This window comes from Reichenbachiella sp. (assembly GCF_965223055.1).
In the GTDB taxonomy this organism is placed as follows: Bacteria; Bacteroidota; Bacteroidia; order Cytophagales; family Cyclobacteriaceae; genus Reichenbachiella.
The window spans coordinates 1-115,343 of record NZ_CBDCVM010000007.1 but is presented as its reverse complement, the minus strand read 5'-3'; the positions used below and the strand labels follow the sequence as shown (position 1 = coordinate 115,343).

The window sequence follows — 115,343 nt, the reverse complement described above, 5'->3', positions numbered from 1 at the left end:
ATTTATCGACAGAATCGTGACTGATCTCTATACCAGTCAAGAGCAGCTTGTTTTTCTAGAATCACTTGCAAAATATGAAGAGATGGATTTTGATTCGATCAAGCTAAATGAAAAAGAGGCCATCCTATTGAAGGAAGAATCAAATGTGGAAGAAAATCCTGTATATATCTACTCGAATGAAGAAACTGGTGAGTCTTTTGAAAGTAGGCCAGGTTATGTGATGATCAAACAATTAGCTATTTGGGCCTATTTATCATCAGAAATTGTAGCTAAAAACAACTTCAATTTCCTGCCCATTCCAGGAAAATATACTGGATGTGTGGAAGTAACATCCGAGACCAAACCAATGTATATGAAGCCATGGTCATGGGCTGCACTTAGAAAAGTGTAAAAATTACGGAATAGTGAAGCGAAGTGGATTAGACTTATAGTTTAGTCTACCTTTTTATTCTACTCTACTGAAAATTTTAACATCCGCGTAAAACGTCCCAAAAGGTACTAAAGAAGCAATCAATGCTATCGCAGAGGTCTTCATCCCCCATTTGTGGATATAGATATTCTGAAGGCAGAAGATTCCATATAGAATAAAAAGCCAGCCATGCGCCATACCCACATAAAAATTAGGTTCTCGGATATCCAGCATATATTTCAGCGGCATGGTAATAGCGAAAAGTAAATAACTGATACCTTCTAGCACAGCCAATAATCTCAATCTCCCAATAGGTGTATTTAACTCCATGTTGCTACTTTTCCTTTTTGTCCTTCAAATTCGACGATATCCCCTACTTTCATTTTCTTCCTTTTTCGGGTTTCAATCTCACCATTTACTGTTACTTCTCCGTTATCAATTCTAATCTTGGCCTCGCCACCAGTGGCTACCCAACCAAAGGCCTTAATGAGATTATTAAGTTCTATAAATTCTTCGCCCGGTCGTAAATTGAATGATTCCATAATGCTATAAATGAGCCACAAAGCTATGACAAACCGATCGACTTCAAGCACTACACAAGGTGATCAATTTAGGTATTATCAATATTTCTTATCTTAGATGACATACTCACAATTTGCTATCAGAATTTGCCTAACACAAACGAAAAAAATCTACTTCAGAAATACACCATTTTAAATCTTGGAATAGGTGTTTTTGTTCCATTGGCTATTCTTTTTATCAGCCAGGTGTATCCGGCCTTTTTCCATATCCATGCAGTCATTTGGATCGCATTTGTTTTAGCCGTGTTCGTTATTATCTGGATGCTCCTAAATATGGCCAAAGCTTCCAGTAGCAAGTACATCAGGTTACCAGGCTTAGTTTTGTGGGGAGTGGCTAGTCCGGTGACAAGTATATTTCTATTTGGAGCAGTCTACTTCGGCTCGATCAATCAAGTGACCGAACTTTCTTTTACTAAGGCTTTAGAGTTTAGCTTTTCTGCTTTCATCAGAAAGACCAGCCCAGTATCAAAAATATGTGACTGTCAATTCTTTGAAATCTCTCAAAACTATTTGGGTTATCTCTTATTTGCCTATGCCATTGCTGTCATTATTCAAGGCATCAATTTCCGAAGAAATAATGATTAATCTAAACTCACCGTTTTTGTAGACACGGCAAAGTTCACCAGCTCTCCTATTGTTTTGAGGTTTAGTTTCTCTTTGATGTTTTGCTTGTGCTTCTCTACAGTAGACGTAGCTATATGCAACATATCTCCGGCTTCCTTACTGGGCTTGCCTGAAGCCAGTACAAACAATATCTCTTGTTCCCTTTTAGTCAAAGATTTCAGGAGATCTACATTTTTTTTGTTAAGCTCTACCTCAGCATGTTCTTTGCTAGAATTTAGAATAGCCAGATTAATGGTGAGTTTCAATTGATTTGAATTGAATGGCTTCAACAAATAAGCATATGGCGACGAAGTTTCTGCCTTTTTTATTGTGCTTTCATCTGCATAGGCCGACAAATAAACCACCGGAGTTTTTCTAATCTGACAAAGCTCCTTTACCAATTCAATCCCATCTATCGATGCATTTAGATTTATATCAGAAATGACCAAATCATATGTCTTCTCAACATACCTTTCCCTGGCAGCATCTACACTTAATGCAACATCTACCTCGGCGTATTCCTTTGCTTCCAGCGTAACTTTTATATCCTTTGCAATAATCGCCTCATCCTCTATCAACAATATACTTAGTTTACTCATTTTCAATTGGTATTCTAATTATGTTACGTACTCCTTCTTTACTCTCGATTTCTATTTTGCCTTTCAATTGGCTCACCATATCTTTCACCAAATCCAGACCCAGAGAGGTGTTTTTGACTTGTTTGAGGTCGTAGCCAATCCCATTGTCAGCAATAATCAATTCAAGCCAGTCTCTTTTTACCTCACAGCTAATGTTCAATAGATTCTTTTCATTCCATTCAGTGAATGCATACTTACTCGTATTTGTTAGTAATTCATTGATTATCAATCCATAAATCGTGATATTAAAATTGGCTACCTTGGCTGGCTTTAAATTATAGCTTACTGAAAAAGTTTGGGTCTCATCCGCTGATATCAGACGGATTATATTTTCGCAGATGCCTTTGGTAAACACATCAACTTGAATGTGCTCACTTTCAGAGTCCATCATATTCTCCAGATATGAAATATTTGATATTCTGTTCTTAGCCGAATTCAAACTATCTACCGCCTGACTATCTTTCATCTGAACAGCTTGTAAACTCAACAGGCTCGATATGATTTGAAGATTATTTTTAACCCGATGCTTCAATTCTTTCATCAAGAATTTGATACTATCTTTTTGCGCATTCGAAACATCTAAAGCTTCACTCAGTTCATTGGTTCTTTCTGTTACCAACTGTTCAAGCATTGCTTTGTTTTTTTTCAGACTGTAGAATTTATACAACGCAAAAAGTGTAATCAAAAGAACTACAACCAACGTCGCTCCAACCCTAAACCACCAAGTGTCATACCAAGGTGGAACGATTACAATGTTTACCACTCGTTCATTATTGCCCCAGGTGCCATTATCATTGGTCGCCTTGATTCGAAAATTGTATTCCCCAGGCGATAGATTTGTATAGGTAGTTGACTGGCTCTTTGTGGCAGGCCTCCAATCCTTATCGAAACCTTCCATATAAAAGCTATAACTAACCTTTGTTGGGTTCAAAAAATTAGTAGCGGCATATTGAAAGCTCAACACTTGTTCCTCACTCTTGAAGGTATATGCATCCGTATAGAGACCGTTAAGATCCACAGGTTGATTAAATACTTCCACAGACTCCAAGTGAACCATAGGTTGATATGGGTTTGCATTGATCTGCTGCGGATTGAAAATATTGATTCCTCCTACACCTCCAAAATACAAGTTTCCAAAAGCGTCCTGATTAGCTGCCTTCCCGTTGAATTCATCATTTTGAAGACCATCCTTTTGAGAATACGATAGAAAAACTTCTGAATCTGGATTCAACTTTGAAATTCCTTGGTTGGTGCTCAACCAAATATGATCCATTTTATCTACTAGTACTCCATAGACAAAATCATTAGGAAAACCTTCCTGTGCATAATACCTTGTTGTTTGATGTGAGTCAGGTGATATTTTAGTAAGTCCAGTACTGGTACCCAACCAGACATTACCTTCCGAATCCTCATTTATTCCAAACACTCTATTGCTTGTTATTACAGTAGAATCTGAGCTTTCAGCATCAAAATGGTGAACCAGGCCTTCCCCCATTTGTTCAATCTTAAACGCTCCTTGATCCGAGCCTAGCCACAAATTTCCCCGGCTGTCCACAAAAGATATTCTTGCTCTATTTAATTGTTCTCCATCCACAAGAAATTCATCAACCGTTTGTTTTCCTATATCATAAACAAATATTCCACTGGACCAAGTGGCAAATAATAGTTGGCTATTTGAAAGTGGTTGAATTTCAATAACAGTCTTATTGTTTTCCCCTTTATCGAAAGCTACTCGTTCAAATTGGTCAGTGCCTCTGTTATATTTCAACAAACCTGTTCCGTCAAAACCACCACACCAGATATCTTCATTGAAATCTTTCTTCAAAGTATAAATCAAAGATTCGGGGAAATCGGCGTAGTGCTTAAACTCACCGCTAATCTGATTGTATTTCAGTACGTTAAAAGATGTTCCTAACCAAAGTATGGAATCTTTATCAGGCAACAATTGAAAGGTACTAAGCTTAGTATCTCTTGAATATTCAGGAATACTAAGGTTTATCGTTTTGAATTTTTCTTGATACTCGTTGTAATGATGAAGACCCTCTCCTGCTGTTCCAAACCATAAATTTCCATTATCATCCCCATGGATCGATTCTATCTCTACAGGATAAAAAACATGACCAGCTTGGTCCTTAAACACTTGTTGTACATAGGTACTATTGACCAAATTATAGTTACTCAAGCCTTCCTTAGTTCCCAATAGCAATTCATTGCCATGATGCATATATATACAGTTGATGAGTTGATCACTAATTTTAACCAGTTGGTCTAAATCTTTAATGCCCAATGCATATAATCCTTTGTCCGTACCAACGAACAGATTCTTGTTATATACTGCCAGTGCATTGTGAGAGAAATCACCTAATTTGAACTGTTTTGTAAGTTCAAAATCCTGAAGATTAAATATCAAGAGACCGGAACTCAAAGTAGCAAGCAGGAAATTATTCTCATCAATAGACACTACATCCTTCACATAATTTTCTGATTTATCTCTTGGTAATTCAACCTTAGTTAGGCTTCTTGATTTTCTGTTAAGCACATAGAATCTATCGGATAAAGAAAATAGTAGATGTGTGTCTCCCAGAGAAAACACTTGGTAAGAAATAGCATTTGACAACTCTTGAAAAGGGGTTGAAAACTGTTCTGTTCTCAGGTCTAAAGCAAAAATTCCTTTTGAATTGGATGCGATCCAAAGCGTATCATCAACTATTAAAAGACCTCTATTGTGATCGTCAGGAATGCTTAAACTGTCAAGTGGATTGCTTGTAAAAATCTTAAGCTGTAAACCGTTGAATCGATGAAGACCGTCCTCAGTAGAGAACCATAGGTAATCCAATTCATCCTGAACTATCCTCTGAACATTTAGTTGCTTGAGGCCTTGTTCTTGACCAAGATAATTGATTTGAAGGGTGTCTAATTGCGTTGCATAGCTGAAGTGGTATAGCTGAAGCAACACAAGACTAAAAACAACACGGAATAATCTCAACCTTTTCTCTTAATGTTCAACATTGTTTAGGCTAACAGGTTGATGCTAGAAAATGTCTATGTGCTAAAATACTAAGATGATGCCCCTATTGCAAGAATGGTTTCAGAACATATTCCAACCCTGCTAATAATCATGTAATTACTTGCCGATACAAAACTTAGAGAAGATGTTCGCCAACAAATCATCAGTAGTGATTTCACCGGTGATCTCTCCTAAAAAGTGTAAGGCGTGACGGATATCCTGCGCCAGGAAGTCGTTCGTGATTTGATTGTCGATGCCTCGGAGTACGTCGTGTAGGGAGTTTTGGGTATTAACTAAGCTCTGGTAGTGGCGGGCGTTGGTAACTACTACATTGCCAGGCTGGAAGTTGTCCATTTGACTTTTAGTCCAAATTAACTCCTTGAGCTGATCTACACCAGACTTGGATTTAGCAGAAATGGAAACATAATGCTCATTGCTTTTCAATGAGACCTCTTCCTGATTTACCTTATCTAGTTTATTTCCTACCAAAATATAGGATTTATCTTTTTCAGTTAACATCCCTTCAGTCGACTGAATGGTCTCTAGTGACTCAGTAGACAAATCAAACAAATACATAATCAATGCAGCCTCTTGCATCTTCTGCTCGGCACGCTCAACACCGATGGCTTCTATTTGATCTTTGGTTTCTCGCAATCCAGCTGTATCAATAAATCTGAATTTCACTCCTCGGATATTCAATTCATCCTCGATAATATCCCTTGTGGTTCCTGCAATATCTGAAACTATGGCTTTCTCTTCCTCCAACAAGGCATTGAGCAACGTCGATTTTCCAGCATTGGGTTTGCCTACAATCACCACAGGCACGCCATTTTTAATTACGTTACCCAATTGGAAGCTATCTATCAGTTGCACCAATACAACATCAATTTTCTCAATAAGTATTTTGAGCTCTCCTCTACTAGCAAATTCTACGTCTTCCTCGGAGAAATCCAATTCCAATTCGATCATGGAAGCAAAATGCACCAACTTTTCTCTTAAGTTTTTGATCTCATTCGAAATCCCCCCTCGCATTTGATTAAGGGCTGTGGCATGAGCGGCTTCATTTTCTGAAGCGATTAAATCTGCTACCGCTTCAGCTTGTGCCAAATCAAAACGACCATTGAGATAGGCTCGTTGTGTGAATTCACCCGGCTCTGCCAGACGAGCTCCTTTTTTTACCAGTAACTGAATGATACGGTTAACAATATAAGGAGAGCCATGACAAGATAGTTCTACACTGTTTTCTTTTGTAAAGGAATGAGGAGCTACAAAAAGTGAAACCAATACTTCATCTACGATATGGTCTTCATCCATGATATTGCCAAAATGAATCGTGTGAGATTTTTGTTTGGTCAGATCTTTGCCTTGAAATACATCAGAGACCACTTCAACACAGTTTTCGCCAGATAACCTAATCACAGCAATCGCCCCCACACCCGGTGCGGTCGCTAAAGCCACTATTATGTCTGAATGACTATTCCTCATAATTCAATTATAAAAACAAATAGCGAGAGAATTACTTCACTCGCTATTCAAAGATGATCATTTGATTCCTAATTAATCTCCTATGTCTGCTGATTTCCTAAACAAGGAAATAAACTCATCTTTCGAGAAGCTACCTAAGTCTCCTTCTCCGTGACGACGCGCACTTACTTTACCCTCTTCCTGTTCCTTCTCTCCTACAATCAACATGAATGGTATCTTCTTAGTCTCAGCATCTCTGATCTTTCTACCTATTTTTTCATCTCTATGATCAATAAATCCACGGATGTCGTTTTCTTCCATCAATGAGAACACCTCTTGCGCATAGTCAGCATACTTCTCTGAAATAGGAAGTACCGCTATTTGATCTGGAGTCAACCACAATGGATAATTACCACCACAATGCTCTGTCAATACGGCTACGAATCTTTCCAAAGATCCAAACGGCGCTCTATGTAGCATCACTGGTCTATGGCGTCCATTATCAGCTCCGATGTACTCCAATTCAAATCTTTCCGGTAAATTATAATCCACCTGAATAGTACCCAATTGCCAACTTCTGCGCAAAGCATCCTTTACCATGAAGTCCAATTTCGGACCATAAAAAGCGGCTTCACCATATTCGGTAACTGTATTAAGTCCTTTCTCTTCAGCAGCTTCCACAATCGCTCGCTCTGCTTTTTCCCAATTTTCATCGCTACCGATATATTTGGCTTTGTTTTCAGGATCTCTTAGAGAAATTTGCGCAGTATAGTCGTCGAAACCAAGCGCCTTAAAAGTATAAAGTACCAAATCAATCACTTTGGTAAATTCTTCTTTCACCTGATCAGGTGTACAGAAAATGTGCGCATCATCTTGCGTAAACCCTCTTACCCTTGTCAAACCATGTAGCTCTCCACTCTGCTCGTATCGGTACACCGTACCAAATTCGGCATAACGTATAGGCAAATCCTTATAAGAGTGTGGTTTTGATTTATAGATCTCGCAGTGATGCGGACAGTTCATTGGCTTCAGAAAGAACTCCTCCCCTTCATGTGGAGTACCAATCGGCTGAAATGAATCCTCACCATATTTTTCATAATGACCTGAAGTCACATACAACTCTTTATTACCAATATGTGGAGTAATCACTGGGCTGTAGCCTGCTTTAATTTGTGCTTTACGCATGAACTGCTCTAAACGCTCTCGAAGCATGGTGCCTTTTGGCAACCATAATGGTAGTCCTTGCCCTACTTTTTCAGAGAATGTGAATAACTCTAATTCTTTCCCTAATTTTCTATGATCTCTCTTCTTAGCTTCTTCGAGCAATTCCAGATGCTCCTTTAATTCTTTTTGTTTTGGAAAAGAGACTGCATACAAACGAGTCAACTGCTTGTTATTTTCATCTCCTCGCCAGTAAGCTCCTGCTACGTTAAGTACTTTAACTGCTTTGATAAAACCCGTGTTTGGGATGTGTGGGCCTCTACACAAATCGGTGAAATTGCCCTGCTCATAGAAGGTAATACTTCCATCCTCTAAGCCTTCTAGTAAATCAAGCTTATATTCGTCGTCTTTTTCCTTGAAATAAGCGATTGCATCAGCTTTAGAAATGTCTTTTCGAACATATTCGTTTTTCTCCCGAGCCAGTTCCAACATCTTGTTTTCCAAAACATTGAGATTTTCTGAATCGAAAGTTTGTTCACCAAAATCAATATCATAATAGAATCCACCTTCTATTGCGGGGCCTATTCCTAGCTTAATTCCAGGATATAAAGCTTCTAGAGCTTCCGCCATCAAATGTGCAGATGAGTGCCAAAAAGTAGATTTTCCCCCTTCGTCTTTCCAGGTCAACAAACTCACTGAAGCATCTTCATTTATTGGGCGATTAGCATCCCAAATCTCTCCATTTACTTCAGCAGCTAGGACATTTCTTGCCAAGCCCTCACTGATGCTTAGGGCAACATCCATACCAGTTGCTCCTCGGCTCATTGATTTTACACTACCATCTGGAAGAGTAATATTAATATTAGCGTCACTCATTAATTAATTCGTTTCTTTTTTCTCAGTCGCAAAGTCAAAAGTGGGTATAGCTTCTCTTCGCTCTCTTAATTTGCGCAAATATGCGATTTTTCCGTTGACTTTCCTTACTCCTTCTATCGCTTCTTTATTCAAAGAATCTATAGCCAACATTTGATTGTAATACATTGATGCACTGGTAAAATAACCTTTGGAGTCAAACGACACCGCCTTTGCTTCCAACGCCCCTATATTCAGGCTATCTTTATTCAATATTTTTGTGGAATAATGAATTGCAGAATCATACATTTTTTGATGCATATAGTATGCTAACAATTGCTCCCCTGCACTCACTATACCTTCATTCAACAAAGAAGAAAGTTTTTTATTGGCTTCTTCTTGTTTCCCCTCCTTTCTCAACAAATCCACGGTAAGAAATTCTAATGCTTCAACTTTATATGACTGATCTATTAAATAGTTCACCAGCCTATAAGCCTCTCCATTTCTATTTTCAGAAGCATAGATATATGCCATATCAAAAGCAATGTCCAATCTACTTGAATCATGAAAAAAAGCTTGTTCTTTATACTTTAAAGCAGAAATGGAATCCTTTAATTTCAAATAAACATCTCCTTTTAAAAGATATATGTCTGGATCATTACTATTGATCTGAACAGCTTTATTCAAATAATCTATAGCTAATCCATATTCCTTGATCGCCATATAGACATTGGCCTTCTTCTTAAAAAATTCGGCACTGTTAGCTCCATTCGCTTCAGCTTCGGATGTGTACAGCAGCGCTTTTTCAATACTTCCATATGCGAGATAGAAATCAGAAACTAACTCATACAATTCAGAATTACCCTTAAAAGTTTCTAGACACAATACAATTTCATTCTCATCAATACCTTGCCATCCAGTTTCCTCATGAAGTTTTAAGTATTGTATTAATTCATCAATCTCTAATGAAGTTAAATCATGATCTAAGGTCAAAAAGGACTCATTCAAAACGCTATTTTGAATTAACGAAATAGGTATTGCATTCTTTCCTATGCGTTGATCACAACTTCCAAGCAAGGCTGAAGCCATTATGGCATAAATCGCAACCAGGCAACCTGCATGAGTAATTCTCAGTTTCATCCTATCTTGTTAAGATTCAATAATGGCCGTTTGTCGACCATGATCTCTTCGCGTGAAGATTTACATTTAAAATACTACACAAAAAAATGCATTTTTAATTGATAAACCGCATTTCAAAAAATTAAAAATAATCCCATAGGTAATACTCCTACATGTTATCACCAAAACGCTTAAAAAAACGATAATTCAAAATCAAAATTTGGTTATCTCGGTAAAACTTGGTAAAATTCAAGATTAATTATTTACCAATTCACAGGTTGGTCAGTTATGAGAAGGGAATTGAAAGTCATTTCAACATAGGCTTCAGATTAGAATGCAGTAGCATTTTAATTTTCGCTAAGTAAATAGCAATCATTTTCTTTGAATAATCCAATTTATGTTTGTAAATTATTGATTTACTGATTGTTCAGGTATCTTTACTTTTGGAAGGGTAATATTTAGAGTTCAAGTGAACTTCAACCAGACCTTCTGAAAGACAAATTGAAAGAATGGATTTATTAAAGCGGTATAAAAATATTTACGATACAAACATCATTTTGATGTACAAGGGAGAAGTTACTTTTGACTTGGTCACTTCCATTATAGAAACTCTTGATGGGAGAATCACGGAATTAGAAACTGACCGTTTAGTTAAGAAAAAGTTTTATGGTGCCGCTACTGAGTGTATTCAGAACCTCTATCATCACATGGATGAAGTTGCGGATGAAACCAATCAAATAGATACTTATGATTCTAAATCTGGTTTATTATTAGTGACAGCCAGAAAGAAGTTTTACAATATCATGACTGGAAACTTCATTCCAAACAATAAAATAAATGTGATTCAGTCTAAACTTGATAGTATCAACGCTTTAGATAAAGACGGACTAAAAAAATTATACAAAGAGATTCTCTACAATGGAGAATTCTCGGACAAAGGAACTGCAGGCCTTGGGTTTGTGGAAATTGCCAGAAAAACTGGTCAAAAATTATCTTATGAATTTCATCAGGTAAACAATGAGTATTCTTATTTTACTTTTCAAATAAGAGTACCAAGAGAAATAGAGAAAAAATTAGCTGAAGCGTCTTAAGCTTCAATTAATTATGAATAAAATAAGTAACAAACAACATTCATTACATACATCAGGTATGAGACTGGGAGTAAGTGGGGAGACAGATAGAAATATTTAAACTGAAATGAAAGAACTTTATCACGAAGAACAAAAGATACTTTCGGAGTATGTAGGAAAAGTTAAAAAGAAGGACGTCAACCTTGAAGACGCGGTAGGAATTGCTATGCATTATAAAGACCTACTCGACCAAAGTAAAGTGATCACTCGAATAAGTGATCGACTACAGAAAAAACTTGACCACGCTAACCAAAAAATTAAGAGTCAAAACGTAGAGATTCATAAAAAGAATGGAGAATTAGAGGTCACCATTGACCAACTAGATAAAATGACTATGGGGAAAAAAGCAACAAGAATACTTTTTGTTGTTTTTATTGTTTTGTTCATATCTGAGCAATTGTTTTTAGAGCCAGTCATTGATAGTTGGGCAAACGGAAGTAATTATGTTGGGATTGGTGTAATGCTGATCATTGCACTCTCTCTGAAATTTTTTGAATCCAAGTTAGAAGACTACTTCACTAAGCAGCGTAAGAAAAAGATTCTGGGATCAGGGGCTTCGGGCGGATCGCTGCAAAACAACACTGAAGGAAAAAACCAGTTCTCTTTTCTGAAGAGTAAAGGAGCTGCTTAATTAACTAAACAAAAGCGTACCTGCTATGAAAAAGGATAACCTGATACGATCGTATATATTGACTTTGATCCTAGCCATTTTAGGCTTGTTCATTGGTCAATTTATTGTACAAAATGCCATTCGGGTAAATCAGGATGATGCTATTCTGGTAAAGTTGGCACAAAAACAAGCGACATTAAGCGAGGAAATCACTAAGAGTGCGGCATTGATCAATGTGGACCGGATTAAAACGAATGAGACAAACTTTAATCTTGTAAAAAGAAGGTTAAAACCAGCAGTTGAGGAATTCGCAAAAATCCAAAGAGCATTGACAAAAGGAGATGCAAATTATGGACTAAACGGAACAGAGAATTCGGAAGCGACTACTACCATGCTTAGCGACATGGATCTTTCATTTAGAGAAATTAGAGATGCTGGAAATGAGATACTAGGAGTTAGTTATAGTGATCCTGAAGATGACAAAAACCTAATATTAAGTAGAGCTCTAACCAATATCCTTTCACAAAAAAGCTATACAGAAAAAGCATCAGAATTAGCTACTCAATATCAGTTGGAAGCAAAAACCAACAAAAGTGGTTTCTCTCAGTTTGAGTACGTAATAACTGCTGCCATCATTGCCATCTTGCTAATTCAAGCTTCGTTTATTTTCAGACCGGCAGTAAACTTGGCCTACAAGAACTTCCTTACTGCGAATGAGGCATTCGTTAAGCTTCAGAGATCAGAGGAAGAATTGAGAAGTAGTGCAGAGAAACAATTGGAAGTGAATGAAAAGCTCATCCTCTCCCAGCGTGCCTTGGAGCAACGAAACAAAAAATTAAAATTATCCGAGCAGGAAATCTTAAAAAGTTCTAGAAAGCAAATTGAGGTCAACGAAAAACTGATTCGTGTGCAAGAGGAACTAAGAAAAGCTTACGACCGAGTGAAGTACTCTGAGGAGCGAATGAGAAATATTGCTGAGGAGCAACTCGAGGCAACAGAACGATTGATGATCGCTGAGAACAAGCTGAAGTCAGCGCTTACCGTTGAGCAAGACAGTAAGGCGGAACTCACACAAACTCTTGAAAACCTGAAGAGTACACAATCTCAACTGGTACAATCAGAAAAGATGGCATCTCTGGGTCAGCTTACAGCAGGTATTGCCCATGAGATCAACAATCCGATCAACTTTGTATACAATGGAATTGACACACTGAAAGTATCATTGGATGATTTGATTTCAATTGTTGAAAAATACGATGATCTTGAAAAGAGTGATGACTATAAAGCAACACTCGCTGACATCCAGGAGATGAAAGATGAGTATGCATACGACGACCTCTTGAGTGATTTGAAGGAATTGGTATCGGATATTAAGAAAGGTGCCGTTCGAACAATTGAGATTGTAAAAGGATTGAGAGTCTTCTCTAGACTAGATGAAGAAGAGATGAAGCCAGCCAATGTAAATGATGCATTAGACGCTACACTAGTACTACTTCGTAACAAGACGAAAAATAAAATCAACATTAAGAAATTCTACGATGACTCCATTGAGGATATCAATTGTTTCCCAGGTCAGCTGAATCAGGTATTCATGAATATTCTAAACAACGGTATCCAAGCAATTCCTGATGACAGAAAAGATGGTGAAGTGCAGTTATATACTGAAAACCAGGATCAACATGTCATGATTAAGATTAAGGACAATGGGGCTGGAATGTCAGAGCAAGTAAAAAGAAGAATCTTCGAGCCCTTTTTTACTACTAAACCAGTTGGTATTGGAACTGGACTTGGAATGTCCATTACATTTGGCATCGTAGAAAAACACGGCGGAAACATCTACTGCAATAGTGAAGAAGGAAAAGGAACAGAGTTCTCCATCCTTATTCCAAAACACATGGATAAATCCTCTGAAGAGGAAAAAGTTTCCGAATCGCAAAAAGCATAATTTAAGAAGTAAACTAACAAATGGAAGAAGTTCAAACTCCAGTAGAAGATACAGCTGCCAAAAGCAAAAAAAAGTATACCATTCTTTATGTTGATGATGAAGAAAGTAATCTGCGCATATTTAGAATGGCATTTAAAAGGGAGTACAATGTACTGACTGCTCCTGGAGGGCACGAAGCAATAGAGATGTTACGTGAACATGACATCCAATGTCTGATCACTGACCAAAAAATGCCAGAAATGACTGGTACCGAATTGCTGGAAAAGGTTCTTCCTGAATTTCCAGATGTTATCAGAATGATCTTGACAGGTTTTGCAGATATCGAAGCTATTGTAAAGGCTGTAAACAAGTGCGGCATATACAAATACATCACGAAGCCTTGGGACAAAGGTGAAATGAAGCTTACAATTGACAAAGCCCTGGAAGCTTATGAATTGAAGAGTGATAAAATGAAGCTCATTCGACAATTAGAAAAAGCAAATAGTGGACTAGAAGAAAAGGTAGAGCTTCGGACGAAAGAATTAGCCGAAGTAAACAAACGGTTGATGGATAGTATCAAGTATGCGATGACTATTCAAAATGCTATGTTAATGTCTCCTGAAACGATTAAAGAAGCATTTACTGATTTCTTTATATTGTTCAAGCCACTTGATGTAGTTAGCGGTGACTTCTACTGGTTCGCCGAGTTTGAATCTGAAGAGGCCAATTATAAATTTATCGCCTCTGTGGATTGTACAGGACATGGAGTGGCGGGCGCCTTAATGAGTATGATTGGCGAGTCCCTTCTCAATCAGATTGTTTATGAGCATGAAATTACGGATGCTGGTGAAATTTTAGACAATTTAAATATTGGTATACAAGATATTCTTAATCAATCTGAGAACAACAATCATCATGGTATGGATGCTAGTATCATGATCATTGACGAAGACAATTCGGATGTATATTTCGCTGGTGCTCAACAAAACTTACTGCATTCCGAAAAAGGAAAAATAAAAACTGTAAAAGGAGATAGAATTTCCTTAGGTGGATATTTAGATCAGGAAAGAAACTACACCACACATAAGTTATCATATACTAAAGGAGAAACATCATTCTACATGTTCTCAGATGGATTCCAGGATCAATTTGGTGGCCCTGGGAATAAGAAATTTACAGTAGCCAGACTAACTGAAAGTATTGAAGCTGGACTGGATAAACCAATGGATAAGCAAAGAGATTTGCTAGATAAAGTATTAACCGAATGGAAAGGTGAAGAAAAACAAACCGATGACATTATGGTTATGGGAATTAAGATTTAATTTAACAATATTTGCAGTATAAAAGCGGCTCGGTATGAAGATTAAGGTTTTGACATTGAAGAATTGGTGCAATAAGAGCATAACGCCTTTAGCATGGCAAAGAATCATTATAAAAATTCTCCCAGAAATGAGAGACAGAGGATTCGAACTTAATGCTCTGGAAGATCCTACTCCGGATCTTACCTTTGGCGAAGAAGAGTTTCAACTATTCAGCAATTCTTTGGATACTGTTTATAAAATTACTTTCCCAAAAGAAGTACTTGAGAAAATTTCATAACCTATAAGAATAGAAGATTCTATTCAAAAAATACACTTTAAGCTTCATAACACGAAGCTTTTTTTGTTTCTAAATCTTCCCAACCTGAAAAAGCATGACACAAAACGTATTTTAACATCTCTTTGAATTGCTTTTATTATCAGGAACTTTCAAATTGAATTCTTTTGACTCTCACCTGCCTTCCCATCTAGGCTTGATATTTGGTTAAATACTTTTAGAAACAGTATCTTAGTCAGCATGTGTTTTTAGTCGCACACATCAGTTTGGACACTTAAGAATTTATTAAGCAATGAGTAAATCTATCACAGGAATTTTTGGTTCTATACCAGTCATAGGCCAACCAATGAGTAAAATGTATCTAAGAATACGCAATGCGGTGCTTTATGATAGACTCAGAGAAAAATACTCTTTGATTAATCCTGCTGATATGCCAATTTATGTACCTAATAGTGCGGGATCTCATCCATTGATTTCCAAATTAACTCTTCAAGGTGTCAATCAAACTATACCTCTATTAGAGCTATTTTCTCAAGAATTAATTGGTGCGAAAGAAAGCAAGATCTATTCTATTGATGAATTCTATGAAGAAGTGGGTAACAACCAGAATGACGAGTTATGTAGGGAGCTCGAGGACAAATTCAATGAATATGGAAGTGATAAATCTACTAAGCACAATTACCATTTGATATATGCCACACTTCTAAAGGATAAAGATAAAGTCAAGGGAATATTAGAAGTTGGTATGGGAACAAATAATACCAATGTTGCCTCTAACATGGGTGCTAATGGGAAGCCTGGAGCCTCGCTGAGAGCATTCCGTGATTTTTTACCTCATGCGACTGTATATGGTGCTGATTTTGATAGAGGCATTTTGTTTGAAGAGGAACGCATCAAAACATTTTTTGTTGATCAAACACGCTTAGAAACATTCGAATTATTAGAAAAATCAATTGAAGGCAAACTTGATCTGATTATTGATGATGGGCTCCATTCACCAAATGCGAATCTTGCCACATTAATATTTGCTATGCGCAAAATGAACGACAATAAAGGTGGTGCAATTGTAATAGAAGACATACCTCCGCGTGCAATTCCATTATGGAAAATGGTATCTAATATAATGCCGAGCAAGTCTTACCAATCCTATATAGTAAAAACAAAACATTCTTACATGTTTGTCTGTATCAGAAAATAATCTGATGCATCAAAAGAACTTCTAGCTACATTGAAAAATTCAGAACTTGTAATCTAATCGGTACATAAAGAATTACAGATTATGTTTAACTCGATTAGATGATATCCTTACTATCAATTTCAATCAACATACGATCTGAGCTATTTAATTTTGCAATTATTGCTTCTGTTTTAGGAAGCTCATACTCAAAGTAGTAACGCATAGTGTGTAGCTTGCTATTATAAAACTCGTCTCCCCTATTTTCATTTACAGCAATCTGACAAGGTATGGCTTGTAAAAGCCACTGCCACCCAATAGCAACTACACCAAATAATTCAAGATAGAGTGTAGCATCCATTAAAAACACTTCTTTTTTCTCTTTCATGGCAATGGTCGAGAGCTTCATAGTAATATTTTGAAGTCTAAATAAAGCATCGTTAAGTTTTTCACCATATTTTGAAAGCTCAATCACCTCCAATTTTACTTTTTTAATGGTTTTTGATACTTCTTCAGTAAACGCCCTAAAAGCAATACCACCACCCATGATAATCTTTCTTCCTAACAAGTCTATACCATGAATTCCAGTAGTTCCTTCATGTATTGTATGGATCCTCATTTCTCTAAAGTACTGTTCTAATGGAAAATCCTTGCAATACCCAGCTCCACCTAAAATTTGAATTGCTGCAGAGGTTGAAAGTATACCCATTTCACTTGGGTAGCTCTTAGCTACAGGAGTCAGTAGATCCAGTGTCAGTCTGTAAATCTCTTTAATCTCCTCTTTTCCAGCCTTCGCCATATCAGCATAATGGGCACATTGTAACAATAGAGATAGTGAACCTTCGACAATTGCCTTCTGAAAAAACAACATTCGCCGAACATCGCTATGCTCTATTATGTTAACTTGAGGAGAATTGGGGTCTTTTTCATCTGGCTTACGCCCTTGTGGTCTTTCTTTTGCATAATTGAGAGATGCATAATACGCAGCAGAACCAATAGAAGATGCACTTAATCCAACACCTATTCTGGCCTCATTCATCATCTGAAACATATAAGAAAGGCCTTCATTCTGTTTACCAATTAGATAACCAAAACATCTTTTCTTTTCACCAAAGCTCAAGTGTACAATGGGTGCTGCTTTATACCCCATTTTGTGATACAAACCTGTTGTGGTCACATCATTCATCACCTCTTGGTTATCTTCTGTAAACCTCTTCTGAGGAACAACAAATAAAGACAGACCTTTGGTGCCTTCTGGAGCACCTTTTACACGTGCCAGCATCAAATGAACCACATTGTCTACCGCATCATGATCCCCAGCTGAAATAAATATTTTTTGTCCTTGAATACTAAACACCGTACCATTGTCATCCAAAGGCTCTGCAGAAGTGCTTACATCTGAAAGAGAACTCCCTGCATCAGGCTCTGTCATTGCCATAGTACCTTGCCATGCCCCGCTATACAACTTGGGAACATAAGTATCTTTAAGTTGGTCTGAACCATGTTCTTCAATTAAACGGGCAGCACCTGCAGTCAAAAAGGGATAAACACTTGCCGAGTAATTAGCAGCACCGAAAATGAATTGAGCACAAGAAGATACAAGTATTGGTAACTGCTGACCTCCTACCTCTTCATTAGCATTAGCCGATATCCATCCACCCTCACCAAACTTCTTTAGTAATTTTTTGATTTGTGAATGCACCTTCACTTTTCCTCCTTCCAATTGAGGGTCCTTCCTATCCATCTCTTCATTAAATGGGCGCATTTCAGTATCTGCTAATTGTCCAGCAGCATCCAAAATCATTTTCACCCCATCCAAGTCATGCTTTTTATAATAGTCAAGTTTAAGGAGAGACTCTAAGTCAAACACCTCTTTAAGTAGAAAATCTAGGTTTCTTCGAGAGTAATATTCGGACATGATATGTATTAGGTATTAGTGTATGAAACAATTGAGATTGAAGATAATTGAATGGTTGCTGATATTCAAATTAATAGTCAAACTTCGTCCTGAAAAAAGAGAAATGTCTGATATTGAACCTGTTAGTCTGAACTCATTTTATTATAGCAAACGACTAAATAAATCGTAATGAAAATATTTTAAAATATTCTGAAATAGTTGTTGCATAATAGATTTATTGCCTCTACTTTTGCATCGCATTTGAGGGAAATAAGTACCGAAAATGAGGTCAGGAGCGGTAGTTCAGCTGGTTAGAATGCCTGCCTGTCACGCAGGAGGTCGCGGGTTCGAATCCCGTCCGTTCCGCTGAAAATCAAGCACTTACATTAATTTGTAAGTGCTTTTTTTATATAACTTACATACTCTCTATCAAGATTTTCTCTCAATACATCTTCAGGTTTCAATTAGAAAGAACAGTTGGATTATATATTGGATCTTGGATTCGATAATTATTCTATTTAACATCCAAATTACTAATCGTGCAATCAAGGTATTCGCACTCCCAAAACAGATTCCTAACAACTTATTAACTATTAAACAGTAATAAGTAATGTCTTTGTCAGTTTGAATAACTAAACATACCTTTGCATTTTTAAAATTGAACAAATCTCTCGAGATACATCCCCTTACAGCGTGAAAGTAATCATCATTGGTGCCGGCCCCGCCGGATTAAGCTGTGCTTATGCACTATCTAAAAAAGGCGTAAAAGTTGAATTATTCGAAGCAAGTGAATTTGTGGGGGGAATGTCTAGGAGTTTTGATCTCTGGGGTCAACGAGTCGATTTAGGCCCACATAGATTTTTTACTAAAGAAAAACAAATCAACCAGTTTTTTACAGAAGTACTGGATGGAGAATTCACCAATGTAAATAGACTGACACGAATATATTATAAGAATAGATTCTTTCAGTATCCCCTAAAATTTACAAACGTATTATTTAACCTCAACCCATTTACAATAATTCGTATTCTATGGGATTATCTTCTTCAACGAATAAACCCCATTAAGGATCCATCTACTTTTGAGGCTTGGGTTACAAACAGATTTGGAAAAAAACTCTATGAGATATTCTTCAAAAGTTACTCAGAAAAACTATGGGGAATTCCATGTTCAAAAATTGATGCTGACTGGGCAGCTCAAAGAATTAAATCTTTGTCGCTAATCGGAGCGGTAATATCCGCTATCAAAGGAAATAGAGGTAACAAGCATAAAACATTAGTTGATGAATTCTCTTACCCAAAGTATGGTACAGGTTTGCTCTACGAAAAATGTGCCGAATTAATAGAGAAAAATGGGGGAACTATACACCTAAACGCACCAGTTAAAAAAGTCAACGTAGATGAGTCAAATGTTGCCAATGGTATTCAATTAATTGATGGAAAAGAATTTACCGCAGACCACATAGTCTCTACTATGCCATTCACGTCAATGATAAAAGGTCTAGATGCAGTTCCTCAAAACGTGATAGACGCTGCTAATCAGCTATATTTTAGAAATACAATTTTGGTATATCTAGAAATTGATGGTATTGGCCTTTTTGAAGACAATTGGATTTATGTCCATTCACCAGATGTAAAGCATGGTCGAATAACTAATTTTAGAAATTGGTGCCCTACGCTATATGGAGACAAAAACACGTCAATAATATGTCTGGAATTCTGGGCCTTTGAGAATGATGATATTTGGAAAATGGACGATGAAAAGCTCACGAAAATCGCAAAAGAGGAAATTAAAACACTGAATTTAATCCCAAATACCATGGAGGTTTTAAATTCTAAAGTGATAAGGATCCCAAGGTGTTACCCTGTATACGAAACAGGATATCAAGAACCTCTAAAAACATTAGAGAATTACATTGACGGAATTGACAAATTAGTTCCAATCGGTCGTTACGGTTCATTTAAATATAATAACCAAGATCACTCCATATTGATGGGACTCCTAGCGGCTGAAAACATTTCTAGCGGTTCAAATACTAACCTATGGGAAATAAATACAGATTCAGAATATCAAGAAGAGGGAGAAATAAAAGACATTCTCAATCAATAACTTAAAGTGCATTTAGCAATTATGTCCTTTCAAAATAAATATTCTTTAATCTTTATATTATTGATTTGCTCGACCAATATTAGTTTGGCACAAGTATTTTATCCTGGTGATTACACTGAGAATTACTATCGAACACTTTTATTGAAGAATCCTGAAGTCAATCCAAGGCCAATTATGATTAGACCTTCGATTATGGAACCATACAGTACAGACAGTACACTCGTATGGAATATGTGGAAAGATCATTTTAATATTCGTTTCAACAAAGGGAAAAAGAATAATTTTTATGTTCTAAACCCTCGGTTTTCATATGTATATAACTCAAAATACCCAAGAGGATATAACGACGGCCCGGTGTGGAGTGGAAGAGGTTCAAATGCATCTTTAACAGCCGGTGTTGGAGGAAATTTTGGTATCGTTCACTACACCTTTGCTCCAGTTTTTTGGTACGCACAGAATAATGCATATCATATCCCCAATTTAGGTCTGAACAAGAACCCCTATTCATATCCAGCTGAAGGCAATATCGATTGGGTCATGCGCTATGGCAATGAGGCTCACCACGAATTTGACTGGGGTCAGTCGGAAGTAAGACTTATTTACAAGAATGCAACACTCGGTTTATCCACTGCCAATTTTTCTTGGGGTCCATCTAGATACAACCCTATCATTATGAGTAAAAATGCTGGAGGATTTCCTCATTTGGATCTAGGTACAGCAAGGCCTGCACAAACAAAGATTGGGTCTATTGAATTCAAATGGTATTGGGGAGCACTTTCTAAATCCGATTACTTTGATGAAGTACTTGAAAACAACAGACATTACATTACTGGTTTTACGTTAGGTTATCAACCTAGTTTTATCAAGGGTTTTACTATGGGGTTAAATAGAATCATGTATACTCGTTGGGCTAGTGGTGATCTATCAGCCAAAGATTTTTTTGCTGCTTTTATAAGAAATACACATAAAGGACTCCAAAAAAACGACGAGTACGATCAAATGTACTCATTTGTTCTCGAATATGCTTTCCCTCAAGTTGGATTGAATATGTATCTTGAATTTGCAAGAAATGACTTTTATGGGAGTATCCTGGATTTAGCAGAACATCCAGACCGAACGAGGGCAAGGACAATAGGTTTAACTAAAACATTTGATCTAGATAATGGCAAATTACTCGAAATTAACTACGAAAACACAACCTTGAGCAGCAATCAACTTCAGATCATTTATCCAGCAATTAGTGCTACCTACTATGTCCATAGTGTGGTTAAAAATGGATACACTCATAATGGGCAAATTATCGGAGCCGGAATTGGACCAGGTTCAAACTCTGATATATTCTGGGTAAACTTCTATAATCCAAAAGGGAAAATGGGTTTCACATTTCAAAGAATTAGATTCAACGATGATTATTTGGTAAATGCTTATGCGGGTGTTGAAGATGAACCTACTGACTATGAGATTACCATTGGAGTAGATTACATCAGAATGTTTGATCACTTCAGTATAAATCCAGAGTTTTTATTGATTTACAGAAACAACCTTCTTTTTGTAGACAATGAACAAAATAACTTTGTTGTGAACCTTTCACTTTCTTATTTTCTCAATCGGTAATTCAATAGCCGCTTCGAATATATAATTCTGGGTACTCCGTTGATTGTCTATAATTCCTCGAAATGATTTCATGAGACATATCCTCTATAAATGTATCTGAAATGATTTTAGGTTTGAATTCCTGTATACGCTTGTATACATCGTATGAATATGGTTTGAGACTTTGGTAAGTCTTCAAACCACTTTTACCAGGTTCTGTACTGTACCAGAAAAAATCTACATCCCTTCTGAAAAGGTTAAAATAAATATCACCATCATACACATAGTCAGATGGATTAGTATTAGCTACCACCCAATTTATTTTATCCAATTGAGGTTTATTTGGGTAAACCAATAAGGTCATACTGAAATAGACAAAAGGCACTACCGTTGCAAGAAACACAACCCATTTCATTTGTTTTAGCTTAAGGAACTCAAACATTCCTATAGCCGCCATCATACAAAGGACCGGCACGAATGGCATGAAATATTGTCTGTAAGGAAATTTAACTAAGAAAACTGTAGCTAAAAGCAACACGCCAAATATCACTATACTTCGCCTTTTCTTTTTGAAGCAAACGCCAAATCCCAGAATACCAAATATCCATATAAGGTGATTGTAATAAAATGAGTCAATAATTGTGTTGAATGGGGAAAAGCCGCCTTCAAAATGCATATTTAAAATCCAATTGAAAAAGAGATAAATCTCTAACTGGTCATATACAATTAAACTTATAAAATATGGGCTAATCACACATCCAAATAAAAGCCAATATTGAATTAATCTAGACCAGCTGAATTCATTGTTGAATACCCAATACAATTGAACTAACCCAACGACTGCAACGGTGAAAATTGTCTTTTGTAGAAAGAGAAAAGAAATCCCTAAACAAATGGCACTAAGAAATACTCTCTTCTTCTTGCCACGCTCTATAACTGATTGAAATAAAAAAAGTATACTAAGCATACCTAGTAATACCTGAGGTACATCCGGTCGTATTTCAATGGCTTTATTACTAAACATAGCTGTACTTGCCAAAAGCAAAACACTAAGCCAAGATATTCTCTCATCTTCAAAAAGGAGCTTCGACAGTTTAAACAAGCACCAAAACATTACAAAATACATGGTCAACATCATAAAACGGATGACCAAGACAGTTTCTACACTTTCACCAAACAACCAAATAACTGGTGCTAGTAAGAAATAAAAAAAAGGGTGGTGATGTTGAAAAAAATCAATGTAAATTCTTTCCCCATTAAGTATTTTCCAAGAAGAGTGCACTGCTTCAAACTCATCGTGATCAAACTTTCTGAATATAGTCAAACAGACAATTACGAGTAAAAACAGTCCGAAATGTGCTTTGAAGTATTGTACTAGACTAACCTTTTGCAATACTTTCAACATGACTCAAATTATTTAACCCACTTATTTTTAAAATACCGCAATGCAATTGAGTTATTTCTATCCTCATCACGTTCTTTGCCATGATTGTTGATAGAGGCTAAACTATTAGATTTGAAGAATCCTTCTGTCCAGAATGGTATGTAACAAAAACGATTGGAAGGAAAAACAAATTTAGGCACTTTAGCATGAGCGCTTACCCATACATCGTCTACAAACCTCACCGCTCTTGGCTCGTCGGGATAATCTGTCAACTCCTCATAATCAAAAAATTTCGGTCTAATCAAAAAACCTGAATACCCTTGTACAATATCAATTGGATAATAATCATTGACTCTCGTAGTGGGAATTGGTACTGGCGCTTGTTTGGTGATATTGGTCCACAAGGTAGTACTTCTGTCCACCAAATCATCTGGCACCCTCCAACCACTAGCCGCTACTATGCAATCCGGTTTTTCATCGGATGCCTTATCAAAAGCAGCCAACATAGTATTAGGATACATGTTGTCATCATCTACTACCAATATTTTTTGGTCTGGCCCTAATGCTGACACAGCAGGAATAAACTTAGTACTAGGTCCCCAATCCTTATCCACTCTTTTTACTTCTAGACATTTGAGGTTCTGAATTTCCTTCGGAATAACATACCCAACTTTCTCCCTCATTGATATTTCAGGCACATTCAAATGAATTTTTTTAGGAGCTAAACCCTGTGAAAGTAGACTTTTAACAGTTGGTATGATTTCACTGATTCTACTTGGGATAGTTGAAAAAGAAACTATGATTTCAGATTTATTAGGGTTACTGGCGCAATATTCATCCCAGTATTCAAGTGATTTTCTAGTCGTTAGAAAATAATGCAAATAATCCCTTACAAATTTCTTCCCCGACAAATAGTTATAAGTCTGGTTAAGTAGGAATAAAAAAATGGCAAAGCCAATAAGTATAAAATGAAATGTTGTCATGATTTGATTCGATTGACCAGTATATCCATTCGTCTATGCAAGTTGAAATAAAAAACAGACAACCAACTTAGATTGTATGGGAAATTAGGTTTGAGTTTATTTCTGACACTTAAATAATTCACAGGATGTTGAGAGCTAATATTCACCTCATCCTTGGTTAGATATATTCCTTTGCTTTCTTGAAACTGATACAACAAAATTGTTAAGACAGACTGATCATCTCTGTGATTAGCTCGATTGGCTCCCTCCGGCTTGATACATTCATGGATAAGTGAATACTTCTCCCATTCTGACACCAATTCTCTAATCGCCTGGTTGTGATATCCAAAACCACACATACATCCACAAATATTGCGATGATTGTGATAACTCTCAGGAACATTCATATAATCCAATGTTTGCTGTACCGTCCATTCTTTCAATGTACCTGAACCTCCAATCGGCGCATACAAACCATGTTCATTAATTTGGTTCCAAACATAATCCAATGGTTTGATTAAAATTGTAGCGCTATCTAACCAGAGTAAATTTCCTTGCTTTTCCTCAAATACTTCTTTGACCATGATAGGCTTGAACGAATAAGTTTTGTATTTGAGCTGAACGAATTCAGGATATTTAGAGAAATCAAATGACCTGACCGATAAGTTTGGTACTTTTTTACTCAGCTGTTTCAAATGATGTTTCTGATCCTCATTGAACCCTAAATCATAACATATGAGCTCGCTATTTTTATACTCTTTGGTCGAATGAAAAGTATAAACAAACTGACAAAATGTACGAAAGTAAAATTCGTCTGCAGCTGTAAGAATAACATTTGGTCTTGACCCCATTACACCAATTTTCCTTCCATTAACTTGATCACCCTATCACACTTATCAAAGTACTGCTCATCGTGAGTAATAACGATTACAGTTTTTCCTTCTTTTCTTAAATCCTGAAGAATAATCTCATAGAAAATTTTCTTGAAATGTGGATCTTGATTAGCGGCCCATTCGTCAAACAAGTAGATATCTTTATCCTCCAAAATAGACACCATTAAGCCTAGACGTTTTTTCTGCCCTTCAGACAAACGACTAGTACTAAATCTCTTGTTTTTGATTTGAACCTTTTTAGTCAATTCAAGTGTATCAATTAGAGACTGCCCCCTTTCTTCCAAATGATCATCTCCGATATGAATCAATTTATCAAATAGATAAGAGTCCACGAAAGTAGCTGAGAAGTGGTCTCTATAATCATCAATAAAAGCATCATCAATTTTTTGACCAGCAAATTCTATATGGCCACCTTTGGCTGGATACAAGCCCAACATAATTTTAGCCAATGTGGTTTTGCCACTACCATTCCCTCCTAAGAGGAATAACAATTCACCTTTCTTTATTCCTAAATTAATCGGACCTAACTCAAAATGCTCATCTTCATCAGGATTGTAATACTCATGCTTTACTTCCTTCAGTTCAATCAAAACATCTCCAGATTTCGTTTGATCAGTTAATTTTTTTGTGCCTTTTGTTAGTTTTTTATCCAATACCAGACCTACTTCACTGATCTGATCTAATGCCACTTCAATTCTTTTTAGATTGGCCATAAATCCTGTAGCTGAAGACAGTGGAGCAATAGTCATCAAAACCAATATCAGGTATTGTCCAAAAACCTCTAACGTGACAAATTGTGTTTGAAAAATCACTATAATCAAAGCGCCAATCCCAAAAAGCAAAACCATATCAGTGGACTTTGAAGCCATCGACGAGACCAAATTCTCCTTTACGTTATATGAATTCTGTTTTTTACTTGTGGGGTCAATCAAATCAGTCACATAGATCTTTTTGAATTGACTATTCAGTGTGAGCTCTTTAATTCCAAAAATTAATCCTTCAAAGTGTCCAAAGACATCATTCCACAGCTCACGAGCATGCTCAGCGTATTTGCGAACAAATGGCAATGACAGCTTAGTGATTACCCAAACGATAAAAAACAAAGCCACTGTACTGAGCGAAAGAATAGGAGAAAACCAAACCATATATACCAAAATACCTATCACGGTAGCCAACCCTGTGGTAACGCTTGGCATTCGATCTATAGAAGTAGCAATTGTCTTAATGTCTTCGGTAAGTATAGGTAAAAGCCGGCTTTGATTCCTTTCTATTGTACTGAATTGAGCCCTTAAAATTTTCTCAGAAAGATCAATTCTCAATTTATGAATAATGGACTGAGTAAGCAGCGATACAGTATAAGTAGATATTACAGCTAATACTCCATATCCCACCCAAAATATCAAAAAAACCGTGATAAACTTCGACTGATCAAATTCACTAGCTTGAATAGCTTGATGAATCTGCTGAATCACCATTGTGGAGCATAAACCTGTTAGGACACTTGTAATTGCTGCTGTAACGAACAGCATCTTTGACGATTGAAGTAATAACCTTAAAATTCGCATATTGAATATTCAGATAATTCGTTTAGCCTACTTCTCAAAAGAAGACTTGTTAGGATAATAGTTACTTAAAAATCTTTGCACCAATTCAACAACCTTCTGGTTTGGTTTGTCTTTTTGATCATCGTTTAGACAATAAAAGTTTGGTTGTACCCTAACGATGCGTTCAAAAGCTTTTTTCTGTCTAGAAAAATTATTTGTGATTTTGTGGAAAATTTGCCATTTCTTCAATTCAAACACATTCATTGCGCGACAAGTATGTTGCTCGAATTTGAGCATATAATACTTATATAGCTTATACGCCATGAAATCATCGTCTTGCCTAAATCGATGCAAACGTTTCTCATGCGTTTTCTCAGGCCACAACTTGTACATAGCGTCCCAGTATTCTTTTTTTACAAGCAATGGGCAATGTTCAACCAAACCTAGGCCAATGATATCATTCTTAGCTTCATAAATTCTCCAGCTAGGGTTTTCTCCAAACAAAGTACCGAAAATATTGATTTTGCCTGTTTTAGACATAAAAGCCTCTAATGGTGTCTTCTTACCAAATAGAAAATCATCATTCATGTAAAGAAAATACTCTGACAAACCTGGAATCTTATCCAGGTAACTTTCAATCACACTAGAACTATAAGTAGGCAAATACGCTTCATCAAAAATATCCTCGTGATGCACCACCTTAATACGTGGGTGACTCGTATCCAGCCATTCTGGAATTTGAGGTTTTTGAGTAAGAATGTAAATATTACCCGCCCAAGGCACAAATTGCTCGATCGAACGCAGACTATATTTGATCATGTCGTACACATCTCTAAACCTTTCTGGGTTTACATCATCCAAATTTTCAGCAAATTTTTGACACTTTTTAATATAAACGGGATCATCTCCGTTCACCCAAGTGTAAACAATATCAATAGTCTGATTCGAATTGCTCAATTTTTGTTTGATTTGCACGATTAAAATTGAGCGCAAAACTATGAATCTTTCATCCATCATACAAAAACTTCAACGCTTTATCAATGTGTTCTTCACCACACTCCCAGGCAACTATACAAACAGGAAACTTGAGATCTTAGAAGAGCTTTTCAAAGTCACCAACGAATACATGCAAAAAACTGGGGCAATATACTGGATAGACTTTGGCACATTGTTAGGCTATCACAGAGAAGAGGCCATATTGCCTCATGATATTGACGTAGATTTTGGTGCTCATGAAGAAGAGTATGAAAAAATATGGAGCAAGAGGGAGAACCTGCCTAAAGGATTCAAACTATATGACACCTCGTTTAGACACCGCGGACCAAAACTCTATTTCAATTACAAAGGTTTTGACGCTGATATTTATTTTTATGAAGACAAAGAGGGTACACTCACCTCCTATGAGGATAGTCATTATGTAGCTGAAAGAACACCATATGCCAAAGAATTAGCACTTCCAGTAAAACCCGCTAAGTTTTTAGGTCAAGAAACATTTGTCCCAGCAGAACCAGTGGCTTACTTGAAACACATTTACAACTATTTAGGAAGCAATGGCCGAAGAGATCGAACCACTGGATATTGGTACGAAAAGGAGAATTAACTGCTCAGTCGTGGCAAAATTTTTGACAGTGCTCGGTTCAAATGATCTTCATCGTCGATTTCACACCACACCAATTCTGACTGCTTTTCAATGAATATGTCTTCTTTAGGAGACAGTACATTAAACGCGTATTCGTATTTCATTTTTTTGATGGTAGGAAGAGCAATCATTTTTTTATAAAAATCAAGGCTCAATTTACATATACCAACAAGCTCAGCATATGCATTAATTTTATCATTTCCATCTTGAGACAAGTAACGAAAATCACCACTTTCGAATCCGTGTAAATAAACCTCATCTCCAGAGTCAGTAAATCCACTTCCTAATATCACATTTGGTTGATTTGTCTCTAACAAAGTCTGCAGAGCAGAAATATCATAAAGCAAATCTGATTCTAACAATAGAAATTCACCATCTATATGAGGTGCTGCACAAACTAATGTGTACATACTCTCAGTAGTAGAGTATTCATCATTATAATATATAGTTAGATCGTATTTTTCTGCAATATCTTCATAAGCAGTTCCTTTATGACCCACACCCACTACGATTTTCTCTATTCCATTTTCTTTGAGCAATCGAATAGAACGTTCGATCAAGGTCTCCCCTCCTACTTCTAGAAATCCCTTAGGCATTTCCTTTGTACGGTCACCTAATCGGGTCCCTCTACCTGCCGCTAAAATGACTGCTGTTTTGATGTTTTGATTACTCATGGTGTAGTTTTATATACTCTATTTTTAAAGTGGCGAAGATAGATAAAAATTGCTTTGGGGGTAAATGCAAATTTATGAGTCATAGTAAATGATTGCGAAATATATCTTTTAGTTTTGCAACCCGACCCAAAATGAGTTTCAAAATAATTAAGACTTTAAAATCAAGTTTAGCATGAAAAAAGTGTATGTCGGTATGGGTACTGATTTGGTACACCACGGCCACATCAACATCATTGAAAAAGCACGTGAATTAGGGGAAGTAACTATCGGGTTATTATCAGATGAAGCGGTGTCAAAGTTCGCTCGAGTACCCTTTCTTTCTTTCGATGAAAGAAAACAAATTTTGGAAAACATAAAGGGTGTTCACGAAGTCATTCCTCAGGAAGAACTTGATTACGAAAAAAACCTAAAAGCATTAAAGCCTGATTACGTTGTTCATGGAGATGACTGGAAAACAGGTCCTCAAAGACACATCAGAGACAGAGTAATTAAAACTTTGGCTGAATGGGGTGGTGAACTAGTTGAACCTGAATACACTTCAGGGATCTCTTCTACAGGCTTGAGACAAGCCTTGAAAGAAATTGGAAATACGCCTGACATCAGAAGAAGAATGCTGAGAAGAATGCTTGACAACAATCATCTGGTGAAGGTAATGGAGACTCACAATGGTATTTCTGGATTGATCGTAGAAGATACCAAAGTGGAACTTGACGGAGAAGTACGGGAATTTGATGCTATGTGGGTTAGTAGTTTGACTGACTCCACGGCTAAAGGAAAGCCTGATACAGAATATGTAGACAGAACCTCAAGATTCTCTACCATCAATGATATTCTTGATGTAACCACCAAACCAATGATCCTAGACGGTGATACTGGAGGAGTAGCAGAGCACTTTGCTATGTTGGTAAGAAACATCGAAAGATTAGGTCTTTCGGCTGTAGTTATCGAAGATAAAGTTGGTCTTAAGAGAAACTCACTGTTCGGAACTGAGGTGGAACAAACCTTAGATACTATTGAAGGTTTTTGCGAAAAGATTCAAGCGGGTAAAAAAGCTCAGGTTACAGACGAATTCATGATCTTTTCTAGACTAGAAAGTTTGATCGCTGACAAAGGCATGGAGGATGCTTTGACAAGAGCTAAGGCATATATAGAAGCGGGAACCGACGGTATTATGATTCATTCTCGTCATAAGGATGGAAAAGAAATCATGGAATTCATGAAAGAATACCAAAAATTCGAAGTGAAGGTACCTGTAATTTCAGTTCCTTCTTCATACAATCAATTCACTGAAGAAGAGTTGAAAGCAGCTGGCTTCAATATTGTGATCTATGCTAATCACTTGTTGAGAAGTGCTTTCCCAGCCATGAAGAAAACTGCCGAGTCTATCTTGACTCACCAGCGATCTAAGGAGGCAGATGAATACTGCATGTCGATCAAAGAGATCTTAACCATTTTACCGAATTAATTCATGCTCAACACTGCAGAGTTTTTTGATTTCGTCACCTCAAAAGGTGTAGATTTTTCAACAGGAGTTCCTGATTCATTATTGAAAGATTTTTGTGCTTACGTTGCTGATAACAGTAATGATATTATTGCCGCAAACGAAGGAGCGTGTATTGGAATTGCAGCTGGTTATCATTTGGCTACTGGCAAAATTCCATTGGTGTATATGCAAAACTCAGGATTTGGAAATACGATCAATCCGTTAACATCCTTGACTGATCCAGACGTGTATTCTATTCCTATGCTTTTGATGGTCGGTTGGAGAGGTCGTCCAGGAGTGAAAGATGAGCCACAACATGTGAAAATGGGTAGAATCAATGAGGCCATGATCCAATCTTTGGAGATTCCTTATTGCATTTTGTCGAAAGACATGGCTGAAGCCCAAAAGCAAATCAATACTGCTTTTGAATTCATGCAAAAGGAAAAGGCACCTTACATTTTATTGATTGAAAAGGAAACATTCGAACCTTACAAGTTGCAAAGTGCTAAGGCTGATACTTTTCCTATGTCAAGAGAAAGAGCCATTGAGGTATTGCTCGAAGAGCTTAATGATGAGGATGTAATGGTCTCTACTACTGGCAAAACTTCGAGAGAAGTATTTGAAGTACGAGAAGCTAGAAATGAGCCACATTACAGAGATTTCCTTTGTGTAGGCAATATGGGACATACCTCTCAAATCGCTTTAGGCATCGCTTTGGGCAAGCCTGATAGACGAGTGGTTTGTTTGGATGGAGATGGTTCATTCCTCATGCACATGGGTTCTGCGGCTATTGTAGGAGATCAAGCTCCTGACAACCTCAAATACATTTTGGTTAACAATGGTGCTCATGAATCGGTTGGTGGTCAACCTACTGTAGGCTTTACAACTGATTTCAAGAAGATTGCTGAAGCTTGTAACTACAAATCGACTTTTACAGCTTCTTCTGAAGAAGAACTGAAAGAGATTATGCCAAATTTCTTGGCTAGTGCTGGTCCTTCCATGTTGGAAATCAATGTAAAGAAAGGCTCTAGAAAGGATCTGGGCAGACCTACTATTAAGCCCGCTGATAACAAGATAGATTTTATGAAAAATTTGGGTAACTAATTTTTACCCAATTCAATGAAAATATATAAAGTCGTTCTGATCTAATCGGAATGACTTTATTTTTGCCCTCATAATTCCATAACCATGACAAGAAAAATACTCCTCAACCCTGGTCCTGCCACTACTACACAAAATGTAAAAGACGCGTTAGTAGTAGATGATATTTGTCCACGAGAAACTGAATTTGGTAACCTGATGCATGATATATGTGATGGATTACTAGAAATTGGGAAAGGCGAAAAAGACTACAATGTAGCACTATTTGGAGCGAGTGGCACGGGAGCTATGGAAGCCACACTTACTTCTGCGATTGGCAAAGAAGATAAAGTGTTGATTCTCACTAATGGCGCTTATGGAATTCGTATGACTCAAATTTGTGACAACTATGGAATCAGCTATGATGCTCTTTTTGAATATGGAGACTATACAGAGCCAGCGAAAGTTAGGGAAGCACTAAGTTCAAAAAAATACTCTCATTTGGCCTTTATCCATCATGAAACTTCTACGGGCATGATGGATCCAGTTGAGGAATTGGTCGATATTTGTAAGGAATTGAAAGTAGTTTCAATAGTGGATGCCATGAGTACTTATGGTGCTTATCCATACAACTTGTCCGAATTAGGTGTTGACTATATATTCAGTTCATCCAACAAGTGCATACACGGTATGGCAGGATTGTCTTTTGTTCTGTTTCACAACAATCAGAAAGAAGCTTTACAAGCCAATGGCAGAAGCTACTACTTCGATGTGTACAAACAATGGGATAACCTTCAAAAGAAAAATCAACTACGGTTTACTCCTCCGGTACAGATATGCTATTCTTTTATGGCAGCGACCAGAGAGACCCTTGATGAAGGAGTAGAAAAGAGATGGGAAAGATACAAGGCCAACTGGCAAATTCTCTACGATGGTTTATTAGATCTAGGATTCAAACCACTACTTCCCTTGGATCAAGAGTCCAAAATATTATTAGCATTGAAATTAGATGGAAAAGAAGGTTTCGACTTCGATCATTTTCACGACTATCTTTATGAGAGGGATATTACTATATACCCTGGAGTGATGCCTGAGAAAGCCACTTTCAGAGTGGCCATTATTGGAGACTTGTATCCAGATGATATGCATAAAGTCATGGAAGAAATGACTGGATACTTTAATCAATAAAACATTGAACTTTACGCATCTCTTCTTTGTTGATTGCGTAATATAAACGACTATAAAATTCAATCGCGCTACATTTTGAAACCACACCACTTAGTCAGTGGCGTACAACTGTTATACCTAATGACACTAGTCAACACCAAGTTGCTAACCGAAGAACAAGTCAAGTTTTGGAACGAAAATTCGTATATCCATATCCCTGGCCTTTTTAAAAATCGAATCGCCGAGCTGTCTAACTGGATAGATGAAATATCCAATTGGGAATCCGATTTTGACAAATGGATGTCTTATTACGAAATGGACAACCCTAATCAACTTTCTCGGGTGGAAAACTTCATTTCTTATCATGAAGGAATGAAAGAAATATTCACAGGGCAAACTATTGTTGAACTCATTTCTGAGTTGATGAAAGAGCCTGCTGTTTTGTATAAAGAACGAATTAATTTTAAATCACCTGGAGGCGGGCCCCATGCTGCTCACCAAGATGGAGTGGCCTATGAGCAGGGTGAAAATGCAGCGTTCGATCCTGAGATTGCACCTTATCTATCCATTTTGGTTAGTGTAGATGAAGCCACTGAAGAAAACGGCTGCTTGCAAGTGGTACCAAAATGGCCATTGGATTCATTAGAGATTATTCCAATGGAAGCCCCTTTTCCAGAAAGACCTGAATACATGAAAATCAAACAAAGTATTGAGGATTCGCTGACATGGAAGAAACTACCTACACAGCCTGGGGATGCATTAATTTTTACCGAAAGACTTCCTCATAGATCAAAACCTAATCATTCTGATAAGACCAGAAGGATTATCTATGGAGTTTACAATCCATTCTCTGATGGAGGTGATAAACGAGAACAGTATTATGCTGACAAAAGAAAAAACCCCAATGACCCTCGATATATGGTGGGTAATCCCCATGCTCCTAGCAACTAAACTTTGAGAGAATAAGGACATAAAAAAAGCTTCAATAATTGAAGCTTTTTTTATGTCTATCTAGTGGCTGTTATCTAATAAATAACAACTCTCTGTATTTCACTAATGGCCAATCTTCATCATCTACAAATAATTCCAGCTTGTCCACTGCGTATCTGATTTTATCAAAGAAAGCACCTTTAACATCGTCACAGTAAGCGATTGCTCTTTCTCTACTTTCTTCAATGTTGTTTGCTTTCTTCCGTGCCTCGATCATGGCTAAGGTATTTGACTTAACACTTGATGCGTATTCAGAAATCTTCTCTATAGTAGCAATCACTTCTGAATTGTCAATACCAAGTTCCTTCAACCCTTGCGCATTATTGATCAACTTATTTTGATAAGCTATCGCTGTTGGTAAAATATGGTTCAGTGCCAAATCGCCCATCACACGCGATTCAATTTGAAGTTTCATAATGTAGTTCTCGAGCATAATTTCATGACGAGCATCAAGCTCAATATCTGTCATGATGTTATTCTTCTTAAACACCTCTCTGGCTGCATCAGAAACATAGAAATCAAGAGCTCTGGCTGTATCCTTCACATTAGACAGCCCTCTTTTTTCTGCTTCAACCACCCATTCATCAGAATAGCCGTCACCTTCGAATCGAATAGCCTTAGACTCTTGTACGTAATCTCTAAGCTTTCCAATTATTGCCAATTTTTTATCAACGCCTTCTTTATCGATTCTTGCGGATACTTCACCATAAAACTGATTCAATCGTTCAGCAACGATCGTATTCAATACAGTCATTGGATTAGCTACGTTGGCATCAGATCCAACTGCCCTAAATTCAAATTTATTCCCTGTAAATGCAAATGGAGAAGTTCTGTTTCTATCCGTATTGTCCAAGATGATTTCAGGAATTTTATCAATTCCCAATTTCATATAAACGTTATCTCCTTTGTCTACTTGCACATCTCGGTTGTTCTCCAACTCATTCAGCACGCTGGTCAATTGCTCTCCAATAAATGCTGATACAATAGCAGGGGGCGCTTCATTAGCTCCCAATCTATGATCATTTCCTGCTGAAGCAATACTTGCTCTCAACAAATCTGCATGCTCATGCACTGCTTTCAATGTACAAACCAGGTACACCAAGAATTGAAGATTTTCTCTGGCACTACTACTTGGCTGGAATAAGTTGACTCCAGTATCTGTAATCAAAGACCAGTTGTTGTGCTTACCACTACCATTCAATCCTGCAAATGGCTTTTCATGGAAAAGTATTTTTAGATCGTGCTTCAAGGCCACTTTATCCATCACATCTTTCAACAACTGATTGTGATCCGTTCCTTTGTTTACCTCCTCATACATAGGAGCACACTCAAACTGAGCAGGAGCCACTTCATTGTGACGTGTCATAACAGGGATACCTAATCGCTGACACTCATATTCAAATTCTTTCATGAATTCAAATACTCTTGGTGTAATCGTTCCGAAATAGTGATCATCCAATTGCTGGCCTCTTGCTGGGTTGTGCCCAAAAACAGTTCTACCTGCCATTACCAAATCAGGACGAGCATCAAAAAGTGCTTTGTCTACTACAAAGTACTCTTGTTCCCAACCCAATGAAGCTGTTACTTGAGTAACGTTTCGATCGAATAATTTACACACTCTGGTAGCAGCCTTATCAACCGCTTCCATCGACTTCAATAAAGGAGCTTTATAATCCAATGCTTCTCCAGTGTATGCTACGAAAATCGTTGGTATACAAAGTGTTGTATCAATAATGAAGATCGGTGAACTTGGATCCCAAGCAGTATATCCTCTGGCTTCGAATGTACTTCTAATTCCACCATTAGGAAATGAAGAAGCATCTGGCTCTTGCTGTACTAAAGCACTCCCTTTGAATTGTTCCATTCCCTTGGATGGATCGAAGAATGAGTCGTGCTTTTCAGCAGTTGCACCTGTTAGTGGTTGAAACCAATGAGTGTAGTGAGTCACACCCTTGCTCATTGCCCAGGTTTTCACGGCAGCAGCAACAGCCTCTGCAGTCTCTGCATCAATTTTTTTACCTCGCTTTATCGCCTTATCTACTTTCTTGAAAACCTCTGATGAAAGAGAAGACTTCATCTGTTCTGTACCAAAAGCAAGTTCTCCAAAGAAATCAGAGATTTTTCCTTCTGGCAATTTGAATTCAACTTTATCTCTGGATTGAACCAAATCCAGTGCTTTGAATCTTAAATGTGCCATGTTATGTATATAGTTTATATTTCAAATTGATTCAACAAAAATATATATTCCCTTCCTTTTTTCGGCCAGGCAAGTGTATTTTTCGTATTTTTTTATCTAAACAGGGTATTTTAACACCCAAATCGTAGTGATTTTCAGTTTTTTGGTTAATAATTACGTAATTATCAATTTGAGCACATTATTGATTTTTACTAACATTTCACAATTCATTAATTTAGCCGAAAAGCAATCCATTGAATTTCTATTATCACCCCAATCCGGAAGAAAACACTACACTTAGCCAAGAGGAATCCGCTCATCTTGTCAAAGTACTTAGAGCTAAGACAGGCGACGAAATAGCAATCCTGGATGGTTTAGGAAAAAGTTACCTGGTCAAAATCATAGACCCTAACCTTAGAAAATGCAGCTTCGAAATAATAGATATCAAGTCTGCAAAAACAAAAAAATACCGGACGCATATAGCCATTGCTCCTACCAAAAATATGGATAGACTGGAATGGTTTGTCGAAAAATCCTGCGAAATGGGTGTGGATGAAATATCCTTAATTCAAACCCAAAGATCAGAAAGAAAGAAAGTAAAACTGGATAGACTGGAAAAAAAGGCGATTAGCGCTATGAAGCAGTCTAAAAATTTCTGGAAATGCAAAATCAATGAATTGACAAAAATTGACACCTTCATTTCAGATCAAGTGGACTTTGAGCACAAATTTGCCGCCTATGTGGAAACGGGCCACGAGGACCTATTACAAAAGAAAATAAACCCCAATAGTAGCGTATTGATTTTAATTGGGCCTGAGGGTGATTTTTCACTAGAAGAAATTAATCAACTCAAATCTTCCAACTTTGAATTGGTGTCGCTCGGGGATCAGGTATTACGCACAGAAACCGCAGGTCTGGCTGCTGTCCATACTGTGAATCTTGTAAATCAGGGACTTTAAAAAATCTTAATTGCGGCATTAGCTACCTCATTTTTCAACTGGCGAACCCGCATGTCAAAATCAATATCTTCATAATCTATATCATCATAAGAAACTGAAGACAAGAACTCAACCAGTTTAGCCGGATGTGTAGCTGACTGCCCCTTTTCATTGACATATCGCAGTTTGGTCCAAAGCATGGTCTTCAACTCAGTCTCTTCATCATTGGTCATGAAATACTCAACCACCATCGTATTGTGATTGTGCCAGATGATTCTGGAGAATATTTTGACCCACTCTCCCATTCCCGCTGGTCGGATATAGGCAATTTGATGGTTATACACTACCCAAATCGCATCAAATGCCTTATAAATCTCAGACATTTGCATACCGTAGAGCTTCGGTACTTTATCTTCTCTTGCATTAAAGAAGTAATCAAAATACTTGGCATTGTTCAAATGCTTCAATGGGTCGCAATCTTGAAAACGGATGACGGATCTTGATTTCGTAGTTTTCTGATACTTCTTTGAAGGGTCAAACTCAAACATGCTCTAAATATCTTTCGGTAATGATTTGTTTATGATGGGCTACGTGCCCTACAATAATATAAATTATTGCCCGAACAGAAACATCTGTTCCATTGGCATTACCGATTCTTTCGGTCGCTTGACTGGTAAAGTTTAATATCATTTGAATATGACCTTCTCTGAGCACTTCAAACTCCTTCAGCATTTCCTCAATTGAATTCTTAGAATCATCCGCCATCTCAACATATAAGTGATCATCAAACCCTGGAAGTTTGGCTTTTTCTCCCCTGGCGATGGACATCGCACGATAGCCAAACATACGTTCTGCATCTATGATGTGTCTCAGTAATTGTTTGACTGTCCACTTGCCTTCCGCATAAGCATAATTGTATCGATCATCTGGAATAGCCTTGATGAATTGAATAAACTCGTCTTTTTGGCTTTTGATCCTTTCAAGTACATTGTCATTTCCTACTTGACTTACATATCCAGCAAAAAAATCATGGTACTCGTTAGATTCAGGTTTTGATATTTGTATCATTCAATTTGTAATGTAAATCCGTTAAGGAAAGTGAATATTTCAGAATAACTATATGGTTTCAACGCTCCATCTTTATATGAGGCATCAGTCAACAACTGCTTCAACACATCAATTTGGTCATCATCTACCAAAATAATCTCTTCATTATTTTTCAAAACATACAATGGCGTTTTTTCTTTTTTCTTCTCAAGAACAACAAACTCGTTGTTGATATACCAGTTACCCCTGACTTTACTTGAGTTAGCCTGAAACCCCGTATTCTCTCTTTTGAATTTAAAGTTTTGTAAAAAAAGAATCCGGCTCTTACCCATAATGTCCGAGGTCGACCAAATTGTCCCAGGCAATTCTTCTTCTGAAATAAAAGATTTGTTTTCTGTTAAGAAAATTTCAAGATAGGCGACCACCTTCTCCTCCATGGTTTGTGCTTGCAGCAATTCTGCTCCTAGCAACATCAAAAAGAAAATAGACCACCGCTTTATCATGACTTATTCTTGAAACCAACCGGCATATTTCACATAGTTATCCGCAGTGCGTTCGATCATACCTAATCCTTTCTCCCCAATCTCCTTCACTTTTCTAGCTGGATTGCCCACGTAGATAGAGTTGGGTTCAATAATTGTGTTTTCGAGCACAATAGCTCCAGCTCCTATGATAGAACCACTTTGCACCACCACATGATCCATAACGATGGCACCCATGCCAATCAATACATTATCTTCCAATGTACAGCCATGTACAATAGCATTGTGGCCTATGGAAACACGATTTCCAATTACCGTCGCTGCTTTTTGATAGGTGCAATGAATGATGGCACCATCTTGAATATTGGTATAATCACCGATAGAGATCGAATTAACATCCCCCCTTACTACCGCATTGTACCATACTGTACAGTGGTGCCCCATGGTCACGTCACCAATAATAGCTGCAGTCTCTGCAAACCAGCAATCACTCCCATATTTGGGCTCTACTCCCTTTAGTTTTCTGATCAAACTCATTTATAGCTTTGTTTATAACAAATCTATCCGTTTGAGTTTTGCCATGCAAGTATCGCAGAGTCACTCACTACAATTCCATCGGCTAATTTTTGATCAGAAATCGGCTCTTCAAATTTGTTACTGATGGGTAGCACCCCGGCCCACACATCCAGGTTATAGTCATCAGCTTCATCTACTGGATCACCTGTTCTGATTTTAGCAGAAGCAGAATCGATTTTGAATTTCAGCACTGAAGTAATATCCAATTCTTTTTGGCTAGGAACTCGACATTCATCCCATCTGCCTTTTAATATGTTTTCGGTGATTATAAAAAGACCATGGTTTTTATCCTCATTCGATGCTACTTCTTCTGCAGTACCGAACAAGACAACAGACCTGTAATTCGCTGAATGATGAAAGGCTGAGCGAGCCAACACTAAACCATCCAAATGTGTAACTGCCATGCAAACTGGTATCCCAGCTTTCACTGCTTTCATTGTCCTGCTCTTCACCGACCCATGTACATAGATAGTATCTCCATCCCTACCATAGGCTGTCGGAATAATGAAAGGTTCACCATTCATCACGAAGCTGACATGACAAATACACCCTGCGTCTAATATGTTGAAAACTTGCTCTTTGTCGTAGGTTGCTCTTTTTGCTCCACGGACTACTTTATTTTTTGCTGTCTTTTCAAATTGTTCCATCCCCATAAATTTTAATTTCACTCAAAATTATAAATCAAGTGGATTATCATTGTAATCCAATTTTTATAAACCTAAGGGTCCAGTTATGCTTCCATGGAAATCCATCATTACAATCAATCGTAAAGAAATCCGTCCAGTTTATTTACAAATATCTGATGCCGTAATCGCGGAAATCATGAAAGGAAGAATTCAGAAAGGTTTGAAAATGCCAGGGAGTAGAACGATGGCTAGCACACTTTGCCTCAATCGCAAGACCGTCTTGCAGGCTTATGATGAATTGATGGCGCAAGGATGGATGGAGATTGTTCCTATGAAAGGAACATTCATCAAGCAATCACTGCCCGAAGTAAAACAACAGTCTTTGGGAGATGTATTAGAAATTAAGTCTGAGGCACAGACAAACTCTTCAAAGTATGATATGCCACGAGGAGAACATGTAATAGACGATGGCACTCCGGATTATCGTCTTGCTCCAATTGATGATCTACTCAAGACTGCTCGATCTGTATCCAAAGGTCTAGTGGGGAAATCAGTCCTCTTAGGCAATCACTTTTTTGGCGAGGCAAGTCTTAGAAATAATCTCTCGGATTATCTATCAACCACCCGAGCCATCAACGGCACCAAGGGTAACATCCTCATTACACGAGGTAGTCAAATGGCCATTTATCTCGCATTCGCCATTTTATTATCTAAAGGTGACGAAGTCATTGTAGGCCAGCTAAATTATCATTCGGCAGATAAAGCCATTAAATCCACGGGAGGGACATTGGTAAAAGTACCCGTGACTCCTGAAGGGTTGGATTTAAACGTGGTTGAAGAAAAAGCAAAAGCAGGAAAAATCAAGGCCATGTATATTACGCCTCATCATCAATATCCCACGACAGTTACAATGCCTGTAGAAAACAGAATGAGATTACTGGAACTAGCCGAAAAATTTGACTTCTACGTCATAGAAGATGATTACGATTATGACTACCACTACAATCGTTCGCCAATTTTGCCTTTGGCCAGCATCGATAGAAATGGCAGAATAATCTATATCGGCTCATTTAGTAAAATCCTAGTCCCTTCTATTCGAATAGGTTATATGTTCGCCAGTGAATCCATCATCAAAAAATGTGGGGAACTCAGAATGATCATTGACAAACTGGGAGATCCAATCATGGAGAGAGCTCTTGCAGAAATGCTTGCCAATAATGACATAGATCGTTTTTTAAAAAAGGCTGTGAACACCTACAAGGAGAGGCGCGATCTGTTTTGCAAAAGACTCGAGGAAGGATTAAAAGAGGAAATAACATTTACTAAACCAAATGGAGGGATGGCTGTTTGGGTCAATTTTAAAAATATAAATATCCAGGATCTCGTTGAAACAGCACAAATACACAAATTGACACTAAAAATTGATGTTTACGAACACACAAACAAGGCTTGTAGATTTGGTTTTGCATCCATGAATCTAAAGGAAATTGAAACGAATACAGATTTGTTAATAAAGGCTGCCAACGCTGTTTTAAGCCAATAAACTTCAGAACTCAAATAATTTGTTTGGTTATTCTTATCAAACACTAATAGTTTAAATATCTTGTGATATATTTAGAATTGCAACTGCCCTTTCTAATCAGCTAACTATGGATTTTCTATGATGAAAAGGTTTTTGAATGCGCGTAGAGCAAAGAAAATGGATTAAAAATCATGGTTGGGAAATATTGTCCAACCATAATATCGGAGCCAAATCTCAATTGGTTTTTGTCTTTGGATCTACGGAACTGGTTCAAGACCAAACACTATTTGACGATGTCCGTAAAACCTACCCTAATGCTGAAATCGTAGTCAGTTCTGGGTCAGGAGAAATTATGAATGGCCAGGTATCTCAACATACCCTGAACGTCACCGCTATTGAATTTAATCATACCACCATCAAAACTCTCGAGATAAACCTCGATGATGTAAAGGATAGTTTTGATGTAGGTGCACATATTTCAGCTCATATTGAAAAAGATGGCTTGTCTAATCTCATGATATTTTCTAATGGCAATCAAATCAATGGTTCACACTTGCTGACTGGCCTACAATTCAACTTGTCAGAAGCTGTACCAATCACAGGTGGGCTTGCTGGAGCTTATGACCCCTTCTCTTCTACCTATACTGGACTAAATAGCATTGGAACAGAAGGAAAGGTTATAGGTATTGGTTTTTATGGAGACAAGCTCAAGATTGGTCATGCTTCTAAGGCTGGATGGACACCATTCGGCCCGGAAAGGTTTATTACAAAATCTACCAACAACATCCTCTTCGAATTGAACGAAGAACCCATTTTGGATTTTTACAAAAAATATCTAGATGGTCTTTTCGATGATATGGTCGAAGCTATACGAATTTATCCTCTAGGAATAAAGACGGATAATGGAGAAGAACGATTGCTTAGAGCATTTCTGGACTATAACAAAGAAAATGGCGGAGCACTATTCGCGGGTGATATGCCTGAAGGAGCCAAAGTTAGAATGATGCGTTCCAACGTGAATTCATTAATTGATGCAGCTGGAGAAGCAGCTACTGCTAGTACTCAAGCATTTGAAATTGATGACCCTGATCTGGCTATTTGCGTTAGCTGTGTTGGTCGTCAATTTATTCTTCAAGATTGGATTGGTGAAGAAGTAGAAGGAGTAACATCCGTTTTCGGTGAAAAAATACCAACATCTGGATTCTATTCCTACGGTGAAATTTCACCCCAAGGACCGAATAAAAAAGTGCGCTTCATAATCATACCATGACAATTACCACTTTTAAAGAATTATTATGAAGTCGGAGTATAACAAAATATTGAACCGACAGATCAAAAAATATTCTAATGGAAAAGGAATCCCTGAAGACCTCTCCCCTCTTTTCAATAGCATCAGTGAGTTTTATGACAATTTTGAAAGAGATCAAAAGCTCGTAGAAAGAGTAATGGATCTGAGTTCAGATGAGTTGATGGACTCAAACCTTGAACTTAAAAAGCTGAATGAGGAAATGGATCGTTTTGTCTATAGCACATCGCACGACCTTAGAGCTCCTCTACTTTCCATATTAGGATTACTCAATATTATCGAAAGTGAAAACACGCAGTATGACATCAAGGGATATCTAAAACTCCTGAGAGATAGCACAGTGAAGTTAGATCGATTCATCAGCGATATTATTGATTACTCCAGAAACACCAGGTTAGAAGTCAATTGTGTCAAAGTAGATTTTGCATCTGTGATTGATGAAAGCTTCAAACACCTCAATTATATGCCAGGATGTTCAACCCTACTCAAATTGATCAACATTGATGATCACGCCAATTTGTTTAGTGATGACCGAAGGCTCTCGATTATATTTAATAACCTGATATCCAATGCGATCAAATATCAAAAGCCTGATATTGAAGATAGTTATGTGAATATCGAAGCTGAGATTACTCCTTCAGAACTCAAAGTAGAAATTGAAGACAATGGAGTAGGGATAGAAGAAAAATATCTAGGGCAAATATTTGATATGTTTTATCGTGCTTCACCTGAAGCTAAGGGGTCCGGCTTAGGATTATACATAGTACAGGAGACACTAGAAAAACTTCAAGGCACCATTGAAGTGGAATCCACATATGGTGAAGGCACCAAGTTTACGGTCACCATCCCCAACATGATTTTAGGTGCGTAACATGAAGGCGCTCCTTTGTATATTATTACTTCTACCACTATCAATACAAGCGCAGTTTATTCCTCCAAAAAATCTATCACCCTATTTCAATGCTATTATTGTAAACGAATTGGATTCGTCCTTAGTTTGGTATCAACAAGTATTAGGATTTGAAGTACTGAACAGTAAAGAATTTCCAGAGATGGGCTTTAAACAAGCCAATTTAAAAAAAGGAACTTCCAGTCTTGAATTAATAGAACTCAATTCGGCTATTTCTCTAAAAGAGACAATTCCAAATTATAATAGCAAAACAAAAACAATAGGCCTTTTCAAATTTGGGTTTCAAGTCGAAGATTTTGATCAATGGTTAGCTTATTTAGAATCAACTCAAGCCACTATCCATGGACGTGTGGTAAATGATGAATTGACAAATAAGCGAATGGTTATCATTTTAGATCCAGATGGTAATCGCATTCAATTGTTTGAAAGATAACTTAACCTCAACTACAATTATTCTGCTTTCATTTCAAAAGCTACTCTTGCAAAGGGCATGTTTGTAAAGATTAAAACCAATGACAATGAAATAAAGCTCAGAGAATTCACAGCAAAATCTATCAACAATTTTATTTCAAAAAATGAACACAAAATCGAAATATCTATTCAATTGATATCTTCTGTAAAATGACTCCTATAGGGGCACCAACAGATTACTATATACAGCGTATAGTCAATCCAACTGAATAAGTGATAGTTGGTGTCGGCTAAGCCTAAGCACAAAACTCATACGAACATCACCCTACCTTACTTGGGAAGAATGTCTATCCAATTTAAATCGAAAACACCCTAGTTTTCTAGTAATGAAACCCATGTCCAAACATTCCATCATCTCTCTCTTTCTATTCACTATAGTTTTCTCGTACTCTTATTCCTGCATCCAACAAGAAGAAAATAATTCAACTACTACAAACCCTTCTCCCAACCTTAACCTAGAATCACACCCCAACATCTTGTGGATAGTAGCAGAAGATATGAGTCCTTATCTCCCCGCTTTTGGAGATAGCACAGTTTCCACCCCCAACTTAGATCGGCTAGCCAAATCTGGGGTGTGTTATGACAATTTCTACTCACCACATCCAGTTTGTGCACCAGCCAGGTCTTCTCTCATTACTGGCATGTATGCTAATAGTATAGGCGCCAGCCATATGCGAACGGGACCATGGTATGCCGGCCCTACAGGAGATATAACCATAAAAAGATACAACGAGTTACAGCCTGAAGGACTTGAAGCTTATGAAGCCGTACCGCCAGCCAAAGTAAAAATGTTTACTGAATACTTGCGTGCTGCAGGCTACTACTGCACCAACAACAGTAAAGAGGATTATCAATTTATCAAAACACCAACCGCCTGGGACGAATGTAGTTCTGATGCTCACTGGCGAAATAGCCCAGAAGGACAGCCCTTCTTCTCTGTTTTTAACATCATGGTGACCCATGAGTCAAAAATCTGGACAAAGTCGAATGATTCACTGCGAGTAGATAACGGTTTAGCCGTGCCTATTCCTCCCTATCTCCCGGATACGGAAATAGCAAAAAAAGATCTCCGAAGAATGTATTCCAATATAATTGAAATGGATCACCGGGTCGGCGAGATACTCGATGAACTCGAAGCAGATGGGCTCATGGATAAAACCATTGTCGTATGGTATACTGACCATGGAGGGCCTCTTCCCAGACAAAAGCGATTACTTTATGAATCAGGCCTTGAAGTACCGGCTATTGTTAGATTTCCCGGCAAACAATTCGCCGGTCAGCGAGATGATCGCTTGATTAGCTTCGTGGATTTGGCACCTACAATGCTCTCCCTCGCTGGCATTGAACCACCCAAGCATATGCAGGGTAAGGCGTTTCTGGGGAAATACATTCGAAAAAAAGAACCCAACTATCTTTTCGCAGCCTCCGATCGTTTTGACGAATACACAGATCGGGTCAGATCTGTTCGAAACAAACGCTACAAATACATCCATTACCTAATGCCTGAGTTGCCTATGTACGCAGACATCACCTATCGCAATCAGATGCCCATCATGCAGGAGCTAAAACGTCTTCGAGATACTAATCAACTCACGCCAGCACAAGCCCTTTGGTTTAGGCCCACCAAACCAGCGGAAGAACTGTTTGATCTGGTAAACGATCCACATGAGCTAAACAATCTGGCAGAAGACCCGAAGTATGCAGATAAACTCCAGGAACTTCGCAAAGCTTGCACAAAATGGACAAAAGACATCAATGACACTGGCCTAATCCCCGAAACCGAGCTCATCGCTCGATTCAAGCCCAATGGCATTCAGCCGCAAACGGCACCTCCCGTCATCCAGCAAATAGATAGTTTGATAACCATCACATGCCAAACTGAAGGGGCTTCGATCGGATATAAACTATTTAACTCAGATGAGGACCCTGAAACAATAAGTTGGTCAGTTTATACAGAACCATTTTCTATTTCAATAAGTCAACAGCTTCAGGTGATTGCGCATCGGATTGGGTATCAACCAAGTAAAGTTCTTAAAATCAAACTATAAGATACTTAACAATTACTTTACCGACTTGACTAACCTGATTAGCCATTTCTACAATTGCTCTATTTGAATATATTCTAAGTTTCCATTATTCGATCATCACTCAATCACCAAATCTCATAGTTACAGATTAAGAAAAAGGCATAGTCTCTCTTTAAAGTGAATGGTCAGCTTACCACAAAAAAACCTGACCAAAATCACTCTATTCTGTCAACAATATCATATCACAAGACGACAAATAGTTCTAATTATGTTGAAACTAAATTTTCACCGTAACTACAATGAACTATGTTATCTAAGCAACAAGCTAAGGTGTTCTTTCTAGGAGGTACGTTTTTTTTTCTGGCCATATTCGTTGCCATGTCGATCCATTCGTTGATCGTGGGCATACCCCAGAATACAAATGCCAATGACTTAACACCACAAGTCAAACTAGGAAAGAAGCTTTGGGACGACAACAATTGTATGGGCTGCCATACCATTATGGGAGAAGGAGCATACTATGCGCCAGAACTTACCCGTGTATATTCAAGAAAAGGACCTGAATATATTAGAACTGTATTAAATGCACCCAATGGCTGGGGCCCAAGAGGCAGACGTATGGTTAAGTATGAATTCACCGATGAAGAAGTAGAAGGTCTTGTCGGATTTTTTGAATGGATGAACAGAGCAGAACTCAATGGGTTCCCTCCAGAACCATCATTGGAAAAGTAATCTGTTTCACTAAACAAAAATGCTATGAAATTTAAATCACAAAAAATAGCCTATCACTTTTTTGCCTTGAGTATTATATTGCTTGTGTTGCAAATTGTATACGGCTTTATCATGGGTTTTGCCCATATGGGATATGACGGACTTCACGAACTGATCGCCTTCAACACTGCTGTAACCACACACAAAAACTTGTTGGTAGTTTGGATCCTATCAGGATTTATGGGTGCTGCTTATTTTATTATACCAGATGAATCTGATAATGAATTATGGTCAGTACCACTTGCTAAATTACAGTTTTGGAGCTTTGCTATTGTAGGGGTAATAGCTGTAGCTGGATTCCACGTAGGTTGGTGGGAAGGACGTAAATTCTTAGAAATTCCAAGACCTCTTGATTATCTGGTTGCTGGGAATGTTATCCTATTTTTAGTAATCATTATCATGACACAATGGAAAGGTGGAAAATCATCAACCACAGCATGGGTATTAATCATGGGATTGGTATTTGCTGCTTTGCTTTATCTACCAGGCATGATCTACTTTGATAATATTGCTGTTGATTCATTCTTCAGATGGTGGGTCGTTCACTTATGGGTAGAAGGCGTATGGGAATTGATCATGGGAGGTATTCTTGCTTACCTACTGATCAAAATCACTGGTGTGGATCGGGAAGTAATAGAGAAATGGCTCTACGTCGTCGTAGGACTCACTTTCATCTCAGGTATCTTAGGGACGGGTCACCACTATTACTATACTGGAGGCCCTAAATATTGGTTGATGGTTGGTGGAATTTTCTCTGCACTAGAACCTCTAGCATTCTTAGGAATGACTGTTTTTGCCATACAGATGTACAGGAAAGGCAATAAGAAGCATCCGAATAAGCTTGCCTTATATTGGACCCTGAATACGGCCATCGTATCATTCATAGGTGCAGGTTTGCTGGGATTGGCTCATACCCTACCAAGCGTCAATTTATATACACATGGAACGTTAGTTACAGCTATGCATGGCCACTTAGCCTTTTGGGGAGCCTATGCGTCACTTGTTTTAGCTATCATTAGCTATGCCATGCCACTCATGACAGGACGAAATATTTTCGATAACAGAACAGGACATTTGGCCTTCTGGTGCTCCAACATTGGTATGCTAGGCATGACCTGTGCATTTGCAGCGGCTGGAGTAGCTCAAGTATATTTAGAAAGAATAGCTGGATATGATTTTATGACAACGGCCATAGAAATTCAACCCCACTTCTTTGTATTAATATTAGCTGCCACACTGTTTACAGCTGGAATTGTTTTCTACATCGTCAACTTTATAAAATTCGGTCGTCCTTCGGATGAAGCTTTGAGGGCTGATGAAGAATTTGAGGCATTAGGATCTGCATGAATTGGTTTAGTGCTAGCCTAATAGGCTGCCCCTGTAACCTGCACGGGGGCAGCTAATTTTTATTTCAATAGTCGTCTCCCTCTCGACTGAATTATTTCTAACAATACAATATGCTATTAGAAAAAGAACCCTTCTACAAACCTGTAGGACAAGAATTGGAAATATTCGAACACGCCTTTAAAAACAGATTACCGCTCCTTCTCAAAGGCCCAACCGGAACGGGTAAATCGAGATTTGTAGAGCATATGGCGCACAAAAAAAAGAAAGAACTCTTCACTGTTGCTTGTCATGAGGAAACTTCAGCTACCGACCTGATTGGTCGCTATATCATTAAAGGAGCAGAGACCGTGTGGCAAGATGGCCCGCTCACCAAGGCGGTAAGAAACGGGGCCATCCTCTATCTGGATGAAATCGCTGAAGCAAGGCCTGATGTTATCGTTGCTATTCACTCCCTTACAGATTTCAGAAGAATCCTATATCTCGATAAGCTTGGGGAGGAAATCACTGCTTCAGACGAATTTATGTTCATCGCCTCATTCAACCCTGGTTATCAGAGAGGGTTCAAAGAATTAAAACCATCTACTCGCCAGCGCTTTGTATCGGTTGGATTCGAATACCCGGATACGGACGCAGAGATAGAAATTGTAAGAGCGGAATCTGGCGTAGATCATGACATAGCCAAAAAACTGGTTAAAATAGGAGTAAAAATTCGAAACCTAACAGAACTAGGTTTGACAGAAACCGTTTCTACTCGATTGCTCGTAGATGCCGGAAAGTTGATACATACAGGACTAGCCAAACGCCTCTCCGTAGAAGTAGCTGTAGTAGAACCGCTCACTGATGATGAAGACACGCTGCTGGCATTGAAAGACCTAGTTAATTTGATGATCTAATCATGGAATTTGATCAGGTTATTTTCCAACGTATTTATAAATTTCTTGTCAAGAAAAAGAAAAACGCCTATGAGGAAAGTGCATTCAACATATGTCTAAATGATATCCGAGGGCGTCTTACCATTCTGATAAGAGCAATGACAGGAGATCCGATTGACTTGATTGGCTCAGAACGTGAAGGTGGCTGGAAAGACAATAGTTTCTATTTGCCCGAGCATAGTTATTTATTTAATTCAATTGAAAAAAACCTACAACTCTACCTATTTCGCATATTCTACATTTCCGCCCAGCGAAAAATGGGCTACAACTGGCGGTCGGATGAAATTCACTCAATAGAAGAATCCCAAGCTAAGGCACTAGAAACATCCAGATATGTGCTAGTCCTTTTGTTTAAAGAATTTCCTCTGCTAGAATCTATTCACAATCAACTTTTGGCTGAACTCTATGAAAAAATCAGCGAAGAACAACCAAACCCCGATTTGACATGGCTCTATGGGCGTTGGATGAAAAACAGTGCTGGTTTTGAGCACAAAAATAGACTCAAAAACGTGTCAGACAAATCTTTTGCTGCCAACTCAGTGACTGCTGACACAGAAATCAAAGCCAAACAGGCCGATGAAATAGAAGTGATTTCTGTAGATAAAAAGCAACAGGAAGATTTTGTACTTACCCACAATTTCGAAAAAGCAGAAACCATAGATGAATTTGACGGGGTCTGGCGTGATTTCGATGGCGACGATACGTTGAGCGATGATGCCGAAGCACTAAGTGACCAAAATTTGAAACACGTAATTCGCGTGGATGATCCAGTACACTCGGTCTATCAGGCAGAGATGGCTGGACAAGTCACGGTCTCCGAAAGCACAGAAGTAGAATCAAACGCCTTTCATCTCACTTATCCAGAGTGGGATTATTACTCACAGAGTTACAAAAGAGACTTTTGCAAGGTGTTTCCTGAAACTTTGCGCCAAAGTAAGGTCGAATACTATCAAAAGACCATGGAGCTCAATCGATCCGTATTTATTCGTTTGAGAAAAATCTTTGCTAAGCTCAATAATGATCTGGAGTACGTGAGAAAACAACTTGCTGGTGACCACATCGACATAGATACCGCCACGGATCGACTATGCGATCTACATGCCAAGCATACTCCAGATGATCGTGTCTACATCACGACCAGAAAACAAAAGAAGGAACTGTCGCTTTTGTTCCTACTTGATCTTAGTTTGTCTAGTGATGGATACGCCAAGGGAAACAGAATCATCGATATAGAAAAACAAGTATCGATCCTTTTTGGTGAGGTGCTAAATGAATACGAAATTGACTTTCAAATTGATGGATTCTACTCTAAGACCAGGAACAAAACCACCTATATCACGCTCAAGGCTTTCGATCAGCCCTGGAGCAAAGCCAAGCTCAATATAGGCGCAGTGCAACCAGAAGGCTATACTCGTATAGGTCCTGCGATACGTCATGCCAATCAGCTACTTAACAAAAGACAGAATCGAAAAAAGTGGTTAATACTACTCTCTGATGGCAAACCCAACGATTATGATCGCTACGAAGGCAAATATGGCATCAAAGACATCAAACAAGCATTGCGTGAGCTCAATGCCAACGGGATCAACAGTTATGCAGTAGCGATAGAAGAGCAAGCCAAATATTATCTACCTCAAATGTTTGGAAATAATCATTACAATATCCTGTCAAGTCCCTTGGAGATGATCCATTCACTTGCAAAATTGTATAAAAGGATTGAGTCCCAGTAATCTGAGAGACAATCACATAACATCTATCAGCCTCGCAATTGCCTCTTCAGTCTTCTCAAACTCAAAGCCCTTCAAAACGCTGGTTAGCTTTGCTTCGATCTCATCATTGGCTGGATTGCCAATACTGCCAAGGTGGGTATGATTCACTGATTTATTTAAGCTGCCCCCTCCTGCTTCGATGGCTTTACCTACCTGGATGTAGGCATCACGGAAAGGCACGCCTTCATTGACTAGGCGATTCACTTCTTCTACGCTGAATAGGTCATTGTATTTCGGATCGTCAATAATGTCTGACTTCACTTCGATGTTTTTCATCGCAAAAGTGCAGACCTCAAGCGTTGATTTTAATTCTGCGAAAGCCGGCAAGAAAGTCTCTTTGATGGTCTGCATGTCACGGTGATAGCCTGACGGCAAATTGGTTGTGATCAGCGTCACTTCATTAGAGAGCGATTGGAGTTTATTCATCTTGGCGCGAATCAGCTCAAACACATCAGGATTCTTCTTGTGCGGCATGATACTCGAACCTGTAGTCATTTCTACTGGTAGTTTCAGAAAACCGAAGTTTTGGGAATTGTACAAACAGATGTCCATACTCATTCGTGACAGTGTGGCTGCGATGCTACTCATAGCAAAGGCCACTGACTTCTCTACTTTGCCTCGACTCATTTGGGCATAAACCACATTATAACTCAGATCTTCAAAGCCCAAGAGCTCCGTGGTCATCTTGCGATCTAGCGGAAATGAAGAGCCATAGCCTGCACCAGAACCTAGCGGATTCTGATTGGCGATCTTATAGGCAGCTAAGAGCAAATGAAGATCATCAGTCAAACTTTCTGCATAAGCGCCAAACCACAATCCAAAGGATGAAGGCATAGCTACTTGCAAATGGGTGTAGCCAGGTATCAGAATGTCTTTGTGCTTTTTACTCAAGCCATTGAGCGTCTGAAAAAGCTCTTCTACCAATTCGGTAATACTCCGAATTTCGTCACGAATAAACAAACGCAGATCTACTAAAACCTGATCATTGCGGGAGCGACCGCTATGGATTTTTTTACCTACATCGCCTAGCTTTTGGGTGAGAAGCAATTCCACTTGCGAATGAACATCTTCTATCCCATCTTCGATCACAAAATCTCCAACTTGAATGACCCCAAGGATATTTTTGAGTTCGCTCAGTAATTGTTCCAATTCTTGGTTCGTCAAGAGTCCAATACTCTCAAGCATAGTAGCATGAGCCATAGAACCGTACACATCGAACGGAGCGAGTAGCAAGTCCAATTCTCTATCTCGGCCCACGGTATAGGTTTCTATTTCTTTAGATACTTCGTTTGTTCCTTTATCCCAGAGTTTCATGTTCTTTTTAGTCTAGTTCTCCATTATTTATAACCGTCATCACGAGCAAAGCGAAGTGATCTTAAAGTTTGATTCCGAATCGAAATCATAAGATTGCTCCACCCCGTTCTTACGGGATTCGCAATGACGTAATATGTGAGACAGTTATAATTCTAAGCCATCCAACAATGCTATATATCCTTTAATGCCATTCTCTATCTCATCGATTCCAATATACTCATCTGCTGTATGCGAACGAGCCGAATCACCTGGGCCAATTTTGATCGTATCGAAAGGCATCAGTGCCTGATCTGAAAGTGTCGGTGACCCGTATTTTTTCATTCCTAATGATTCTCCGCGCTTCACGATGGGGTGCTCTTTAGACAAACCGGAAGAGTTCAATCGAATCGACCGTGGCTTTACTTCCACGTCCATCAACTCGTCAATGATTGCGACCGTTTCAGCATTGGAATAGGCATCTGTCGTACGTACGTCCACTACAAACTTACAGCTGTCAGGTACCACATTGTGCTGCGTACCTGATTCTATAAGCGTAACTGTTTTCTTTATTGGACCCAGATAATCTGATTCCTTCTTGAACTTAAAATTCTTAAGTTTTTCAATTTCAACCAACGCCTTATAAATCGCATTTTCTCCTTCATCTCTGGCTGCGTGTCCACTTACTCCTTTGGCCTCACAGTCCAAAACTATCAATCCTTTTTCGGCAACCGCCATATCCATCAAGGTAGGTTCACCTACAATGGCCAGATCAATTTTACCTAGGTCTTTTAAAATAGACGCCACACCATTGGCACCGGAAATTTCTTCTTCAGCAGTTGCCGCAAGAATCAAATTGAAGGGTAACCCTTTTTGATCTTGATAATGCAAGAATGCCTGCATCAAACAAACCAAAGGCCCACCCGCGTCATTGCTACCCAAACCATACAATTTACTATCAATGACCTGAGCTTTGAAAGGATCGAGTGTATAAGAAGAGGCCGGTTTTACTGTATCTATATGGGAGTTGAGAAGAATAGTAGGTTTAGTATCATCCCAATGCTTGGATTTGAGCCAGAGGTTATTGCCAGATCGAAATGGAGTCAAACCTTTTTTGACAAAAAAGGATTCGACTACTTTAGCTACCTCATCTTCTTCTCTGCTTAACGATTGAGTCTCAATCATGGCAGAAAGTAAAGCAACTGCTTCCTTTGTCTTTGAGTCGTATGATTCGTCTATTTCTGACATATCACGGTTCCAGGGTACTCCTTGGTTTGCACTAAATCAATCGCATCAAAATGACAGATTTTTACTTGCTCTACTCCTGCTGCAATAGCATCAAAGGCATTATCGATTTTGGGAACCATACCATCACTGATTGTCCCATTTTTCATTAGCCCTTCATAATCCTTTTTTACAATCTGAGGAATGACCGTTTTGCTTTCAAAATCACTCAAAACACCTAGCTGCTCGAAGCAATAAACCAAGTCAACCTTATGAGTGCCACTCATACCTGTCGCCAAAGCTGAGGCAATAGTATCAGCATTCGTATTGAACAACTGGCCCTTGTTGTCATGCGTCAATGCACACACCACAGGAGTGATTTCTAGATTAATTAATGAATTCAATATATCATCGTTAACTCTTTCAATATCACCTACATAACCATAATCAATTACAAGATTCATTCGCTTATGCGATTTTATCAGATTTAGATCTGCTCCTGATACTCCCAATGCCTGAGTATCCAGCCCTTGCAACTTGGCTACTATTTTTTTATTCAAGCCAGAAAAGATCATAGTCACCACCTCAATCGCGTCTTTGTCGGTGATCCGACGACCTTCGATCATCTTAGGCTCGATACCCATTTTTCGTTGCCACTCTGAAGCGATATTTCCACCTCCGTGTACCAGGATTTTCTTACCCTCAATCTTGGCAAATTTCTTTAGAAATGCATCCAAAGCCGAATCGTCATTAATGACCTTTCCTCCTATTTTTACTACTGTTAGTTTGTCCATTGCATAAAGTTTAAAACACCTCAGATCTTAACCTCAGTCTTCAGCGCTATCTCTATCATTGTCCTCTAGCCGGACAGGCTCTTACTTTTTTCATGCCAAAAAAGTAAGCAAAAAGGCTAGCGGTTCCCCGCCGGGAAAAAATTAAACGCGCAAGGCCTCTCCCCGCATCCACGCACCATTTTTTCAACCTACCCGCATATTGGTTTGTCCGATTTATCAGCCAATTAATTTTCTTAAGACCAAATTTGCTGAGGTCACCCGATGTGCAGCTTGCTGCATTACAATCGAATTCTCGCTATCAATCACCTCATCAGATACGATTACATTTCTACGCACGGGCAGACAGTGCATGAACTTTGCGTTGTTGGTCAGATTCATTTTAACTTTATCAACCATCCACTTTTTGTCTTGCGACAATATCTGACCGTACTCTTCATATGAAGACCAGTTTTTGGTGTAGATGAAATCCGCACCTTCAAATGCTTTTTTTTGATCGTACTCTAATGTTGCACCTTCCATAAATTCAGGTGCCAACTCATAACCCTCCGGATGGGAAACCACAAAATCGAAACCCATTTGGCCTGCCCATTGCGAAAAAGAATTGGCTACCGCTTGAGGCAAAGCCTTAGGATGAGGTGCCCAGGAAAGAACCACTTTCGGTTTTTTAACAGAGGAAAACTCCTTAATTGTGATCATATCTGCCAATGACTGCAATGGATGCAGCGTAGCTGACTCCATGTTGATTACCGGAATCGTACAATGGTTGACAAACTGATTAAATACCTTTTCATTGTAATCATCTTCCCGATTGCTCAAGGACGCAAAAGAACGAACGCCTATCGCATCAAAATAACTACTCAATACGCCAGCAGCTTCTTTGATATGCTCGCTGGTGTATCCATTCATCACTGTACCATCTTCAAACTCCAACTGCCAACCTTCCTGATTCAGGTTGAATATAAAGGACTGGATACCCAAATTGAAAGCCGCCTTTTGCATACTCAAGCGTGTCCTCAAACTAGGATTGAAAAACAGCAGGCAGATCGACTTGCCAGTATATACTTTAGGACCGTAGGTCTCTATTTCTTTTTTAAGTGCTAATGCTTCTTCTACCCACCCTTGGGGGTCGTCCACATCGTTTATTGAGCAAAAATTCATGATAATATTTCTTTTAAAGCTTTCACGAAAGTGTCCGCTTCTGTTTTTCCAATTCCCAAAGGGGGTAATAATCGTAATACATTGGGGCTGGTGGCTGCTCCTGTGAATATCTTGTATTCGGTGAGCAATCGTCCTCGAATTTCTTTGACCGGCTTTTCAAATTCAAAGCCTAACAATAACCCCTTGCCTCTGATTTCTTTAATAGCTTCAATGCCCTCTAACTGTGAGACGAGATACTCTCCCATTTCCGCGGCATTGTGAATCAATCCTTCTTCTTGAATCACATCTAAAACAGCTAATCCTGCAGCACATGCCAGGTGATTGCCTCCAAACGTAGTTCCAAGCTGACCATATGAGGCTTCAAACCTAGGTGCAATCAACACACCTCCAATAGGAAATCCATTCCCCATTCCTTTGGCCACGGTGACCAAGTCAGGCTGAATACCGGCATACTGAAAAGCAAAGAATTTACCTGACCGACCGTAACCAGACTGAATTTCGTCTAGAATCAGCATGGTACCTGTCTGCTTACAGATTTGCTCTAGCGCGATTAAAAACTCATTGGATGGCTTATAAATGCCACCAATTCCCTGAATACCTTCGATAATGACTGCTGCATATTCTTTGGACTTCAACGCCTCTGTCACACCATCCAAATCTTCTAGTACGAAGAGATCGATGTTCTCTGTTGAATTTACTGCTGCCTGAATTTTAGGATTGTCTGTAACAGCAACAGCTAGAGAAGTACGCCCATGAAAGCCTTTTTTAAATCCTAATACTTTCTTTCTTCCAGTTTCGAACGAAGCCAGCTTCAAAGCATTCTCGTTGGCCTCAGCGCCAGAGTTGCACATAAATAAATTATAATCAGTTAAGCCAGAAAGCTCTCCCAACTCATGTGCTAATTCTTCCTGGATTGGGATCTTAATAGAGTTGGAATAAAAGCCAATCTCTTGCACCTGCTTTGTAATATTAGAGACATATTTGGGATGCGAATGTCCGATGGAAATCACCGCATGGCCACCATACATATCCAGATACTTTGTACCATGATCATCCCACACATAGGCGCCGTCGGCTTTCACCACATGGATGTCAAAAACAGGATATACTTTAAAATTTTCCATGATTACTTTTCTGAGATAATGTCTGAAATTTTGTCGTAAGACTTCATCAAGCCCTTAATCAATGCGGAACTCATACCCTCATGTTCCATTTCGTTCAAGCCTGAAATCGTACAGCCCCGGGGTGTTGTAACTTTGTCAATTTCCTCTTCTGGATGACTGTTGGAATTTAGTAGTAAGCTCGCTGCCCCCATACAGGCTTGAGTCGCCATGTTTTTAGCCTCTGGTGCATCAAAACCTAACTGAATGGCCCCTTGTGTGGTTGCACGGATCAATCGCATCCAAAAAGCGATACCACTGGCGCAAATCACGGTAGCCGCCTGCATCATGCTTTCTTCAATAATCAGAGACTGGCCTAAGGCATCAAAGATTTGCTGCGCCACTTTCAATTGATCCTTACCCTGCTCATTTGCACTCAGACAGGTCATAGACTGACCTACAGAAATGGCCGTATTGGGCATACTTCGAATAACTGCGATATCTTTTTTAATCACATTTTCAATATCAGCAATGGCACGTCCAGTTACCGTAGAAATCAATACATGGCGTCCTTCAAGCAGTACACCTTTGATTTCGTTGAGCACACTATTGATCTGGCCGGGTTGTATAGCCAGGATAATGATGTCTGACTGCTGTACAGCTTCAATATTGCTAGAAGTGACCTTTACTTTGTTACTGTCGAATTTCTCCGCTAGCCCTGTCACATTTCGCTTGGTAAGCGTGAGCTGGTCTACATGGAAGCCAGTCTGCTCTGCGATTCCCTGAGCGATCGAATATCCTAAGTTACCTACACCTATAAGTGCTATTTTCATTTTTTTAGATTTTAGAGTCTAGAATCAAGATTCAAGACTTGATTGTTTCATTTTTCACTGGCCTTGGTGGCTTGTTGGTCACGCCAAAGGCATCCCTTCGGGACAAGACCAACAAGGGCAGTCATTTTATTAAAGAGGTTACTTGAAGTAACCTCTTTAATTAGCTAGAAGCCGCTACTTTTCAACCTTAGACCTTCTTTTTGATCCAACCCAAACATCAAGTTCATATTTTGAACTGCTTGTCCGGAGGCTCCTTTGATCAGGTTATCAATCACTGAAGTAACCAACACCGTGTCGCCATGTTTTTCTACATGGATCAAACATTTATTGGTATTCACCACTTGCTTCATATCGGGTGCCTCATCCAATACATGAACAAATACAGCCTCCTTATAAAAGTCTTTATACCAATTCACTACGTCTTCTTCACTGGCTTTCACAGTCGTATAAAGGCTAGCAAAAATGCCTTTCGGAAAATTGCCTCGTACAGGCAAAAACTTGATATCGTGTGTAAAGCCTCCCTGCAATTGCTTCACTGATTGATTGATCTCGCCAAGGTGCTGGTGACTAAATGCCTTATAAATGGACACATTATTATTTCTCCAGCTAAAGTGCGTGGTACGGCTTGGATTTTGCCCAGCACCGGTCGATCCTGTCACAGCATTAACATGCACGTCTTCAGTCAAAATACCTTGTGCAGCCAATGGCAAAATTCCCAACTGAATGGCTGTTGCGAAACATCCTGGATTTGCCAAATGTTTAGCTGACTTGATTTGTTCCAGGTTCAATTCAGGCAGTCCATAGACAAAATCATTGCCTTCTGCTTCCAATCGGAAATCGTTACTCAAGTCGATGATCTTGACATGGTCGGGCACGTCGTGTGCATCTAAAAACTCTTGAGTTTTGCCATGTCCTGAACAAATGAATATCACATCTACATTGAGATCAAAATCAACAGAAAAACTTCCATCAATATCTCCAATCAAATCCTTGTGTACAGTATGGACTGGCTTACCTGCATTACTCGAACTTTGCACACAAGTGACCTCTACCTGCGAGTGATTGGTCAATATTCTAAGCAACTCCCCTGCTGTATATCCAGCACCACCTACTACGCCTACCTTAATCATGAGTTGATTGAATTATAAATTTTAGATTGATTAGCCAATATTTTAGTGAACCCCTTTACATCTTCACCTGACCAACCATTATTCATTTCGCCGTATTGACCGAATGTTGAGCTCATCAAATCCTTGTCGGAAGTGATTCCTACCACTTCGAACCGATAGGGAGCCAAGTTCACAGTCACTGTACCCGTCACGTTCTGTTGTGTGTTTTCTAAGAAAACTTCGATGTCACGCATCACCGGATCCAGAAATTGCCCTTCGTGAAGTAGCATGCCATACCAGTTGGCCAGTTGCTCTTTCCAGTGCTGCTGCCATTTGGTGAGCACGTGCTTTTCTAAGGTATGGTGCGATTTGAGTATGATTACTGGCGCTGCGGCTTCAAAACCTACACGACCTTTGATGCCAATAATCGTATCGCCTACATGCACGTCGCGACCAATACCGTATTTGGAAGCCATATCGTTCAACTTGAAAATGGCATTGACAGAATCTAGCTTCTCACCATTTAGTCCTACGAACTCTCCTTTTTTGAATTGTAGTTCTACTACTTCGGAACCGTCTTTTTCTACCTGGCTAGGAAATGCAATTTCGGGTAAACCAAGGTTTGAAGTCAATGTTTCATCTCCTCCAACTGAAGTTCCCCAAAGACCTTTATTGATCGAATATTTTGCTTTCTCCCAAGAGATATTTACCCCCTTGGTGGCCAAGTAATCTATTTCTTCCTGACGAGACAGTTTATTATCACGGATCGGCGTTATGATTTCAATATCCGGACAAATGATTTGGAAAATCAAATCAAAACGTACTTGATCATTACCAGCGCCTGTACTTCCATGAGCGATTGCTTTCGCTCCGATAGATTTAGCGTATTTGGCAATAGCCAATGCTTGAAAAGCACGTTCTGCACTCACTGAAAGTGGATATGTATTGTTTTTCAATACATTACCATAAATCAAATACTTCAAGCATTGTTCATAAAAATTAGAAGTTTCCTCCAAGCATTTATGAGAGTCTACGCCATATGAAAAAGCTCTCTTTTCAGTTTCAGCCAATTCCTCTTTAGAGAATCCACCTGTATTTACTATAACCGTATGGACATCATATCCTTGGTCTTTGAGATAGAATGCACAATAGGTAGTGTCTAATCCTCCACTAAATGCCAATACTACTTTCTTATCACTCATTTCTTCTTATTCAATTTTCGTTTGTTTTTGAAATTGGTCAGGCGCTGGAATCGCTTGGCGATTACCCCTTTGGGTTTTTCGGTTTCTTTTACTTGAGACTTATCATCGAACAGCATGCCAGTACACAGGCAATTGGCGCGATTGTTTCGCTCCAAAATATCGTGGTTAGGACAGCTTTTACAGCCATTCCAGAAAGCATCGTCTGTAGTGAGTTCTGAAAAGGTAACCGGACGATAGCCTAATTCATAATTGATCTTGAGCACGGCCAAACTGGTCGTTATTCCAAACAATTTGGTATCTGGGAATTTCTCTTGAGACAATTCAAGAATTTTCTTCTTGATCTTTTTGGCCAACCCTATGTTTCGGAATTTTTCACTCACCACCAGGCCAGAATTGGCCACATACTGCTTGTTTTGCCAGGTTTCGATGTAACAGAACCCTGCCAATTCGCCTGCACAAGTAGCGATAACAGCCTGCTCAGATTCGATTTTGCCTTGAACATATTCAGGTTCTCTTTTGGCGATACCTGTTCCGCGTGCCTTAGCAGCAGACTCAATGAGATCACATATTTCCTGAGCATACTTGATATGCTCAATGGTTGCGTATTGCACATCCACGTTCATAACCAATGAACTTTAATGGTTTAAATAAAATATTTTGAAATAATGTTGGAATTGGGGCTACCGCATAGGCAACCCGGTATTAGCAGACCCCTACGGGCCTGTTGTTCCTCCTAGGTGCAGGAGTAGCAGCGATGAATGCGATATGTACTTGCGTGTTGTTCATCCTTGTGACACAAAGAAAGAAAAAGTATTAATTAAAGCACAAGCTTTTGTTTTGATTTTTAATAATCCTTCCAATATTTAGAGATCATCCAATATTTTGATTATTTATTGAATGATTTGCAATGATTGAAATCAGATCATTTGCTTTTTCAGAAATGCCCTTTCCTCTTCGATGTCAAAGTATTCAGAGAATACGTCCAGTTTCTTAACCTGGTCCTTTAAAAACTTTTGGTGATTTTCTGACTTTGGATTAAAAGGTCGGTGAGACAGTGCAGCTTGAATTTTACCCCATTCCATTAGTATCCTTTGAGATTGTTCGGACATATAAGTAAGTTGAAATTTATCCCAGATATAATCTTCAGCCATTTCGCTAGGATGGATCATATCGGTTTTATAAAAACGATAGTCTCTAAGATCATCCATCATCATCTCATATGCAGGAAAATAACTCACTTGAGTATCCTGGGACAACTCATGACACAATACTCGTAACAATGATTTACTGAGCTGATTCTCTGCGATCCCATCTTTGATATGGCGCACCGGACTGACAGTAAACACGAATCGAAGAGATGGATTGATGGCCAACAAAGTTGACCTGAGCTCAATAAATGCAGCTTTCATTTCATCCAAACCCAACAAACGCTTTTCGAATTTACTTTGAGGAATTTTATGACAATTAGCTACTACATCTCTACTATCTTTTCGCTCATACACAAAAGATGTGCCCAGGGTAATAATAACAGCTTTTGCTGTTCTTACAAACTCTCTAACCTCTTGAAGTTTGAGCCTCAATAAAGTTTCGAGCGTTTTTCGATCCCTACCATTAAATTGGGAATGAAAGTCTAAATGATACCACAGACCACCAACTTCCACAAATTTTGTAGCATTCAGGTCTTCACTACCCAACAACTTGAAAATAGAAATAGGGTTGTAAACTGTCCCTAGTGGATTGGCAAGAACGGAAAATTTATTTTCCTTGAGCTTCCCTCCAATGTTATCTGAAAAACAGGAACCTATAGTTAGGATGTTGTCATCAAAACCAAGAGGTTGTTTGGCTGGTCTAACGTGGAGTTCGGTTCTAAAATTATTTGCATTATGAATGACCATAAGTCAAAGATAAGGCAATAAAAAAAGCGACACTATTGCTAGCATCGCTTTATATATCCTAAGCTTTTAATATTACTCAGCTACTACATTGATGTTTACATCATGCTGAACTTCTTTGTGTAAGTCCAAAGACACTTTGTATTCTCCAACGTTTTTCACTTGTGTATTAAAAGTGATTTTCTTTCTATCAATTTCGAAACCTTTGGCAGCCAAAGCATCAGAAATCTGAAGAGCAGTAATTGCACCAAAGATTTTACCGCTTTCACCAGCTTTAGTTTTGATCTCCAATACTACATCTCCGATAGACTTAGCCAAATCCTCAGCATCTTGTCTAAGCTTCTCTGCTTTGTGAGCTGCTTGTCTGATGTTTTCTGCAATCATTTTCTTGTTAGAAACGCTTGCGATGATAGCAAATCCTTGAGGGATCAAATAGTTTCTACCGTACCCAGGCTTTACGTCAACTGTATCGTTTTTATAACCAAGGCCTTTGATATCTTCTTTCAATATAATTTCCATGTCCTTGTCTTATTTAAGTGAATCAGTAACATAAGGCAACAACGCAAGGTGTCTCGCTCTTTTTACAGCTTGAGAAACTTTACCTTGGAATTTCTGACTCGTACCAGTCAATCTTCTTGGTAAAATTTTACCTTGTTCGTTTACGAATTTCAAAAGGAAATTGGCGTCTTTGTAATCGATATACTTGATACCATTCTTCTTGAACCTACAGTATTTCTTTTTCTGATCGGCTCTATTTATTGGCTCGTTTACTAGTGTCATGATTTTGCCTCCTCTTTCTTTTTGTTAAATGCACCGCTCTTTCTCTTCACATTGTAAGCCAATGCATGCTTGTCCAAAGCAGTAGTTAAGAATCTCAAGATTTTCTCGTCTCTTCTGTACTCAGTCTCAAGCGCGTCTACGATAGTCGCTTCTGCTTCAAACTCGAACAATTGATAAAACCCTGTTTTTTTGTGCTGAATCGGATAAGCTAATTTCTTAAGGCCCCAGTTTTCTTCATTGATGATTTTCGCACCATTGTCTACTAGTACCTTCTTAAACTTTCCGACAGCATCCTTCATCTGATCATCAGACAAAACGGGAGTTAAAATGAATACCGTCTCGTAATTTTTCATTATGAAATATTTAGTTTAAAAATTTTGAAGTGCAAAAGTAGAGTAATTATTAAGAAACAACAACGTCACGATTCAAAAAATTGATTATAATCTATTGAAAATTAGTAAGTATGAGAGGTTTACTTCAAAGTAAGCACACCAAAACCTCCCTGCTTTCTTCTCTGACCAAGTAATAAAACCTTACGATCTGAAATTTTCTCAGCAGCTGAAGGTTTCGTCAATAGATTAGTTTCTCTGGAGGAAAAGAGTTCGGTCCTTTTCATGTTTCCATCTGTATCTACAACAACCATCCTCACCATACTGTCTTTAGATCTGTCGAATGTATAAATATTTGTATTTTTTTCAGGTACTTTATTAAGCGGGTGATCATTATATATAAAAAACATTTTATTTTCTGCCACCACCAGTCCATAGGAAGAAAAATCACCTCCATCATCAGTTGTCCGTTGTTTTTTGGGAATACTCTTAGCCCAAACTTGTTCACCCTTTTTGGAAACATTAATTAGAATTATATCATTAAAGTTGAACTTAGTATAACTAGAGCTCATTCCTCCTGAAGTCATTGTTTTTACCTCAACATACTGCTGCTCACCTATCAATACTACGCCTCCATCTTCCTTCAAAACAATTTCAGTCGTTCTCAACCATTCCAATTCAACTGACTTACCCTTTGCATTTTTTTTTCGAGCACTCCTTTCATCTCCAGCTGACATATGCGCTGTGATAAAACCTATATCAAATACTTGAGTGGTCGAAGAAACAAGTTGATTACTTTCTCCATCAAATTTCAGCACATATGTACCAGCGACGCCCAATGCTGCATCCTCTTCAGAATAAAATCCTGCAACAAACACATCACCTAAAGCACTTACTTGCAGATCCATATCTACAATAAACTTATCATCCAATTTAATTGGATAAACACATTCTTCTTGCCCATTTTTCCTATATGAGAAAAGCTGATAGTTAAAGTTAGGCTTACCTTTTCTATAATTCTTTTTAACTTCAAAGTATTTCTTGCCAAGAAAATAGACATTAGACTTTTCGTCAATTCTAACCTCTTTCAAATCAAACAAGTCAGAATTAAACGGTAGCTGAATTTCTCTAGACCAGTTCAATTCCAAATCCTCATCGAACACGTAAGCTGTCATTTGTCCAATTTCGTTTTTATCTACAGCCTTTATGCCCTGAATCAAGAGCCTTGATTTGTCTTGTGAAGTCCTAAATACAAATTGGCCCGTGTATTTTTGTATGGCAGACATCCTTGCAGTCGAAATTCCTTTCCGCATTTCTAGCTCTGCAATTTTTACTCTGACTTGCGGTCTCAATGTCGTTTTGTCAACTTCCTGCCTAAATAAGACATACTTCTTTGACTTAATATTTATTTGGGCAGTGAAAATAAAAAGCCTATCATTTACTTCAATAGCATCTTGAAAATCACAAGACTTACAAGACTTTCCAAAATCAATGAGGTAAGAGCCTTGTTTTGTTAAATCAGTATCATAGCGTTCTAATTTGATTTTATTGACCAGGCCTCTAGATTTCAGATTTGCAGCTCCTCGACGAAGAACAATATATTGATTAGTATCAATCGCCACAACCTTATCAAAATAAAATGATTTCTCTTCCTTCTGCTCCGGCTTCCAACTTACATTAAACTCCTCATTATCAATCAATTGACTGTAAACTGGAAATGACAACCATATTAGTATGCCAAGGGTTAGGTTCTTCATAAGAAATAAGAAGTAAATTTGAAAAATATTTTAGGTTTCGACAATAAGGATTAAATATCCCACTTTTCATTTAAATGGCTAAATGCATGATGCCCGGTAAGATCAAACTGGCAGGGCACAATAGAAATGTAGTTATTTGCAATAGCCCACTCATCATTGTCTTCTCCTTTGTCATGATTTACGAAGTTACCCACCATCCAATAGTAATCTCTACCATGTGGATCTCTTCTTTTGTCAAATTCCTCTTCCCATCTCGCATTGGCCTGACGTGCTACTTTAATTCCCTTTATTCTTTCATTCTGTTTAGGTGGGATATTCACATTTAGAGCTATACCCTCTGGCAGTCCGTTTTTGAGTGCTTCACCTGCGATTTTCAAAATATATTCATCCACATGAGAAAAATCAGCATGCCAGCTAAAATCACAAAGAGAAAATCCAATAGCCGGTGTACCTTCTATGGCCCCTTCAATAGCGGCTGACATCGTGCCTGAATAAAGCACACTAATACTCGTATTAGAACCATGATTTATTCCGCTAACTACTAAATCTACTTTTCTTCCTTTCAACACTTCATGCTTAGCCAATTTGATACAGTCGGCGGGAGTGCCCGAGCACTTATACGCCTGAATATCTCCAAATATATCTGTCTTGGTGAGGCGTAAAGTATCTCCTACTGTGATTGCATGCCCCATGCCTGACTGCGGTCCATCTGGTGCTACCACCACTACTTCACCAAGTTGAGACATTAATTCAACTAGTTTCCTGATTCCCTTGGATGTGACGCCATCGTCATTGGATATTAAAACAAGAGGTTTAGACATTGATTCAATTCTTTCGTTTAGTCTGGCAAATAAAGCAAAAAAAAGACCCAACTTTCATTGGGTCCTTAACATTTCTCAAAGCTTAAAAAAATCAACCGCCCTTGATGACATAGCCATCGGCAATTAACCTAAACTCATTAAAAATCTTGGAAGTAGCCACTTTAATATTCTTCCTGGAATCTTTATTCTCTCTTGAAAATACTCCAGAAGCATATCCTTGCCATACGGTTTGTTTCTTTTTACGATCAAAGAATACTACCAGTAATGTACCATCATTCATTTCGTAATTGCTGACTCTATATTCTTCACCTTCTACTTCTTCATCATCAAAGAAATCGTCTGAACCTTTATTGTCACTTCTTTCACTTTCCAATGCTTGATCATTATTTACCCAACTTTCAAAATGAGGCTGATTATATCCACGCAATGAGAAGTCATCATAAAATATTTTGTACATCACTAACAAATCAGGCTTCTTGGTTTGCTTGAAGTAACCTTGAGCCCCCATTCTGGATGCAATGGTTTTTTCCAGAATTTCGCGGTGAAACAGCGTGTCATTCTCAGGACTTGTCATAAAGTTATAAGTTCTGTATTTCTTGAACTTCCCTCCATAACTATAATCAGAATCCGTGATAAAATCTTTTTGTGAGAGACAGCTTCCTAAAAAGATTATTGTGCCAAATAAAAAATAATTCTTGAGTTGTGTTGAATATGCTCTTATCATTGGTTTTTTTGATTTACAATTGAAGCATCACTACAATTACAATAATGATTGAACCCTACAATTTAAGTAAAATTTATCTATTCAGAATAGGAACACATATTAGAATTAATAAATTCCTTACTGATCAAATAGATATCAACCTTATATAAATTTGTGACTTTAAAAACCTTATTAAGATGTCAAGAATTTTAATTATTGGGGCTGGTGGTGTGGGCCGTGTAGTGGCATACAAATGCGCTCAAACTCAGAAGTATTTACTGATATTTGGATGGCTAGTCGCACCAAATCCAAATGTGATCAAATAGCAAAAGACGTTAAGTCTGATCTTAACATTAAGATTTCGACCGATCAAGTAGATGCTGACCATGTTCCTGAAATAGTTGCCTTGATCCAAAAAGTGAAACCTAAGTTGCTAGTTAATGTGGCACTACCTTATCAAGACCTGACCATCATGGATGCTTGTTTGGAAACAGGAGTTCATTATTTAGACACTGCCAATTACGAACCAAAAGATGAAGCCAAATTTGAATACAAATGGCAATGGGCCTATCAAGATCGATTTAAAGAAGCTGGTCTGACAGCAGTTTTAGGTTGTGGATTTGACCCTGGGGTGACAAGTATTTATACAGCATATGCGGCCAAACACTATTTTGATGAAATTCAATATCTGGATATTGTAGACTGCAATGGCGGGGATCATGGCAAAGCATTCGCCACTAATTTCAACCCAGAGATAAACATTAGGGAGATTACTCAAAATGGTCGCTATTGGGAAAATGGAGACTGGGTAGAAACCAAACCCTTCGAAATCAAGAAGGAACTAAACTATCCAAATATTGGAACGAGAGATTCATATGTCCTCTATCATGAGGAATTAGAATCGCTTACAAAAAATTTCCCAAGCTTAAAAAGAGCTAGGTTTTGGATGACATTCGGACAAGAATATTTGACACATCTAAGGGTTATACAAAATATCGGCATGGCGTCCATTGAACCCATCAAGTATAAAGGTGTAGATATCGTTCCTTTACAATTTTTGAAAGAGACTTTACCTGACCCTGGTAGCCTTGGAGACAATTATGAAGGTGAAACTTCTATAGGGTGCAGAATCAGAGGCCTGAAGGATGGAAAAGAAATCACCTACTATGTCTATAACAATTGTAAGCATCAGGAGGCGTTTAATGAAACGGGGGCTCAAGGTGTATCTTATACTACGGGAGTGCCAGCCATGATTGGCGCTATGATGGTGCTCACTGGAGAATGGGAAGGTGCTGGGGTTTTCAATGTAGAAGAATTCAACCCAGATCCATTTATGGAAAAGTTGAATACCCAAGGATTGCCCTGGCATGAAGAGCACAACATTGATTTGGAAGTAGAATAATGCCTAACGCGATACCTTCTCCGTGTTTTGTTTTGGATGAACAAAAGCTGGAAGACAATCTTAGCTTGATAAGAACTGTTGCTGATCAAGCAGAGGTAGAAATCATCCTAGCTTTCAAGGGTTTTGCCATGTGGAGTGCATTTCCTCTTGTTCGAAAATATATCTCAGGCGCAACTGCCAGTTCGGTTCATGAAATGATGCTATGCAATGAACACATGAAAACTAAATCTCACACCTATGCAGTAGCCTATAAAGACAGTGAAATAGATCAGATTCTAGCTGGAAGTAGTCATATCACATTCAATTCTCTCAACCAATTGGAGCGATTTGGTCCGAGAACACATGCACAAGGAGTGTCCGTAGGATTAAGAATAAACCCAGAATACTCTGATGTTGAGACAGAACTATACAATCCTTCCTCTCCTACTTCACGATTAGGTGTTAAAGCTGATCCTCAAAATCTTCAAATTCCAGATTATGTAGAAGGTTTACATTTTCATGTTTTGTGCGAATCAGATTCTATGGCACTGGAAAAAACACTCCATTCTGTGGAAAACAGATTTGGGCATTTATTCCCTCAAATCAAATGGATAAATATGGGTGGAGGACATTTAATGACTCGAAAGGACTATGACACGAGTCATTTGATTCAAGTACTTAAAGATTTCAAAACTAAGCACAACTTGCATTTGATCCTTGAACCAGGAAGTGCATTTGCCTGGGAGACTGGATCATTAAAAACAACAATATTAGATATAGTTGAAAACGGAGGTGTGAAAACGGCCATTATCGATGCCTCATTTACCTGCCATATGCCGGATTGTTTGGAAATGCCCTACCGGCCCAACTTAGTCAATGGTTATTCAGATGTACAAAAAGGCAATCAACGGTATCGTCTGGGCGGAGTAAGCTGTTTGGCGGGAGATTTTTTAGAAGCCTATTCTTTTGATCGTCCATTACACGTCGGGGACGAAATAGAGTTTCTTGATATGATTCATTATACAATGGTAAAGACAAGTACATTCAATGGCATTCAACATCCTGCGATTGGCATCAAAAGAAAAAATGGAACTTTCGACCTCATTAAAACATTTGGGTATTCCGACTATAGGAATAGACTATCCTAATTAGTGCTGAACAATAATCTTCTTTGTGAATGCTTTATCTCCTTGATAAACTTTGAGAAAATAAATTCCCTCTTGAAAACCGGATGTTTGCAATTCATTAGATCGGCCAATTTTGATTGATTTTCCAGACAAGTCCATCAATTCATAAGAATCAAAATCACCTTGAATAGTCAATTTGTCATTTGCTGGATTAGGAAAAATGACTACAGCGGAATTTACATTATCTACAGAAGTGACTACATAATCAGAATCTGAAAAAACAGGTCGCATCATTATAATCCCTTCGACTTTATTATTCGGTTGCCATTCCTCTTCGGTATTGACAAATACCTTTCGAGTACCCAGAAGATTGTTGTTATCCAATCCAATACCAATGTAGTCATTAGTAAACTGTTGTAAGCCGATATAAAAATCCCCTGAAATGATAATCGGAACATCAAATTCAAATCGATCGAACTTATTTAATGGGGCACCACCAGGAATGATAAAAGTTTGTTCACGTAAGGTGCTGGCTGGCTCACCCGATAAGTCTTTAAATACTGAAAGAACAATTTCCTCTCTATCAGAAGATGGATTCAATTGAGGGAAGAATATGTCGATAGATGTCAATGTATCCGCTGAAGGAATGTTAAAATATACCGCGAGTTGGGATTTATTCTTATTGAGTCCAGCAGCATATTCAGCACTTCCATCATCATACGCAAGCGTATGATGTATTTCAAAATATGATCTCACAGTATCGTTCAGTCGATAATTATACAAATCATCTGTTAAATAAGAAATCACCTCTGCTCCTTCTGGTCCATCTATCGACTTGATGAAATAACCATCTGTAGTTGATGAAAATATTAACTCTGTTTGAATAAATAAAGAATCATAACCAACAAAATAAGATTTATTTAAAGCAGGAATATAATTCGTATTTCGTCCATAGCGGGCAATGAGAAGTTATCATCACTATCATAAAGATAATATAGGGTGGCATTGACCGTTGAACTATCCGTGTTTGGATAGTCGTAATTTGTCAAAGAATATTCAAATTCCACGGGGTGCACCTTATTCTCCAAAGTGGCAAAATCAAATGAAATCACTTGAAAAATAGTGTCTGGAAAATCAAACAGCACATCATAAGGAATCATAGTATATTCACTGAATATCGGTGTAGGAGGATCGGTCACGGTCCTATCTACCAAAGATTCGTTTATCGAAGTTCTATCCTGATTCAGATAGACATAATCAATATGCCAAGCATCATACGGCCCTAAACTATTTCCTGAAGCCCGAAATCTAAACTGGAATCCCGAATGAAAATAGTCATCATGATCTATCTGGATAAATACTTTTTTGAAGGAATCAAACAAACTGTCTGCCACGCCTATAAGCGCATACTCTTCAATCCAAGAGCCATTTTTATCCAAAAATTCAAGTTTCAAAGAATCCCTTTGCTCTGGTACTTCACCCAGTCCTCCCATTTGCCAATAGAATGAAAACCAGACAGAATCACGTTTCTCTAACTTCACTGCTTCTAAATCAATGGGTTGAGAAGTGAGCACATCTACTGTTTGGCTATTTACGCCTTCTGGATTATGAGGATTCCCAAATAAATCATGGCCATCGAAAGAAGCTACATTGATAGTGGGTGCTACATTTCCCAAAGTTCCATTGATCAATGCACCGGTATTACTGATCCAAAGAGTTGTGTCTGCTGCCATATTGGAAAATGAAAAATCATCCCAGAATGGCAAACTCACAGTATCTCTATTTACGCTTACTCTTGCAGTATTTGATATTGAATTCTGTGACCTATCGATAGATTTGACCTTGAGCTGAGCAAAGCAGTTGATTGTATTCATACAGAATACTATCAAAAAAACGACCCTCCAGACTTTTAATATCATATTACTTTTAACGAAGATTTATTCCAATATTTTATCTTCTCTATTATTCTGTTGGTAAATCCAGGGTTGGCACATCCTCAGAAGCAGTCGAATCAACTTCTACTATCCACAGGTCAATTTCCTGTCCTATTCTTGCAATTTTTGAAGCATTCGGAGAATGTTTAAACACTCTTCCTGGTTTAGCCTCAATGGACTGTACATCCACTTCTCCACTAGAGCTTTCTATTTTTTTGATGATCTTTCCTTCCTTTTCATAGAAAACATCTCCCAATTTCAATCCATACCCACGCATTACGAACACTGCCTCATCCAATACCATATCAGTTAAATTCAGCATTTGAAATGTTTGATTTCCTAATCCATCTCCTACTTCAAAATCTATCTTAGTCCCTTTTGGAATTTCATCACCTGCTTTCAATTTTTTTCCTTGGTAGTATTGACCCAGAATTGTATTCAATGCAAAATCTGGTCTGTAACGAATCTCACCCAAAAGTAGACCCAAACTTCTCAGTTCTAATTGCGCATTTTTCAAAGATCTCTGGATTAATGAAGGCATTTTAACCACTGGGGGCTTCGAAGAATTCAATGTAATGTAGATTTTTCGACCTTCTTTCACTTTTGCATTTGGCAAAGGGAATTGCTTCAATACTGCAAGTGGTGGAAATTTCGGTGAGTAACCAGAATCAGGCTCTATTTCATACCTTAGATCTCTCTCCTCCAAAAATTCACCTAAATCTTCAAGCAATATTCCTTCAAGATTTGGCACAGTCATGCTTTCTCCATGATTAGTGGTAAATGGCAAGTAGACATAAAATACGAATAATAAAATGGCAATGGAAGCCGCTATCGCTAGCCCAATATGCAACAATAAGTCTCTTTTCGAAGCTCCGGTTTTACTCATTTCTTTCTTTCAGTCAATTACGCGGCAAATTACATGGAATCATTGAAAAAAATAAATAAAAGAGCTCTAGAAAAAGTCAATTAAAAGAATGTTAAGTTAAATCTCTTCTTATATACATTTGCTAACAATATGGAGAAGAAAATCAAAGTAGGAATCTTGTTTGGTGGCAAATCTGCCGAACATGAAATTTCATTGAGATCAGCAAAAAATGTAATTGAGGCTTTGGATAAAAACAAATATGAGCCCGTGTTGATTGGTATTGATAAAAATGGTCATTGGCTATATAACGATCAAACTTCTTTGATTCTAAATGCAGACAACATTGAAAAAATTAGTCTGAACAAGGAAAGTGAAAATGTAGCTCTAATCCCTCAAAGTGAAGGGCAGCTATCCGGTACAAGTCAAAAAATAGATGTAGTTTTTCCAATCCTGCATGGTCCAATGGGCGAAGATGGAACGATCCAAGGGTTGCTTAAATTGGCCAACATTCCCTTTGTTGGTGCAGGTGTGCTAGGTTCTGCCGTTGGTATGGACAAGGATATAATGAAGCGGCTTCTTCGAGATGCAGGGTTGCCTATCGGTAAATATGTCACTATCCGCTCACATCAAGAAAGACCCATTTTCGATAGCATTGTTAAACAATTGGGGCTTCCCTGTTTCGTAAAACCTGCCAATCTCGGATCTTCTGTGGGAATCAATAGGGTTGACAACGAAGAGCAATACAACAAAGCACTCGATGAAGCTTTTTCTTATGATCACAAGGTAATCATCGAAGAATTCGTTGAAGGACGCGAAATTGAATGCGCCGTTCTGGGAAATGAAAATCCAAAAGCTTCAATTCCTGGTGAAATTTCTTTTACACACAAATTCTATTCATACGAAGCAAAATACCTGGATGATCAAGGTTATAAAATTGATATTCCAGCCAATATTAGTGACGAACATATAAAAGCTGTTCAAAGAATAGCTATAGATACTTTTCAAACGCTAGAATGTGAAGGTTTTGCAAGAGTAGATGTATTTCTAACAAAAGATGATAGACTTCTCGTAAATGAAATAAATACTATTCCGGGGTTTACTCAAATTAGTATGTACCCCAAACTATGGGAAGCCTCAGGAATTGCCTACAGCGATTTAATTGATGAATTATTACAACTGGCCCATAGCTAGGCATAAAAAAGAAAAGCAGATCAAGAGCTCGGTTTAAGCTACTGCTGAATAAGAATCTTATTAGAAAGGTTGGTAAAATCGCCAATGGCCTGTAGCACATACATTCCATTATTTGTACTCTTTATATTTTCTATCCGGTAGGTTTGATTGAGGGTATTTGGAAAAGTCTCCTCGGCGATTACATTCCCATCCAAACTAACAATCCTGAGAAGGATTTCTTCTTTGATATTGAAATTGAATTTTACTTCTATGAAATCTGACGCTGGATTCGGATATGCTCTCATAGATTCTTCAATGACAATTTGGTTCTCATCAGCTGAAACAAAAAGTTCAATGTTGTCTAGATATAAATTGTTGCCATTTTGATTGGTGAGCAAAAAAGCCACTCTAACATCTGCATGACCCGCCAAGTCACTCAGGTCAACAAAATCATTTCGCCAATCGTCTGCTGTCTGAGGAGACCAAGCTGTCTCGCTTTGAGTAACGGCTAACACACTACCCTTTTTGTTGTAAACTTCTAAGGAATAATCTTTTCCACAATTCGTAGAAGCCAGAATTCGTAACTGGTCATTTCTTCCAATCTTGCTGGCATAAGACACATCGAAAGTCATCGAAGCCTCTTCTGTATTTGAGAAATCCAAAACAGGGCTCACAAACCAATTCTCGATATTCAATGAGTCAATTTCATATCCCAAAAAAGTCAGTGCAAAATTGGTGACATTTTCTTCTCTAAATTCCGAAATCGTCCAATTGGTAGGTGCATCTGTTCGCACATAATACCAACCCGAATTCGCTAGCGTTTTGAAAATTTCTGACGTATTGGGATAACTTCCGTTTCAGAAGCGATTTCAAAATTCACCGTTTTTAAGTTATTGCTTAAGTCTTCATCTTCAACTCCATTGGGCTCCTGAATTTGAACAATCATTTGATAAGCATTATCCGAGAGATTTGAAATTTTTATCTCTATCACTTCTGTTTTCCCTGGCAGAAGTAAATTTTCCAAAATGATATCTTCAGTCTTACTTGTATTTCCATATGCATAACTCAAAGAAAAGCTTGCAATGGGTTTAGATCCTCTGTTCTTCACATGAACTTCCATAGAAACATCTGATTCACAAGTCACTATAGGTAATGACTCTACTTTATCGATGCCGATATCATAGTCATTCGCAGTACTAGAATAAATCTGAATATCGTCCAGATATAGATTATTCCCCCCACCGTTACTTCCAATAAAAGCAACAACAACCTCTTGACTTGCAAACTCACCAAAATTGATATCAATCTCCCTCCAATCGGATTGACCACTTGGAATAAACAATGTGCTAGTCTCTGCCGAAGTACTCAAGTTTGCCCCTATTTCCTCAAAATAATATATTCTCCCTTGGAAAAGTAGCTCCACAATCTGTAGAAACAACAACTGTCAATGCATCACTATAAAATGTTGGATGATTAGCATAGGCATATTTGAATCTCAAATCTGCGGTTGGCAATTCAGTTAAATCGAACACAGGGCTTAAGAAATAATCCAATTCTCCAAAAGACTCTGGTGCAGAACCAAAATAACTGAGCGTAGCTGCTTTATTTTCAGTAATTACATTCGGAGCCGTCCCAATACTCCAGGCAGAGGTATTCAAATTGTTATTTTTTGTCTTCCACAAATCAGTTATTGATTCATCCGTTCCTTTCAAAATCTTCCGTGAGTGGTGCAGTCTGTTTAGAGGGAAAAAAAGTAATTACTGCCTCACAATCATTATCCACATTTCCATCTACCCCGTCGTTTACAGATTCTATTTTAATTGAAATTTCATCAACTTCCGTTGTTATTGAAATCTCAGATAAATCTAAAAAAACAGATTGTAGTGGATTTCAATGTTTCAATGAATGAGTCTGTGACCACTAATTCTCCATCCAACAAAACCTGCAAGGCAAAAACTCGTAATATCATTTGTGCCATAATTTTTCACCTCAACTTGTGGGGCAAACTCCAAATTACAATTTCCGAACGTAGGTGAAATCACTGAGCGTATCCCTAAATCATTAGCTACCATGACGGCATCAACCTTTCCTGGACTTATCAGCAATTCTTTCCTTCTTGGGCTGTTCTCCAATACAGTTCTCATTCGGCTACCTTTGGCATTTCGAAAATAGATTCATACACTCGTCATCCGTATAATCCATATAGTTTTGAAACATATCTATCGTGGAGCAAGAGACTTGATCGACTGGCGGACAACCAGAACTGCTACTTCCTTGTAATGGTGTATCCTCACAGAAGTCATCCACTCCACAACCGCCATCACCCCATATATTGTCGCAGACCCAGCCAATGGCCTACTTCATGTACAAGTGTTCTACCTTTAGAAAAATCATCTGCATTGAATCCTGTTTCCGAAATATTCATAATCGACATAAACTCCGTCTATCAATCGGTTGAGGTTAGGATCTTTATCCATACCAGGTTCATTTGAAAACTGGAAATTTTGCAAATCCAAGCAAACCACCACTCAAATTTGCTACCCATATATTGAGATATTCTTCTGCAGGCCAATAGCTATTGGCTGCAAGTGCTTCTGCTTCATTGATGGTATATGAATTCTGATTTCCGACTACTCGCACTATCCCATTGGTTGGCAAGCCTTCCGGGTCTCTCTTGGCCAATACAAATTCGACTTTAACGTCCGCTGTATCCGGATGAAACATGGCAGGTGTCTGATCCTTATCTGCATTCATTCGACGAAAATCTTCATTCAGCGTTAAGATTTGAGAAGTGATTTGACCTACTGGGATATTTCCAGCTACTCCTTCAGTCTCATCAGATTGATGTACAACGTGCACCACCACTGGAATTTCGTACACTGTTTCGCTTTGCAAGCCGGCAACTCGCTGCTGTTTGACAATCTGTTTTTGAAATATTTTTTGCTTTAGCCAATTTTCAAATTGAATTTTCTGCTCTTCTTCATCCATGCTAGAGGTAGCCTTATTGAAGAGCATTGTGCCACACCTGTCTTGAGCTAAAGACAAATGGCAACAACTAATCAGCACAAAAAAGCAAATGAATTTCAATTTGAAATGTTCTTTAATTCCCAAATACCATTTTGAATGAACGAAAAGAACTTGAATAAATTGGGAAGTTAGGTAGGAAATAGAATTAGCTAATGGAAGCAACATTAACGGCATTAATAGCTTTTACTTCTGGAGCGACTCGTTTTACGGCTTCTTCAATTCCAGCTTTCATCGTCATTGGAGACATTGGACAAGATTCACAAGCACCAAGCAATTCTACCTGTACCACATAGTCATCATCAATATCAAGCAATTTTACATCACCGCCATCCGCTTCCAGATAGGGCCTGATATTTTTTATTGCCTGATCAATTCTTGCTAAAAGCTCTTGTTTCTTTTCTGCTTCCATAGGGTCAATGACTTACGTACTGTAAATTTAGTTCATTTGAACAATCTTTGTCTTTTCTTTCGAGGCATTTCTAATGGCTACTTGTCTCGCCACAGTTTGTGCCAATTCATTGAAAGCTTCTTCTGTGATTCCTTCTTTCATAACTGCAGGGTACCCACTATCTCCACTTTCACGAATGGACTGAACAATTGGGATTTCTCCCAAAAACGGAATCTCATACTTTTCTGCCATTTTTTTCCCTCCTTCTTTTCCAAATAAGTAGTACTTATTGTCAGGCAGTTCTTCAGGTGTGAAATAGGCCATGTTTTCCACTACGCCTAGCAACGGCACATTAATTTGTGGTTGTTTGAACATTGAAAGCCCTTTCTGTGCATCTGCTATAGCTACTTTTTGTGGAGTTGTTACGATCACAGCACCAGTTACTGGTACGGATTGAACCAAAGTCAAATGAATATCACTTGTTCCAGGTGGGAGGTCAATGAGTAAATAATCCAGCTCGCCCCACTTTACATCGCTTATGAATTGCTTCAATGCAGAACTGGCCATTGGCCCACGCCAAATAATCGCATTGTCCTTTGGAGTTAAGAATCCAATAGACAGCACCTTCACACCATACTTTTCAATTGGAATGAGCATATTTTTGCCATTCTCTTCGACCATGCTTGGCTGTTCGTGCTCACAGTCAAACATCGTAGGCATCGAAGGTCCAAAAATATCAGCATCAATGATCCCTACACTTGCACCTGATTTGGCTAATGCGACAGCTAAATTGGCTGTTACCGTAGACTTACCAACGCCTCCTTTACCGGAAGCGACTGCTATAATATTCTTTACATTTGGTAAAATCATAGACTTACTTCTCACACTAGTCACATCAGAAGTCATATCTATATTTACCTTCAACCCATTCAGAATAGGCTCCAGTGCTTTCAAACAATCATTTTTAATCACCTCTTTTAACGGACAGGCCGGTGTAGTAAGTACAACGGAGAAAGACAAAGCTTCTTCCGTAATTTCAATTTTTTGAATCATACCTAGCGTGACCAAATCTTTTTTAAGATCAGGATCCTGAACCTTACTCAGCACCTGCAATACTTCCTTATCTGTGATTTTCAAGATTAAAAATGGCTTGTTCTACAATTTTTTTGCAAGTTAAAGGATATACCGGTTTTGTATCACAAAATCAGGCAATTTCGTTTTAGATTTGCAGTCCCATACGGGCAGAATCAAAATCCTTACATCTAGTTGATCAAAAGTCAAACCATAGAAGAAATCAAAAGCAGGATGGACATCTATGAGGTAGTAAGTGACTTTGTCGCCCTCAAAAAATCCGGATCCAGTTACAAAGCCCTTAGCCCATTTACGAATGAAAAGACACCTTCATTCATGGTTTCCCCAGCCAAAGGCATTTTTAAGTGTTTTAGTACTGGGAAAGGAGGCGACGCCATTTCATTCCTTATGGAAGTAGATGGGCTGAGCTATATTGAAGCGTTGAAGTATCTGGCTCAGAAATATGCTATTACCATTGAAGAAGATGAAGTTGACCCCAACTATCAAGCAGAGCAAAGCTTGCGGGAGAGTTTATTCATCACACTCAATTTCGCCAAAGATCATTTCATAGAAAATCTTTGGGAAACAGACGAAGGCAAAAGCATTGGACTCTCTTACTTTAAAGAACGAGGCTTCAGCGAAGAGACAATCAAACGATTCGACCTGGGATATTCGCTGGATCAATGGCAAGGTCTTATAGATGCCGCTAAAGGAGCTGGGCACAAAGATGAGTTTCTCGAGCAAACTGGGCTTAAAATAGTCAAGGAAGACAAAGCTTATGACCGGTTTCGAGGTAGAGTTGTATTCCCCATTCACAACATTACAGGAAAAGTAATAGCATTTGGAGCCAGAACACTTAAATCAAACGAAAAAGGGCCAAAGTATATCAACAGCCCTGAGACTGAGCTTTATACCAAAAGCAAAATTCTCTATGGTATTTTTCAGGCTAAAAATGAAATTAGAAACCAGGAGAACTGCTATCTGGTAGAAGGATATACGGATGTGGTCTCATTGAGCCAAGCAGGCATCACCAATGTAGTGGCCTCTTCGGGTACTTCATTGACAGACGACCAAATCAAATTGATCCAACGCTATACCAAAAATGTCACTGTATTATTCGATGGTGACAAAGCCGGAATCAAAGCCTCTATGCGTGGCATAGATATGATGCTCACTGGAGGTTTAAATGTGAAAGCAGTTCCTTTCCCCGAGGGTGAAGATCCGGACAGTTACTCTAAGCAATTAGGTGGTGAAGCTTTCAAAGAATATCTCGATGAAAACGCACAAGACTTCATCGCCTTTAAGACAGGCATTTTCTTAAAAGAAGGTGGAGACGATCCTATAAAAAAAGCGGAGAGTATCCGCGAAATAGTACAAAGCATTTCTTTGATTCCCGACCCAATTCAAAGAACCGTTTACATTCAGGAATGTAGTCGATTACTGCACGTGGATGAAGAAACGTTGATAAGTGAAACCAATAAGCTTTTATTAAAAAACAGCAAAGAAAAATGGGAAGCACCCTCGCCTGAAATCCCGCAGGAAGCTTATGAGCCTGAAAAGACTGAAACCAAAATCAGTCGAGATGAAATCATCAAGATCCAGGAACGAGAGAGTATTCGAATGCTCATCAACTACGGCTCTGAACTGGTTGAAGGATTGGAAGAAGGCGAAATTTCTCTGGCAGATTACTTCATGTCCGAATCTGAGGATATTTCGTTTGAAACACCCATCTACAATAAAATTCTAGAAATATTTAAAGAGAATTTAGCTAATGGTCAAATCAGTACTATACAACAATTTCTTGACCATGACGACCTTTCAGTCAAACAAGCAGCAGTGGATTTATCGACTGAACGCTATGAGATCAGTACCAACTGGTCAGAAAAATTTCAAATTCATGTGGCTCATGAATCTCAAACATTAAAAAATTCAACATATACGAATATCTTGCGGCTCAAATTCCGTATCATTCAAAAGATGATTGCTGAAAATATGGAAAACATTAAATCAGCAAGTGAAGAAGAGCAAATCAATAAATTTTTAAGCATCCAAGGAGATTTAAAAAGCATGGAAATGACCATCGCAAAAACCCTAGGAAACGTAACTGTGAAGTAAACCCAAAGTAATATGCTAGACCCTGTATCAGAAGCGATTGAGGCAATAAAGAATGGAGAAGTTATCATTGTAGTTGATGATGAAGACAGAGAGAATGAAGGAGATTTTATTTGTGCAGCAGAAAGCATCACCCCTGAGATTGTCAATTTTATGGCCACACATGGTAGAGGGCTCATCTGTGCCCCATTGGTAGAAGAAAGATGTGATGAATTGGGCCTTGAACTCATGGTAGGTAAAAATACAGTCCTCCACGAGACTCCCTTTACCGTTTCAGTAGACTTGATCGGATACGGTTGTACCACTGGTATTTCAGCAAGTGATCGTTCTAAAACAATCAAAGCTTTGGTTGATCCTAATACAAAGCCTGAAGAACTAGGAAAGCCTGGTCATATATTTCCTTTAAAGGCAAAAAAAGGCGGTGTATTACGAAGAGCTGGACACACAGAAGCAGCCATTGACCTGGCTAGATTAGCAGGTAAATTCCCGGCTGGTGTTTTGGTAGAAATCTTGAATGAAGATGGGACTATGGCTCGTCTACCTCAGTTGAGAGAAGTAGCTGATAAGTTTAACCTAAAACTCATTTCAATCAAAGATTTGATCGCTTATCGGATGGAAAAGGAATCTTTGATTGAAAAAGAAATCAAAGTAGATATGCCAACTGAGTGGGGCAATTTCAAAATGACAGCCTACAAACAAATCAGTACAGGAGAACACCATCTTGCACTTATAAAAGGTGATTGGGACCCGAAAGAACCCGTAATGGTCAGAGTCCATTCTTCTTGCTTAACCGGAGATATATTTGGTTCGTGTAGATGTGATTGTGGAGAGCAATTGCACAATGCCATGACCATGGTAGAAAAGGAAGGCAAAGGTGTCATTGTATACATGAATCAAGAAGGTCGCGGCATTGGGCTTTTGAATAAACTGAAGGCTTATAAACTGCAGGAAGAAGGATTGGATACTGTCGAGGCCAACGAAAAATTAGGCTTCCAGGGAGATCATAGAGATTACGGCGTGGGTGCACAGATCTTACATGACCTTGGTGTTGAAAAAATAAAATTAATTACTAATAATCCTACAAAAAGAGTAGGATTGATGGGTTATGGCCTGGAAATTGTGGAAAACATTCCTATCGAAGTAGATCCAAATGTACACAACAAAAAGTACTTGGAAACTAAGCGAGATAAAATGGGTCATAGTATATTAAGGAATGATTAAAAAGGTTTTTATAATTTTCATATTCACAGCCCTTGTGCTTCCCAGCTTAGCGCAAGAGTTTTCCTCACGAATGTTCCATAAAGGTTGGTTGGTTACAGAAGACCAGGATACCGTGAAGGGAGACGTGAAATACGACATGGAAACCAATGCGGTACAAGTAGTGGTTGAAAACGAAAAAGTTAAAACTTTTAGTAGCAAAAAAATACTCTACTTTGAAATTTACGACAACGTCTTAAAGACATATCGTCAATTCTATTCCATACCTTATCAAGTCGAATCAAATTATAAAATACCCATCATTTTTGAAGTATTATATGAAGGCCAAACCTCTTTATTGGTGCGAGAGAAAATTGTAATGACCACCGATCCATATAGTCAAGCCTATTTCAATGGCCCAGCTGGCTCTTCAGAAAAATTATCATTTACATATTACTTTGTCGATACAAAAGGAAATATGAAAATGTATAAGGGTAAGAAAAACCATTTGTTCGAAATATTAGATAAGAACACTGATCAGGTTAGAGAATACGTAAAGGTGAACAAACTTAAGACTGATGAAATGAGGGACATTGTTCGTATTACGGCTTTTTACAACTCACTTTGATCATACGTAGTTTTAAGTATTTTTGGCTGATAAAACCTCTCTCATTGTATATACGCTTTAAAATTCTATAGCTTTGAGTTTAGACTCATGTGAGTCCTACTTATAAACTTTAAAAATTAGCTATGAAATTAAAAGCGCTATTTTCAACCCTAACCCTTTCAATTTTCCTTATCAGTTGCGGAAGCGATGACGACAGTAACGATCCATTTGCTGGAGTCCCAAGTAGTGATATAGTAGAAGTTGAGCTAAGAGACGCTACACTTTCTGGATCAGGAAGTTCTTCAGGTCGAGGCGCTGCTGTTGGTCAAAAATGGTGGAAACAAAAAATAAGTAAAATTGAAGGATCAGGCGTATGTGAAGACCTTACTGAGGACGTCACGCAGGGATACTACTATGGATTTTACCCTTCTGGTGAATACTACGCAAAAGCCTCTAAAGAAAGTACTCCAGTAAGAGCTGGAAGCTGGCAATGGGAAGATAACGATACCAAAGAGGCTATTCTTATTAGCAGTGTTGCCTTCACATTAAGAGGATTAAATTCAGATGAACTAATCATTGCAAGCGATCAGAGTCAAGGAGATTGCGGAGCTATTACCTGGGAACAATTCAACAACCCATACGAAGAATAAAATATTTACATAAACAAAAAAAAGGGAGCTCGTTGAGCTCCCTTTTTTTTGTTCATTTATTTACTTTAAAAATGTTACTGATAAATTGGCCACATCTTTTGGAACATATGGTGACATATCAGACAAATCTATAAACTCCGATGTAAAACCTTCGTTAGTTGGTACATCATCTCCTGCCCCAAGAAAACCAGTTGATTTATCAAAGTACGCCGGTGGCAAGGCATTGGTCAAATGTGCGTCTATCAAATCCTGATCTGTAATGCCTACGCTTTTAATTTCTGCATCAAAAACAGTATAAATTGAATAGTCATCCATCACATCTGCCGTTTCAACAGTGGATAGAGGTAGTGCTACCTCAGCTATTGCTATATCATTGGCATCATCTGCTCTGGCAATAAAGGCATAGTTTCTATCGACAGCAAGATCCGCATTAACCAGTTCCAAATCAGGGTGATTTGAATTTCCAAATACCTCATAGATATCTCCTTCCTTCACTACAGTCATTTTCAACTTGTTAAGCTCTTCATAATTTGGAAAACCATCTATCGTAACAGTCATTGTTTGTTGTGAATTATCGCTAGACTCTTTATAGTCTAGTCTATAAAAGGTCTCTACAAACTCCTCTCCTTCTAATCTATTGATATAGTAAGGATTTAAAATTGCTGTACCATTCACCGGATTACTATTCCAAACTACCTGAAGTGCGAGACTACCATCTTCATCTTCTACAATCATTTCGTGTTCGTAATTCGTTCCGTCATACGACACATCATTACTAAACGTGAAAGTCTTAGATCGACCATCTTCGTCACTTTCTATGGTAAAAGTTTCGACATTTGCTACATGGGCAATGCCTACTACAGTTACGATTTCTTGCAATACGGCAGCAGCTTCTTCACCCACATAGATAAACTCACGAAGCGCACCATAAATGGTATTGCCAGAAACAGACTCTGCATTCTTTTTTACACGTCCAGCACTTAATCCTGCTGAATTACTCAGCGTACTTGGGATATCCACTGTAAACGTTTCTGGAAATTCAGCCACCGACTCTTCTTTAGCTCCGTCCTCAATACAAGACCACATAAAAGCAGTCAAAATCAAAAGCAAACTGACATTTTTCATAATTATTAATTTTAATAGGTATCTTTTTACAAATATTTAAAACTTTTCTGATGTCACCTTCATCATAATACCGAAACGCACAATTAACCGATTAAGTATTTATGAGTACCGCGACATTGCTTGACATTGCGATGAATCATTCAGAGACTATCATTGATCGTGCCAAACTTGGTGACAAGGGGGCATTTAATAAACTGGTGAGTCTCTGGCACAAGAGAATTTATAATTTTTCTCTCAAATATTTTAATGATCATGATCTGGCAACTGAAGCAACACAAAAGACTTTTATTAAAGTTTTTGACCACTTAGGGCAATTAAAGGAAATTGAAAAATTCAAGTCGTGGATATATGTAATTGCACTAAACCAGTGTCGCGAAGAAGATCGTAAATTCGGTCGATTGTCTAAAATGTTTGTTTCTTCTGATGAGGTAAGCGAGGTAAAGTACAAACAAGAACAAACCAGCAGTCCAGAATCAGATTATGTCAAATCAGAGATGAGTGATATAGTGACAGAAGCAATCAATGAATTAGGGGAAGAGCAAAAGGCGGTTTTGATCATGAAAGAATACGAAGGGTTGAAATTTAGAGAAATCGCCGAAATATTGAACGTTTCAGAAAATACGGTAAAATCAAGGTTGTATTACGGGTTGAGCCATTTAAAAAAGATTTTAGAAAAGAGTAGAGCATTTAATGAATCATACCATGATGGAAAATAAAATAGATGAGGCAAAGATCATCGGCTATTTGTATGGTGACTTGCCAGATGAGGAGATCAAGGAAATCGAAGGATTATTGGAAGAACATCCAGAACTAAAAGCTGAGATGGAGAGTATGCAAGCCACAAGGAGTGCACTGAGCACACTTGAAGACAAAGAGATTATCCCCCCTACTTTTGTTTTTAATGAAAGACCGCATACCATTTCTTTCTTTCAATCAGAAGCCTTTAGATGGGTAGGTTCTATTGCTGCGGGTTTGAGTTTATTACTGATTTCAGCAGCACTGTTGAATTTCAATATATCCAATTCAGCTCAGGGTTTGCAGATTGGATTTGGTGAACTCACTCCTTTACCAGATGAAGAATTGAATAAGGAAAATGTAAAAACCTGGATGACTGAAGTCATGGATGGTTACGAATCCTCGACTGATCAGAAAATTGCCGCCATACAAACACAATTGACCGCTGAAATGCAAACCCAAGATCAAAAAAACATGGCACTAATGACTGGCATGATGAAGAGCCACGCAGCCGGTACGGGTCAGTTGATGCAGCAATATGTGGCACAATTAAATGATGAAAATAAAGAGATTATTCAGAATTTCTTTACTGTGTCAAATGAAAAACAAAAGAAATATGTTAAAACTGTCATGGCGGATTTCAATGAATTTTATCAGAATCAAAGAAACTACGACATGCGATTGATTGAGACTAGCTTGAGCAAAATACAAAACACTCAGGATGTGAAACAACTGGAACAAGATCAGTTGTTAGCCAGCCTGTATGATATGGTCAAAACTCAAAGTAAATAAGAACACGCATGAAGATTAAAAATAAATTAATAGCAGTGATATGTTCGTTCCACAGTCTAACAATCTGGGCTCAGGACATTGATCAAACCAAAATGGATCGAGATCTTAATATTGCTGAAGATGTGGTCTCATCACTAGTGAAAGGTGAATCCAATGATGGTCGGTTTTATTCTGCCAGCCCAAAGGCCAGTTATATTCCAGGCTTTGGAGTTATGATCGACCTCAATAGTTCAGGTAAATTCTATTCTCACAATTTCGATCCTTCATATAACCTCACATTTGTACTAGACGAAGATGATTTTCACATCGATATAGATGAAATGGTAGAGCTAGAAATGCAGGCCGAAATGCTAGCCAGACAAGCGGAAGAGATTGAGCGTCATTCGGAAATAATAGAAAGAGAGAATGAAAGAATGCTTAGAGAACAACAACGAGCCTTAGAAGAAAGGGAAAGGGCACTGGAAAGACAAATGGAGCAACTGGAGAAGAGACGAGAGAGAGAGGAAGAAAGAGAAGAAGAAAGAATCCGAATGGAGCGAAGAGAGGTAGATAGAGTTGTAATCGAAAGCGATGATGAATACACTTACCGCTACTCTTATAGTAATTCCGAAGATCAGGACGAAGAAGACGATAGAGGATATAATTATGAAACCAGAGGTTATCAAAAAGATTTTGAAGACTTAAAGCCTTTATACAGACAAGTCATGGTTACTTTTTTGACGGATTATGCGGATCTCATTGGCCAACTTGCCGACAGTGAACAAGTGATGTTAGTGACAAAGGGTGGTCCTCAAGGATTTGGAACTGCATTATATAATTCTTCTATTCAAGTTGGGAAATTCAGCGCTTCTTCTACTAGAAAAAATATAGCTGACTTCAAGGCCGGCAATATTTCCAGAGCAACTTTTGAAAACAGGATCAATTTTGTAGATAGTAAGGGTGATGAAAAAGTAGCTGCAGATTTGGAATTGTTTTCGAGTATTTTCCAAAGGTTATACAAAACGGATTTGGCAACGACCTACTATACCTCCTCCCCTATATCATATGAAAGACTAAAAAATTTCGGAGTGATCTATAGAATGAAAATGTATGCTTCTATCACAACAGGAAGGGATAGCTACAAAATGCCGACTCAACGAAAAAGCAACCTCAGTCGAAAAGAAAGAAACGAGGAAGTAATGGCCCTGTATCCTCAATTCATCAACGAGTTTAAGAAGAATGTCTTAGACTATGGAAAGACTATAAAAAGCCTGGAAGGCGATGAATCTATTCTCTTTCAAATAAGAATAACAGATTGCAACAGTTGTGACATACCTAGTGAAATCAATGTATTGGTCAAGCAACAAACATTACTGGATTTAGACGGAGGAAGTATCAATAAAAACGAAGCGATCCAACAGATTCAAATAAAAGCAGCTAGTTAATCTTTACAATAATTTCAAGTATAGTCTGGGGCGCCCTAAGCAAGCGCCCCTTTTTTTTTACAAAACAAACATAGCTGCAGCCTGTCTTTCATTATCCTCCACCGCCTCTTTTTGAAGAGTGAAATCATTTGTCTTCACATCATATACATACTCCTCTTTAAGGGTCTGCTTGTTTTTGGCAATGTACTCGATAGCGTCCAGGGCATAATCCAATTGTTGATTGGTCATTGTAGGGTGTAGTGACATTCTAGCCCATCCAGGCTTTCCTGTTAGGTTTTGACCATCTATGCCATCGGTGAGCCTTTTGGATTGTGACTGGTCCAATTCGAACAAATAGTGACAATACGTGCTAGCACATGCCCAGCCACCTCTAATCTGAATACCAAACCGATCATTCATAATTCTGACAACGGCATTATAATGTATGTCATCGATATTAAAAGAAACTACCCCGATACGTTTAGATTCTTGTTCTCCCACTATACGAACACCTTCTATCTGATTCATTCGTTCGAAAGCTTTAGCAACCAACTCTTCTTCTCGTTGCTCTATATTCTTAATCCCCATCTTATCCTTCAACTGAATAGCTAATGCTGCTCGGATCGCTTGAAGAAACCCAGGAGTACCTCCATCTTCCTTGGCTTCGTCATTGGAGGTAAAACCATAATCTCCCCATGGAGTAGTCCAGGTTACATTTCCTCCTCCTGGCACACATGATTTACCATTATAAATCTCTTTATTAAAAAGCATAACGCCGCAAGCACCTGGTCCACCTAAAAATTTATGAGGAGAGAAATATATAGCATCAAGGGCCTGTAGTTCATTTTCAGGATGCATATCCATAGCCACATAAGGAGCTGTTGCAGCATAATCCACAAAACAGTATCCTCCATTCTTGTGCATCACTTCAGCCATTTCATGAATAGGAGTAATAACGCCGGTCACATTGGATCCGGCAGTAAAAGCCCCGATCTTCAGTTTCCTATCGGCATATTTGTCTATCTCGGCTTGCAATAAATTGAGATCTATTTTCAAATCTTTACCAGGGGGAACAATAACCACATCCGCAACCGTCTCCATCCAAGACACATGATGCGAATGATGCTCCATATGAGTGATAAAAACTATCGGTCTCTCTTTTTCATCCAGTTTTGGTGAATTTTGTTGCATACAAAGCCCTAAGATCTGCTGAAGTCGAACAACACCTCCTGTCATTCCAGACCCTGTAAGCACAAGCATATCATTTTCAGAAGCATTAACATGATCTCTAATAATCTGCTTGGCTTGATTATAAACCGTAGTCATTAAGCTACCTGTTTTATTAGAATAGGAATGTGTATTGGCCACCCATGGGCCAAATTTTAGCGTAATAGCCTCTTCAATCGGACCATACAATCTACCGCTCGCTACCCAGTCCGCATATAGCATTTCAAAGCTACCGTAAGGTGTATCGAATGATTGACTACAGCCAACGACATTTTGTCTTATCTCGTCGAAATTCATTGGATCAGTGTTGTTTGGATTGCAAATTTACAAATCTACCTGTAGGAACAAATTAATTAAACGACTAAGTGTCTAGATTAAAATGTGATGCTCACTTGTCGATTTTTTTTGATTAATTTACTTCATCTTATCGTTCCATAAATAGCGTTATTCATTAATTAGAATCAAAATGAGGCTCTTACTTTTGCTATCTATCTTTATTGGGATTGGAACGTCTAAAAATATAGCACAATCATCTCTTCCCTTAAATAAAATAGATAGCTTAAAATCGCAGGTCAAAGCATCTACTGACAGCACACTGATTGACCTCTACAATCAAATCAGTTGGGAATACAGAAATATAGCGATTGATTCTTCTATTCATTATGCACAAAAAGCACTCACTCATTCTCGTGAATTGAATTATCTAAATGGAATCAACCACAGTCTAAATTACCTTGGAATTGCTTATCGAAATCGAAGTAATTACTCCAAAGCGCTCGAACTTTTTTTTGAAGCTTTAAAGTCTTCAGAGTATTCTAAAGATTTGCAAGAAATCAGTTATACCCTCATAAACATTGGAAACATCTACATTTTCCAAACCAACTACGAAGGTGCTATTGATTATTTCCAGCGCGCATTGGAAAATGCCAAAATCATAAACAATCAAAACATCATGGCTTACTGCTATTTAAACATTGGCAGATCACTTGTTGGTCTGGATCAATTTAGTGAAGCAGAAGAATATTATCGACAGGCCCAAGACCTTCGTAAATCTATGAACGACTTAGAAGGAATTGTAATTTCAAATGTCGATCTGGCAGAATTATATATAAGGACAAATCTTCCAGACAAAGCGTTGACGTTGTTGAAGGAAAACTTGATCAATGTCAAAAGACTAGACCACACGAGTACTCTAAGCCTCAGTTACATCAATATCGCCCGTTGTTATCTAATGAAAAATAATCCTAAAAAAGCTCGAGAATATGTCCAGAAAAGCATGTTGCTCAATGAGGCACATGGATTGAAAAGTAATATGTCGCAGGCATTACAATTACTCTCTGAAATTTCCGAAAAGACTAATAATTACAACCTAGCCTTGAATTATTATAAGCGTTATGTAGCAACTAAAGATTCTATCTTCAATGAAGAAAACACAAGAAAAATCGAGTCTCTGCACTCACAATATCAAACCGAAAAAGCTGAAGTAGAAACTAAATACCTGAGAGAGCAATCCAGACTGAATGAAGTAATCATTGAACGTCAACGCGCCATTATTACACTAGCTGTTGTAGCCTGTCTTCTCTTTCTCACAGTCGCAATGGTAGCTTTTTGGTCTAGCAATGAACGCAAAAAATTGAATGCTCAAATTGAAGATCAGAAAGAAAGAGCGTTTAGACACAATAATGACCTGATCGACATTAACAATGAAAAGAATAATTTAATTAGAATTCTTTCCCATGACCTCAGAGCTCCTATCAACAATATCAAAGGTCTAACAGAGATTCATCAATCAGAGCATCAAGAATTTGGTGAATCAGAAAATCATACTTTGAACCTGATCAAAAGCGAATCTGATCGGATACTTTCAATGATTAGTAAAATATTAAATGTAGAAGCACTTAGCCCCACCCCTCAAACAGAAAATAAAGAAAAAGTCAATTTGGTAAAAGTTGCCAACGACACAATCGCGAGCTTCAATTCAACAGCCAAAGCAAAAAACATAGCTATCAAGGGTGATTTCAACGAAAAGGAATGCAATATCCTTGGAGATAGTATACATCTGCATCAAGTCTTAGAAAACCTGGTTTCTAATGCAGTGAAATTTTCAAATTCTGATACGACCATTACCTTGGACATAAAAATCATTGGACATTCTGTCCAATTGAGTATTCAGGATCAAGGGCCCGGCTTAACAAAGGATGATAAAAATAAGATCTTTAAAAAATTCCAGACATTAAGTGCTAAGCCTACAGCAAATGAAGTATCAACAGGACTAGGGCTATCTATTGTTAAAAAATATGTAGAAGAAATGGACGGAAAAATCTGGTATGAGAGTGAATTGGGAGAAGGCACCAAATTCACCATTCAATTTGATCTAGTATAATCAGTTCATTGAACCAGCAAAAACTCGTAATTATTGCATGCGTTGTACAAGGCAAAAACCGTGAGATCAGGTTGTGTCGCCACTGGAAAGTAAAGTGCATGAACCTCACCTCCACCAACTCCGAAAATTTCATCGGTGATGGACCCTAAATTATCCCTTTCTTCAGTAGTTAGATCGCAAGGGTAATAATCGTCAGCGGGGTCTACACTTGATGTAAACTGTATATTCACCTTATTCTCAGATGCACTCACTACATCAAATTTTCTAAGTGCAATTTTAGGGTTTCCGTTGTCGTCTTCGTAATAAAGCCCAGTGGCATATTCCGGTTGCACTAATGAATCTACACTACAAGAGAAATATGCACTATCACTATCCAAAAAACCATAATTGAAAGCAAAACCGGTAGCTGTAGGGAAATAATCGTTGATAGATCCGTTTTCTGAAAGTGAAAATCCATTCGCATCGGCTACAAAAAACACATTTACACTATATGGGCTGTCCTCCATTGGCTTAAAATCAAGTCCTTTGGTATCAAACAATGTTTTGTACATCGTGGCAGCCCCTAACCCTGTGGCCGATCCTGTATAAACTGGAGACATCGTAGAGCCACCAGTACACATCGGGCTTCCAGTTTCAGAAAAATTAGTCAAACTAATTTCAGAAAACGAGTAACTTTTTCCCGCCAAACTGAAACTGAACGGATCCGTCAGCACTAATTTGCCATCAAAAAAACCATAACCTGAAGTTTGGTCTAAAAGAACCGAATTGTTATTTGACACAATATCAGCATTCGTTAGTCCTACGGCGGCACTGCGTAAATTGATACTTCTTTGGTCCAAACCGATACTCCAGAAAAGGGAAATATTCTGATCAGCCAATGCAATTTGTTGAGTGGTTCCAACAAATAATGAACTGATCGTATCATACGCCAGCATATTTTTTGACAGCTCTCTAGAAAAAACATCTCCTGCATTGGCTGAGGCAGGGATGAGAGTAATTACGGTTTGATCTCCAGAGTTATCAGATTTACTAGCAAAGAGCAAGTTTTCACCTTCTTTGCCTAGATATATGAATTCAAATTCTGCTCCAAAAGTGGAGGCATTCTGCTCGAATAAAAAATGAAATACACCATAGGTTTCAAAGATCATTTCCAAACTCAATTTTGTATCTATTCGATAATTAATAGTTTGATCAAAGAAGTAGTCTTCATCTCCAGGAACATCCGATTCGATATGAACCGAACCATCCTCGTTAAAATTCAAAAGAATATAGAACAACCCTGATTCAGCTGTTGGTTGATAGTTCAGCACCCAACCATTGGCTGGTGCAATGAGCTCACTTTGCAATTCTGAAATAGCAGCCATGCTTCTTTCCGCGGGAGGAGTAATTTTATCAATCTCATTACTACAGGAAGCAATAAGAAATAGAATAACAATATATAGTCCTTTCACTCTATTCATAATGATTATAACCTTGATAAAGCTGATACTCTCAAATCATCCAAGTCAATACCAGTTGATTTTAAGTAATGTTCCTTAATAGAATTAAGCTTTTGCAATATCAATATTCTACCAGCATTTCTGTCTGAGCATGCCGCTGTTATACAATTCTCTTCCAAGTTGATATAATCATCAAAAAAATCTTTTTCCGCCATGTAAAACGCAATGATCTCAGCAAAATCTTCATTTGGACTACTTGTGCCATATGGCGACACAAAACCTCTTTTCAGCGCATCATCATCAGAAAGGTTAAACCATGAACCTGCGCTAGTATATCCCTCAGCTGAAATTTCTTCAAACGCTGAAGGCAGTTTGTTATTCTGGTGTACGATATGAGCAAATTCATGGTAAACAGTATGTAGTTGTCTTAGCAACCATTCTTCATCATTAACATCTATAGAGTTGACATCTGTAAATGTAATTCGAGCGCCCGCATCCGCAGTACCTAATGTGACTGTTCCATCTCCATTATAAATCAATCCGCCTAAGAAAACTATTTCTCCTGGTACGTATCTCCTAAAATAAGCTTCGCCACCATTCACATCTTTATATACATTTATCCAATATTCATCGATCAGATCTAACATGGGGCGCACCACTTCTAATTTTGGAGGTGCTACCTGCTGACCTGGATCTACGAATTTTTCATCGTACCGGTAGCGAACAGCAATACCATATTCTTTAACGAAATTATTGTCTATATAAATATCTAAATCAGTAGTAGGTTGCTCAATATCTGTAACAGGCGTATTTAACTTCTCATCTTCATAACAAGAAATGAGCAATATTGCGACGAAGCCAAATAATAAGCTATGTTGAAACCCAACTCCTGCCTTCGTTATATATTTCAAAACTCCTTTCATACTATCTTATATTAGGTTCTAACCCTCCAACTTCTTGTGCAGATGTCGGGATTTGTAACACCTTTCTTGCATCATCTGCTTCCAATGTCGCTATTACTGACCCATCAGGCCCCAAATGTTGTACTGGTACTTGAAAACGCTTCAGATCGAACCAGCGCATCCCCTGCGCGATGAATTCTTTCTGTCTTTCCAAGATTAAATACTCATATAGAATGGTAAAATCTGTCCATGTAGCTGGGTAAAAATCTCTCAACAACTCCATAGTTAAAGTCACATCACCACCTGAATATCTATTGTTCGACAATATTTGCAAATCTGAAAGTGCATCTGCGTTATTTCCCAATTGAATATTACATTCAATGCGATTCAATAATACTTCCTCCCCTCTAAATGCAAGCGCGATATGATATGGAGTTCCCACATTTGAATTGATACTACTTCTTTCAAACAAACTTTCATATCGGACAGGATAGAGTGCATTCTGTCCTTTTACCCATGCAGGGTTTTCTCTTTCATCTGTGGCTTCGTCAAACACATTTGTAGCGAATAAACTTCCGTAATCATTTCGATCAATTCCATAAGCAAAATCTGTTCGCTGAACCAGACTAATCTTCCTCATCAACATCAAGTTACTTGGCAAGTCAGGCGATGAATATAATTGTGGATATCCAGTAGTAGATGACTTGGCTGCCCTAAACTCTTCTGATGTCATGTCCCTAACAAAGGCAGCTGGATTGCTTCCTAATAATTCGTTGGAATATTCTAGACATTCAATGAAATTTCCAGTAAACAAATAGAATCTAGATGCAAAAGCCAAAGCCGCATTTCTAGTGAAATGGTACTTTCCACTATTAGAATAGAAACTATCATCAACTAGTGCCAAACCTTGCTTTAAATCCTGCTCTATATCACTATATGTTTCTGAAACAGTTGGTCTGGTATACTCAACCAAAAATTTTGTTTCGGGCGTTTTTATATAAGGTACTCCCAAACCATTTCCATTTTTAAATATCCAGTTGTCCTCACTAAATAAATTGACTAACATAAAATGACCATACGCTCGCGCTAAAAGAGCTTCACCTTTAATGGCATCTCTATATGCTCTATCCTCTTCATCAATTTCCAATTCGTCTATAATATTAAGTACTTCGTTGGCATGTGCAATCGCTGTATAGGTCTGATACCAAAAGAAAGCGGGAGTATCCTGTTCATTTGGATCTGAAAATGGATCATCCCAAACGTACATTTGCTGATGTGAGGGTCTGAGAGTTGTACCAATTGTAAATGTAAAATCATCAGACATCCAATCCGTAAAAGCATAACTGGCATCAGAATATGCGTTGGTCATTAATTGTGCTGCCTTATCCAAATCATCGAGTGAAACTCTGTTATCTGGAACCTCCTCCAAAAACGAATCACAAGAAGCCAATAATACTAAAACTAGAATCGCCCCCTGTTTAAATTTTTCAATTAAAATTTCTATTTGATTCACTATGAATACGGTTATTCTTTGTACCAATTTCTTCATATCCTTAGATTCCAATATTTAAAGAAAATGTTACCAATCTCGGTTGTGGCAATGAAACACCACCTGAACTGAAAAATTCTGGATCTTGTCCATTCAATGCATCATCAGAATAAATTAACCACAGGTTTTGACCTTCGACACTCAGGTTTACTGAGTTCAATCCTATTTTACCGACCCACGTTGTTGGTAGCTGATAAGACAACCTTATCGTTTTTAATCGGATATAATCTCCATCAGCAACTCTTATATTGCTTTGATTATATAATGAGTAACTATTCAAATCAGAACCACCAGCTGCAACTGTTCTAATCGGCAAAATGGCTGGTACATTTGTAATATTCTCATCGCCTGGTACTACCCAACGATTAGCCAATTCTGCTGGTAATGCATCAAAATCAGTATAGTTAGATTGCACAACATCGTTCAAACGAATCTTGTAATCAAACTTGGATGAAAGCAAAAAGCTAAAAGATAATCCTTTCCAAGTAAATGTATTGGTCAATCCTGCGCCTCCTCTTGGTTCTGTTGAACCTTCATACTTCAGTGTAGTAGTTAAGTTATCACGACTCTGCAAATCATACTGCAATACCACTTCCCCATTTTCATCATAAAAAGTAGGGTATCCTGAACTATTCAATCCAGCGAATCTTGACGAATACAGCCCCCTTCTTGGTCCGCCTAACACTGCCGCACCATTCTGACTCAAAGCATCTACTAATCTTGGACCGAAATCCAATCTGGTAATTTTATCAAAAGTATAACCAATGTTAAAATTGGTCGTCCATGAAAAATCACCTCTGGTCATGTTCACAGTATTCAATGTGAATTCAAAACCTTGAGATTCCATATCTGCAAAATTTCCTGTTTTTATACTTTGGCCACCGACTCCACTAGTAAGTACCTGTCCGATCAAATCAAATGACTGCCTACTATACCAATCGATAGAAGCGTTCACCCTACTATTCAATATGCCCATATCAACTCCTACATTCAATTCTTTAAGTTTTTCCCATGTCAACTCCGAATTGGTTAAGTCTTGAATATACAGATAGGGCTCCTGATCTGTGGGTCTCACCGTAACATCAGCTTGTAGATTGAGCAATGCGCTAGCATTGGGTGGAAGGTTTCCGGATATACCATAAGTTGCTCTTAATTTCAATTGATTAATTGTGCTAAGATTTGACATGAAATTTTCACTATGGATGTTCCAAGCACCACTTACATTCCAAGTAGGCAGGTATCTGGCACTTTTGCTTTCTCCCAATTGATTGGATCCATCATACCTCACGGTAAAATTTGCTATGTATTTCCCTTTGTACGCATAACCTCCATTTAAAAACAAACCTATAAATCGGTCTCTTAGCTGATTCTGAGAGTAAATGTCAATATTCTGAGAATTGAAAAATTCGACAATATTTGGATCAGTTACTGCTATTCCTCCACTTTCGTATACTACGCCTAACCCTGTTGTACTCTTTTCACTTCTGTTAGTAAATCGAATTTCTTGGCCGCCCAAAACATTAATTTGGTGTATTTCATTATAGGTTTTAGACCACTCCGCACTAATACGGCTAAAGAAGTTAAACATGTCACTTTTGTCTAAGTAATTAAACCCACCAATTGGCAATACAACCACAGGGTTTAATCCAGGATTGTCTGGATCTCTATAAAGTAAATTGTTAGCATCTTGAATAAACTGTGTTTCGTTCGCTCTATAAGCCTCAGACTGGTTAGACTTTTCATGAACCGTATGATCTCGTTGTGTAGTTGCATATCTCAATTGCATGACACCTTTCAAAGAAATGCTTTTCGTGGGATTAAGTTCAAAATCCGTCTGAGTAGAAACATCAGTCACATTGATATCAATAAAATTATATTTAAGCTCTTCCAAAATGTTGAAATTCGCATAATTTCTTCTGAAGTATTCTAATTCACCATTCTCATCATACGGACGAATTGATCGACTGGTATTCAAAGCATAACTCAACGGATTAATATCAAAACTTCTACTATATCTACCTGTTATTGGATCAAACTCTCTATTTCTTGTTCCTGGCACCGTTTGATCACGGTAGCTCGCTGATAGCTTTAATCCAAATGTGAATTTTTCCGACAAGAAATAGGTGTTCCGTGCGCTCGCTGTAAGTCTTTGAACTTTGTCGGCAATAGTTTGACCGGCATCGTGCAAATAACTTAATGAATAGTAACTATTCGATTTGTCAGTTCCAGATGTAAAGCTTAATGAATGCTGTTGTTGTAATCCATAATCCCTAAACAATACATCAAACCAATCTGTATTGGCATTTTCATACTGATTAAGGTACTGTTCATTCAATCCACCTCCAGAACCCCAAGGAATTTCATGCCGAGCGATTTTAGCATACATTTTGCCCATGGCCCCGTAGTTTTGAGCTCGAACGGCGGTAGTGATATCTATGAGTCCTTTGCTTGCCATCTCACGATACACAGACATTTCTTCTGTAGAATTCAATAAACTAAACTGATTGTAAGTTGGTCTTAGTTTAACTGAATAATTTCCTGAATAATTAACCCTAAGCGCACCACTTTTCCCTCGTTTAGTCGTGATGACTATCACCCCATTGGCTGCTCTAGCTCCATATATTGCTGTTGCAGAAGCATCTTTCAATATTTGGAATGATTCGATATCATCTGGATTGATATTAGCTATGGATGAACTGATTAGTGTATTGGCATTTCCTGAAATAAAGTCATCCGTATTGACATTGGATAAATCTTCCAAAATCACTCCGTCGACTACAAAAAGGGGCTGATTATTTCCATTGATGGATGCGTTTCCTCTAATTCTAATTTTAGGCGAAGAACCAAAGGTACCAGAAACGTTATCTACATTCACTCCAGCCACACGTCCTTCCAGCACTCGACTGACATCAACGATCCCATCCACTTTGATGTCATCCATTTTCAAGTTCTCAGAGGCTCCCGTAAACAACTTCCGATCTACTTCTTGAAACCCATTAACTACAACTTCCTGTAGCGCAACAGATTCTTCTTCAAGTTTTATCTGAAACCTTTGATTGGTATTTGAAACAGTGATTTTCTGCTCCTTCATCCCAAGCATTCTTACGATGAGCACATCGCCTTTTGAAGCCTCTAGAGAAAAATTACCCTCTAAATCAGTAATTGATCCATTGGTTGTATTTTCAACAATTACTGAAACACCAACCATCGGTTCACCACTTGGGTCACTGACTTTTCCAGAAACCCTTGTTGTTTGAGCAAATAATGAAATATTTGAACAAAAGGATAAAATAAAAAACAACAAAAAACCTAAGCCCCTTCTAGCCATCAAAAAGAATATTTAATAAGAATTAATAAGGTAATCTAAAATTACTCCTCTCGTGAAAAGGCAAAAACCAAATCTAAAGGGACATTCTTATAATAGGCCGCTCGCTCGTCGTCTGAAAGCGAATCGTTGAAATATGCTATTCTTACAGAATCCACAGGATACCTTGCTTCTAAGGCATCGATGGAATCATCTCTAATCATTGGAAAGGTAGTCTTTTGACTCATATAAAGATCATCATTTTCATTCAATAGAACTTCAAAATCTTCTTCATCCAATAGATCACTTTCTAAAGTCAATACCTGCGTCAAGGAATCCAACACCCATACACCAGTATCACGCAACACTTGATAGCCATAGTATTTTTGCTTTCTCTCAAAAACAGAATCTCCTTCCATAGTCAACTCATAATACACCAAAGGTGATCCATCATTCAAGCTCAATAAACTGATGTCATATTGCGTATTATTATAACTATCATAAGCTTCCTCTACACCCGAAAAGATAAATCCATTTAAATACCATGTGCCGACTTCATTAGTGTCGAGCAACATATCTACAGGTTCTGGATCTTCGCTACTACAAGAAGCAATAAAAACAAGGGAGAAAGCAAGCAATACGGATTGTAAAAAATTTTTCATATGGTACGATTTAAGGGAATCTCTCGTCTTTTTGAATTCCCATTTGGTTGAAATTTTGAACCTTTTAAATATATCAACTTAAAAGGCAAAGACCCTTGTTTTAAAAATTAAATTTTGAGTAATAATTTTTCGCAAGGGAAAATTACGCAGGAGCACTATTCCACACCCGAATAACAAATGATCTATTAGAACAGTCTTTACGCTGGTATTCGATCAATTACTAATTAAACAAAAAAAAACAAGAAATGGTTGATGACAGGTCCAGGTTTATTTTATGAATTTCAAAATTCCTTAAAAACGAAATTCATTTCGTTCATTATTTCCTATTAATTTACAACTCTACGAATCTCTTGAAAACCATTGACTGATCATAATAACTTTCTAAATTCTCTAGCCAAAAAGTGCCAATCCCAATATGGGGATCAATGTGATAAATTGACCATAATTTTCCCAAACAAGAGAGCCGGAGTGTACTTTGCTGACTACTTAGCTCAATTGTACGATCGTCCGATATGGTCTCCGGTTATTTTAAGTTTCGAAGAATTTGTCGAGCAGAAGCAAAATAAAAATTTTGCTGATGACTTACAGATGATCTTTCTGCTTTACAAGGCCTACAAAGAGATAGTCAAACAGCCAGAAGATTTTGATGCTTTCTTCCCTTGGGGGGAAATGATCCTAAAAGACTATAATGACATTGATAATTATTTGGTGGACGCAGAGCATATCTTTAAGGTGATTAAATCCCAGAAAGAACTGGACGAAGCATTCCAATATTTAACAGAAAAAGATCAACAAGTTATCCAGGGGTTCTGGAAGGGCTTCCTCCCTACTCCAAACAAAAAACAAAATGAGTTCATATCGACCTGGTCTATTCTAGCGGAGCTCTATCATCGGTTTAATGCACTTTTGGAGGGTCATGGGTTGATTTACAAAGGAAGAATGTTTCGAGAATTCTCGGAAAATATTAAAGAAGAAGAGATCAATATATGGTTTGCTGGATTTAATGCACTCACTAAAGCAGAAGAAAAGATCATCAAGTCTTATTTGGAATATGGCAAGGCTGACATTTTCTGGGACGTTGATGAATACTATTTCAACGATGACAAGCAAGAGTCCGGAACTTTCTTTAGGCAGTATGCATTTGACAAACACTTTAAGTCTAGTATCCAGCGTGATCTCAAACGAAAAATCAATGAGGCCAATCTCAATTTGAATGTGCTTGCGGCTCCATTCAGTATGGGGCAGATTAAAGCAGCAGCTCAGAGAATTGAGAAATTGAATCTCTCAAGCGCCGAGCAATCAGAATTATTAGTAATTCTAACAGACGAATCACTACTCCAAAGCACCTTACATGCTTTGCCAGAGCATATCGAACTAGTGAATGTGACTATGGGGTGGCCAATAGCTCAGTCCAGGATCTATCTCTTTGTCTCCAAAGTGATTGCTCTCTATGACAAATATCAATCCAATGAATTTAAAAAGGTTCAGCACAAAGAAGTCATTAACCTCCTGGAATACAATGACCTATTCAGTATTGGTCAAGATAGAGTTGGGAAATTCAATTCTGAAGGCATAAAAAACAACCATGTTTATCAAGAAGTTGAACACGTGATTGAAGAGTTTCCAGAACTAGAAACTATTCTAAAGTCTGCGTCAACCACACCGAAGCTCATTGCACAATTCATCACTTTTTTCAATGAACTTGATCTCAATTCGCTCACTGACATTGATCGATCTGTTGCGGTATTAATTCATGGCACTTTGAAAAGGATTGACTCAGCTTTAAAACAACACAGTGTACAACTTAGCTTTACTTCATTCAACAAGCTCTTTCTGAAGTTGGGCAATTCTATTAAGCTTCCGCTATCTGGAGATCACCAGCATGGCATTCAGGTGATGGGGATTTTAGAAACAAGGAATCTCTCTTTTAAACATGTATTGGTCATTGGAATGAATGAAGGAAAATGGCCTAAAGACAGCTCAAACACCTCTTTCATTCCGTACAATATCCGAAAAGCATTTGACTTGCCTACAGTGGAACATCAAGACGCTATGCAGTCCTATCTGTTTTATCGCTTGCTGCACAGTGCTGAGAATCTTTGGATCTCCTACAATAATATTTCAGAGTTTAATCACAATGGTGAATTGAGTCGGTATGTTCGACAATTGCAGTATGAATCCAATCTCAAAATTGACACTTCATCGCTTGTAAATCCTATAACTGCAGAGACTCCCCAGCAAATTACCATTCAAAAAAAGGGCGATGTCCTGGTCAGGTTGAACAATTTTCTAACTTCTGACACGAACACATACAAAAGACTTTCCCCCTCTGCACTCAACACTTATATTGACTGCAAACTTAAATTTTACTTTCAGTATATCGAAAAAATCAAAGAGCCAGATGAATTACTGGAAGACATGGATCCTTCGCTATTTGGCAATCTGCTGCACGGAGCGATGGAGCACCTATATGAGCAAAAAAAGCACTGGACATCTGAAGAAGTAAACAATGCCAAGTCTCAATTAGATCAAGCGATTCAGCAGTCATTCACTGAACAGAAACTTTCAGAAAGTCAAGGTCAAACGGGTCGACAATTAATAGCTTATGAGGTGATCAAATCCTATATGGATCGCATCTTAAACTTTGATAAACAACATGCACCATTTACTATTTTAGGGCTTGAGGCTACAGATTATCATGTAGACTTTCCTATAGAAACGATGGATGGAAGTGTGAAAGTTGGGCTCAAAGGTGTGATAGATAGAATCGACGAATATGAAGAAGTGATCAGGGTATTAGATTATAAGTCTGGTCGAGATGATCGTAAATTTGGATTGATGTTCGACTTGATCGACGGAAAATCCTCTAAGAGGAATAAAGCAGTTTTTCAGTTATTCTATTACTGCCTACTTTACAAAGAAAACCATCCTGACATAAAACGTCCCATTCAGCCCGGTCTATTCAATAGCAAAGATTTGTTTGACGATAAATTTGATGCTTTAATCACTCAAACCATAGATCGCAAAAACAGAATAGTACTTAATTATGCTGATTTTGAGGAAGATTTCAAAGAAGTGCTACTCTATCTTCTAACAGAATTGTTCAATCCTAACATCCCTTTTTCTCAAACAGAAGATGAGCAAAAATGTCAATATTGCACCTATAAACAGATTTGCAATAAAGGATAGACTTACAGATTTTTGTCAAAATTGTTTATCACTAGTATCCACAATCAAAACATCTAATACTATGCTTAAAAAAGTAATCATTGGACTGGTCATCGCAATTATTGTGTACTTCGCATATGGTGTACTCACTACCCGATCACACAGTCCACTTACGACAGTTGAAGGGAATTCAGGAGAGTTAACAGTTTCTGTTGATTATTGTCAACCTTATAAAAAAGGCCGACTGATTTTTGGTAATGAAAATGATAATGCCCTTGTTCCTTATGGAAAATACTGGAGATTAGGTGCAAATGACGCTACTGAAATCACTTTTAGTCAAAATGTAAATTTTGCTGGAAAACCAGTTGATGCAGGCCGATATCGTATGTACGCTGTTCCGAACGCCAGCAACTGGGAGATTTCTCTCAATAGTCAGCTTGGTGAGTTTGGCTACTTTGAGCCTGATTATACGCTTGACGTGCTCAAGGTTAAAATCCCAACACGAATAAATCCAAATATTATAGAGCAGTTTACCATGACTTTTGATAGTGATTCTACAAGTCTGTTTTTAAACATGGGCTGGGATGCCACTATGATCAGAATCCCAATCACCAAACAGTAAAAGAAAAGGCATAAAAAAAACCATTGTGATATATCACAATGGTTTTTTTTATGCCTCAAAGCGGCCATATTATGCTAATTGAGCATCAATTTTTCCGGCCAAAACATTTTTTGGAACTGCTCCTACTTGCTTATCTACAACTTCACCGTTTTTGAAAACCAACAAAGTCGGGATGCTTCTTACTCCATATTTAGCAGACATTTCTGGGTTAGAATCTACGTCTACTTTCCCTACAACTGCCTTACCTTCATAATCCCCAGCAAGCTCTTCCACTACAGGTCCAATCATCTTACAAGGTCCGCACCATTCTGCCCAAAAATCCACCAATACAGGCTGATCTGTTGATAATACGTCATTGAAGTTGCTATCTGTAATTTCTACTGCTTTGTTCATGTCTATTTTTATTTAAATATTGTTATGCATCGAAAAACGCAAATATAGTTCAAATAGTTGATGCCAAAAGATTGATTTTAATGATGATCAGATAAAGAAAGTCTATCTTTCTAAAGACTATTGCAAGCTAGTCTTTAAGCAATACGCCATTGCTATATTCATACTCCAATGTCATGTTGCCGTTTTGATCGTACCATTTGGCGGTGCCATGCATTTTACCCTCATACCAATTGCTTTCTTCCATGATTTTTCCGTTATCATAGTATTGAGAGCGTTTCCCTTGAAATTCTCCGGCTACATAGTTTCTTTTCTCCGCAATCACACCACTGTTGTAATAAATAAACTCACCTTCCTCTATCCCATTTACGTAATAGGCCTTCAAGGTAAGATTGCCTTTATCATCCATTTCTAAATGAGTCCCATGCATGGTTCCTTTCACATAGGTAGAAATAGATTTTACCAATTCATTGGGATGATAAGTGATCCAACTTCCATTTCTATATCCCTTGTAGTATTCTCCTTGTTGCTCTATTTTTTCTCCGAACTTTATAGTTGCCTTGACTAAACCAGGCATATGCTGAAACTCTATTCTTTCCGCATAATCTGGTAAATTATCTAAACTCTCAGCGCCGCCAGAAGAGGCTACATCAGAATCGCAGGCATCTAGTATAATTAGAAATCCGACAAGCAAGTAAATAGTATTCTTCATTTCAAACGATTTAGATTCAAGAGTTCAAAAGTAATTTTTTTTACATGAAATTTGAACTCACTCGCTCCCAGTCCTCAATGGTATCTACATCTATCAATTCGGGTAGCAAAGCGTAGTTTTTATTAAGCGCTGAAATGGCTTGAATTGTTTGATTGATTACTTGGTCCGTGCTCCAATCTATTCCTTCAAACAAGCCAGATTCAAATGCTTTCATACCCAGCAAATAGTAGCCCCCATCATTCGCAGGGCCAAGCACGAAATCGTTGTTCTTCAGTTCCTTGAAAGCTTGCAGGATATGTGTCGCTGTGAGTTCAGCACAATCAGTGCCTACAATACATATTCTATCATATTCTTTAAATTCCTCACGAAAAGCAGCAGCCATTCTATGACCTAAGTCTCCTCCTGCTTGCATTTTTCTTGTAGCCTTTTTCCAATGATCATTCTGATCGACTTGCTGTGTATAATAGACAATCAGGTCAGCCTCAATATTGGTCGTTTGTTCTTGTGTATAAGCCAAGAGTTTTCGGTAGATATCGAGTGCCATCTCATTTCCAACAGATTGAGCCAATCGAGTCTTTACCTTACCCAACTCTGGATTTTTGGTAAAAACAATCAGTGCTTCATTCGACATTTTTGAGCAAAGGTTTATTTTTTAACAATTCAAAGGCAGCCAACCCAATCACCACAACATATTCAAAAGTTATCCAACCCATTGGATGCTGATAGCCATGATCCGAATAGCCTAGATAAGACAAAAATATCAATCCTGACCAAACCAAAGGAAAAGCAAGTTTTGTAAAGCAACTAAATGCCAATAGTGGTATAATATACCAGGGGTGAACTGTAGTTGCAAAGAGCAACTGAATAAACAATACAATGGTAAAGGCCATCGCCCAATCGGTTCGTTTGTTAACTGTAAAAACAGAATAGCCAACAATTAAAACAAGGGCAATAACAGAAAGCCAGGGTCCGGCAGTCTGTACTACATCATACCCTTTCATCCAAAAACCAATCTCACGTACGAGAAAAAAGAAACCCGCATTGAATTCAAACTTTCTAAAAAATAAATCCAACCCATTGCCCAAACCATCGACTATTTCCAAACTCAGAAAAGGCATGGAAAAGAACAGCAACACAAACCCCAACAGAAAGTAACTCAAAAGGGACTTCCTCCACCCTAGTTTCTTAAATAAAACGGGCAAAAACATCAACGGAGTAAGTTTGGTTAGCACACCCAAGGATAAAGCTATGGATCCACCAATCCATTTCTTTTGTTCATAAAACCACCAGGCCAGCAGCATAAAAAAAATTACAACTCCTTCAAAATGCAGATTAGCTGTAAGTTCTAGTATAACCAATGGGTTCAGTGCGTAAACGAGAACCCTTGCCACATGCTTCGTCAAATGAAACAGCAGATAGATTGCTCCTATTTCAAATAACAGAAGTATCAACCTAATCATTGTCATAGACCAGAAAATATCCTTTACACCGAAAAGGGCCGGGATAGAAAAAACGTACTGACTAAACGGCGGATAGGTGGAATGATAGGCTTGTGAATTTAGTTTTTCGTAAAGAGATTGGTACTGACCCGGCAGGCCATCTATTAAAGCTTCAGGCGTAGCCTGGTATGGACTCATGTTATCCGTCCAAATCCGTCCATCCCAAATGAAACGGAAACAGTCATCTGACAAAGAGGGTGATCCAAAGAACAGTGTTAACCTCAACAGCACAGCAATAACCATCAGTTGCTTAAAGCTAAATTCAACTTTGAAAACTATAAACAAGTAAGACAAAAAAGCAATGCCATAAACTGGAACTAGCCAAACACTACTTCTAATCATGCCATACTGAATACAAAGCATGGGAATGAGTAATCCCAAAATAAGCCAAGCGGTTTTTAACCCTAATGGCTTTTTAGGCATGCTTGATGTGTTTCAATGAATGAAAAAATACGATACCAAAACCTATGGCGAGCATCAGGTGAAAAATGATTAACCCAAAATCTTGCAACATCCAGGCTGATACAATCCCCCAAACAAAATAGACACACAACACCCCCTCTACCAATGTCCCCCAAGTCAGTTTAGGCTTGATATATTGATTGCTGGTCCAGCTTTCCGTCTTTTTTGTAATATTGAATTTTGGTGTTCGAATGAAAGGTGTTTTGAAACCCAAATACCCCTCCATCACAGCAATTGCATTGTGCAGGGCCAACCCCATAGAAAAAGAAAGGAACAACGGGAATTTCTTTAGGAAAGCTGTTTTGGTTTTGACCTTTTCTATTTGCTTTAATCCAACATAATAGAAGGCTGCAATCGAAAAGAAACCAATCAAGAACAAACTGCCCAGGTTAAAAAGCCATTCCAGGCTTGGGTTTGAACTTTTAATATAAAGCATAGGGATACTCAAAACAGAAGCTGTTAGTAGCAATACGAATACACTACTATTCAACAAATGCATAGCAGCATGCGCCTTAGTTTTAAAAGATTGATCAGACTTGAATACCTTAAATAAGTTCTTTTTAGCTGTTTCGGCAGCTCCCTTGTTCCACCGATATTGCTGCGATTTGATGGCCGACATAATCACTGGCAGCTCTGCTGGAGACTCCACAGATTCATCAAACTGAAATTGCCACCCCTTGAGTTGTGCTCTATAGCTGAGATCCAAATCTTCTGTCAGCGTATCCGCAGACCAGCCACCAGCATCGAACACGCAGGCTATGCGCCAAATTCCAGCCGTACCATTGAAGTTCATAAAGCTCCCCGAGCGATTACGCCCACCCTGCTCCACGGTAAAGTGTGCATCCAAACCAAAAGCCTGCATTTCGGTGAGCATAGAATAATTCTTGTTTACATGACCCCAGCGGGTTTGTACCATCCCTATGTTGTCGTTCACAAAATAGCCAATCGTTCGTTTGATGAAATCGGGATTGGGTAAAAAATCTGAATCAAAAATCGCCGTAAATTCTCCTTTGCAAATTGAGGTCCCATAAGCTAGAGCACCTGCTTTAAATCCCTTGCGATCATCCCTAATAACATGCTGAATATCAAAACCTAATAATTGATAGTATTCAACCTTTGCATTAATAAGTTCGACCGTTTCATCTGTAGAATCATCCAACACCTGAATCTCAAGTTTTTCCTTTGGGTAATCGAGCTTTACCACACAATCAATCAATCTTTCGGCAACGTACTTTTCATTAAAGATGGGAAGTTGGACGGTGACCACAGGCTCAAATGATTGGTTGAATTCACGAGATATTTCAGGCTTTGGACGCGTATATACCCAGGTCAGGTGCAGCTGCCCTAGACTGAACAAAAATATGGCTAACAAAGCCGTACAATAAACGACCACTACGATCCACTCCATCTACAAATATCTAAATATCGTTTGAATGATTTTGTATCCAGCCAAAATGGTTCCTTTAATAGTTCCGGATATCTTTGATACACCAATTCTATTGCGATAGTTCACTGGCACTTCGGCTATTTTCATTTTCATCTTCGCTGCTTTTAGTTGCATCTCTACCGTCCAGCCATAAGTTTTATCTTGCATATCCATGGCCAACAAACTTTCATACTTCACCGCCCTAAATGGACCTAAGTCAGTGTATTGCACTTTATACAAAACCTTTAAGAGATAGGTAGCCAGCCAATTGCCAAAAACCTGTTGTGGGGTCATGGAGCCCTTTTCTTTTCTACCCAAGGCTCTAGAGCCAATCACAAGTTCGGCATTGCCCACTCGGATCGGTTCTAGCAAAGCATGAATAAACTCCGGATAGTCCGAATAATCGCCATCTAAAAAAACTACCGCGTCAGGTTTGGGATTAGTATGATGTGCGATGTAGGACATCCCTCTCAAACAGGCATTTCCGTAGCCACGAACTACTTCTTCCAGTACTACGGCTCCCCGTGCCTTAGCCACTTCCATCGTATCGTCCGTAGATCCATTGTCCACCACGATGATATTTCTAACACGTTCCTTAGGGATTTCGTCAATCACCATACCCACTGCATTCTGCTCATTGAGCACGGGGATGATTACATCTACGATCTGAGGTTTGGGCATCAATCCTCTGGATAAGGAATGAAAATGAAATTGGTGAACTTTTCATCTACAACAAACAAGCAACAAAACTCATCGGGGTTTTTGTATGCCTCTTTGAAGATATCTACATTCTTTTCTTTCACGAGATCGCGTTGAACAAATTCATCCAGATAGGACGCTGAATAATTCCATTCTGCATCCAATTCTTTTTGCTTAATCAGAATTTGACCCACGCCTACATCAGTTTTCGCTATCGGAAAAATGGGATAATCAGAAAAACCTCTACTTCTGATTTGGTACGAAGCTTCCTTCAAATTGTCTGATACTTTAATGAAATCCTGGGTAATCGTTCCCAGGTATTTACCGCTTAATTCTGGATCGTTATTCATTCGTTTCAGGCTGTTTTCAAAATCATTCCTTATGAAGTTCAAATCTCGATAAAATTTTTCAAGTATTATGTATTTCCTGGTGTTAGTCTGAATAGAAATGTAAAAGGGTATTGATTTAAACGCAACAATATTGCAAGAAATAAAATTGATTGATATTATTGCAACTTAATTGCATTTATCTAGTTTGAAATGAAAGAGAGATTTTTTAGCCTACACACGGACTTTTTAGGATTTTTGATATCAGTCTTATGTGCCATTCACTGCGCGGGGCTACCTTTCTTACTCAGTCTCTTACCCATACCCTGGCTAGGGTTTCTTGAAAACGAATGGATAGAATATGCCATCATCCTATTCAGCTTTTGTATAGCCAACTATGCACTGATCAAATGCTACCTCAGGCACCATAGGAACCCCCTCGCCTTGATTATTGTTTGTATTGGTTTCCTTTCTATAGCTATCGGTCACACTTATTCTATCCATGTCTATGAAATACTTTTTACCACCTTAGGTGCATTGACAATTGCCGGCGCTCATTTCATCAATTGGAAGCATGTACAGCTTTCTATGATTCGATAAGTTTTAACAGATCAAATCAATTTTTTAGTTCAACTTTGGCTCTAATCAAAGTATGAGCAATCAAGACAATCCAATCACATGAATCGAAAACCAGTCCACATCATCACCGGTTTTTTAGGTGCAGGCAAAACCACTTTTCTCAATCACTTGATCAAAGAACAGCTGCCTGAACGCATTTTTGTGATCGAAAATGAGTGCGGTGCTACCAACATAGACGGTGGCTTAGTCATGGATGGCGTTGAGGATTTGGTAGAATTGACTGCTGGGTGTCTGTGTTGCTCATTAGCCGATGGACTCCTGGATATATTGGAAGATGCCTACAAACGGCGAGAGGAATATGACCGATTGGTCATCGAAACTACAGGGATAGCAGATCCATCCTCAATCGTTCAGGTGTTTTTAGAAAACCCGGCAGTAGAAAAGGCCTTCGACCTGCAGCAGGTCATTTGTCTGGTGGATGCCGGACAGGTAAAAGATTGGCTCAATGAAGCCGAAGAAGCGCTCCGCCAAATATCAGTTGCCGACGTGCTTTTGGTCAACAAAGCGGACACGGTTTCCCAAGAGCAAGTGAAAGAAGTGACCGAACTGCTCAAAGGCATCAATGTGCAAGCCAAGACGCTAGCTGGCAGTCAAGGCAAATTTGACCTCAAAACCATCCTGTCCGTAGGCACCACCAAACCCGAATCTGTAGAATCCTTGGCTCAGGTACATGAGCATCAGCACGAGCATTCGACCACGGATTCCAACAGTCATAAAATCACCACATTTACACTCACTTTCGCTCATCCGCTAGATCTCAATGAGCTTCAATTGGATTTGAATAGAATAGTGCATTTGTATCGAGAACAAGTATATCGAGTCAAAGGATTCATCGCCATTCCCAATTATCCTAATCGGGTCATCTTACAATCGGTGCGTAGCAGCTTCATCGCCACTGACGGCAGTCCCTGGGAAACTCCTAAGGACCGGGTAGGCAAACTGGTATTTATCGGTCGAGGTCTACAAAAACAAACCTTCGAAAAGATGTTCAAAAGACATATGGTGAGGCCCGATTAAAAGGGGAAATAATTAATGCATAATCCCCTGATCTTGCTGTAGATTGTGCAGTTCATGCTGTAACCCATACTATCCTGAAAGATTATGGAAGCCTCTTTAGATTGTATGAAATGTTGACAAAGCTCATTTCTTTGTAAGGAAGGTGATTTAGCCTAATACCTATTGCATCAGAACCCTGTTCTAAGAATTTTACTAATTTTATTAGGTGGAACAATTAAATGAAATACCTTGGGAGATAGTCATTCCGATGACCACGACCCTAGTAGGGGTCTTTTTTGGTTGTATCTTAATTCTTACCCATTTTCAGACTGGCAGGTATTTAGGACTGCTCATATTAGCCTATTCGATTGCGATTGCCCCAATAAGTCTGACCAACTTACCGATCAATCATTGGCAAATCATAACCATACTACCCACCCTACTTTTTATTTATAGTAAGGCATTTTTCACACCAAAATCTAGAATTCATTACTTTGATTTAATTCCAGTTCTATTATGTATTGGATTGTATTACGTTCCTCTTCATGCTGGAAAAGTATTAGCCGGTTTCACTATGTTGCTGTATGTGTACCGATTGATTGTCTTTGTCAGACAAGAATCAAACCATAGAGGGATACAATGGTTTGCAAATCCCGGCGCTAGGTTAGTTTGGTTTCGGAATTTCATAACTGTGAACATTATTGGTTTGGTCATATTACTATGGAATACTGAGGCTTATATCATGACGGCACTCGTTTGCTTCAATATGGTGTATGTGATTTATCAATCCTGGAGTGAGTCGAATTTTTTCACGGAATTACCTTTAGGAAACAAATACCAAAAGTCTACCCTTCCTCCACAAATCAAAGCAGCAGTTTTAGATAAAATTGAGACAGTGATGGAAGCTGAGTTTTATTTGCGTGATGATGCCTCCTTATCCAATTTAGCCGATGAGTTAGGAGTAACCGCTCACCATCTATCCCAGATACTCAATGAAACATTAAAAATCAGCTTTCAAGATTTAATTGCCAGATATAGAATCAGAAGAGCTTGTCAAATTCTGAAGGATACAGCGCACAATCAAGACAAAGTAGAAAGTATTGCGGCTATGGTAGGATACAATTCCAAATCCTCATTTAATGCTGCTTTTAAGAAACGAACCGGGCTGACTCCTACAGCATACCGGAAATCCAAAAATGTACGAACTTATGGGGAGGCACACCTCACCCAACGGGAAGTACCAATAATCAATCAGTCTGGATTTAGTTTGAATCATGTGTTTAATCTCAAAATGAACAGAACCATGATACGCTCCTCACTAAGAACCCTGCGAAAAAACAAATTGCATACTGCACTCAATATCCTTGGACTGGCCATTGGACTCTCTGCCTGTTTAATCATCGCCGCATATGTGCAATACGAGTGGTCTTATGACAAGCACCACCCTAATGCTAAAGATTCATATCGAATCGCCTTAAATCGAATCTATCCAGGGTATGAAAAGAAATGGGCCATTACCGCTCCAATTCTTTCACCTACGATCACCCAAGAGCTACCAGAAATAATAAACTACACCAGATTGCAGTGGGACAACTCCTTGTTTGCCAAATCTGGCGAGCCATTGGAAAGTCAACGAATTACTGGCGTGGACTCTGGGTTTTTCAAAGTATTCAAAGCCGAAATCATCAAAGGTCATGTGGACAACAACTTTTTCAAGCGACAAGATGGAGTCATTCTGACTCAAAGAGCTGCTGATAAATATTTTGGACAAGAAGATCCCATTGGCAAGCTATTCGAAATCCAACTCGCAACAGAAACCAAATCTCGATTGCTCTCAGTAGAAGCTGTTATTTCCAATCCTTCACCTAACTCTCATCTTGACTACGATATTCTTACAGTAATAACCTTGATTCCTTTTCCTGATTGGATGTATACCACGTGGGGCACATGGAGTGTGTATTCTTATATATCCGTACATCCCGGAACAGATCCAGAGTCACTAATTAAGAAGATCAATGCCATTGCAGAAAAACATCAGGCTGCCGGAAACGATGATTTTGATGCCTGGCAAAGCGCCGGTAACTCCTACAATTATTTCCTTCAGCCCATCACAAGCATTCATTTAAACTCTAACCTTTCAACAGAATTTGAGGCTAATTCCAGTGAAACTTTTGTCTACTTTTTTGCCATTGTAGGCGTCTTCATCCTGCTTATGGCTGTTGTCAATTTTGTAAACTTGTCTACCGCCAAAGCCTCCTATAGAACGCTTGAAGTGGGTATTAGAAAAGTCGTAGGAGCTAGTCGAGGAGATTTAATGATTCAGTTCTTGATAGAATCTACCTTGATGAGTATTGTATCTATGATCTTCGCTTTAGGAATCACACAGCTCTTAATTCCGGAGTTTAACGAAGTGGTTGGGAAATCCATTTCATTGCAATCACTATTTTCACCTACAGGTTTGGCCATACTTTTAGTCTCTCCAATATTACTGGGAATCTTTGCGGGCTTCTACCCTGCTTTGTACTTATCAAATTTTGGTCCTTCTACTGTATTTCAAAAATTCAATAGCAAAAGAGGTAGAGAAAAATTGCGTCACCTTTTGGTCATAGGTCAATTTATTATAGCTGTAATATTGATTACCGGGACGATCACAGTATATAGACAGATGCATTTTATCACCAACAAACCACTAGGCTTTGATAAGGATCAGTTGATCAAAATAGATAAACTGCCTTTCTCTGGTGAGAAGATTGAAGTATTTAAGCAAGAAGCTAAACGTTTACCTGGAGTGAAAAGTATATCCACCACCAGCTTTCCTTTGGACGATATCAGATCTGGCTCGACTCTCGGATTAACTCCAGGCAACGAAAGCCAGGTAAATACGACTTGGCTGATAGTAGATGAGCAGTTCATACCTACCATGGGGATTCAACTGGTTGCAGGAAGAAATTTACTTCCTCATGAAGTAGGAAACAGCAGCGAAGAAACCGAAAAAATTCTATTGAATATGGCTGCCATTCAAGCCTTGGGTCTCACTCCATCAGATGCCATCGATAAAGTATTATATGAAACCACAGGAGTTAAATGCACAGTTGTTGGAGTATTTGAAAATTTCATCTATGAATCCCTTCACAATTCTGTAGAACCACTACAATTATCTGGCGCCTATTTTCCACCATCTTTTCGATCAGCTACTATCAAAATAGACCCTCGACACATGAAAGAAGCTACTACAGCACTGGCCTCTCTAAGTCACCAATTGGCACCGGACAAGGTTTTTGAGTTTGATTACATGGATGAGTCGATGGCACAATATTATGAAGCGGAAAAACTGACAGGAAAACTTTTTGTTCTATTTTCTGGTTTGGGCATTTTCATCTGCTGTTTAGGGCTTTTTGGTTTGATGAGTTACGTCGTAGAGCAGAGATCCAAAGAAGTAGGTATTCGCAAAGTTCTAGGCGCTCGCATCCGTAATATCATTATGCTCTTATCCAGGGATTACCTTAAACTGGTATTGATTTCTTCTCTTATTGCTATTCCTATCTCCTGGTGGGGTGTTAGTCAGTGGTTGGATGGCTTTGCTTTTCGAGTTGAAAACTCATTGCTCATCTTCCTGCTCGGCGGATTTGTTGTCACCGTTGTTTCCTGGGTAACAATTGCTTTTTATGCTTTCCAAGCTACCAAGTCCAATCTAGTCAATGCACTTAGGAGTGAGTGATTAATGCATAATCCCCTGATCTTTCAGGAGCTTGTACTTTTCACCACAATTCATACTAGTGAGTTCAGATCCTTTGGCTCCTTTACCTTTTTTGTATTGGGCTCTATTTTTGGCCACATAAGACTCATAAAAGGCTTGAGCTTCTTCCCTGAATACATCTATCACATGTCCATCAACTTCTTGATTATGTGCATCATTGTCGGGGTAAGTTTCTATGAGTTTAGCCAATTCTGAGTCGATTTGGTCCAAATCATTGATATCCAACTCACCATGGTTAAACCTGGGTACACCCAAAACAAACTTAGTGATATAATGAACGGCATAAATATCTTCGGCCTCCAAAGAAGCTCCTTTGACTTCTAGTTCCCTTTGCATGGGCAGGGCAAAGCTTTCGGCTATAAAAGAACGTTCCGTTCCATCCATAAAAACCAACTCTTCATAATTCTCTTGTAGCTTTTTAGTACCCGACAATGGGTCTTTACCTTTCTGTCGATTCTCCTTCTTCTTTGCTGCAATAGCCTTCTCCGCTGGCCTTAATTGAGGAGCCGTGGTATTCCAAGTGCTAAGAAATTCATAAAGTGGTTTCCTGATTTTACTCTTTTCAGAGTGATGAAGTGTAGACACCTTAGCTGAAATAGCATCTTGTGCTAAAGTGGGAATGGCGAAAAAAACAACTATGACTAAAGGGACTAATGATTTAACTGCATGCATGGTGGAAGTGCTTTGATTTCGAAATATAAATTTAAAAATATTTTGAACGCATTCCTATCCCTGTCCAAGGGGCAATACAAACTCACCTACTATTACATGCAACATTATTGCATTTTAGAGTCGTAAATTTTATAATTGCAACATTATTGCACTTAAATATATAGCATGAAACTATTCTCAAAAAAGAAACTACCAGTAACCGTGCTTAGCGGATTTCTTGGTGCAGGCAAAACCACCTTGCTCAATCATGTCTTAAATAATCGAGATGGGCTCAAAGTAGCTGTCATTGTCAACGACATGAGCGAAGTAAACATAGACGAGAAGCTAATAGAAAATGGATCAAAGCTTTCTCGAACAGACGAAAAGCTGGTGGAAATGAGTAATGGCTGCATCTGCTGTACCCTAAGGGAGGACTTAATGATCGAAGTTGAAAAGCTAGCCAAGATGAACAAGTTCGACTATTTACTCATTGAAAGCACAGGTATCTCTGAACCCATACCTGTAGCGCAAACTTTTTCATTTGCCTCTGGAGATGAGTTGTATGATTTAACCAAAATCAGTCAATTAGATACTATGGTGACCGTAGTGGATGCCTTCAATTTTTTCGAAGACTTTGGCAGTGCAGACACCATATTGGATCGAAATATGACCGACGATCAGGAAGACGAACGATCCATTGTCAATCTACTCACAGATCAGGTAGAGTTTGCCAATGTCATTGTTCTCAACAAGGCTGATCTGGTTTCTGTAAAGCAATTGCAATTACTGAAAGGTATGCTTAATAAACTTAACCCTGAAGCTCAAATTGTCAGTACTACTTATGGAGCGGTTGATCCTAAATCCATTCTTAAAACCGGTCTATTCGACTATGACAAAGCTGAACAAGCAGCAGGGTGGATCAAAGAACTAAACAACGAACACACCCCCGAAACTGAAGAATATGGCATCTCCTCTTTTGTTTTCAGACAGCGAAGACCCTTTCATCCCGAGCGCTTCTGGAATTATGTAAATCACACCTGGCCTAGCAGTGTCATTCGAAGTAAAGGATTATTTTGGATGGCTTCCAGACCTGATAGCGCCTTGATGTGGAGTCAAGCCGGGGGTTCGCTCAAGGCAGAACCTTATGGACGCTGGTGGGCGGCAGTTCCTTATAAAGAACGAGTGAACAACCTGGGGTACATGGAACACCAGAAATTGATTATGAAAAAATGGGATAAGCAATGGGGTGACCGTCTGAATGAACTGGTGATTATTGGACAAGATATGGATGAGCATCAAATACGGACTGATCTGGAAAATTGTCTGCTACTGGAAGATGAAATAAAAGGCATGGAGTCTGGTGGAAAATTTCAAGACCAATGGCCTATATGAAAAAAAAACACATTTTACTTATCCTTACTGTTTGGCTAACAGTCAATTCAGTCTGTGCGCAGGATGATCAAAATTTTCCTCCTCCGAAAGAGCCACCACTCGTAGTAGGCTCCAAATCTACTGGTCCTATCAAAATAGATGGCAAACTCAATGAATCAGACTGGCAAAAAGCAGAGGTAATCACTTCGTTTTTTTAAAATGGAGCCCAGACAAGGAGGTGACTATTTGTACGACACTAAGGTAAATATATTGTATGACGACAAGAACCTTTATGTAGGAGCTTTCTGCAAAGACTCCTTAGGACGCAAGGGAATCAGAGTGCAGGATTTAAGACGAGATTTCAAATGGGGAGAGAATGATATCTTTTTCGTTCAATTGGATCCACAGAACCTGAAGCAGTACTGCGTCTCATTTCAAACTACTCCCTATGGAAATCAAAGAGATCTTCAAAACTTCAACGACAGCAATACAGACAATGATTGGAATGCACTTTGGTCCGTACGAACCCATCGCACCGACTCTGGCTACTTTGCAGAGTTTGCCATTCCATTCAAGTCCATTCGCTACGACGAAGTGCCAGATGGACAGTCCCCAACCTGGGGAATCACCTTTAGCCGCTTGGCTCGGAGGGATTATGAGCAAACGGTTTTTCCTGCCATACCACAGTCCTTCTCCCCTTATCGAATGACTTATGCCGCTCGATTGGAAGGATTGGAGCTGCCAGAACCAAGTGCCAATGTCAGAATTGAACCCTACGCCCTTTATCAATATGATCAAATCGCAGACGGAGATCAACGGAATTCGAATGGCGAGTTGAAACTTGGAGGTGATGTGAAATGGGCCATCAACCCACATTCAGTATTAGATCTCACTTTCAATACAGATTTTGCTCAAGCTGATGTAGACCGAGCCGTCAACAACCTCGAACGATTTAATATATTCTTTCCCGAACGCCGTCAGTTCTTCCTTGAAAATTCAGGTATCTGGGCGGGTTCCAATAGTAGTGCTGTAGTTCCTTTCTTTAGTCGAACGATTGGTCTCAATGGCAATTTCAATGCTGAACCTGCAAGAATTAATGCAGGTACACGGTATACTATGCGAAATGAAAATCGTTCGATTGCGGGACTTTACATCCACCAGGCGGAAACAGATAAATCACCTGCCGCCAGCTTTATGACTGGTCGATATCTACAGAATTATGGAAATGAAAACAACGTAGGTGTAATGGTCACCCACCGACTGGATGAACAATCTTCTGAATTAGGGGTTCAGCAAAGTAACAATACTACCCTCTCAATAGACGGTTTTATTCGACCCACAGACGAATGGGAAATTTCCTACTTGGTTTCAGGTTCAAGAGACAATTCTAATGACACTTTGGGCCTAGTAGGTACCTTTTTCGCGGGTGCCAGCAGCAATAAGTACTATCTCGCGTGGCGTAGTAATTTTGTGTCAAAAGATTACAATCCGGACATGGGATTTGTTTTCCAAAAGAATGTAATCAAGCACGACCCAGGAGGGTATTTCATCTGGCGACCCAAAAACATCCCTTGGATCAGACGATGGGATCCTGGTGCCTTTGTCAATTATTACCATGATTTTAGCAATCCTGACAACTTTCAACAGGCTAACATCTACCTATTCCCTGTTTACATCTACTTCATAGACAATAGTTTCTTGCAATATGCCATTTTCCCGACCTGGCAAAACATCAATTTTAATTTTGCCCCTCTGGGTATTTCCATACCTGAAGGAGATTACTTTTACACCCGGCAACAGGTCGATTTTAGGACCAATCAATCGGCGAAAATTTCTTTAACGGGAAGCATCAATTGGGGTGGCTTTTACAATGGCAGTAGAACGACCATCGAAGGAGGAATAAGAATTGCGCCAATTCCTCATGCTGCATTGACAGTTGATTATGAATACAACAAGCTGACGGACATTGGAGAGGTTCCACAGCAGCTAGAAACACATTT

The 115,343-nt window shown here is 38.5% G+C and carries 104 protein-coding genes, 1 tRNA gene and 1 pseudogene (1 of these 106 running past the window's edge); 45 read left to right on the top strand and 61 right to left on the bottom strand.

Annotation, left to right across the window (positions count from 1 at the left end):
• A protein-coding gene (locus tag ACOQO5_RS07430; RefSeq protein ID WP_420581057.1) for a gluconate 2-dehydrogenase subunit 3 family protein crosses the window boundary here: on the top strand, positions 1-391 show its 3' portion. Its footprint begins 212 nt before the window's first position; the window shows 391 of its 603 coding nt (coding positions 213-603); its start codon lies beyond the left edge, outside the window; it ends in the stop codon at positions 389-391.
• A 54-nt stretch (positions 392-445) separates the two neighbouring features.
• On the opposite strand, the gene ACOQO5_RS07425 is transcribed toward ACOQO5_RS07430, so the two are convergent.
• Together ACOQO5_RS07425 and ACOQO5_RS07420 are read right to left on the bottom strand one after the other, a co-directional pair.
• A complete protein-coding gene (locus ACOQO5_RS07425) occupies positions 446-739 on the bottom strand; it encodes a DUF3817 domain-containing protein (RefSeq protein WP_420581056.1) in 294 nt (97 codons plus the stop codon).
• Positions 730-951 carry an RNA-binding S4 domain-containing protein gene (locus ACOQO5_RS07420; protein WP_420581055.1) on the bottom strand — a complete coding sequence of 74 codons (222 nt, stop codon included), beginning with the start codon at positions 949-951 and terminating at the stop codon, positions 730-732. The genes ACOQO5_RS07425 and ACOQO5_RS07420 overlap by 10 nt, the downstream gene beginning before the upstream one ends.
• 126 nt (positions 952-1,077) lie before the next feature.
• On the opposite strand from ACOQO5_RS07420, the gene ACOQO5_RS07415 reads away from it, so the two are divergent.
• Positions 1,078-1,575, top strand: a complete 498-nt coding sequence (locus ACOQO5_RS07415; protein WP_420581054.1) for a hypothetical protein — start codon at positions 1,078-1,080, stop codon at positions 1,573-1,575.
• On the opposite strand, the gene ACOQO5_RS07410 is transcribed toward ACOQO5_RS07415, so the two are convergent.
• The 5 genes from ACOQO5_RS07410 to ACOQO5_RS07390 form a co-directional block, all read right to left on the bottom strand.
• A complete protein-coding gene (locus tag ACOQO5_RS07410) occupies positions 1,572-2,192 on the bottom strand; it encodes a DNA-binding response regulator (RefSeq protein ID WP_420581053.1) in 621 nt (206 codons plus the stop codon). The genes ACOQO5_RS07415 and ACOQO5_RS07410 overlap by 4 nt on opposite strands.
• On the bottom strand, positions 2,185-5,217 hold the full coding sequence (locus ACOQO5_RS07405) for a ligand-binding sensor domain-containing protein (protein ID WP_420581052.1): 3,033 nt from the start codon (positions 5,215-5,217) through the stop codon (positions 2,185-2,187). The genes ACOQO5_RS07410 and ACOQO5_RS07405 overlap by 8 nt, the downstream gene beginning before the upstream one ends.
• A gap of 138 nt (positions 5,218-5,355) precedes the next feature.
• The gene (gene mnmE, locus ACOQO5_RS07400; protein ID WP_420581051.1) at positions 5,356-6,723 is read right to left on the bottom strand and encodes a tRNA uridine-5-carboxymethylaminomethyl(34) synthesis GTPase MnmE; all 1,368 of its coding nucleotides are present in this window, start codon (positions 6,721-6,723) and stop codon (positions 5,356-5,358) included.
• Between the two features lie 72 nt (positions 6,724-6,795).
• A complete protein-coding gene (gene thrS, locus ACOQO5_RS07395) occupies positions 6,796-8,739 on the bottom strand; it encodes a threonine--tRNA ligase (protein WP_420581050.1) in 1,944 nt (647 codons plus the stop codon).
• A gap of 3 nt (positions 8,740-8,742) precedes the next feature.
• Positions 8,743-9,855 carry a tetratricopeptide repeat protein gene (locus ACOQO5_RS07390; RefSeq protein WP_420581049.1) on the bottom strand — a complete coding sequence of 371 codons (1,113 nt, stop codon included), beginning with the start codon at positions 9,853-9,855 and terminating at the stop codon, positions 8,743-8,745.
• Between the two features lie 488 nt (positions 9,856-10,343).
• Here ACOQO5_RS07390 and ACOQO5_RS07385 point away from each other — a divergent pair, with 488 nt between their 5' ends.
• From ACOQO5_RS07385 to ACOQO5_RS07360, 6 genes are all read left to right on the top strand, one after another.
• A complete protein-coding gene (locus ACOQO5_RS07385; protein WP_420581048.1) occupies positions 10,344-10,925 on the top strand; it encodes a SiaB family protein kinase in 582 nt (193 codons plus the stop codon).
• Between the two features lie 106 nt (positions 10,926-11,031).
• The gene (locus tag ACOQO5_RS07380) at positions 11,032-11,595 is read left to right on the top strand and encodes a hypothetical protein (protein ID WP_420581047.1); all 564 of its coding nucleotides are present in this window, start codon (positions 11,032-11,034) and stop codon (positions 11,593-11,595) included.
• A 25-nt stretch (positions 11,596-11,620) separates the two neighbouring features.
• Entirely contained in the window at positions 11,621-13,519 is a 1,899-nt protein-coding gene (locus tag ACOQO5_RS07375; protein WP_420581046.1) for an ATP-binding protein, read from the top strand.
• 20 nt (positions 13,520-13,539) lie between these two features.
• On the top strand, positions 13,540-14,820 hold the full coding sequence (locus ACOQO5_RS07370) for a response regulator (protein WP_420581045.1): 1,281 nt from the start codon (positions 13,540-13,542) through the stop codon (positions 14,818-14,820).
• Between the two features lie 127 nt (positions 14,821-14,947).
• Positions 14,948-15,097, top strand: a complete 150-nt coding sequence (locus ACOQO5_RS07365) for a hypothetical protein (RefSeq protein ID WP_420581044.1) — start codon at positions 14,948-14,950, stop codon at positions 15,095-15,097.
• Positions 15,098-15,386: 289 nt separating this feature from the next.
• Positions 15,387-16,292 (top strand): hypothetical protein, encoded by a 906-nt coding sequence (locus ACOQO5_RS07360; RefSeq protein WP_420581043.1) that lies wholly within the window; start codon positions 15,387-15,389, stop codon positions 16,290-16,292.
• A gap of 94 nt (positions 16,293-16,386) precedes the next feature.
• Here the strand turns inward: ACOQO5_RS07360 and ACOQO5_RS07355 are convergent, their stop codons facing one another.
• Positions 16,387-18,186, bottom strand: a complete 1,800-nt coding sequence (locus tag ACOQO5_RS07355) for an acyl-CoA dehydrogenase (protein ID WP_420581042.1) — start codon at positions 18,184-18,186, stop codon at positions 16,387-16,389.
• A gap of 271 nt (positions 18,187-18,457) precedes the next feature.
• Here ACOQO5_RS07355 and ACOQO5_RS07350 point away from each other — a divergent pair.
• The 3 genes from ACOQO5_RS07350 to ACOQO5_RS07340 all read left to right on the top strand — a co-directional run bounded on the left by ACOQO5_RS07350 (position 18,458) and on the right by ACOQO5_RS07340 (position 21,888).
• Positions 18,458-18,531: transfer RNA gene (locus tag ACOQO5_RS07350), tRNA-Asp, on the top strand.
• Positions 18,532-18,858: 327 nt separating this feature from the next.
• Positions 18,859-20,274 (top strand): NAD(P)/FAD-dependent oxidoreductase, encoded by a 1,416-nt coding sequence (locus ACOQO5_RS07345; protein WP_420581041.1) that lies wholly within the window; start codon positions 18,859-18,861, stop codon positions 20,272-20,274.
• Positions 20,275-20,358: 84 nt separating this feature from the next.
• Entirely contained in the window at positions 20,359-21,888 is a 1,530-nt protein-coding gene (locus tag ACOQO5_RS07340) for a capsule assembly Wzi family protein (RefSeq protein WP_420581040.1), read from the top strand.
• A 1-nt stretch (position 21,889) separates the two neighbouring features.
• Here the strand turns inward: ACOQO5_RS07340 and ACOQO5_RS07335 are convergent, their stop codons facing one another.
• From ACOQO5_RS07335 to ACOQO5_RS07315, 5 genes are read right to left on the bottom strand one after another with little or no spacing between them, the layout of a single operon-like run.
• Positions 21,890-23,272 (bottom strand): ArnT family glycosyltransferase, encoded by a 1,383-nt coding sequence (locus tag ACOQO5_RS07335; protein ID WP_420581039.1) that lies wholly within the window; start codon positions 23,270-23,272, stop codon positions 21,890-21,892.
• Positions 23,273-23,280: 8 nt separating this feature from the next.
• Positions 23,281-24,234 carry a hypothetical protein gene (locus ACOQO5_RS07330; protein ID WP_420581038.1) on the bottom strand — a complete coding sequence of 318 codons (954 nt, stop codon included), beginning with the start codon at positions 24,232-24,234 and terminating at the stop codon, positions 23,281-23,283.
• Positions 24,231-25,064 carry a DUF1647 domain-containing protein gene (locus ACOQO5_RS07325; RefSeq protein WP_420581037.1) on the bottom strand — a complete coding sequence of 278 codons (834 nt, stop codon included), beginning with the start codon at positions 25,062-25,064 and terminating at the stop codon, positions 24,231-24,233. Before ACOQO5_RS07325 ends, ACOQO5_RS07330 begins: the two co-directional genes overlap by 4 nt.
• On the bottom strand, positions 25,064-26,671 hold the full coding sequence (locus ACOQO5_RS07320; protein ID WP_420581036.1) for a cyclic peptide export ABC transporter: 1,608 nt from the start codon (positions 26,669-26,671) through the stop codon (positions 25,064-25,066). The genes ACOQO5_RS07325 and ACOQO5_RS07320 overlap by 1 nt, the downstream gene beginning before the upstream one ends.
• Before the next feature lie 27 nt (positions 26,672-26,698).
• Positions 26,699-27,607 (bottom strand): Stealth CR1 domain-containing protein, encoded by a 909-nt coding sequence (locus ACOQO5_RS07315; RefSeq protein ID WP_420581035.1) that lies wholly within the window; start codon positions 27,605-27,607, stop codon positions 26,699-26,701.
• Between the two features lie 40 nt (positions 27,608-27,647).
• On the opposite strand from ACOQO5_RS07315, the gene ACOQO5_RS07310 reads away from it, so the two are divergent.
• Positions 27,648-28,250 carry a LicD family protein gene (locus tag ACOQO5_RS07310; protein ID WP_420581034.1) on the top strand — a complete coding sequence of 201 codons (603 nt, stop codon included), beginning with the start codon at positions 27,648-27,650 and terminating at the stop codon, positions 28,248-28,250.
• Here the strand turns inward: ACOQO5_RS07310 and ACOQO5_RS07305 are convergent.
• Positions 28,247-28,963 (bottom strand): phosphocholine cytidylyltransferase family protein, encoded by a 717-nt coding sequence (locus ACOQO5_RS07305; protein WP_420581033.1) that lies wholly within the window; start codon positions 28,961-28,963, stop codon positions 28,247-28,249. The two genes, ACOQO5_RS07310 and ACOQO5_RS07305, sit on opposite strands and share 4 nt — an antisense overlap.
• Positions 28,964-29,135: 172 nt before the next feature.
• On the opposite strand from ACOQO5_RS07305, the gene aepX reads away from it, so the two are divergent.
• The 4 genes from aepX to ACOQO5_RS07285 all read left to right on the top strand — a co-directional run bounded on the left by aepX (position 29,136) and on the right by ACOQO5_RS07285 (position 33,644).
• Positions 29,136-30,428: a phosphoenolpyruvate mutase gene (aepX, locus tag ACOQO5_RS07300; RefSeq protein ID WP_420581032.1), complete on the top strand. Its 1,293-nt coding sequence runs from the start codon at positions 29,136-29,138 to the stop codon at positions 30,426-30,428.
• Positions 30,429-30,431: 3 nt separating this feature from the next.
• Complete coding sequence (gene aepY, locus ACOQO5_RS07295; protein WP_420581031.1) at positions 30,432-31,550, top strand: phosphonopyruvate decarboxylase; 1,119 nt, start codon at positions 30,432-30,434, stop codon at positions 31,548-31,550.
• Between the two features lie 84 nt (positions 31,551-31,634).
• Positions 31,635-32,714, top strand: coding sequence for a 2-aminoethylphosphonate--pyruvate transaminase (locus ACOQO5_RS07290; RefSeq protein WP_420581030.1), 1,080 nt, complete (start codon positions 31,635-31,637; stop codon positions 32,712-32,714).
• Positions 32,715-32,834: 120 nt separating this feature from the next.
• Positions 32,835-33,644 (top strand): phytanoyl-CoA dioxygenase family protein, encoded by an 810-nt coding sequence (locus ACOQO5_RS07285; protein WP_420581029.1) that lies wholly within the window; start codon positions 32,835-32,837, stop codon positions 33,642-33,644.
• Between the two features lie 70 nt (positions 33,645-33,714).
• On the opposite strand, the gene ACOQO5_RS07280 is transcribed toward ACOQO5_RS07285, so the two are convergent.
• Positions 33,715-35,880, bottom strand: a complete 2,166-nt coding sequence (locus ACOQO5_RS07280; protein ID WP_420581028.1) for a glutamine synthetase III — start codon at positions 35,878-35,880, stop codon at positions 33,715-33,717.
• Positions 35,881-36,113: 233 nt separating this feature from the next.
• On the opposite strand from ACOQO5_RS07280, the gene ACOQO5_RS07275 reads away from it, so the two are divergent.
• The gene (locus tag ACOQO5_RS07275) at positions 36,114-36,818 is read left to right on the top strand and encodes an RsmE family RNA methyltransferase (RefSeq protein ID WP_420581027.1); all 705 of its coding nucleotides are present in this window, start codon (positions 36,114-36,116) and stop codon (positions 36,816-36,818) included.
• Here the strand turns inward: ACOQO5_RS07275 and ACOQO5_RS07270 are convergent.
• The 5 genes from ACOQO5_RS07270 to ACOQO5_RS07250 are packed head-to-tail and all read right to left on the bottom strand — an operon-like array spanning position 36,815 to position 39,549.
• Positions 36,815-37,345, bottom strand: coding sequence for an acyl-CoA thioesterase (locus ACOQO5_RS07270; protein ID WP_420581026.1), 531 nt, complete (start codon positions 37,343-37,345; stop codon positions 36,815-36,817). The genes ACOQO5_RS07275 and ACOQO5_RS07270 overlap by 4 nt on opposite strands.
• Complete coding sequence (locus ACOQO5_RS07265) at positions 37,338-37,865, bottom strand: DinB family protein (RefSeq protein WP_420581025.1); 528 nt, start codon at positions 37,863-37,865, stop codon at positions 37,338-37,340. The genes ACOQO5_RS07270 and ACOQO5_RS07265 overlap by 8 nt, the downstream gene beginning before the upstream one ends.
• Positions 37,862-38,347: a hypothetical protein gene (locus ACOQO5_RS07260; RefSeq protein ID WP_420581024.1), complete on the bottom strand. Its 486-nt coding sequence runs from the start codon at positions 38,345-38,347 to the stop codon at positions 37,862-37,864. The genes ACOQO5_RS07265 and ACOQO5_RS07260 overlap by 4 nt, the downstream gene beginning before the upstream one ends.
• A 3-nt stretch (positions 38,348-38,350) precedes the next feature.
• Positions 38,351-38,863, bottom strand: a complete 513-nt coding sequence (locus ACOQO5_RS07255) for a gamma carbonic anhydrase family protein (RefSeq protein ID WP_420581023.1) — start codon at positions 38,861-38,863, stop codon at positions 38,351-38,353.
• A 23-nt stretch (positions 38,864-38,886) separates the two neighbouring features.
• Positions 38,887-39,549, bottom strand: coding sequence for a pyridoxamine 5'-phosphate oxidase family protein (locus tag ACOQO5_RS07250; RefSeq protein WP_420581022.1), 663 nt, complete (start codon positions 39,547-39,549; stop codon positions 38,887-38,889).
• Positions 39,550-39,634: 85 nt separating this feature from the next.
• On the opposite strand from ACOQO5_RS07250, the gene ACOQO5_RS07245 reads away from it, so the two are divergent.
• The 9 genes from ACOQO5_RS07245 to ACOQO5_RS07205 all read left to right on the top strand — a co-directional run bounded on the left by ACOQO5_RS07245 (position 39,635) and on the right by ACOQO5_RS07205 (position 50,544).
• The gene (locus ACOQO5_RS07245) at positions 39,635-41,071 is read left to right on the top strand and encodes a PLP-dependent aminotransferase family protein (protein WP_420581021.1); all 1,437 of its coding nucleotides are present in this window, start codon (positions 39,635-39,637) and stop codon (positions 41,069-41,071) included.
• A gap of 136 nt (positions 41,072-41,207) precedes the next feature.
• Complete coding sequence (locus ACOQO5_RS07240; protein ID WP_420581020.1) at positions 41,208-42,320, top strand: FIST signal transduction protein; 1,113 nt, start codon at positions 41,208-41,210, stop codon at positions 42,318-42,320.
• Positions 42,321-42,345: 25 nt separating this feature from the next.
• Positions 42,346-43,227, top strand: a complete 882-nt coding sequence (locus ACOQO5_RS07235; protein WP_420581019.1) for a sensor histidine kinase — start codon at positions 42,346-42,348, stop codon at positions 43,225-43,227.
• Position 43,228: 1 nt separating this feature from the next.
• Positions 43,229-43,699 carry a VOC family protein gene (locus ACOQO5_RS07230; RefSeq protein ID WP_420581018.1) on the top strand — a complete coding sequence of 157 codons (471 nt, stop codon included), beginning with the start codon at positions 43,229-43,231 and terminating at the stop codon, positions 43,697-43,699.
• Positions 43,700-44,072: 373 nt separating this feature from the next.
• Positions 44,073-45,785, top strand: coding sequence for a sulfatase-like hydrolase/transferase (locus tag ACOQO5_RS07225; RefSeq protein ID WP_420581017.1), 1,713 nt, complete (start codon positions 44,073-44,075; stop codon positions 45,783-45,785).
• A 285-nt stretch (positions 45,786-46,070) separates the two neighbouring features.
• Positions 46,071-46,496 (top strand): c-type cytochrome, encoded by a 426-nt coding sequence (locus ACOQO5_RS07220; RefSeq protein WP_420581016.1) that lies wholly within the window; start codon positions 46,071-46,073, stop codon positions 46,494-46,496.
• Positions 46,497-46,520: 24 nt separating this feature from the next.
• The gene (locus tag ACOQO5_RS07215; RefSeq protein ID WP_420581015.1) at positions 46,521-47,882 is read left to right on the top strand and encodes a cbb3-type cytochrome c oxidase subunit I; all 1,362 of its coding nucleotides are present in this window, start codon (positions 46,521-46,523) and stop codon (positions 47,880-47,882) included.
• 110 nt (positions 47,883-47,992) lie between these two features.
• Positions 47,993-48,775 (top strand): CbbQ/NirQ/NorQ/GpvN family protein, encoded by a 783-nt coding sequence (locus ACOQO5_RS07210; RefSeq protein ID WP_420581014.1) that lies wholly within the window; start codon positions 47,993-47,995, stop codon positions 48,773-48,775.
• Positions 48,776-48,777: 2 nt separating this feature from the next.
• Positions 48,778-50,544 carry a nitric oxide reductase activation protein NorD gene (locus ACOQO5_RS07205; RefSeq protein WP_420581013.1) on the top strand — a complete coding sequence of 589 codons (1,767 nt, stop codon included), beginning with the start codon at positions 48,778-48,780 and terminating at the stop codon, positions 50,542-50,544.
• 12 nt (positions 50,545-50,556) lie between these two features.
• Here ACOQO5_RS07205 and argH read toward each other — a convergent pair whose 3' ends face one another.
• The 16 genes from argH to ACOQO5_RS07125 form a co-directional block, all read right to left on the bottom strand.
• Positions 50,557-51,897 carry an argininosuccinate lyase gene (gene argH, locus ACOQO5_RS07200; RefSeq protein ID WP_420581012.1) on the bottom strand — a complete coding sequence of 447 codons (1,341 nt, stop codon included), beginning with the start codon at positions 51,895-51,897 and terminating at the stop codon, positions 50,557-50,559.
• 144 nt (positions 51,898-52,041) lie between these two features.
• Positions 52,042-53,121, bottom strand: a complete 1,080-nt coding sequence (locus tag ACOQO5_RS07195; protein ID WP_420581011.1) for a M20 family metallo-hydrolase — start codon at positions 53,119-53,121, stop codon at positions 52,042-52,044.
• A complete protein-coding gene (argB, locus tag ACOQO5_RS07190; protein ID WP_420581010.1) occupies positions 53,109-53,891 on the bottom strand; it encodes an acetylglutamate kinase in 783 nt (260 codons plus the stop codon). Before argB ends, ACOQO5_RS07195 begins: the two co-directional genes overlap by 13 nt.
• 216 nt (positions 53,892-54,107) lie before the next feature.
• Positions 54,108-55,052, bottom strand: a complete 945-nt coding sequence (locus ACOQO5_RS07185; protein ID WP_420581105.1) for an N-acetylornithine carbamoyltransferase — start codon at positions 55,050-55,052, stop codon at positions 54,108-54,110.
• Positions 55,046-56,173, bottom strand: a complete 1,128-nt coding sequence (locus ACOQO5_RS07180; protein WP_420581009.1) for an aspartate aminotransferase family protein — start codon at positions 56,171-56,173, stop codon at positions 55,046-55,048. The genes ACOQO5_RS07185 and ACOQO5_RS07180 overlap by 7 nt, the downstream gene beginning before the upstream one ends.
• Positions 56,174-56,175: 2 nt before the next feature.
• A complete protein-coding gene (proC, locus tag ACOQO5_RS07175) occupies positions 56,176-56,982 on the bottom strand; it encodes a pyrroline-5-carboxylate reductase (RefSeq protein WP_420581008.1) in 807 nt (268 codons plus the stop codon).
• A 164-nt stretch (positions 56,983-57,146) separates the two neighbouring features.
• A complete protein-coding gene (argC, locus tag ACOQO5_RS07170) occupies positions 57,147-58,112 on the bottom strand; it encodes an N-acetyl-gamma-glutamyl-phosphate reductase (protein ID WP_420581007.1) in 966 nt (321 codons plus the stop codon).
• On the bottom strand, positions 58,109-59,293 hold the full coding sequence (argG, locus tag ACOQO5_RS07165; RefSeq protein ID WP_420581006.1) for an argininosuccinate synthase: 1,185 nt from the start codon (positions 59,291-59,293) through the stop codon (positions 58,109-58,111). Before argG ends, argC begins: the two co-directional genes overlap by 4 nt.
• Positions 59,290-59,916 (bottom strand): GNAT family N-acetyltransferase, encoded by a 627-nt coding sequence (locus tag ACOQO5_RS07160; protein ID WP_420581005.1) that lies wholly within the window; start codon positions 59,914-59,916, stop codon positions 59,290-59,292. Before ACOQO5_RS07160 ends, argG begins: the two co-directional genes overlap by 4 nt.
• Before the next feature lie 294 nt (positions 59,917-60,210).
• Entirely contained in the window at positions 60,211-61,188 is a 978-nt protein-coding gene (locus ACOQO5_RS07155) for a GSCFA domain-containing protein (protein ID WP_420581004.1), read from the bottom strand.
• Positions 61,189-61,260: 72 nt separating this feature from the next.
• Positions 61,261-61,704: a 50S ribosomal protein L9 gene (rplI, locus tag ACOQO5_RS07150; protein WP_420581003.1), complete on the bottom strand. Its 444-nt coding sequence runs from the start codon at positions 61,702-61,704 to the stop codon at positions 61,261-61,263.
• A 9-nt stretch (positions 61,705-61,713) separates the two neighbouring features.
• The gene (rpsR, locus tag ACOQO5_RS07145; RefSeq protein ID WP_084370700.1) at positions 61,714-61,965 is read right to left on the bottom strand and encodes a 30S ribosomal protein S18; all 252 of its coding nucleotides are present in this window, start codon (positions 61,963-61,965) and stop codon (positions 61,714-61,716) included.
• A complete protein-coding gene (gene rpsF / locus ACOQO5_RS07140) occupies positions 61,962-62,318 on the bottom strand; it encodes a 30S ribosomal protein S6 (protein WP_420581002.1) in 357 nt (118 codons plus the stop codon). The genes rpsR and rpsF overlap by 4 nt, the downstream gene beginning before the upstream one ends.
• Before the next feature lie 119 nt (positions 62,319-62,437).
• Positions 62,438-64,051 (bottom strand): hypothetical protein, encoded by a 1,614-nt coding sequence (locus ACOQO5_RS07135; RefSeq protein ID WP_420581001.1) that lies wholly within the window; start codon positions 64,049-64,051, stop codon positions 62,438-62,440.
• 50 nt (positions 64,052-64,101) lie between these two features.
• A complete protein-coding gene (gene surE / locus ACOQO5_RS07130) occupies positions 64,102-64,872 on the bottom strand; it encodes a 5'/3'-nucleotidase SurE (RefSeq protein ID WP_420581000.1) in 771 nt (256 codons plus the stop codon).
• 91 nt (positions 64,873-64,963) lie between these two features.
• The gene (locus ACOQO5_RS07125; protein ID WP_420580999.1) at positions 64,964-65,596 is read right to left on the bottom strand and encodes a DUF4136 domain-containing protein; all 633 of its coding nucleotides are present in this window, start codon (positions 65,594-65,596) and stop codon (positions 64,964-64,966) included.
• A 176-nt stretch (positions 65,597-65,772) separates the two neighbouring features.
• On the opposite strand from ACOQO5_RS07125, the pseudogene ACOQO5_RS07120 reads away from it, so the two are divergent.
• Together ACOQO5_RS07120 and nspC are read left to right on the top strand one after the other, a co-directional pair.
• Positions 65,773-66,977: pseudogene (locus ACOQO5_RS07120) on the top strand (saccharopine dehydrogenase C-terminal domain-containing protein).
• Entirely contained in the window at positions 66,977-68,104 is a 1,128-nt protein-coding gene (gene nspC / locus ACOQO5_RS07115) for a carboxynorspermidine decarboxylase (RefSeq protein WP_420580998.1), read from the top strand. Before ACOQO5_RS07120 ends, nspC begins: the two are co-directional and overlap by 1 nt.
• Here the strand turns inward: nspC and ACOQO5_RS07110 are convergent, their stop codons facing one another.
• The 3 genes from ACOQO5_RS07110 to ACOQO5_RS07100 all read right to left on the bottom strand — a co-directional run bounded on the left by ACOQO5_RS07110 (position 68,105) and on the right by ACOQO5_RS07100 (position 70,903).
• The gene (locus tag ACOQO5_RS07110; protein ID WP_420580997.1) at positions 68,105-68,839 is read right to left on the bottom strand and encodes a T9SS type A sorting domain-containing protein; all 735 of its coding nucleotides are present in this window, start codon (positions 68,837-68,839) and stop codon (positions 68,105-68,107) included.
• Between the two features lie 164 nt (positions 68,840-69,003).
• Positions 69,004-69,957: a hypothetical protein gene (locus tag ACOQO5_RS07105; RefSeq protein ID WP_420580996.1), complete on the bottom strand. Its 954-nt coding sequence runs from the start codon at positions 69,955-69,957 to the stop codon at positions 69,004-69,006.
• Positions 69,958-70,045: 88 nt separating this feature from the next.
• Complete coding sequence (locus ACOQO5_RS07100; protein WP_420580995.1) at positions 70,046-70,903, bottom strand: PASTA domain-containing protein; 858 nt, start codon at positions 70,901-70,903, stop codon at positions 70,046-70,048.
• 129 nt (positions 70,904-71,032) lie between these two features.
• On the opposite strand from ACOQO5_RS07100, the gene ddlA reads away from it, so the two are divergent.
• The gene (gene ddlA / locus ACOQO5_RS07095; RefSeq protein WP_420580994.1) at positions 71,033-72,073 is read left to right on the top strand and encodes a D-alanine--D-alanine ligase; all 1,041 of its coding nucleotides are present in this window, start codon (positions 71,033-71,035) and stop codon (positions 72,071-72,073) included.
• A gap of 38 nt (positions 72,074-72,111) precedes the next feature.
• Here the strand turns inward: ddlA and ACOQO5_RS07090 are convergent, their stop codons facing one another.
• The 7 genes from ACOQO5_RS07090 to ACOQO5_RS07060 all read right to left on the bottom strand — a co-directional run bounded on the left by ACOQO5_RS07090 (position 72,112) and on the right by ACOQO5_RS07060 (position 76,604).
• The gene (locus tag ACOQO5_RS07090) at positions 72,112-72,846 is read right to left on the bottom strand and encodes a choice-of-anchor J domain-containing protein (protein ID WP_420580993.1); all 735 of its coding nucleotides are present in this window, start codon (positions 72,844-72,846) and stop codon (positions 72,112-72,114) included.
• Positions 72,847-72,866: 20 nt separating this feature from the next.
• Positions 72,867-73,421: a CARDB domain-containing protein gene (locus tag ACOQO5_RS07085; RefSeq protein ID WP_420580992.1), complete on the bottom strand. Its 555-nt coding sequence runs from the start codon at positions 73,419-73,421 to the stop codon at positions 72,867-72,869.
• A 16-nt stretch (positions 73,422-73,437) separates the two neighbouring features.
• Positions 73,438-73,734 carry a hypothetical protein gene (locus ACOQO5_RS07080; protein ID WP_420581104.1) on the bottom strand — a complete coding sequence of 99 codons (297 nt, stop codon included), beginning with the start codon at positions 73,732-73,734 and terminating at the stop codon, positions 73,438-73,440.
• 216 nt (positions 73,735-73,950) lie between these two features.
• Positions 73,951-74,196, bottom strand: coding sequence for a hypothetical protein (locus ACOQO5_RS07075; protein ID WP_420580991.1), 246 nt, complete (start codon positions 74,194-74,196; stop codon positions 73,951-73,953).
• A 340-nt stretch (positions 74,197-74,536) separates the two neighbouring features.
• The gene (locus ACOQO5_RS07070; RefSeq protein ID WP_420580990.1) at positions 74,537-75,067 is read right to left on the bottom strand and encodes a hypothetical protein; all 531 of its coding nucleotides are present in this window, start codon (positions 75,065-75,067) and stop codon (positions 74,537-74,539) included.
• Positions 75,068-75,224: 157 nt separating this feature from the next.
• On the bottom strand, positions 75,225-75,488 hold the full coding sequence (locus ACOQO5_RS07065; protein WP_420580989.1) for a NifU family protein: 264 nt from the start codon (positions 75,486-75,488) through the stop codon (positions 75,225-75,227).
• A gap of 27 nt (positions 75,489-75,515) precedes the next feature.
• Positions 75,516-76,604 carry an Mrp/NBP35 family ATP-binding protein gene (locus tag ACOQO5_RS07060; protein WP_420580988.1) on the bottom strand — a complete coding sequence of 363 codons (1,089 nt, stop codon included), beginning with the start codon at positions 76,602-76,604 and terminating at the stop codon, positions 75,516-75,518.
• A 129-nt stretch (positions 76,605-76,733) separates the two neighbouring features.
• On the opposite strand from ACOQO5_RS07060, the gene dnaG reads away from it, so the two are divergent.
• From dnaG to ACOQO5_RS07040, 4 genes are all read left to right on the top strand, one after another.
• The gene (dnaG, locus tag ACOQO5_RS07055; protein ID WP_420580987.1) at positions 76,734-78,653 is read left to right on the top strand and encodes a DNA primase; all 1,920 of its coding nucleotides are present in this window, start codon (positions 76,734-76,736) and stop codon (positions 78,651-78,653) included.
• 12 nt (positions 78,654-78,665) lie between these two features.
• Positions 78,666-79,871: a bifunctional 3,4-dihydroxy-2-butanone-4-phosphate synthase/GTP cyclohydrolase II gene (locus ACOQO5_RS07050; protein ID WP_420580986.1), complete on the top strand. Its 1,206-nt coding sequence runs from the start codon at positions 78,666-78,668 to the stop codon at positions 79,869-79,871.
• A 70-nt stretch (positions 79,872-79,941) separates the two neighbouring features.
• On the top strand, positions 79,942-80,475 hold the full coding sequence (locus ACOQO5_RS07045; protein WP_420580985.1) for a hypothetical protein: 534 nt from the start codon (positions 79,942-79,944) through the stop codon (positions 80,473-80,475).
• A 122-nt stretch (positions 80,476-80,597) separates the two neighbouring features.
• On the top strand, positions 80,598-81,104 hold the full coding sequence (locus tag ACOQO5_RS07040) for a hypothetical protein (protein WP_420580984.1): 507 nt from the start codon (positions 80,598-80,600) through the stop codon (positions 81,102-81,104).
• Between the two features lie 60 nt (positions 81,105-81,164).
• Here the strand turns inward: ACOQO5_RS07040 and ACOQO5_RS07035 are convergent, their stop codons facing one another.
• Positions 81,165-82,229 (bottom strand): hypothetical protein, encoded by a 1,065-nt coding sequence (locus ACOQO5_RS07035; protein ID WP_420580983.1) that lies wholly within the window; start codon positions 82,227-82,229, stop codon positions 81,165-81,167.
• Positions 82,230-82,330: 101 nt separating this feature from the next.
• Between ACOQO5_RS07035 and ACOQO5_RS07030 the strand changes: the two genes are divergently transcribed.
• The 3 genes from ACOQO5_RS07030 to ACOQO5_RS07020 are packed head-to-tail and all read left to right on the top strand — an operon-like array spanning position 82,331 to position 85,180.
• On the top strand, positions 82,331-82,945 hold the full coding sequence (locus ACOQO5_RS07030; RefSeq protein WP_420580982.1) for an RNA polymerase sigma factor: 615 nt from the start codon (positions 82,331-82,333) through the stop codon (positions 82,943-82,945).
• Complete coding sequence (locus ACOQO5_RS07025; RefSeq protein ID WP_420580981.1) at positions 82,932-83,756, top strand: anti-sigma factor family protein; 825 nt, start codon at positions 82,932-82,934, stop codon at positions 83,754-83,756. The genes ACOQO5_RS07030 and ACOQO5_RS07025 overlap by 14 nt, the downstream gene beginning before the upstream one ends.
• A gap of 8 nt (positions 83,757-83,764) precedes the next feature.
• The gene (locus ACOQO5_RS07020) at positions 83,765-85,180 is read left to right on the top strand and encodes a hypothetical protein (RefSeq protein WP_420580980.1); all 1,416 of its coding nucleotides are present in this window, start codon (positions 83,765-83,767) and stop codon (positions 85,178-85,180) included.
• A gap of 57 nt (positions 85,181-85,237) precedes the next feature.
• Here ACOQO5_RS07020 and ACOQO5_RS07015 read toward each other — a convergent pair whose 3' ends face one another.
• Positions 85,238-86,683 carry an aminotransferase class V-fold PLP-dependent enzyme gene (locus ACOQO5_RS07015; RefSeq protein WP_420580979.1) on the bottom strand — a complete coding sequence of 482 codons (1,446 nt, stop codon included), beginning with the start codon at positions 86,681-86,683 and terminating at the stop codon, positions 85,238-85,240.
• Positions 86,684-86,852: 169 nt separating this feature from the next.
• Between ACOQO5_RS07015 and ACOQO5_RS07010 the strand changes: the two genes are divergently transcribed.
• Positions 86,853-88,769, top strand: a complete 1,917-nt coding sequence (locus ACOQO5_RS07010; protein WP_420580978.1) for a tetratricopeptide repeat-containing sensor histidine kinase — start codon at positions 86,853-86,855, stop codon at positions 88,767-88,769.
• A gap of 5 nt (positions 88,770-88,774) precedes the next feature.
• On the opposite strand, the gene ACOQO5_RS07005 is transcribed toward ACOQO5_RS07010, so the two are convergent.
• Genes ACOQO5_RS07005 through ACOQO5_RS06985 form a run of 5 tightly spaced genes read right to left on the bottom strand, consistent with a single transcriptional unit; the run spans position 88,775 to position 96,625 of the window.
• Positions 88,775-90,229 (bottom strand): DUF4302 domain-containing protein, encoded by a 1,455-nt coding sequence (locus ACOQO5_RS07005; RefSeq protein ID WP_420580977.1) that lies wholly within the window; start codon positions 90,227-90,229, stop codon positions 88,775-88,777.
• A 5-nt stretch (positions 90,230-90,234) separates the two neighbouring features.
• The gene (locus tag ACOQO5_RS07000; protein WP_420580976.1) at positions 90,235-91,131 is read right to left on the bottom strand and encodes a substrate import-associated zinc metallohydrolase lipoprotein; all 897 of its coding nucleotides are present in this window, start codon (positions 91,129-91,131) and stop codon (positions 90,235-90,237) included.
• A 1-nt stretch (position 91,132) separates the two neighbouring features.
• On the bottom strand, positions 91,133-92,659 hold the full coding sequence (locus tag ACOQO5_RS06995; protein ID WP_420580975.1) for a RagB/SusD family nutrient uptake outer membrane protein: 1,527 nt from the start codon (positions 92,657-92,659) through the stop codon (positions 91,133-91,135).
• A gap of 4 nt (positions 92,660-92,663) precedes the next feature.
• Positions 92,664-95,987, bottom strand: coding sequence for a SusC/RagA family TonB-linked outer membrane protein (locus ACOQO5_RS06990; RefSeq protein ID WP_420580974.1), 3,324 nt, complete (start codon positions 95,985-95,987; stop codon positions 92,664-92,666).
• A gap of 41 nt (positions 95,988-96,028) precedes the next feature.
• Complete coding sequence (locus ACOQO5_RS06985) at positions 96,029-96,625, bottom strand: hypothetical protein (RefSeq protein WP_420580973.1); 597 nt, start codon at positions 96,623-96,625, stop codon at positions 96,029-96,031.
• 435 nt (positions 96,626-97,060) lie between these two features.
• Here ACOQO5_RS06985 and ACOQO5_RS06980 point away from each other — a divergent pair, with 435 nt between their 5' ends.
• The gene (locus ACOQO5_RS06980) at positions 97,061-99,814 is read left to right on the top strand and encodes a PD-(D/E)XK nuclease family protein (protein WP_420580972.1); all 2,754 of its coding nucleotides are present in this window, start codon (positions 97,061-97,063) and stop codon (positions 99,812-99,814) included.
• A gap of 61 nt (positions 99,815-99,875) precedes the next feature.
• Positions 99,876-100,415, top strand: coding sequence for a DUF2911 domain-containing protein (locus ACOQO5_RS06975; RefSeq protein ID WP_420580971.1), 540 nt, complete (start codon positions 99,876-99,878; stop codon positions 100,413-100,415).
• A 69-nt stretch (positions 100,416-100,484) separates the two neighbouring features.
• On the opposite strand, the gene trxA is transcribed toward ACOQO5_RS06975, so the two are convergent.
• The 7 genes from trxA to ACOQO5_RS06940 form a co-directional block, all read right to left on the bottom strand.
• Positions 100,485-100,808, bottom strand: a complete 324-nt coding sequence (gene trxA, locus ACOQO5_RS06970) for a thioredoxin (RefSeq protein ID WP_420580970.1) — start codon at positions 100,806-100,808, stop codon at positions 100,485-100,487.
• A 127-nt stretch (positions 100,809-100,935) separates the two neighbouring features.
• Entirely contained in the window at positions 100,936-101,517 is a 582-nt protein-coding gene (locus ACOQO5_RS06965) for a toxin-antitoxin system YwqK family antitoxin (protein ID WP_420580969.1), read from the bottom strand.
• 40 nt (positions 101,518-101,557) lie between these two features.
• Complete coding sequence (locus ACOQO5_RS06960; RefSeq protein ID WP_420580968.1) at positions 101,558-102,148, bottom strand: TIGR04282 family arsenosugar biosynthesis glycosyltransferase; 591 nt, start codon at positions 102,146-102,148, stop codon at positions 101,558-101,560.
• On the bottom strand, positions 102,138-103,439 hold the full coding sequence (locus tag ACOQO5_RS06955; RefSeq protein ID WP_420580967.1) for a glycosyltransferase 87 family protein: 1,302 nt from the start codon (positions 103,437-103,439) through the stop codon (positions 102,138-102,140). The genes ACOQO5_RS06960 and ACOQO5_RS06955 overlap by 11 nt, the downstream gene beginning before the upstream one ends.
• Complete coding sequence (locus ACOQO5_RS06950) at positions 103,432-104,886, bottom strand: cellulose synthase family protein (RefSeq protein ID WP_420580966.1); 1,455 nt, start codon at positions 104,884-104,886, stop codon at positions 103,432-103,434. Before ACOQO5_RS06950 ends, ACOQO5_RS06955 begins: the two co-directional genes overlap by 8 nt.
• Positions 104,887-105,585: a glycosyltransferase family 2 protein gene (locus ACOQO5_RS06945; protein WP_420580965.1), complete on the bottom strand. Its 699-nt coding sequence runs from the start codon at positions 105,583-105,585 to the stop codon at positions 104,887-104,889.
• A complete protein-coding gene (locus ACOQO5_RS06940; protein WP_420580964.1) occupies positions 105,585-105,953 on the bottom strand; it encodes a hypothetical protein in 369 nt (122 codons plus the stop codon). Before ACOQO5_RS06940 ends, ACOQO5_RS06945 begins: the two co-directional genes overlap by 1 nt.
• Before the next feature lie 189 nt (positions 105,954-106,142).
• Between ACOQO5_RS06940 and ACOQO5_RS06935 the strand changes: the two genes are divergently transcribed.
• The 3 genes from ACOQO5_RS06935 to ACOQO5_RS06925 all read left to right on the top strand — a co-directional run bounded on the left by ACOQO5_RS06935 (position 106,143) and on the right by ACOQO5_RS06925 (position 111,282).
• Positions 106,143-106,529, top strand: coding sequence for a MerC domain-containing protein (locus ACOQO5_RS06935; protein WP_420580963.1), 387 nt, complete (start codon positions 106,143-106,145; stop codon positions 106,527-106,529).
• A 78-nt stretch (positions 106,530-106,607) separates the two neighbouring features.
• A complete protein-coding gene (locus ACOQO5_RS06930; RefSeq protein ID WP_420580962.1) occupies positions 106,608-107,585 on the top strand; it encodes a CobW family GTP-binding protein in 978 nt (325 codons plus the stop codon).
• Between the two features lie 205 nt (positions 107,586-107,790).
• Positions 107,791-111,282, top strand: a complete 3,492-nt coding sequence (locus tag ACOQO5_RS06925; protein ID WP_420580961.1) for an ABC transporter permease — start codon at positions 107,791-107,793, stop codon at positions 111,280-111,282.
• Here ACOQO5_RS06925 and ACOQO5_RS06920 read toward each other — a convergent pair whose 3' ends face one another.
• Entirely contained in the window at positions 111,283-111,993 is a 711-nt protein-coding gene (locus tag ACOQO5_RS06920) for a hypothetical protein (protein ID WP_420580960.1), read from the bottom strand.
• A 165-nt stretch (positions 111,994-112,158) separates the two neighbouring features.
• Here ACOQO5_RS06920 and ACOQO5_RS06915 point away from each other — a divergent pair, with 165 nt between their 5' ends.
• The 3 genes from ACOQO5_RS06915 to ACOQO5_RS06905 form a co-directional block, all read left to right on the top strand.
• Positions 112,159-113,364 carry a GTP-binding protein gene (locus ACOQO5_RS06915; protein WP_420580959.1) on the top strand — a complete coding sequence of 402 codons (1,206 nt, stop codon included), beginning with the start codon at positions 112,159-112,161 and terminating at the stop codon, positions 113,362-113,364.
• Positions 113,361-113,561, top strand: coding sequence for a hypothetical protein (locus ACOQO5_RS06910; RefSeq protein WP_420580958.1), 201 nt, complete (start codon positions 113,361-113,363; stop codon positions 113,559-113,561). The genes ACOQO5_RS06915 and ACOQO5_RS06910 overlap by 4 nt, the downstream gene beginning before the upstream one ends.
• Position 113,562: 1 nt before the next feature.
• Positions 113,563-115,343, top strand: a 1,781-nt coding sequence (locus tag ACOQO5_RS06905; protein ID WP_420580957.1) for a DUF5916 domain-containing protein, incomplete at its 3' end; no start/stop codon positions are given.

What these genes read in the sequence shown, in the direction of transcription:
- ACOQO5_RS07425 (WP_420581056.1), bottom strand. Translation starts at nt 739, where the DNA reads ATGGAGTTAAATACACCTATTGGGAGATTGAGATTATTGGCTGTGCTA.
- ACOQO5_RS07420 (WP_420581055.1), bottom strand. Translation starts at nt 951, where the DNA reads ATGGAATCATTCAATTTACGACCGGGCGAAGAATTTATAGAACTTAAT.
- ACOQO5_RS07410 (WP_420581053.1), bottom strand. Translation starts at nt 2,192, where the DNA reads ATGAGTAAACTAAGTATATTGTTGATAGAGGATGAGGCGATTATTGCA.
- mnmE (WP_420581051.1), bottom strand. Translation starts at nt 6,723, where the DNA reads ATGAGGAATAGTCATTCAGACATAATAGTGGCTTTAGCGACCGCACCG.
- thrS (WP_420581050.1), bottom strand. Translation starts at nt 8,739, where the DNA reads ATGAGTGACGCTAATATTAATATTACTCTTCCAGATGGTAGTGTAAAA.
- ACOQO5_RS07390 (WP_420581049.1), bottom strand. Translation starts at nt 9,855, where the DNA reads ATGAAACTGAGAATTACTCATGCAGGTTGCCTGGTTGCGATTTATGCC.
- ACOQO5_RS07385 (WP_420581048.1), top strand. Translation starts at nt 10,344, where the DNA reads ATGGATTTATTAAAGCGGTATAAAAATATTTACGATACAAACATCATT.
- ACOQO5_RS07380 (WP_420581047.1), top strand. Translation starts at nt 11,032, where the DNA reads ATGAAAGAACTTTATCACGAAGAACAAAAGATACTTTCGGAGTATGTA.
- ACOQO5_RS07375 (WP_420581046.1), top strand. Translation starts at nt 11,621, where the DNA reads ATGAAAAAGGATAACCTGATACGATCGTATATATTGACTTTGATCCTA.
- ACOQO5_RS07370 (WP_420581045.1), top strand. Translation starts at nt 13,540, where the DNA reads ATGGAAGAAGTTCAAACTCCAGTAGAAGATACAGCTGCCAAAAGCAAA.
- ACOQO5_RS07365 (WP_420581044.1), top strand. Translation starts at nt 14,948, where the DNA reads ATGAGAGACAGAGGATTCGAACTTAATGCTCTGGAAGATCCTACTCCG.
- ACOQO5_RS07360 (WP_420581043.1), top strand. Translation starts at nt 15,387, where the DNA reads ATGAGTAAATCTATCACAGGAATTTTTGGTTCTATACCAGTCATAGGC.
- ACOQO5_RS07355 (WP_420581042.1), bottom strand. Translation starts at nt 18,186, where the DNA reads ATGTCCGAATATTACTCTCGAAGAAACCTAGATTTTCTACTTAAAGAG.
- ACOQO5_RS07335 (WP_420581039.1), bottom strand. Translation starts at nt 23,272, where the DNA reads ATGTTGAAAGTATTGCAAAAGGTTAGTCTAGTACAATACTTCAAAGCA.
- ACOQO5_RS07330 (WP_420581038.1), bottom strand. Translation starts at nt 24,234, where the DNA reads ATGACAACATTTCATTTTATACTTATTGGCTTTGCCATTTTTTTATTC.
- ACOQO5_RS07325 (WP_420581037.1), bottom strand. Translation starts at nt 25,064, where the DNA reads ATGGGGTCAAGACCAAATGTTATTCTTACAGCTGCAGACGAATTTTAC.
- ACOQO5_RS07320 (WP_420581036.1), bottom strand. Translation starts at nt 26,671, where the DNA reads ATGCGAATTTTAAGGTTATTACTTCAATCGTCAAAGATGCTGTTCGTT.
- ACOQO5_RS07310 (WP_420581034.1), top strand. Translation starts at nt 27,648, where the DNA reads ATGAATCTTTCATCCATCATACAAAAACTTCAACGCTTTATCAATGTG.
- ACOQO5_RS07305 (WP_420581033.1), bottom strand. Translation starts at nt 28,963, where the DNA reads ATGAGTAATCAAAACATCAAAACAGCAGTCATTTTAGCGGCAGGTAGA.
- aepX (WP_420581032.1), top strand. Translation starts at nt 29,136, where the DNA reads ATGAAAAAAGTGTATGTCGGTATGGGTACTGATTTGGTACACCACGGC.
- aepY (WP_420581031.1), top strand. Translation starts at nt 30,432, where the DNA reads ATGCTCAACACTGCAGAGTTTTTTGATTTCGTCACCTCAAAAGGTGTA.
- ACOQO5_RS07290 (WP_420581030.1), top strand. Translation starts at nt 31,635, where the DNA reads ATGACAAGAAAAATACTCCTCAACCCTGGTCCTGCCACTACTACACAA.
- ACOQO5_RS07285 (WP_420581029.1), top strand. Translation starts at nt 32,835, where the DNA reads ATGACACTAGTCAACACCAAGTTGCTAACCGAAGAACAAGTCAAGTTT.
- ACOQO5_RS07280 (WP_420581028.1), bottom strand. Translation starts at nt 35,880, where the DNA reads ATGGCACATTTAAGATTCAAAGCACTGGATTTGGTTCAATCCAGAGAT.
- ACOQO5_RS07270 (WP_420581026.1), bottom strand. Translation starts at nt 37,345, where the DNA reads ATGTTTGAGTTTGACCCTTCAAAGAAGTATCAGAAAACTACGAAATCA.
- ACOQO5_RS07265 (WP_420581025.1), bottom strand. Translation starts at nt 37,865, where the DNA reads ATGATACAAATATCAAAACCTGAATCTAACGAGTACCATGATTTTTTT.
- ACOQO5_RS07260 (WP_420581024.1), bottom strand. Translation starts at nt 38,347, where the DNA reads ATGATAAAGCGGTGGTCTATTTTCTTTTTGATGTTGCTAGGAGCAGAA.
- ACOQO5_RS07255 (WP_420581023.1), bottom strand. Translation starts at nt 38,863, where the DNA reads ATGAGTTTGATCAGAAAACTAAAGGGAGTAGAGCCCAAATATGGGAGT.
- ACOQO5_RS07250 (WP_420581022.1), bottom strand. Translation starts at nt 39,549, where the DNA reads ATGGAACAATTTGAAAAGACAGCAAAAAATAAAGTAGTCCGTGGAGCA.
- ACOQO5_RS07245 (WP_420581021.1), top strand. Translation starts at nt 39,635, where the DNA reads ATGCTTCCATGGAAATCCATCATTACAATCAATCGTAAAGAAATCCGT.
- ACOQO5_RS07240 (WP_420581020.1), top strand. Translation starts at nt 41,208, where the DNA reads ATGCGCGTAGAGCAAAGAAAATGGATTAAAAATCATGGTTGGGAAATA.
- ACOQO5_RS07235 (WP_420581019.1), top strand. Translation starts at nt 42,346, where the DNA reads ATGAAGTCGGAGTATAACAAAATATTGAACCGACAGATCAAAAAATAT.
- ACOQO5_RS07230 (WP_420581018.1), top strand. Translation starts at nt 43,229, where the DNA reads ATGAAGGCGCTCCTTTGTATATTATTACTTCTACCACTATCAATACAA.
- ACOQO5_RS07225 (WP_420581017.1), top strand. Translation starts at nt 44,073, where the DNA reads ATGTCCAAACATTCCATCATCTCTCTCTTTCTATTCACTATAGTTTTC.
- ACOQO5_RS07220 (WP_420581016.1), top strand. Translation starts at nt 46,071, where the DNA reads ATGTTATCTAAGCAACAAGCTAAGGTGTTCTTTCTAGGAGGTACGTTT.
- ACOQO5_RS07215 (WP_420581015.1), top strand. Translation starts at nt 46,521, where the DNA reads ATGAAATTTAAATCACAAAAAATAGCCTATCACTTTTTTGCCTTGAGT.
- ACOQO5_RS07210 (WP_420581014.1), top strand. Translation starts at nt 47,993, where the DNA reads ATGCTATTAGAAAAAGAACCCTTCTACAAACCTGTAGGACAAGAATTG.
- ACOQO5_RS07205 (WP_420581013.1), top strand. Translation starts at nt 48,778, where the DNA reads ATGGAATTTGATCAGGTTATTTTCCAACGTATTTATAAATTTCTTGTC.
- argH (WP_420581012.1), bottom strand. Translation starts at nt 51,897, where the DNA reads ATGAAACTCTGGGATAAAGGAACAAACGAAGTATCTAAAGAAATAGAA.
- ACOQO5_RS07195 (WP_420581011.1), bottom strand. Translation starts at nt 53,121, where the DNA reads ATGTCAGAAATAGACGAATCATACGACTCAAAGACAAAGGAAGCAGTT.
- argB (WP_420581010.1), bottom strand. Translation starts at nt 53,891, where the DNA reads ATGGACAAACTAACAGTAGTAAAAATAGGAGGAAAGGTCATTAATGAC.
- ACOQO5_RS07180 (WP_420581009.1), bottom strand. Translation starts at nt 56,173, where the DNA reads ATGGAAAATTTTAAAGTATATCCTGTTTTTGACATCCATGTGGTGAAA.
- proC (WP_420581008.1), bottom strand. Translation starts at nt 56,982, where the DNA reads ATGAAAATAGCACTTATAGGTGTAGGTAACTTAGGATATTCGATCGCT.
- argC (WP_420581007.1), bottom strand. Translation starts at nt 58,112, where the DNA reads ATGATTAAGGTAGGCGTAGTAGGTGGTGCTGGATATACAGCAGGGGAG.
- argG (WP_420581006.1), bottom strand. Translation starts at nt 59,293, where the DNA reads ATGAGTGATAAGAAAGTAGTATTGGCATTTAGTGGAGGATTAGACACT.
- ACOQO5_RS07160 (WP_420581005.1), bottom strand. Translation starts at nt 59,916, where the DNA reads ATGAACGTGGATGTGCAATACGCAACCATTGAGCATATCAAGTATGCT.
- ACOQO5_RS07155 (WP_420581004.1), bottom strand. Translation starts at nt 61,188, where the DNA reads ATGGTCATTCATAATGCAAATAATTTTAGAACCGAACTCCACGTTAGA.
- rplI (WP_420581003.1), bottom strand. Translation starts at nt 61,704, where the DNA reads ATGGAAATTATATTGAAAGAAGATATCAAAGGCCTTGGTTATAAAAAC.
- rpsR (WP_084370700.1), bottom strand. Translation starts at nt 61,965, where the DNA reads ATGACACTAGTAAACGAGCCAATAAATAGAGCCGATCAGAAAAAGAAA.
- rpsF (WP_420581002.1), bottom strand. Translation starts at nt 62,318, where the DNA reads ATGAAAAATTACGAGACGGTATTCATTTTAACTCCCGTTTTGTCTGAT.
- ACOQO5_RS07135 (WP_420581001.1), bottom strand. Translation starts at nt 64,051, where the DNA reads ATGAAGAACCTAACCCTTGGCATACTAATATGGTTGTCATTTCCAGTT.
- surE (WP_420581000.1), bottom strand. Translation starts at nt 64,872, where the DNA reads ATGTCTAAACCTCTTGTTTTAATATCCAATGACGATGGCGTCACATCC.
- ACOQO5_RS07125 (WP_420580999.1), bottom strand. Translation starts at nt 65,596, where the DNA reads ATGATAAGAGCATATTCAACACAACTCAAGAATTATTTTTTATTTGGC.
- nspC (WP_420580998.1), top strand. Translation starts at nt 66,977, where the DNA reads ATGCCTAACGCGATACCTTCTCCGTGTTTTGTTTTGGATGAACAAAAG.
- ACOQO5_RS07105 (WP_420580996.1), bottom strand. Translation starts at nt 69,957, where the DNA reads ATGAATACAATCAACTGCTTTGCTCAGCTCAAGGTCAAATCTATCGAT.
- ACOQO5_RS07100 (WP_420580995.1), bottom strand. Translation starts at nt 70,903, where the DNA reads ATGAGTAAAACCGGAGCTTCGAAAAGAGACTTATTGTTGCATATTGGG.
- ddlA (WP_420580994.1), top strand. Translation starts at nt 71,033, where the DNA reads ATGGAGAAGAAAATCAAAGTAGGAATCTTGTTTGGTGGCAAATCTGCC.
- ACOQO5_RS07075 (WP_420580991.1), bottom strand. Translation starts at nt 74,196, where the DNA reads ATGAGAACTGTATTGGAGAACAGCCCAAGAAGGAAAGAATTGCTGATA.
- ACOQO5_RS07070 (WP_420580990.1), bottom strand. Translation starts at nt 75,067, where the DNA reads ATGCTCTTCAATAAGGCTACCTCTAGCATGGATGAAGAAGAGCAGAAA.
- ACOQO5_RS07065 (WP_420580989.1), bottom strand. Translation starts at nt 75,488, where the DNA reads ATGGAAGCAGAAAAGAAACAAGAGCTTTTAGCAAGAATTGATCAGGCA.
- ACOQO5_RS07050 (WP_420580986.1), top strand. Translation starts at nt 78,666, where the DNA reads ATGCTAGACCCTGTATCAGAAGCGATTGAGGCAATAAAGAATGGAGAA.
- ACOQO5_RS07045 (WP_420580985.1), top strand. Translation starts at nt 79,942, where the DNA reads ATGTTCCATAAAGGTTGGTTGGTTACAGAAGACCAGGATACCGTGAAG.
- ACOQO5_RS07040 (WP_420580984.1), top strand. Translation starts at nt 80,598, where the DNA reads ATGAAATTAAAAGCGCTATTTTCAACCCTAACCCTTTCAATTTTCCTT.
- ACOQO5_RS07035 (WP_420580983.1), bottom strand. Translation starts at nt 82,229, where the DNA reads ATGAAAAATGTCAGTTTGCTTTTGATTTTGACTGCTTTTATGTGGTCT.
- ACOQO5_RS07030 (WP_420580982.1), top strand. Translation starts at nt 82,331, where the DNA reads ATGAGTACCGCGACATTGCTTGACATTGCGATGAATCATTCAGAGACT.
- ACOQO5_RS07025 (WP_420580981.1), top strand. Translation starts at nt 82,932, where the DNA reads ATGATGGAAAATAAAATAGATGAGGCAAAGATCATCGGCTATTTGTAT.
- ACOQO5_RS07020 (WP_420580980.1), top strand. Translation starts at nt 83,765, where the DNA reads ATGAAGATTAAAAATAAATTAATAGCAGTGATATGTTCGTTCCACAGT.
- ACOQO5_RS07015 (WP_420580979.1), bottom strand. Translation starts at nt 86,683, where the DNA reads ATGAATTTCGACGAGATAAGACAAAATGTCGTTGGCTGTAGTCAATCA.
- ACOQO5_RS07010 (WP_420580978.1), top strand. Translation starts at nt 86,853, where the DNA reads ATGAGGCTCTTACTTTTGCTATCTATCTTTATTGGGATTGGAACGTCT.
- ACOQO5_RS07005 (WP_420580977.1), bottom strand. Translation starts at nt 90,229, where the DNA reads ATGAATAGAGTGAAAGGACTATATATTGTTATTCTATTTCTTATTGCT.
- ACOQO5_RS07000 (WP_420580976.1), bottom strand. Translation starts at nt 91,131, where the DNA reads ATGAAAGGAGTTTTGAAATATATAACGAAGGCAGGAGTTGGGTTTCAA.
- ACOQO5_RS06995 (WP_420580975.1), bottom strand. Translation starts at nt 92,659, where the DNA reads ATGAAGAAATTGGTACAAAGAATAACCGTATTCATAGTGAATCAAATA.
- ACOQO5_RS06990 (WP_420580974.1), bottom strand. Translation starts at nt 95,987, where the DNA reads ATGGCTAGAAGGGGCTTAGGTTTTTTGTTGTTTTTTATTTTATCCTTT.
- ACOQO5_RS06985 (WP_420580973.1), bottom strand. Translation starts at nt 96,625, where the DNA reads ATGAAAAATTTTTTACAATCCGTATTGCTTGCTTTCTCCCTTGTTTTT.
- ACOQO5_RS06975 (WP_420580971.1), top strand. Translation starts at nt 99,876, where the DNA reads ATGCTTAAAAAAGTAATCATTGGACTGGTCATCGCAATTATTGTGTAC.
- trxA (WP_420580970.1), bottom strand. Translation starts at nt 100,808, where the DNA reads ATGAACAAAGCAGTAGAAATTACAGATAGCAACTTCAATGACGTATTA.
- ACOQO5_RS06965 (WP_420580969.1), bottom strand. Translation starts at nt 101,517, where the DNA reads ATGAAGAATACTATTTACTTGCTTGTCGGATTTCTAATTATACTAGAT.
- ACOQO5_RS06960 (WP_420580968.1), bottom strand. Translation starts at nt 102,148, where the DNA reads ATGTCGAATGAAGCACTGATTGTTTTTACCAAAAATCCAGAGTTGGGT.
- ACOQO5_RS06955 (WP_420580967.1), bottom strand. Translation starts at nt 103,439, where the DNA reads ATGCCTAAAAAGCCATTAGGGTTAAAAACCGCTTGGCTTATTTTGGGA.
- ACOQO5_RS06950 (WP_420580966.1), bottom strand. Translation starts at nt 104,886, where the DNA reads ATGGAGTGGATCGTAGTGGTCGTTTATTGTACGGCTTTGTTAGCCATA.
- ACOQO5_RS06945 (WP_420580965.1), bottom strand. Translation starts at nt 105,585, where the DNA reads ATGCCCAAACCTCAGATCGTAGATGTAATCATCCCCGTGCTCAATGAG.
- ACOQO5_RS06940 (WP_420580964.1), bottom strand. Translation starts at nt 105,953, where the DNA reads ATGAATAACGATCCAGAATTAAGCGGTAAATACCTGGGAACGATTACC.
- ACOQO5_RS06935 (WP_420580963.1), top strand. Translation starts at nt 106,143, where the DNA reads ATGAAAGAGAGATTTTTTAGCCTACACACGGACTTTTTAGGATTTTTG.
- ACOQO5_RS06930 (WP_420580962.1), top strand. Translation starts at nt 106,608, where the DNA reads ATGAATCGAAAACCAGTCCACATCATCACCGGTTTTTTAGGTGCAGGC.
- ACOQO5_RS06920 (WP_420580960.1), bottom strand. Translation starts at nt 111,993, where the DNA reads ATGCATGCAGTTAAATCATTAGTCCCTTTAGTCATAGTTGTTTTTTTC.
- ACOQO5_RS06915 (WP_420580959.1), top strand. Translation starts at nt 112,159, where the DNA reads ATGAAACTATTCTCAAAAAAGAAACTACCAGTAACCGTGCTTAGCGGA.
- ACOQO5_RS06910 (WP_420580958.1), top strand. Translation starts at nt 113,361, where the DNA reads ATGAAAAAAAAACACATTTTACTTATCCTTACTGTTTGGCTAACAGTC.